The 112,318-nt window shown below is 70.3% G+C and carries 107 protein-coding genes and 6 tRNA genes (2 of these 113 running past the window's edge); 36 read left to right on the forward strand and 77 right to left on the reverse strand.

Going from position 1 to position 112,318, the window contains the following annotated elements:
• Positions 1–5, reverse strand: the 5' portion of a protein-coding gene (locus MJ607_RS07440) for a VOC family protein (protein ID WP_243074933.1). Its footprint begins 469 nt before the window's first position; 5 of the gene's 474 nt are visible here — the first part of the coding sequence; the start codon lies at positions 3–5; its stop codon lies beyond the left edge, outside the window.
• A 280-nt stretch (positions 6–285) separates the two neighbouring features.
• On the opposite strand from MJ607_RS07440, the gene MJ607_RS07445 reads away from it, so the two are divergent.
• Together MJ607_RS07445 and MJ607_RS07450 are read left to right on the forward strand one after the other, a co-directional pair.
• A complete protein-coding gene (locus MJ607_RS07445; RefSeq protein ID WP_243074934.1) occupies positions 286–1,353 on the forward strand; it encodes a hypothetical protein in 1,068 nt (355 codons plus the stop codon).
• Between the two features lie 40 nt (positions 1,354–1,393).
• Entirely contained in the window at positions 1,394–2,647 is a 1,254-nt protein-coding gene (locus tag MJ607_RS07450) for an FAD-dependent oxidoreductase (RefSeq protein ID WP_243074935.1), read from the forward strand.
• Positions 2,648–2,771: 124 nt separating this feature from the next.
• Here MJ607_RS07450 and MJ607_RS07455 read toward each other — a convergent pair whose 3' ends face one another.
• The 4 genes from MJ607_RS07455 to MJ607_RS07465 all read right to left on the reverse strand — a co-directional run bounded on the left by MJ607_RS07455 (position 2,772) and on the right by MJ607_RS07465 (position 5,368).
• The gene (locus MJ607_RS07455; RefSeq protein ID WP_243074936.1) at positions 2,772–3,521 is read right to left on the reverse strand and encodes a Type 1 glutamine amidotransferase-like domain-containing protein; all 750 of its coding nucleotides are present in this window, start codon (positions 3,519–3,521) and stop codon (positions 2,772–2,774) included.
• Positions 3,518–3,643: a hypothetical protein gene (locus tag MJ607_RS19920; RefSeq protein ID WP_279234428.1), complete on the reverse strand. Its 126-nt coding sequence runs from the start codon at positions 3,641–3,643 to the stop codon at positions 3,518–3,520. Before MJ607_RS19920 ends, MJ607_RS07455 begins: the two co-directional genes overlap by 4 nt.
• Positions 3,644–3,968: 325 nt before the next feature.
• Positions 3,969–4,041: transfer RNA gene (locus tag MJ607_RS07460), tRNA-Ala, on the reverse strand.
• A gap of 151 nt (positions 4,042–4,192) precedes the next feature.
• Positions 4,193–5,368 carry a CHAD domain-containing protein gene (locus tag MJ607_RS07465; RefSeq protein ID WP_243074937.1) on the reverse strand — a complete coding sequence of 392 codons (1,176 nt, stop codon included), beginning with the start codon at positions 5,366–5,368 and terminating at the stop codon, positions 4,193–4,195.
• A gap of 202 nt (positions 5,369–5,570) precedes the next feature.
• Here MJ607_RS07465 and MJ607_RS07470 point away from each other — a divergent pair, with 202 nt between their 5' ends.
• Complete coding sequence (locus MJ607_RS07470; protein WP_243074938.1) at positions 5,571–6,401, forward strand: universal stress protein; 831 nt, start codon at positions 5,571–5,573, stop codon at positions 6,399–6,401.
• Positions 6,402–6,646: 245 nt separating this feature from the next.
• Here the strand turns inward: MJ607_RS07470 and MJ607_RS07475 are convergent, their stop codons facing one another.
• The 11 genes from MJ607_RS07475 to rplU form a co-directional block, all read right to left on the reverse strand.
• Positions 6,647–7,123 carry a universal stress protein gene (locus tag MJ607_RS07475; protein WP_243074939.1) on the reverse strand — a complete coding sequence of 159 codons (477 nt, stop codon included), beginning with the start codon at positions 7,121–7,123 and terminating at the stop codon, positions 6,647–6,649.
• A 266-nt stretch (positions 7,124–7,389) separates the two neighbouring features.
• Positions 7,390–7,465, reverse strand: a tRNA-Ala gene (locus MJ607_RS07480).
• Between the two features lie 77 nt (positions 7,466–7,542).
• The gene (gene rsfS, locus MJ607_RS07485) at positions 7,543–7,923 is read right to left on the reverse strand and encodes a ribosome silencing factor (protein ID WP_243074940.1); all 381 of its coding nucleotides are present in this window, start codon (positions 7,921–7,923) and stop codon (positions 7,543–7,545) included.
• Entirely contained in the window at positions 7,923–9,122 is a 1,200-nt protein-coding gene (locus MJ607_RS07490) for a hypothetical protein (protein ID WP_243074941.1), read from the reverse strand. The genes rsfS and MJ607_RS07490 overlap by 1 nt, the downstream gene beginning before the upstream one ends.
• The gene (gene nadD, locus MJ607_RS07495; protein WP_243074942.1) at positions 9,119–9,715 is read right to left on the reverse strand and encodes a nicotinate-nucleotide adenylyltransferase; all 597 of its coding nucleotides are present in this window, start codon (positions 9,713–9,715) and stop codon (positions 9,119–9,121) included. The genes MJ607_RS07490 and nadD overlap by 4 nt, the downstream gene beginning before the upstream one ends.
• 10 nt (positions 9,716–9,725) lie before the next feature.
• Entirely contained in the window at positions 9,726–9,950 is a 225-nt protein-coding gene (locus MJ607_RS07500) for a hypothetical protein (RefSeq protein WP_243074943.1), read from the reverse strand.
• 56 nt (positions 9,951–10,006) lie between these two features.
• Complete coding sequence (locus MJ607_RS07505) at positions 10,007–11,266, reverse strand: glutamate-5-semialdehyde dehydrogenase (RefSeq protein ID WP_243074944.1); 1,260 nt, start codon at positions 11,264–11,266, stop codon at positions 10,007–10,009.
• Positions 11,267–11,270: 4 nt separating this feature from the next.
• Positions 11,271–12,119 carry a glutamate 5-kinase gene (proB, locus tag MJ607_RS07510; protein ID WP_243074945.1) on the reverse strand — a complete coding sequence of 283 codons (849 nt, stop codon included), beginning with the start codon at positions 12,117–12,119 and terminating at the stop codon, positions 11,271–11,273.
• Positions 12,116–13,624, reverse strand: coding sequence for a GTPase ObgE (obgE, locus tag MJ607_RS07515; protein ID WP_243074946.1), 1,509 nt, complete (start codon positions 13,622–13,624; stop codon positions 12,116–12,118). The genes proB and obgE overlap by 4 nt, the downstream gene beginning before the upstream one ends.
• Positions 13,625–13,748: 124 nt before the next feature.
• Positions 13,749–14,012, reverse strand: coding sequence for a 50S ribosomal protein L27 (gene rpmA / locus MJ607_RS07520; RefSeq protein ID WP_243074947.1), 264 nt, complete (start codon positions 14,010–14,012; stop codon positions 13,749–13,751).
• A 19-nt stretch (positions 14,013–14,031) separates the two neighbouring features.
• Positions 14,032–14,340, reverse strand: a complete 309-nt coding sequence (gene rplU, locus MJ607_RS07525; RefSeq protein ID WP_243074948.1) for a 50S ribosomal protein L21 — start codon at positions 14,338–14,340, stop codon at positions 14,032–14,034.
• 215 nt (positions 14,341–14,555) lie between these two features.
• Here rplU and MJ607_RS07530 point away from each other — a divergent pair, with 215 nt between their 5' ends.
• Positions 14,556–14,828, forward strand: a complete 273-nt coding sequence (locus tag MJ607_RS07530) for a DUF4031 domain-containing protein (protein ID WP_243074949.1) — start codon at positions 14,556–14,558, stop codon at positions 14,826–14,828.
• Positions 14,829–14,906: 78 nt separating this feature from the next.
• On the opposite strand, the gene MJ607_RS07535 is transcribed toward MJ607_RS07530, so the two are convergent.
• Positions 14,907–17,516 (reverse strand): Rne/Rng family ribonuclease, encoded by a 2,610-nt coding sequence (locus tag MJ607_RS07535; protein WP_243074950.1) that lies wholly within the window; start codon positions 17,514–17,516, stop codon positions 14,907–14,909.
• Between the two features lie 306 nt (positions 17,517–17,822).
• On the opposite strand from MJ607_RS07535, the gene MJ607_RS07540 reads away from it, so the two are divergent.
• The gene (locus MJ607_RS07540; protein ID WP_243074951.1) at positions 17,823–18,425 is read left to right on the forward strand and encodes a vitamin K epoxide reductase family protein; all 603 of its coding nucleotides are present in this window, start codon (positions 17,823–17,825) and stop codon (positions 18,423–18,425) included.
• 134 nt (positions 18,426–18,559) lie between these two features.
• On the opposite strand, the gene ndk is transcribed toward MJ607_RS07540, so the two are convergent.
• From ndk to ileS, 4 genes are read right to left on the reverse strand one after another with little or no spacing between them, the layout of a single operon-like run.
• On the reverse strand, positions 18,560–18,973 hold the full coding sequence (gene ndk / locus MJ607_RS07545) for a nucleoside-diphosphate kinase (RefSeq protein WP_243074952.1): 414 nt from the start codon (positions 18,971–18,973) through the stop codon (positions 18,560–18,562).
• A 1-nt stretch (position 18,974) separates the two neighbouring features.
• Positions 18,975–19,400 carry a DUF4233 domain-containing protein gene (locus MJ607_RS07550; RefSeq protein ID WP_243074953.1) on the reverse strand — a complete coding sequence of 142 codons (426 nt, stop codon included), beginning with the start codon at positions 19,398–19,400 and terminating at the stop codon, positions 18,975–18,977.
• A complete protein-coding gene (locus MJ607_RS07555; protein ID WP_243074954.1) occupies positions 19,388–20,740 on the reverse strand; it encodes a folylpolyglutamate synthase/dihydrofolate synthase family protein in 1,353 nt (450 codons plus the stop codon). Before MJ607_RS07555 ends, MJ607_RS07550 begins: the two co-directional genes overlap by 13 nt.
• On the reverse strand, positions 20,737–24,150 hold the full coding sequence (ileS, locus tag MJ607_RS07560; RefSeq protein ID WP_243074955.1) for an isoleucine--tRNA ligase: 3,414 nt from the start codon (positions 24,148–24,150) through the stop codon (positions 20,737–20,739). Before ileS ends, MJ607_RS07555 begins: the two co-directional genes overlap by 4 nt.
• Positions 24,151–24,453: 303 nt before the next feature.
• Here ileS and MJ607_RS07565 point away from each other — a divergent pair, with 303 nt between their 5' ends.
• The 6 genes from MJ607_RS07565 to MJ607_RS07590 all read left to right on the forward strand — a co-directional run bounded on the left by MJ607_RS07565 (position 24,454) and on the right by MJ607_RS07590 (position 33,073).
• Entirely contained in the window at positions 24,454–25,932 is a 1,479-nt protein-coding gene (locus MJ607_RS07565; RefSeq protein WP_243074956.1) for a GH1 family beta-glucosidase, read from the forward strand.
• An 84-nt stretch (positions 25,933–26,016) separates the two neighbouring features.
• Positions 26,017–27,330, forward strand: coding sequence for an MFS transporter (locus MJ607_RS07570; RefSeq protein ID WP_374238036.1), 1,314 nt, complete (start codon positions 26,017–26,019; stop codon positions 27,328–27,330).
• Positions 27,331–27,987 (forward strand): pentapeptide repeat-containing protein, encoded by a 657-nt coding sequence (locus tag MJ607_RS07575; protein ID WP_243074958.1) that lies wholly within the window; start codon positions 27,331–27,333, stop codon positions 27,985–27,987. It abuts the gene before it with no gap.
• Between the two features lie 143 nt (positions 27,988–28,130).
• On the forward strand, positions 28,131–30,710 hold the full coding sequence (valS, locus tag MJ607_RS07580) for a valine--tRNA ligase (RefSeq protein WP_243074959.1): 2,580 nt from the start codon (positions 28,131–28,133) through the stop codon (positions 30,708–30,710).
• Between the two features lies 1 nt (position 30,711).
• The gene (locus MJ607_RS07585) at positions 30,712–30,966 is read left to right on the forward strand and encodes a hypothetical protein (RefSeq protein WP_243074960.1); all 255 of its coding nucleotides are present in this window, start codon (positions 30,712–30,714) and stop codon (positions 30,964–30,966) included.
• A 40-nt stretch (positions 30,967–31,006) separates the two neighbouring features.
• On the forward strand, positions 31,007–33,073 hold the full coding sequence (locus MJ607_RS07590; protein WP_243074961.1) for a M3 family metallopeptidase: 2,067 nt from the start codon (positions 31,007–31,009) through the stop codon (positions 33,071–33,073).
• 18 nt (positions 33,074–33,091) lie between these two features.
• Here the strand turns inward: MJ607_RS07590 and clpX are convergent, their stop codons facing one another.
• The 6 genes from clpX to MJ607_RS07620 form a co-directional block, all read right to left on the reverse strand.
• Positions 33,092–34,360 (reverse strand): ATP-dependent Clp protease ATP-binding subunit ClpX, encoded by a 1,269-nt coding sequence (gene clpX, locus MJ607_RS07595; protein ID WP_243074962.1) that lies wholly within the window; start codon positions 34,358–34,360, stop codon positions 33,092–33,094.
• A 186-nt stretch (positions 34,361–34,546) separates the two neighbouring features.
• On the reverse strand, positions 34,547–35,230 hold the full coding sequence (locus tag MJ607_RS07600) for an ATP-dependent Clp protease proteolytic subunit (RefSeq protein WP_243074963.1): 684 nt from the start codon (positions 35,228–35,230) through the stop codon (positions 34,547–34,549).
• 35 nt (positions 35,231–35,265) lie between these two features.
• Positions 35,266–35,850, reverse strand: a complete 585-nt coding sequence (locus MJ607_RS07605) for an ATP-dependent Clp protease proteolytic subunit (RefSeq protein ID WP_243074964.1) — start codon at positions 35,848–35,850, stop codon at positions 35,266–35,268.
• An 82-nt stretch (positions 35,851–35,932) separates the two neighbouring features.
• Positions 35,933–36,424 carry a tetratricopeptide repeat protein gene (locus tag MJ607_RS07610; protein WP_243074965.1) on the reverse strand — a complete coding sequence of 164 codons (492 nt, stop codon included), beginning with the start codon at positions 36,422–36,424 and terminating at the stop codon, positions 35,933–35,935.
• A 72-nt stretch (positions 36,425–36,496) separates the two neighbouring features.
• A complete protein-coding gene (tig, locus tag MJ607_RS07615; RefSeq protein ID WP_243074966.1) occupies positions 36,497–37,939 on the reverse strand; it encodes a trigger factor in 1,443 nt (480 codons plus the stop codon).
• Positions 37,940–38,019: 80 nt separating this feature from the next.
• Positions 38,020–38,093: transfer RNA gene (locus MJ607_RS07620), tRNA-Pro, on the reverse strand.
• 154 nt (positions 38,094–38,247) lie between these two features.
• Between MJ607_RS07620 and MJ607_RS07625 the strand changes: the two genes are divergently transcribed.
• Together MJ607_RS07625 and MJ607_RS07630 are read left to right on the forward strand one after the other, a co-directional pair.
• A complete protein-coding gene (locus MJ607_RS07625) occupies positions 38,248–39,153 on the forward strand; it encodes an alpha/beta fold hydrolase (RefSeq protein WP_243074967.1) in 906 nt (301 codons plus the stop codon).
• A gap of 71 nt (positions 39,154–39,224) precedes the next feature.
• A tRNA-Gly gene (locus MJ607_RS07630) sits at positions 39,225–39,298 on the forward strand.
• 257 nt (positions 39,299–39,555) lie between these two features.
• Here the strand turns inward: MJ607_RS07630 and MJ607_RS07635 are convergent.
• Together MJ607_RS07635 and MJ607_RS07640 are read right to left on the reverse strand one after the other, a co-directional pair.
• On the reverse strand, positions 39,556–39,924 hold the full coding sequence (locus MJ607_RS07635) for a hypothetical protein (protein ID WP_243074968.1): 369 nt from the start codon (positions 39,922–39,924) through the stop codon (positions 39,556–39,558).
• Position 39,925: 1 nt separating this feature from the next.
• On the reverse strand, positions 39,926–40,465 hold the full coding sequence (locus MJ607_RS07640) for a gamma carbonic anhydrase family protein (protein WP_243074969.1): 540 nt from the start codon (positions 40,463–40,465) through the stop codon (positions 39,926–39,928).
• A gap of 132 nt (positions 40,466–40,597) precedes the next feature.
• Between MJ607_RS07640 and MJ607_RS07645 the strand changes: the two genes are divergently transcribed.
• Positions 40,598–41,083: a Dps family protein gene (locus tag MJ607_RS07645; RefSeq protein WP_243074970.1), complete on the forward strand. Its 486-nt coding sequence runs from the start codon at positions 40,598–40,600 to the stop codon at positions 41,081–41,083.
• A gap of 67 nt (positions 41,084–41,150) precedes the next feature.
• Here MJ607_RS07645 and MJ607_RS07650 read toward each other — a convergent pair whose 3' ends face one another.
• The 7 genes from MJ607_RS07650 to MJ607_RS07680 form a co-directional block, all read right to left on the reverse strand.
• Entirely contained in the window at positions 41,151–41,807 is a 657-nt protein-coding gene (locus MJ607_RS07650) for a response regulator transcription factor (protein WP_243074971.1), read from the reverse strand.
• Positions 41,808–41,827: 20 nt separating this feature from the next.
• On the reverse strand, positions 41,828–43,201 hold the full coding sequence (locus MJ607_RS07655; protein WP_243074972.1) for a sensor histidine kinase: 1,374 nt from the start codon (positions 43,199–43,201) through the stop codon (positions 41,828–41,830).
• A gap of 91 nt (positions 43,202–43,292) precedes the next feature.
• Complete coding sequence (locus MJ607_RS07660) at positions 43,293–44,795, reverse strand: amidohydrolase (RefSeq protein ID WP_243074973.1); 1,503 nt, start codon at positions 44,793–44,795, stop codon at positions 43,293–43,295.
• Entirely contained in the window at positions 44,792–45,430 is a 639-nt protein-coding gene (locus tag MJ607_RS07665) for an FMN-binding negative transcriptional regulator (RefSeq protein WP_243074974.1), read from the reverse strand. Before MJ607_RS07665 ends, MJ607_RS07660 begins: the two co-directional genes overlap by 4 nt.
• Positions 45,431–45,459: 29 nt before the next feature.
• Entirely contained in the window at positions 45,460–46,521 is a 1,062-nt protein-coding gene (locus MJ607_RS07670; RefSeq protein WP_243074975.1) for an Fpg/Nei family DNA glycosylase, read from the reverse strand.
• A gap of 7 nt (positions 46,522–46,528) precedes the next feature.
• Positions 46,529–47,083 carry a ribose-5-phosphate isomerase gene (locus tag MJ607_RS07675; RefSeq protein WP_243074976.1) on the reverse strand — a complete coding sequence of 185 codons (555 nt, stop codon included), beginning with the start codon at positions 47,081–47,083 and terminating at the stop codon, positions 46,529–46,531.
• 23 nt (positions 47,084–47,106) lie between these two features.
• On the reverse strand, positions 47,107–48,321 hold the full coding sequence (locus MJ607_RS07680; protein WP_374238037.1) for a ferrochelatase: 1,215 nt from the start codon (positions 48,319–48,321) through the stop codon (positions 47,107–47,109).
• A gap of 149 nt (positions 48,322–48,470) precedes the next feature.
• Between MJ607_RS07680 and pepN the strand changes: the two genes are divergently transcribed.
• From pepN to MJ607_RS07700, 4 genes are all read left to right on the forward strand, one after another.
• Positions 48,471–51,014: an aminopeptidase N gene (gene pepN, locus MJ607_RS07685; RefSeq protein ID WP_243074977.1), complete on the forward strand. Its 2,544-nt coding sequence runs from the start codon at positions 48,471–48,473 to the stop codon at positions 51,012–51,014.
• 62 nt (positions 51,015–51,076) lie between these two features.
• A complete protein-coding gene (locus MJ607_RS07690) occupies positions 51,077–52,168 on the forward strand; it encodes a mechanosensitive ion channel family protein (protein ID WP_243074978.1) in 1,092 nt (363 codons plus the stop codon).
• Positions 52,165–52,674 (forward strand): globin, encoded by a 510-nt coding sequence (locus MJ607_RS07695; protein ID WP_243074979.1) that lies wholly within the window; start codon positions 52,165–52,167, stop codon positions 52,672–52,674. Before MJ607_RS07690 ends, MJ607_RS07695 begins: the two co-directional genes overlap by 4 nt.
• Before the next feature lie 29 nt (positions 52,675–52,703).
• Positions 52,704–54,371 (forward strand): FAD-binding dehydrogenase, encoded by a 1,668-nt coding sequence (locus tag MJ607_RS07700; protein ID WP_243074980.1) that lies wholly within the window; start codon positions 52,704–52,706, stop codon positions 54,369–54,371.
• A gap of 97 nt (positions 54,372–54,468) precedes the next feature.
• On the opposite strand, the gene MJ607_RS07705 is transcribed toward MJ607_RS07700, so the two are convergent.
• Together MJ607_RS07705 and MJ607_RS07710 are read right to left on the reverse strand one after the other, a co-directional pair.
• On the reverse strand, positions 54,469–55,476 hold the full coding sequence (locus MJ607_RS07705) for a magnesium and cobalt transport protein CorA (RefSeq protein ID WP_243074981.1): 1,008 nt from the start codon (positions 55,474–55,476) through the stop codon (positions 54,469–54,471).
• Between the two features lie 32 nt (positions 55,477–55,508).
• Entirely contained in the window at positions 55,509–56,183 is a 675-nt protein-coding gene (locus MJ607_RS07710; protein ID WP_243074982.1) for a hypothetical protein, read from the reverse strand.
• A gap of 56 nt (positions 56,184–56,239) precedes the next feature.
• Here MJ607_RS07710 and MJ607_RS07715 point away from each other — a divergent pair, with 56 nt between their 5' ends.
• Positions 56,240–57,139 (forward strand): acyl-CoA thioesterase II, encoded by a 900-nt coding sequence (locus MJ607_RS07715; RefSeq protein ID WP_243074983.1) that lies wholly within the window; start codon positions 56,240–56,242, stop codon positions 57,137–57,139.
• Positions 57,140–57,175: 36 nt separating this feature from the next.
• On the opposite strand, the gene MJ607_RS07720 is transcribed toward MJ607_RS07715, so the two are convergent.
• Positions 57,176–57,703, reverse strand: a complete 528-nt coding sequence (locus MJ607_RS07720; RefSeq protein ID WP_243074984.1) for a thioesterase family protein — start codon at positions 57,701–57,703, stop codon at positions 57,176–57,178.
• Positions 57,704–57,774: 71 nt separating this feature from the next.
• Positions 57,775–59,454 carry an energy-dependent translational throttle protein EttA gene (gene ettA, locus MJ607_RS07725; protein ID WP_243074985.1) on the reverse strand — a complete coding sequence of 560 codons (1,680 nt, stop codon included), beginning with the start codon at positions 59,452–59,454 and terminating at the stop codon, positions 57,775–57,777.
• 291 nt (positions 59,455–59,745) lie between these two features.
• Between ettA and MJ607_RS07730 the strand changes: the two genes are divergently transcribed.
• Entirely contained in the window at positions 59,746–59,976 is a 231-nt protein-coding gene (locus MJ607_RS07730) for a hypothetical protein (protein ID WP_243074986.1), read from the forward strand.
• A gap of 104 nt (positions 59,977–60,080) precedes the next feature.
• Here the strand turns inward: MJ607_RS07730 and MJ607_RS07735 are convergent, their stop codons facing one another.
• The gene (locus MJ607_RS07735; protein ID WP_308193816.1) at positions 60,081–60,650 is read right to left on the reverse strand and encodes a hypothetical protein; all 570 of its coding nucleotides are present in this window, start codon (positions 60,648–60,650) and stop codon (positions 60,081–60,083) included.
• Between the two features lie 40 nt (positions 60,651–60,690).
• Positions 60,691–61,224, reverse strand: coding sequence for a single-stranded DNA-binding protein (locus tag MJ607_RS07740; protein ID WP_243074987.1), 534 nt, complete (start codon positions 61,222–61,224; stop codon positions 60,691–60,693).
• A 254-nt stretch (positions 61,225–61,478) separates the two neighbouring features.
• Here MJ607_RS07740 and MJ607_RS07745 point away from each other — a divergent pair, with 254 nt between their 5' ends.
• Positions 61,479–61,739: a hypothetical protein gene (locus MJ607_RS07745; RefSeq protein WP_243074988.1), complete on the forward strand. Its 261-nt coding sequence runs from the start codon at positions 61,479–61,481 to the stop codon at positions 61,737–61,739.
• Positions 61,740–61,743: 4 nt separating this feature from the next.
• Here MJ607_RS07745 and MJ607_RS07750 read toward each other — a convergent pair whose 3' ends face one another.
• Positions 61,744–63,171, reverse strand: a complete 1,428-nt coding sequence (locus MJ607_RS07750) for a PLP-dependent aminotransferase family protein (protein WP_243074989.1) — start codon at positions 63,169–63,171, stop codon at positions 61,744–61,746.
• A gap of 62 nt (positions 63,172–63,233) precedes the next feature.
• Here MJ607_RS07750 and MJ607_RS07755 point away from each other — a divergent pair, with 62 nt between their 5' ends.
• Positions 63,234–63,872, forward strand: a complete 639-nt coding sequence (locus tag MJ607_RS07755) for a YitT family protein (RefSeq protein ID WP_243074990.1) — start codon at positions 63,234–63,236, stop codon at positions 63,870–63,872.
• On the opposite strand, the gene MJ607_RS07760 is transcribed toward MJ607_RS07755, so the two are convergent.
• Complete coding sequence (locus MJ607_RS07760) at positions 63,832–64,044, reverse strand: methyltransferase (protein ID WP_243074991.1); 213 nt, start codon at positions 64,042–64,044, stop codon at positions 63,832–63,834. The two genes, MJ607_RS07755 and MJ607_RS07760, sit on opposite strands and share 41 nt — an antisense overlap.
• 117 nt (positions 64,045–64,161) lie before the next feature.
• Here MJ607_RS07760 and MJ607_RS07765 point away from each other — a divergent pair.
• The 6 genes from MJ607_RS07765 (at position 64,162) to MJ607_RS07790 (ending at position 66,175) form a co-directional block, all read left to right on the forward strand.
• Positions 64,162–64,234, forward strand: a tRNA-Arg gene (locus tag MJ607_RS07765).
• 41 nt (positions 64,235–64,275) lie between these two features.
• A complete protein-coding gene (orn, locus tag MJ607_RS07770) occupies positions 64,276–64,902 on the forward strand; it encodes an oligoribonuclease (RefSeq protein WP_243074992.1) in 627 nt (208 codons plus the stop codon).
• Between the two features lie 37 nt (positions 64,903–64,939).
• A tRNA-His gene (locus MJ607_RS07775) sits at positions 64,940–65,015 on the forward strand.
• A 31-nt stretch (positions 65,016–65,046) separates the two neighbouring features.
• A complete protein-coding gene (locus MJ607_RS07780; protein WP_243075280.1) occupies positions 65,047–65,388 on the forward strand; it encodes a metallopeptidase family protein in 342 nt (113 codons plus the stop codon).
• Complete coding sequence (gene clpS, locus MJ607_RS07785; RefSeq protein ID WP_243074993.1) at positions 65,379–65,684, forward strand: ATP-dependent Clp protease adapter ClpS; 306 nt, start codon at positions 65,379–65,381, stop codon at positions 65,682–65,684. The genes MJ607_RS07780 and clpS overlap by 10 nt, the downstream gene beginning before the upstream one ends.
• Complete coding sequence (locus MJ607_RS07790) at positions 65,681–66,175, forward strand: DUF2017 family protein (protein WP_243074994.1); 495 nt, start codon at positions 65,681–65,683, stop codon at positions 66,173–66,175. Before clpS ends, MJ607_RS07790 begins: the two co-directional genes overlap by 4 nt.
• Before the next feature lie 10 nt (positions 66,176–66,185).
• Here the strand turns inward: MJ607_RS07790 and MJ607_RS07795 are convergent, their stop codons facing one another.
• The 6 genes from MJ607_RS07795 to gatC form a co-directional block, all read right to left on the reverse strand.
• Complete coding sequence (locus MJ607_RS07795; protein ID WP_243074995.1) at positions 66,186–66,779, reverse strand: hypothetical protein; 594 nt, start codon at positions 66,777–66,779, stop codon at positions 66,186–66,188.
• Positions 66,754–67,074 carry a hypothetical protein gene (locus tag MJ607_RS07800; RefSeq protein WP_243074996.1) on the reverse strand — a complete coding sequence of 107 codons (321 nt, stop codon included), beginning with the start codon at positions 67,072–67,074 and terminating at the stop codon, positions 66,754–66,756. The genes MJ607_RS07795 and MJ607_RS07800 overlap by 26 nt, the downstream gene beginning before the upstream one ends.
• Before the next feature lie 66 nt (positions 67,075–67,140).
• Complete coding sequence (gene dinB, locus MJ607_RS07805) at positions 67,141–68,400, reverse strand: DNA polymerase IV (RefSeq protein WP_243074997.1); 1,260 nt, start codon at positions 68,398–68,400, stop codon at positions 67,141–67,143.
• Positions 68,401–68,439: 39 nt separating this feature from the next.
• Positions 68,440–69,969 (reverse strand): Asp-tRNA(Asn)/Glu-tRNA(Gln) amidotransferase subunit GatB, encoded by a 1,530-nt coding sequence (gatB, locus tag MJ607_RS07810; RefSeq protein ID WP_243074998.1) that lies wholly within the window; start codon positions 69,967–69,969, stop codon positions 68,440–68,442.
• Positions 69,969–71,492, reverse strand: coding sequence for an Asp-tRNA(Asn)/Glu-tRNA(Gln) amidotransferase subunit GatA (gene gatA, locus MJ607_RS07815; protein ID WP_243074999.1), 1,524 nt, complete (start codon positions 71,490–71,492; stop codon positions 69,969–69,971). Before gatA ends, gatB begins: the two co-directional genes overlap by 1 nt.
• A complete protein-coding gene (gene gatC, locus MJ607_RS07820) occupies positions 71,489–71,788 on the reverse strand; it encodes an Asp-tRNA(Asn)/Glu-tRNA(Gln) amidotransferase subunit GatC (RefSeq protein WP_243075000.1) in 300 nt (99 codons plus the stop codon). Before gatC ends, gatA begins: the two co-directional genes overlap by 4 nt.
• A gap of 56 nt (positions 71,789–71,844) precedes the next feature.
• On the opposite strand from gatC, the gene MJ607_RS07825 reads away from it, so the two are divergent.
• Positions 71,845–73,551: a long-chain-fatty-acid--CoA ligase gene (locus tag MJ607_RS07825; RefSeq protein ID WP_243075001.1), complete on the forward strand. Its 1,707-nt coding sequence runs from the start codon at positions 71,845–71,847 to the stop codon at positions 73,549–73,551.
• A 25-nt stretch (positions 73,552–73,576) separates the two neighbouring features.
• Here MJ607_RS07825 and MJ607_RS07830 read toward each other — a convergent pair whose 3' ends face one another.
• The 4 genes from MJ607_RS07830 to MJ607_RS07845 all read right to left on the reverse strand — a co-directional run bounded on the left by MJ607_RS07830 (position 73,577) and on the right by MJ607_RS07845 (position 78,805).
• Positions 73,577–74,071, reverse strand: coding sequence for a DUF4262 domain-containing protein (locus tag MJ607_RS07830; protein ID WP_243075002.1), 495 nt, complete (start codon positions 74,069–74,071; stop codon positions 73,577–73,579).
• 73 nt (positions 74,072–74,144) lie between these two features.
• A complete protein-coding gene (ligA, locus tag MJ607_RS07835) occupies positions 74,145–76,478 on the reverse strand; it encodes an NAD-dependent DNA ligase LigA (protein ID WP_243075003.1) in 2,334 nt (777 codons plus the stop codon).
• Positions 76,479–76,507: 29 nt separating this feature from the next.
• Positions 76,508–77,605, reverse strand: coding sequence for a tRNA 2-thiouridine(34) synthase MnmA (gene mnmA / locus MJ607_RS07840; protein WP_243075004.1), 1,098 nt, complete (start codon positions 77,603–77,605; stop codon positions 76,508–76,510).
• Positions 77,606–77,614: 9 nt separating this feature from the next.
• Complete coding sequence (locus MJ607_RS07845) at positions 77,615–78,805, reverse strand: cysteine desulfurase family protein (RefSeq protein ID WP_243075005.1); 1,191 nt, start codon at positions 78,803–78,805, stop codon at positions 77,615–77,617.
• A gap of 59 nt (positions 78,806–78,864) precedes the next feature.
• Between MJ607_RS07845 and glgX (MJ607_RS07850) the strand changes: the two genes are divergently transcribed.
• The 3 genes from glgX (MJ607_RS07850) to glgB all read left to right on the forward strand — a co-directional run bounded on the left by glgX (MJ607_RS07850) (position 78,865) and on the right by glgB (position 85,276).
• The gene (glgX, locus tag MJ607_RS07850; RefSeq protein WP_243075006.1) at positions 78,865–80,949 is read left to right on the forward strand and encodes a glycogen debranching protein GlgX; all 2,085 of its coding nucleotides are present in this window, start codon (positions 78,865–78,867) and stop codon (positions 80,947–80,949) included.
• Between the two features lie 65 nt (positions 80,950–81,014).
• The gene (locus tag MJ607_RS07855) at positions 81,015–83,099 is read left to right on the forward strand and encodes an alpha-1,4-glucan--maltose-1-phosphate maltosyltransferase (RefSeq protein WP_374238038.1); all 2,085 of its coding nucleotides are present in this window, start codon (positions 81,015–81,017) and stop codon (positions 83,097–83,099) included.
• Positions 83,096–85,276 carry a 1,4-alpha-glucan branching protein GlgB gene (gene glgB / locus MJ607_RS07860; protein WP_243075007.1) on the forward strand — a complete coding sequence of 727 codons (2,181 nt, stop codon included), beginning with the start codon at positions 83,096–83,098 and terminating at the stop codon, positions 85,274–85,276. Before MJ607_RS07855 ends, glgB begins: the two co-directional genes overlap by 4 nt.
• Before the next feature lie 57 nt (positions 85,277–85,333).
• Here glgB and MJ607_RS07865 read toward each other — a convergent pair whose 3' ends face one another.
• Positions 85,334–86,284 (reverse strand): tetratricopeptide repeat protein, encoded by a 951-nt coding sequence (locus tag MJ607_RS07865; protein ID WP_243075008.1) that lies wholly within the window; start codon positions 86,282–86,284, stop codon positions 85,334–85,336.
• On the reverse strand, positions 86,281–88,140 hold the full coding sequence (locus MJ607_RS07870; protein ID WP_243075009.1) for a glycosyl transferase: 1,860 nt from the start codon (positions 88,138–88,140) through the stop codon (positions 86,281–86,283). The genes MJ607_RS07865 and MJ607_RS07870 overlap by 4 nt, the downstream gene beginning before the upstream one ends.
• A 165-nt stretch (positions 88,141–88,305) precedes the next feature.
• On the opposite strand from MJ607_RS07870, the gene MJ607_RS07875 reads away from it, so the two are divergent.
• A complete protein-coding gene (locus MJ607_RS07875; protein ID WP_243075010.1) occupies positions 88,306–89,355 on the forward strand; it encodes an AI-2E family transporter in 1,050 nt (349 codons plus the stop codon).
• Here MJ607_RS07875 and MJ607_RS07880 read toward each other — a convergent pair whose 3' ends face one another.
• The 9 genes from MJ607_RS07880 to rpsB all read right to left on the reverse strand — a co-directional run bounded on the left by MJ607_RS07880 (position 89,356) and on the right by rpsB (position 96,188).
• Positions 89,356–90,078 (reverse strand): alpha/beta hydrolase, encoded by a 723-nt coding sequence (locus MJ607_RS07880; RefSeq protein ID WP_243075011.1) that lies wholly within the window; start codon positions 90,076–90,078, stop codon positions 89,356–89,358.
• A gap of 21 nt (positions 90,079–90,099) precedes the next feature.
• Complete coding sequence (locus MJ607_RS07885; RefSeq protein WP_243075012.1) at positions 90,100–90,384, reverse strand: hypothetical protein; 285 nt, start codon at positions 90,382–90,384, stop codon at positions 90,100–90,102.
• Between the two features lie 4 nt (positions 90,385–90,388).
• Complete coding sequence (locus MJ607_RS07890; protein ID WP_279234511.1) at positions 90,389–91,090, reverse strand: lytic transglycosylase domain-containing protein; 702 nt, start codon at positions 91,088–91,090, stop codon at positions 90,389–90,391.
• 130 nt (positions 91,091–91,220) lie between these two features.
• Complete coding sequence (locus tag MJ607_RS07895; RefSeq protein ID WP_243075014.1) at positions 91,221–91,793, reverse strand: DivIVA domain-containing protein; 573 nt, start codon at positions 91,791–91,793, stop codon at positions 91,221–91,223.
• A 6-nt stretch (positions 91,794–91,799) separates the two neighbouring features.
• Positions 91,800–92,849: a phosphatidate cytidylyltransferase gene (locus MJ607_RS07900; RefSeq protein WP_243075015.1), complete on the reverse strand. Its 1,050-nt coding sequence runs from the start codon at positions 92,847–92,849 to the stop codon at positions 91,800–91,802.
• A gap of 8 nt (positions 92,850–92,857) precedes the next feature.
• Positions 92,858–93,412, reverse strand: coding sequence for a ribosome recycling factor (gene frr, locus MJ607_RS07905; RefSeq protein WP_243075016.1), 555 nt, complete (start codon positions 93,410–93,412; stop codon positions 92,858–92,860).
• Between the two features lie 53 nt (positions 93,413–93,465).
• A complete protein-coding gene (pyrH, locus tag MJ607_RS07910; protein ID WP_243075017.1) occupies positions 93,466–94,185 on the reverse strand; it encodes a UMP kinase in 720 nt (239 codons plus the stop codon).
• A 121-nt stretch (positions 94,186–94,306) separates the two neighbouring features.
• Positions 94,307–95,134 (reverse strand): translation elongation factor Ts, encoded by an 828-nt coding sequence (gene tsf, locus MJ607_RS07915; protein ID WP_243075018.1) that lies wholly within the window; start codon positions 95,132–95,134, stop codon positions 94,307–94,309.
• A 127-nt stretch (positions 95,135–95,261) separates the two neighbouring features.
• Positions 95,262–96,188: a 30S ribosomal protein S2 gene (rpsB, locus tag MJ607_RS07920; protein ID WP_243075019.1), complete on the reverse strand. Its 927-nt coding sequence runs from the start codon at positions 96,186–96,188 to the stop codon at positions 95,262–95,264.
• A 327-nt stretch (positions 96,189–96,515) separates the two neighbouring features.
• On the opposite strand from rpsB, the gene MJ607_RS07925 reads away from it, so the two are divergent.
• Positions 96,516–97,046: a peptidoglycan DD-metalloendopeptidase family protein gene (locus MJ607_RS07925; RefSeq protein ID WP_243075020.1), complete on the forward strand. Its 531-nt coding sequence runs from the start codon at positions 96,516–96,518 to the stop codon at positions 97,044–97,046.
• 47 nt (positions 97,047–97,093) lie between these two features.
• Here the strand turns inward: MJ607_RS07925 and MJ607_RS07930 are convergent, their stop codons facing one another.
• From MJ607_RS07930 to MJ607_RS07945, 4 genes are all read right to left on the reverse strand, one after another.
• On the reverse strand, positions 97,094–97,999 hold the full coding sequence (locus MJ607_RS07930) for a tyrosine recombinase XerC (RefSeq protein ID WP_243075021.1): 906 nt from the start codon (positions 97,997–97,999) through the stop codon (positions 97,094–97,096).
• Positions 98,000–98,077: 78 nt separating this feature from the next.
• Positions 98,078–99,283, reverse strand: a complete 1,206-nt coding sequence (gene dprA / locus MJ607_RS07935) for a DNA-processing protein DprA (RefSeq protein WP_243075022.1) — start codon at positions 99,281–99,283, stop codon at positions 98,078–98,080.
• A complete protein-coding gene (locus MJ607_RS07940) occupies positions 99,280–100,809 on the reverse strand; it encodes a YifB family Mg chelatase-like AAA ATPase (RefSeq protein ID WP_243075023.1) in 1,530 nt (509 codons plus the stop codon). Before MJ607_RS07940 ends, dprA begins: the two co-directional genes overlap by 4 nt.
• Positions 100,806–101,168, reverse strand: a complete 363-nt coding sequence (locus tag MJ607_RS07945; RefSeq protein ID WP_243075024.1) for a YraN family protein — start codon at positions 101,166–101,168, stop codon at positions 100,806–100,808. Before MJ607_RS07945 ends, MJ607_RS07940 begins: the two co-directional genes overlap by 4 nt.
• 142 nt (positions 101,169–101,310) lie before the next feature.
• On the opposite strand from MJ607_RS07945, the gene MJ607_RS07950 reads away from it, so the two are divergent.
• A complete protein-coding gene (locus MJ607_RS07950) occupies positions 101,311–101,634 on the forward strand; it encodes a DUF2469 family protein (RefSeq protein ID WP_179432955.1) in 324 nt (107 codons plus the stop codon).
• Positions 101,635–101,672: 38 nt separating this feature from the next.
• On the opposite strand, the gene MJ607_RS07955 is transcribed toward MJ607_RS07950, so the two are convergent.
• From MJ607_RS07955 to MJ607_RS07970, 4 genes are all read right to left on the reverse strand, one after another.
• Positions 101,673–102,332, reverse strand: coding sequence for a ribonuclease HII (locus MJ607_RS07955; protein WP_243075025.1), 660 nt, complete (start codon positions 102,330–102,332; stop codon positions 101,673–101,675).
• On the reverse strand, positions 102,329–103,144 hold the full coding sequence (lepB, locus tag MJ607_RS07960) for a signal peptidase I (protein ID WP_243075026.1): 816 nt from the start codon (positions 103,142–103,144) through the stop codon (positions 102,329–102,331). The genes MJ607_RS07955 and lepB overlap by 4 nt, the downstream gene beginning before the upstream one ends.
• 199 nt (positions 103,145–103,343) lie before the next feature.
• Positions 103,344–103,688, reverse strand: coding sequence for a 50S ribosomal protein L19 (rplS, locus tag MJ607_RS07965; protein ID WP_243075027.1), 345 nt, complete (start codon positions 103,686–103,688; stop codon positions 103,344–103,346).
• 169 nt (positions 103,689–103,857) lie between these two features.
• Positions 103,858–104,373 (reverse strand): MFS transporter permease, encoded by a 516-nt coding sequence (locus tag MJ607_RS07970; protein WP_243075028.1) that lies wholly within the window; start codon positions 104,371–104,373, stop codon positions 103,858–103,860.
• A gap of 113 nt (positions 104,374–104,486) precedes the next feature.
• Here MJ607_RS07970 and map point away from each other — a divergent pair, with 113 nt between their 5' ends.
• Positions 104,487–105,269, forward strand: a complete 783-nt coding sequence (map, locus tag MJ607_RS07975) for a type I methionyl aminopeptidase (protein ID WP_243075282.1) — start codon at positions 104,487–104,489, stop codon at positions 105,267–105,269.
• Here map and treZ read toward each other — a convergent pair.
• The 4 genes from treZ to pyk all read right to left on the reverse strand — a co-directional run.
• Positions 105,266–107,005, reverse strand: a complete 1,740-nt coding sequence (gene treZ / locus MJ607_RS07980; RefSeq protein ID WP_243075029.1) for a malto-oligosyltrehalose trehalohydrolase — start codon at positions 107,003–107,005, stop codon at positions 105,266–105,268. The genes map and treZ overlap by 4 nt on opposite strands.
• The gene (gene treY / locus MJ607_RS07985) at positions 107,002–109,380 is read right to left on the reverse strand and encodes a malto-oligosyltrehalose synthase (protein WP_243075030.1); all 2,379 of its coding nucleotides are present in this window, start codon (positions 109,378–109,380) and stop codon (positions 107,002–107,004) included. Before treY ends, treZ begins: the two co-directional genes overlap by 4 nt.
• A gap of 5 nt (positions 109,381–109,385) precedes the next feature.
• Positions 109,386–111,596 (reverse strand): glycogen debranching protein GlgX, encoded by a 2,211-nt coding sequence (gene glgX / locus MJ607_RS07990; protein ID WP_243075031.1) that lies wholly within the window; start codon positions 111,594–111,596, stop codon positions 109,386–109,388.
• Positions 111,597–111,726: 130 nt separating this feature from the next.
• A protein-coding gene (gene pyk / locus MJ607_RS07995) for a pyruvate kinase (RefSeq protein WP_243075032.1) crosses the window boundary here: on the reverse strand, positions 111,727–112,318 show its 3' end. The gene runs 839 nt beyond the window's last position; only the last 592 of its 1,431 coding nucleotides appear in the window; its start codon lies beyond the right edge, outside the window; its stop codon occupies positions 111,727–111,729.

A 112,318-nucleotide genomic window follows, 5' to 3' on the forward strand; every position in this document is an offset into this window, starting at 1 on the left:
GGCATGGCGACAGACTCCCCCAGGGTGCCCGACACCCGCAAGGGGTTGCGGGGCTTCTTCGCCTCGTGTTCCCTCCCCTGCGACGGCCGCGAGAGCCGTCTCGAGCGCAGCGGGCCGCAGCGCTGCGTTCGAACGTCGGCGCCGGTCGGGGCAGTTCCTCGCCGACGGCGCCGAGAGTACGATGACGCGCAGGCGCTCCGATGTGGTGAGCGCAAGTCGCGACGCCGGTGGTCGGCGCCGATCAGCGTCACGGCGAGTGCGGCACTGAGCTGCATGGGGGCAGTGATGACCGAGACCACGACGGGCGGGGCGACCACACCGGGTTCCGAACACAGCGGCGGACCTCCCGAGTATGTCGCGTCGGCGCTGAAGACCCACCGCTACCTGCGACTGTCACTCGTGTTCGCGGTGGTGGCGCTGCTGATCGGCGTCACGATCGCCTCGCTGGCCGGCGGGTACGTGAAGGGGTCGATCAGCTACTACTACTGGACGCCCGCGAGGAACGTGTTCGTCGGAGTGCTCATCGCGGCATCCCTCGCCATGCTCGTCCTCAACGGGCGGGGAGGCGCAGCAGCCTTCCGTCTGCTGGGGTGGAAGATCACGCTCCCCAGCCCGTCGACGCTGCTCGACCTCGCAGCAGTCTTCGGGCCTCTCATCGCGATCGTTCCCACGGATATGAAGAAGATCGAGCAGGGCCTGACGACCTTCACCTGCGACGTGGGCGAGGTGGAGTGCCTGCCGAAGGCTGCCCTTCCCGATGTGCAGAACGGGGTCCTCACGTACATGATCATCGTGACGGTGGCCGTGGTCGTGATGTGGCTGATCCGGGACAAGAAGAGCGCGCGGGAACCCTTCGCGCGTCTCGTGCCCGTGACGGCCCTCGTCACGGCCGCCGCCATGGGGGTGCTCACGTTCTGGCTGAACGGCACCTTCCCGTACATCCGGATCGGCGACTGGAGCATCAGCATTCACTACATCGCCACGTTCCTGTTCTTCGCATCGTTCGCTGCGGTGGTGTTCATCCGAGGGTTCCGCGACGCGGACCCGGAAGACCAGCACAAGGCCACGCCGCTGCAGAAGCGCTGGTACATGTGGCTGGCAGGGCTCATGGCGCTCGACATGGCGTTCCTCGTCTCCCTGAGCTTCTTCGCATGGTTCGGCGTGCAGGACCTGCTGCCCGGCGTACCCGAGGTATTGCTCGGCGAAGCGTTCGGCCTGATCCTGTTCGCGGTGTTCTGGGGGATACAGACCAATCAGCGGTGGGATGAGGTCATCACGACCGTCGCGCCCGGTCGGCCTGCTGCTGCCCAGCCCGAAGCGCAGCTGACGCCGGCCGGGGGCGTGACCATCTGACGGCCGTCACCACTGCCCGTCGTCCTTCTACACTCGGCGTATGCAGACGCACGACGTGGTCGTGATCGGCGCCGGACTGGCGGGCCTGCGATGCGCCGCCGAACTGGCGGCCCGCGGCCGTGAGGTGGTCGTGCTCGAGGCCGCCGATCGCGTCGGCGGACGCCAGCGCACCGATCGCGTGGACGGCTTTACCCTTGACCGCGGGTTCCACGTCCTGAACACCGCCTATCCCGCCGTCCGGGCCGCGGTAGACGTCGATCGCCTCGCGGTGCGGACTTTGCCGACGGCGGTCCGGGTGCGCCGCGCAGACGGCTCCATGGCAACGATCGGGCACCCCCTGCGGCATGCGCATCTGCTTCCGGCGATGCTCGCGAGTGGTCTCGTGACGCCGCGCGACACCGTCGGGCTTCTGCGATGGCTCGGCCCGATCGCCCTCCGCCCGCGCATTGCGGTGACGCGTCCGGACCGCACCATCGGCGAGGGCTGGGACGCCGCCGGTCTGACCGGGTCGCTGCGCACCGAGGTCCTGTCGCCGTTCTTTTCGGGCGTTCTGGCGGACGCGTCGGAATCGACGTCCGACACCTACGTGCGCCTCCTCGCCCGATCGTTCCTGCCGGGAGGTGCGGGACTGCCCGGAGACGGCATCGGGGCGCTGCCGAGGGCGCTCGCCTCGCGCGCTCGTGCGGCGGGAGCGGATATCCGGGTCAGCCGTGCCGTGAGCCGACTGCGTCGGCGGGAGAATCGGTGGGAAGTGCGCGCGCTGGGCGAGGGACGTCTGCTCGCGCGCGACGTCGTCGTCGCGGTGGGCGCGGAGGCTCTTGACGTGCTCATGGACGTACCGGTCCCCACCACCCGAGGACTGCAGACATGGTGGTTCGCGGCCGAGGAGCCGCCGTCATCCGCCATTCTCACGCTCGACGGCACTCGCGACGGCCCGATCGTCAACTCGCTGGCGATCTCCGCCACGGTCCCGCAGGCGGCTCCGCGAGGCCGCCACCTCATTCAAGCGACCTGTCTGTGGTCTCCCGAGCGTGTCGCGACCGAGCACGAGGTGCGCGTGCAGCTCTCGCGCATGTGGGGCCGCGCCTCCACGACGTGGGAACTGCTGCGGCGCGACGACATCCCGCACGCACTCCCCGCGCTGCCTCCTCCCATGCGGCGCCCGTCGCCCGCCCGCATGGGCGACGGACTGTACATTGCGGGCGATCACCGCGAGACACCGTCGATACAGGGGGCGCTCCTCTCCGGGATGCGGGCGGCGAAATCCGTGCTGACGACACCGATGCGGGGTTGACGCGACCTTGCGCTCCGCCCGCTCACGGCTTGACCACATCATTGGAGCGATCCGTCGCGTCACGCCGCCCGGACCGCCGGCGGATCCAAGCAACGCGCCCGCCTTCGCACCGTAAGCCTCGTTCTCAGCGACTCCCGTAAGAGCGGCTGTCACGTGCCGATCGTCGAGACCAGCACACCGCCCTCGGCCGGCAGCACCCGCCAGACACTGCCCGCGCCCTCGACGCGGAGCGCACCGACGCCAAGATCAGCGCGGTGCGCTCGTCGATGCCGAGTGCACCCGCGATCAGCCCCGATTCGACGGCGGCGACCAGTCGAGACAGCATGCCCCGTTGGGCCACGTGCACCTCGATGGCCACGTCGACGAGACCGATGCCAACCTCGATCTCCAACTCATCGCCTGGCTCGCCGGGATCCTCGGGTGAGACCACCACGCCGCCGATGCGCGACCCGCTTCCGAGCGAGCGCTCCGCGGCGATCATCGCGCCGGCCGAGACGCCGAGGTATGGCACGCCGTCGGCGACCAACCGGCGCAGCTCGTCGAACACCGGCTCGAGCCCGGCGCGCACGTTCTCGACGTTGCCGCCGCCCACAGCGATGCCGTCGACGTCGGCGATCGCATCGAGCAGGATCGGCCCGCCGGGCCGCGCCGCGGTGAGGTGCAACTCGAGGGCGGGTTCCGTGCCGGCCGCTGTCAGGAGTTCGCCGAGTGCCGCCGCCTTCTCCTCGGCCTCGGGGTGGAGCGAGATCACTGCGACGCGCGCCCGCGCGCGGCCAGCGTGGGCCGCTCGCCGCAGCGCTTCAGCGACGAACGGCGCGTAGAGCGGGGCATCCGCCGTCGTCGTCGCGCCGCCGCCGATGAGGTGCACGCTCACGCGGCATCCTCCCCGGCTGTGACGGCGAACGATGGTGCCACATCACGGAACCGGTCGGCGGGGAGAAGCTCGCGGCAGATCCCGTCACTGTCGGCGGCCGCGTCGTTCGCATCGAAGGTCATCCGATGAGGCTAACCGGGCGAGGGTCTCAGCGGTGCCCGCGAGCGGACCGGGCCGCCCCGCAGCGCCCTGCACACGGTCACTGCCATGCCCGCCGGGGACCGCATCCGATCAGCTTCAGCGCGGACTCGAGCGGCACAAACCCGCCGATCGTCGAGCTCGACCTCGTCGAACTGCCCGTCATGGTCACATCCGCGTGCGAATCAAGCCCTCACGCCCGGTCGGGCAACGGCTCGACGAGCCAATCAAGTCCGTGATCAGGAGACCTCGCAGGAGCCGACGCGCGAGGGAAATGCGAAAGGCGCCCTCGCGGGCGCCTTCCTTCGGTGGACCTGAGGGGACTCGAACCCCTGACCCCCTGCATGCCATGCAGGTGCGCTACCAGCTGCGCCACAGGCCCGGACGGATGACTTCGTCGACCAGAATCCCGCGATTGTCGGCCTTCGCATCGCTCCCGGGTGGTCATTCCGAGTCTAGCCGACCCGTCCTTGGGATCTTCCGGCGCGGCTGCGCCGAGGTGCTGCGAGCGGCGGATGCCGAGTCCTCCCGTGTCACGCCATCCACTCGAGAAGCGACTTCTTCTCGGCCGTCCTCCACGAGTGCTCGAAACGTGAGACGGCGAGCTCGCCCGCGCGTTCTTCGTGTGCGTGGAGCCGGCCATACAGGAAGGCGGCTGCGGGCGAGGTCGTATCGCGCGCGATTTCTTCGAGGCGTCTGCGAGTCACGACACTGTCCTGAAGCTCGCCGAGCTCGGTCTGCAGCTCCTCCATGGCCATCACGAAGCGCGCAGCGGGTCTGCCGAAGAACTCGGCGAGGGTCTCCCCTGCGTAGCGGGCCTTCTTCGCCGCCTTGCGGGCCTCATGCAGCGCGCTGTCACGCTCGGCCGGCATGCGGGCTTCGGACGCGGTCGTGACCAGGGCATCGAGCCGCGCGAAGGCACGCAATGCCTGCGGTGACAGCACACGGCTCGCAGGGCGCGCTGCGTTGTCGCTGAGTGGCGGTTCGGTGACGAGCCGCTGCAGATCCCGAAGGAGCGTGCGATACCGAGGGGAATCGAGCGCCTCGAGGAGCTCTCGGTGCGCGGAGCGGTAGGCCGCGGCCAGTTCCGGATCCACGCTGCTGTCCCCTGCACCGATGCCGAACTGAGGTGCCTCACTGCTCACGATGCCGGCTATCCGGTCACGCATCACCTCGGCGTCGCGTGCGGCACCCAGTACGCCCGCCAGCCACTTGAGCTCCTCGCATATCGGCCTGATCTCATCACGACGCAGCACCTTCTTGAACGTCTGCAGACAGCTGCGCAGCCGTCGAGCGACGACGCGCATGGCGTGCACGCTCTGCGGCGCGTCGAGGCGGACGAGGGGATCGCTCGCAACGATCTGCGCCGCCTGCCGCTCGATGTAGCGGACGAGGACCTCCTCGGCAGGAGTATCGGGTGAGGGGCGACGTCGTTCATCGCGAGGAGTGGGAGCCGGATCCTCCGGCCGCTCGGGAGCTTCCCGGCGCCTCGAGGCTGGGCCCGGTTCGGGGACGCCCGTCGAGGCACCGGCGATGTCGGCATCGCAACCGCCTGACGCCGGCTCGCGCCCGTGCAGCGCCGTGACGTCCACCGTTGGAGCGCTCCCTGGGAGACCAACGGCGCTCGCCTCGGCGATATCAGGTGTGCTGCCGAACATGGAGTCGTGGACGAGCATCACGTCAGGCGACTGATGGATCGGGGCGTTCATGGTCGCTCGCGATCCTCAAGTCCGTCGACGGCGTGGAACATGCGGCGGCGCTTCCTCTCGTTCCCATGCGACACCCGCATGGCACAGCAGACCGGGTCCAAAGTCCCGCGACCATGCTGCGGGACCTTCGGCCCGGCTTCCCGGGTGGGTGCGGCGTAGCGTCCGGGTGAATGCGCGGCGGGAGCGCGGGTCGGAGGTCGTCATGGAGCGCATCGTTCTCGGTTACGACGGGAGCCCTGCGGCAGTTGCCGCCCTCAAATGGACGGCAGACCGGCGCAGCCGCTCGCGCGCGAAAGTCGATGTCGTCAACGTGATCTCACCCATGACCCGGAACAGGTCGCTCGGCATCGAGCAGCTCGCGGACGCCGAGGCATACCTCCGCGAGCGCGCTCCTGGCATGCCCGTGGAGCTGCACCGTCTGGAAGGCGCCATGCCCGACACGCTCGGCGACTTCGCACATGGGGTCGACCTCATCGTGGTGGGCATCGATCCGGCACACCTGATGCGGGCGGCATTCCCCGGGCTGGTCCCCCTCGAACTGGCGATGGAATCCAGTGTGCCGGTGTGCCTCGTGCCCGCAGGGTGGGTGGAGGCGGACGATCCGGTGACGGTCGGCATCGCGAACGATGCATCGTCGGACTCGGCCGTCGCGTTCGCCGCCCAAGAGGCCCGCCTGATGTCGACAGGTCTGCGCCTCGTGCACGCATGGCTGATGCCGACACCGACGCCGTACGGTTCGACAGCCCTCGCCCTCTCCCCGGACCATGAGCTGGAACATCATCGTGCTGTCCTCGATGAGGCGATGGTGAACCTCATGGAGGCGCACCCGTCACTCCAGATCCACGGTGACCTCGTCAGGGACAGCCGCGCGGCCGCACTCCTGAAGCTCTCGAGGACGTCGTCGATGCTCGTGATCGGGACGCATCATCACGGGCCTCTCACCGGGGCGCTGCTGGGATCCGTTGCGCAAGAGGTGCTCTGGCGGGCGAACTGCCCGGTGTGCGTCGTGCCGTACGACCTCCGTGAGCGATAGGCCCGCCCGCCCAGCCGGCACGCGCCTGGCGGTGGCGACCGCGTGGGGGCTCCACTCAGCGAGCTGCTTCTCGGCTTCCCGAGTGCTGAGGGCGGCGGGAGCCGCCGACCGCACCGCGCCACGCGCGGTCTCGTCGTCACGGGGCAGGGCGTCGGCGAGCCGCACTCTCCTCGAGCGCCCGTGCGAGCTCTCGGAACTCGATACCCCGGCCCGACATCAACTCGAGCCTCCTCGCACCACCCGGCTCAGCGCACGACGAGGACGGAGCACGCCGAGTGCGATGCGAGCGCCCCGCTCACCGAGCCCAGGAGAAGTCCGCTGAACCCGCCGTGACCTCGGCTCCCGACCACGACCATCTCCGCTTGCTGCGACAGCTCGACGAGCGTACGAGACGGCCGACCTTGTTGCGCGGCGGAGGTGAACCATCCGGGCGCTCCGTCGGGGAAGCTGTCGGACACGGCACGGGCTCGAAGCTCTTCAGCGGCCTCGGAGGGTCCCGGATCGATCGCCGGCGAGAAGTGGTCGCCGTACATCATCGTGGGGTAGTCCCAGATCACGGCCACGTGGACGGGCATCTCGAGTGCAGGTGCCATGCGCAGCGCGGTCTGCAGCGCCCGGAACGAACTCTCGGACCCGTCGAAGCCCACGAGCATCCCGGGCTTCGCCCACGGAAGCGGGGCCGTCTTCCTCTGCGGACCGGGATCGCGGATCACTTCGGGCATGACCTCATCCTGAGCCGGCGCGCGAGCCCATCACAGGACCAACGTCCCCCAGAGGTGCGCCGCCTCGTCGCAGACTCCCCTCGCGTAGGAGCTGATCAGACGCTGACATCCGGCTGGGGACATGTCGGACACGGCGAAGCTGCCTCTGAGCCGACGCCAAGTAAAGAGACGCCGCCTCGGCGGAGCCGTGAGGTGACTGGTGAAGATCGACAGGACGTCTCCACTCCCGAGAACGGAGCGGCGATACCTGGATTTACCAGTGATTTTGGTGGACCTGAGGGGACTCGAACCCCTGACCCCCTGCATGCCATGCAGGTGCGCTACCAGCTGCGCCACAGGCCCGTACTGCCGCCCCCGACTGCTCGGGGCAACTCGACAAGCTTACAACAGGTCGAGAGGTTCCTCGAACCACGGGGGGCTCACGGGGCGGGTGTCACGCGCTCCGGAAGCTCGATCGGAACGACGGGGCAGTCCTTCCACAGACGCTCGAGCCCGTAGTAGACGCGCTCGTCCTCGTGGAACACGTGCACGACGAGGTCGCCGAAGTCGAGGAGCACCCAGCGGGCCTCGCTGCGCCCCTCGCGACGCAGTCGCTTGAAGCCCGATTCGAGGAGCTTGTCCTCGATCTCGTCGGCGATCGCCGCGACGTTGCGCTCGCTGCGCCCCGTCACGAGCAGGAAGATGTCGACGAGCGGGAGGGGCTCGGAGACGTCGAGGCCGACGAGGTCCTCGCCGCCCTTCGATTCCGCTGCCGCCGCTGCGATCTGCAGCATCCGTCGTCCGCTGTCCGTGGCCACCATCAGAAGACTCCTGTCGCGAAGGCAAGGATGAGGACGCCCACAAGGGCGAGCGCGAGTGCGCCGGCCGTGATCGCAAGCGTCAGCATGAGCCGGCCGCCCTTCTCGGGCGCCGGGGGTTTGATGATCTCGCCGGGCGTCTTGGCGGTGCTGACGGCAGCGCTCGCCGCGATCGGCGTCGGCGAGGAGTGGGCGGGCAGCTCGCCGTCCACGAGGACCGCGTCCACCTCTTTGCCGTCGGCGGTGCCGGGGGCGTGACCGGTCGAGCCGAGACCCTCCGGAAGGTTGAACGTGCCCGTGATGAGCACCTCACCGGTCGCCGAAAGCGGTGCGACGATGGGGCCAGAGTTGGGCGCCTGCGACAGGATCAGCGCGTTGGGCGTTGCGACCGATCCGCTCGACGAGTGCGTGATGAGGTCGTCGAACGACGAGGCGATCGGAGCCTTGGTGAGGGTGTCTCCGGCGAGGAGCGCGGCGCCGAAGTCAGGTGCGACGGTCCGGGATGCTTCGGGCTCGGCCTCTTCGGACCACCGGAGCGACTCGATCCCGGCCTGGTCGTCCTGCTCCTCGACCACAGCCGGCTCTGGATCAGCCGCAGCGGGCTCCGCCTCAGCGTCAGCCTCACGCTCGGGCTCCGCCTCGGGCTCAGCCTCGGTCACGGCAGCCTCGGGCTCAGCCTCGGCCTCGTCGGGCACCTGCTCGATCGGCCCCGAACCGACGCCCAGCGCCGCGAACGGGTCCTCCGGCTCGGCGTCGACGTCGGGCTCGGCCTGCGACGAGGCGGCCGCGGCGGCCTGCGCCGTGTAGGCGGCGGCGAACTCGGGGGTGATGACGGGAACGGATGCCGTGCGGATGCGCTCCTGCTGGCGCGCCTGGCGCCGCGTGAGCGGCGACATCCCGAGGTCCACACTTGCATCGGGAACCGGGGGCTCGGGCAGCAGCACGGGGGGGACGGCGCGCGCGAGAGGCGCGGCCGACGGGACGCTCGTGACGACGGGGAGGGACTCATCGACCGGCGGCGGAGCGTCGGCCGGCTCCTCGACGGTGGGCGTGGGGTCAGCCGGCAGAGGCTCGTCGGGGGCAGAAGCGGCCGCGGCGGCGAGCGCGTCCGCATCGATCACGGGCGTCGCGCCCGTGTTTCGGATCTCCCGCATCTGCTTTCGGGTCAGCGGCGGGGAGTCAGGCTGCTCGGGTGTGCTCATTCCTTGCTCCGGTAGAGATCGTGCTTCGCGATGTATTGGACGACCCCGTCGGGAACGAGGTACCACACGGGGTTGCCGCGATGGACTCGCTCGCGACAGTCGGTCGACGAGATGGCGAGAGCGGGAACCTCGAGCTGACTGACGTTGTCAGAGGGGAGCCCGTCGATGTTCAGCACGTGCCCCGGACGCGAGACGGCGACGAAGTGGGCGAGCTCCCAGAGTTCATCATGGTCTCTCCAGCTGAGAATCTGCGCTATGGCGTCGGCGCCCGTGATGAAGAACAGCTCGGCATCCGGTCGCTGCGCCTGGAGGTCCCGCAGAGTGTCGATCGTGTAGGTCAATCCGCTGCGGTCGATGTCGACGCGGCTCACGGTGAAGCGGGGATTGGATGCCGTCGCGATGACCGTCATCAGATAGCGGTGCTCGCTCGGGCTGACGCCGCTCTTCATCCACGGCTCGCCCGTCGGGACGAACACGACCTCGTCGAGGTCGAAGGACTGCGCGACCTCGCTCGCCGCCACGAGGTGACCATGGTGGATCGGGTCGAACGTCCCGCCCATGACCCCGATCCTCGGAGCGCGCGTCACCGGCATGCAGTGCGCCTCAGTGGCCGTGCCCCGCCTGCTGCACGTCGTTGGCGTGGGCTCGCGCGTATGCCTCGGCCTTGTGCGAGTGGCGGTTGGCGACGTTGCGGTACGAGAGGGTCACGAGGGCCAGCGCGACGAAGGCGATGATCGCCACCATGCCGTATCCGACGGTCTCGAGAGCGACGTTTCCGTGGTGCTCGGACTCTTCGGCGGCGAGAGCGATCAGCGTGGCGGCGGTCATTCGGGCTCCGTTTCGTGATCACGCCCGGTCACGGGCGCTCGGACCAGTCTAGGACCTCAGCCGCGCACCTGTCCGGACCCGCGCGCGAGCCACTTCGTGCTGGTCAGCTCGGACAGCCCCATGGGGCCGCGAGCATGCAGCTTCTGCGTCGAGATGCCGACCTCGGCGCCGAAGCCGAACTCTCCCCCGTCGGTGAAGCGCGTCGAGGTGTTGACCATGACGACGGCGGAGTCGACCTCGGCGAGGAAGCGCTCCGCGTTCGCGTCGTCCTCCGTGATGATCGACTCGGTGTGGTGCGTCGAGTACCGCCGGATGTGCGCCAGCGCGTCGTCGAGGTCATCCACGACGCGCATCGAGAGATCGAGCGAGAGATGCTCGATCGCCCAGTCCTCGTCGGTCGCCGCCACGATGCCGTCTGCGAGGCCTGCCACAGCGGTGTCGCCATGGACGGTCACGCCCCGCTCCTGCAAGGCGGCCACGACCGGCGCGACGAGGCGGTCCGCAGCTTCCCGGTGCACGAGCACCGTCTCGACGGAGTTGCAGACGCTCGGACGCTGGACCTTGGCGTTGACGACGATGTCGCGCGCCCACTCGAGGGGGGCGGATGCGTCGAGCACGATGTGCACGACGCCCGCACCGGTCTCGATGACGGGCACCGACGACTCGGTCACGACGGTCTCGATGAGCTGCGCACTCCCCCGCGGCACGAGGACGTCGACGATCCCGCGCGCCTGCATGAGCGCGCGCGCGCCGTCGCGACCGAAGTCGTCGACGGTCTGGATCGCCTCAGGGTCGACCCCGCGGTCGGCGAGGGCGCCGCGCATGGCGCGCACGAGCGCCGCGTTGGTGTGCTCGGCCGCCGATCCGCCGCGCAGCACGACGGCGTTCCCGGACCGCAGGGCGAGCGCCGCGATGTCGACCGTGACGTTGGGGCGCGCTTCGTAGATCGAACCCACGACGCCGAACGGCACCGCGACCTTGGTGAGCGAGACGCCGTTGGGCAGCGTCCGCTCGTCGAGCACGCGGCCGACGGGGTCCGGAAGGGCGGCGATCTCGCGGACCGCCGCCGCGAGGGCCGCGACACGCGGTCCGTCGAGGCGCAGGCGGTCCTGGAGGGACGCCGAGAGGCCCGTCGCCGCGCCACGCGCGAGGTCGTCGGCGTTGGCGGCGACGACCTCGGGGGCAGCGACCTCGAGCGCGTCGGCGATCGCGAGCAGCGCGTCGCGCTTCTGCGCATCGCCGAGCAGGCCGATCGAGTGCGCCGCGTCCTTTGCGAGCAGCATGCGTTCGCGGGGCGTCGTCGCGGTGGTGGTCATCCGCTCAGCCTACCGGCGGTGCGACCACCCCGGCCGTGCGCACGGGACCCGTCAGGGGTGCCGCGGACGGCTCCGGGTTGGGGTCGAACCACGTGCCGATCTCGGCTCCCGAGAGGGCTGCGCCCACGAGGTCGGCGCTCGTCACGAGGACGCCGACACCGGATGCCGCGGCCAGCCGTGCGGCCGAGATCTTGGTCGCGGCACCGCCGGTGCCCACGCTGTTGACCACGACCGAGCCGAACTCGAAGCCGTGCAGGTCGTCGCCGTAGTGGACGCGGTCGATGGGACGCGCGCCGGGCAGGTCGGGCGGACGCGTGTAGAGGCACTCGATGTCGCTCAGGAGCACGAGACCGTCGGCGCCGATGAGCTCGGCGACGAGCGCCGCGAGGCGGTCGTTGTCGCCGAAACGGATCTCGTGCGTCGCGACCGTGTCGTTCTCGTTCACGATGGGGAGGATTCTCAGGCCGAGGAGCCGCTCCATGGCGCGTCGCGCGTTGGAGCGGTGCGTCGGATTCTCGAGATCGCCCGCCGTGAGCAGCACCTGGCCCGCGACGATATGGAAGGGCCGCAGCGAATCCTGGTAGCGGTAGATGAGGATGTTCTGCCCGACGGCCGCCGCCGCCTGCTGCGTCGCGAGGTCGCTCGGGCGCTCGGCGAGCGACAGATACGGCATGCCGGTCGCGATGGCGCCGGAGGACACCAGGACGACCTCGGTGCCGCGGGCGTGCGCGGCGGCCAGCGCCTCGACGATCGGCTGGATCTTGTCGGCGTTCTCACCGCTGATCGACGACGAGCCGACCTTCACGACGATGCGGCGCGCGCCGATCAGGCCAGCGCGATCGCGTGCCGTCACGCGTCGAGCTCCTCGTCCCAGCCCTGCTCCGAGACGCGCTCCGCCTCGAGCTCGGCGCGCGCTTCGGCCTTGGCGTCCATGCGCTCGTGGTACTTCTCACGACGCTCCGACGACGTGCGCCGGCCGGAGGCGTCCAGTCGCGCATCCGTGCCTCGCGGCGCCGTGATGAGCTCGGCCGTCGACGTGAGCGAGGGATCCCAATCGAAGATGACGCCGTCGCCCTCGCCGATGACGACCGTCGCGCCCGGGACGGCGCCCGCGCGGAAGAGCCCGTCCTCGACCCCGAGCCGGTTGAGGCGGTCGGCGAGGTAGCCCACGGCCTCGTCGTTCGTGAAGTCCGTCTGCTGCACCCAGCGGACGGGCTTCTCGCCGAGGATCCGGTACAGCGGGCCGTACGAGCCACCCTCGACGCGGACGTGGAAGTCCGCCTCGGCGCCCTTGGGGCGGATGACGATGCGCTCGGGAGCGGGTGCTGCCGCCGTCTCGACGCGGTGACGCGCGACGACGTCGGCCAGGGCGAAGGTGAGGGGACGCAGGCCCTCGTGGCTCACGGTCGAGATCTCGAACACGCGGTAGCCGCGCGCTTCGAGGTCGGGGCGCACGAGGTCGGCGAGGTCGCGGCCCTCAGGCACGTCGACCTTGTTGAGTGCGACGAGCTGGGGGCGCTCGAGCAGCGGCGTCTGCCCGTCCGGAACGGGGTAGGCAGCGAGCTCGGCGAGGATCACATCGAGGTCGGTGAGCGGGTCGCGGCCGGGCTCGAGCGTCGCGCAGTCGAGGACGTGCACGAGCGCCGTGCACCGCTCGACGTGGCGGAGGAACTCGAGGCCGAGGCCCTTGCCCTCGCTCGCGCCCTCGATGAGCCCGGGGACGTCGGCGACGGTGAAGCGGATGTCGCCCGCCTGCACGACGCCGAGGTTGGGGTGCAGCGTCGTGAACGGGTAGTCGGCGATCTTGGGACGCGCGGCCGAGATCGCGGCGATGAGGCTCGACTTGCCCGCGGAGGGGAAGCCCACGAGCGCGACGTCGGCGACCGTCTTGAGCTCGAGGACGACGTCGCCCTCCCAGCCCGGCGTGCCGAGCAGCGCGAACCCGGGCGCCTTGCGCTTCTGCGACGACAGCGCGGCGTTGCCGAGGCCGCCGATCCCGCCGGGCGCGGCGGCGAACCGCATGCCGGGCTCGATGAGGTCGACGAGCACCTCGCCGTCGGGGTCCTTCACGACGGTGCCGACCGGCACGGGGAGCTCGAGGCTCTCGCCGAGCGCGCCGGAGCGGTGGTCGCCCATGCCGAACCCGCCGTTGCCCCCGTGGCGGTGCGGCGAGTGGTGGTACGACAGCAGTGTCGTGATCTGCGGGTCCGCGACGAGGATGACGTCGCCGCCGTGCCCGCCGTTGCCGCCGTCCGGTCCCGCGAGCGGCTTGAACTTCTCCCGGCGGACGGAGACGCATCCGTTGCCGCCCTTGCCTGCGCGCAGGTGGAGCGTCACTCGGTCGACGAAGGTGACCATGGTGTTCTCCTGGGTCTTTGGGCGGTGAGGTGCTGCGAAAAGGGGGGAAACAGACGACGCGGGGGGCGAGCCGAAGCCCGCCCCCCGCGATACGTCTGCGAGGCCCGGTCTGAGCCGGCGGAGATTACTCCGCGGCCGCGACCGCGACGATGTTGACGACCTTGCGGCCGCCCTTCGTGCCGAACTCGACAGCGCCGGCCTCGAGGGCGAACAGCGTGTCATCGCCACCGCGGCCGACACCGGCGCCCGGGTGGAAGTGCGTGCCGCGCTGGCGGACGAGGATCTCGCCGGCGAGGACCTTCTGGCCGCCGAAGCGCTTCACGCCGAGGCGCTGAGCGTTGGAGTCACGACCGTTGCGGGTGGAGCTTGCGCCCTTTTTGTGTGCCATCTCTGCGTCTCCTGTGGCTTTACTTGATGCCGGTGACCTTGACGCGCGTGAGGTCCTGACGGTGCCCCTGGCGCTTCTTGTAACCGGTCTTGTTCTTGAACTTCTGGATCACGATCTTGGGGCCGCGCTCCTCGCCGAGGACCTCGGCGGTGACGGTGACCTTGGCGAGCTTGTCGGCGTCGGTCGTGACGGCGTCACCGTCGACGAGCAGCACCGCGGGGAGCTCGATCTTGTCGCCGACCTTGGCCGCCTGGCGGTCGAGGACGACGATCGTGCCGACCGAGACCTTCTCCTGCCGGCCACCGGCGCGCACAACTGCGTAAACCACTTCACACCTGTTTCTTCTGGGAGCGCACGGCTCCGGATTGTCTTCGTGAGACTGGGAAGTCTGCGGTGCTCGGCGTCGCGGGAGGCGACGCGCTCGGAGGTTTCCACCGACAATCGGCAGAACGCGGCGCACCAAAGGACTACTTTACCGGATGCCTGGACAACCCGCAAAAGCGAGGCGGGGCGTGTCGCGGCCCACGTCAATATGATCGGCTCGTGACGATCCTCATCGACGATCCTCTGTGGCCCGCCCACGGGCGCCTGTGGGCGCATCTCGTCTCGGATCACGACCTCGATGAGCTGCACGCCTTCGCGGAGGCGAACGGGATCCCCCGCCGCGGGTTCGACCGCGACCACTACGACGTGCCCGAGGACGCCCACGAGCGCCTCGTGGCGGCCGGTGCGCGGCATGTCGACGGCCACACGCTCGTACGGTCGCTCATCGCGTCGGGACTGCGCGTGACGGCGCGCGAGCGGCGCGGGCTCTGACCCGCTCGCCCTGAGAACGAAACGGCCTGAACAGGCCGGAGGGCGCCTCTCCGCGAGTGCGGAGGGCGCCCGCCGGTGTCAGTCCTGCGTGGGAAGGTGCGGCACGGGCGTGCCCGTGAGGGCCGCCGTCGTGACGCGTCGCCGCGAACGACCCTGACCCGGAGCCTTCGGCTCGGGCAGCGCGTTGAGGACGGAGTCCAGCAGGACGTCCTTCTCGGTGCGAGGCCGGGAGGCCTCGCCGCGCTTCTTGCGGGGCTTCTTGGGGCGCTCGGCCGCGGCCTCCGCCGGGGCCGCTGCGGGAGCGACGGCCTCTGCGGGGACCTCGACGGGCGCGTCCTCGTGATGGTGGATAGTGGATGCCGCGATCTGCGCGAGCGCCGACTTCACGCCTTCCGTGATGGTGTGCGTCCCGGTCGCAGGGCTCGTCGAGGCACCCGCGCGCTGCGGCCGGCGGCCAGACTGGACGCTCGTGCTCGGCGCGCGGTGCTTCACGACGGGGTCGTGGTGCACGATGACGCCGCGCCCGGCGCACACGTCGCACGCCTCGCTGAAGGTCTCGAGCAGGCCGAGGCCGAGCTTCTTGCGCGTCATCTGCACGAGTCCGAGCGACGTGACCTCGGCGACCTGGTGCTTCGTGCGGTCGCGGCTCAGGCACTCGACGAGTCGGCGCAGCACGAGGTCGCGATTGGACTCGAGGACCATATCGATGAAGTCGACCACGATGATGCCGCCGATGTCGCGCAGGCGCAGCTGGCGGACGATCTCTTCGGCGGCCTCGAGGTTGTTCTTCGTGACGGTCTCTTCGAGGTTTCCGCCCGAGCCGACGAACTTGCCGGTGTTGACGTCGACGACGGTCATGGCCTCGGTGCGGTCGATGACGAGCGATCCGCCCGACGGCAGCCAGACCTTGCGGTCGAGGGCCTTCTCGATCTGCTCCGAGACGCGGAACTCGTCGAACGGGTCGCCGTCGCCCTCGTGGCGCACGACGCGCTCGAGCAGGTCGGGAGCGACGCTCGCAAGGTAATTCGAGATCGTGTGGTGCGCCTCATCGCCCTGGATGAGCATCCGCGTGAAGTCCTCGTTGAAGACGTCGCGCACGATCTTGACGAGCAGATCGGGCTCGGAGTGCAGCAGCGCGGGAGCCTGGATCGACTGCACCTGCGTGCTGATGTGCTCCCACTGGTTCGTGAGGCGCTGCACGTCGAGGGTCAGCTGGTCTTCAGTCGCACCTTCGGCCGCCGTGCGGACGATGACGCCCGAGGACTCGGGCAGCACCTCCTTGAGGATGCGCTTGAGGCGCGCCCGCTCGGTGTCGGGGAGCTTGCGCGAGATGCCGTTCATCGCGCCGCCGGGCACGTACACGAGGTACCGGCCCGGAAGCGAGATCTGGCTCGTGAGACGCGCGCCCTTGTGGCCGACGGGGTCCTTCGTGACCTGCACGAGGACGCGGTCGCCCGACTTGAGTGCGAGCTCGATGCGGCGGGGCTGGTTGCCGGTCTCGACGGCGTCCCAGTCGACCTCGCCCGAGTACAGCACGGCGTTGCGGCCGCGGCCGATGTCGACGAAGGCCGCCTCCATGCTCGGCAGGACGTTCTGCACGCGGCCGAGGTACACGTTGCCGATGAGCGACGCGTCCTGGTTGCGGGCGACGTAGTGCTCGACGAGCACGTTGTCCTCGAGGACGGCGATCTGGATGCGCCCGTACTTCGAGCGCACGATCATCTCGCGGTCGACGGCCTCGCGACGGGCGAGGAACTCCGCCTCGGTCACGACGGCGCGGCGACGCCCCGCCTCGCGACCGTCGCGACGGCGCTGCTTCTTGGCCTCGAGACGCGTGGAGCCCTTGATGCGCTGCGGCTCCGTGATGAGCTCGACGGCGCGCTGACGCGGGTGCGCAGGCCGAGTCTGCTCGGCAGGAGCGCTGGTCGAGGGCTCGGATGCCTCTTCGCGCGGCTCGCCGCCGCGGCGGCGGCCGCGTCGACGGACTGCCGCGGACGACGTGTCTTCGACGGGTGCGGGCCGCTGGGTCGAGCCCGGACGCGCCGGAAGCGGCAGGATCTCGGGCGCGTAGAACTGCAGCTGCGTCGACACGGCCGACACGAAGACCTCGGGCAGCAGTCCGAGGCTCACCGCGGTGAGCGGCTGCGCCTCGGTCGGCTCGGGGTCGGCCGGGGCTTCGGGCTCCGACTCCCCCGCCGTCTCGGCCGGGGCCTCCGGCTCGGAGGCGGCCTCGGGCTCGGCAGGCGCCTCGGGCTCCGACTCCTCCGCCGTCTCGGCCGGGGCCTCCGGCTCGGCAGGCGCATCGGGCGCCGACTCGGCCTCGGGTGCCGACTCGGACTCGGGTGCCGACTCCGCCTCGGGGGCCGACTCGACCTCGGGCTCGGGCGTCGATTCCGCCTCCGCAGCCTCGGCCTGCGCGGCCTCGGGCTCGTCTGCCACTTCGGCAGTCCCGGCCTCGGCACGGTCGCCCGAAGCCGGCTCGTCCTGCGAGCCGATCCCGTCGGCCTCAGCCGACGGAGCGGGCTCTGCGGAGGCTGCGGGCGGCTCGGCGCCGCCCTCGCCCTCTACAGCCTCGACGGATTCGATCGTCGCCTCGAGCTCTTCACGCGCCTGCTCCGACGCGTCGTGCGTCAGCGCGTGTTCGTTCTCGGGCTGGGGATCGAAAGGGGCGTTGTTCTCATCTGCCATCACCGGCGTACTCCCTGCGGGGCGACACCGCGCGTCACCCGGCGAAATCTCGTGCGGCGCCGCACCTGCGGTGCCGCGAACTCACTCGGTCTGCAGCGGAACCCGGCGTACCCGGCGGGGTCTCGCGCTGCGCAGGGCGTTCGTCGCCCTGAAGTCTTCTGTGTGATGCGGGAGCGGCGCGGCCGCTGAGCATCGGCATCCATTATCGCACTTTCCGCCTGCGATTGCGCGGACGAGTGAACCGGCGGCGATTCGAGGCGGCGCGGAGACGGCATCCTGTATGCCCGCGGTGTCATAATCCGTGGCATGGCTCAGCCCACCTCGCGCACCGCCCCCACGGTCATGGCCGTCTGGCTCGTGATCGCCGGAGTCATCGGATGGTGGGCCGCCTTCTCGCTGACGATGGAGAAGTTCCATGCGCTCGCGAACCCCGGCGAGGCCGCGTCGTGCGACTTCAGTCCGCTCGTGCAGTGCTCGAAGAACCTCGACTCCTGGCAGGGCAGCGTGTTCGGGTTCCCCAATCCGATCCTCGGACTCACGGGGTGGGTGGCGCCGATCGTCGTGGGTGTCGCGATCCTCGCGGGTGCCCGCTTCGCACGGTGGTTCTGGGTGTGCTTCTGGGCCGGCATCGCGTTCGCGTTCGCGTTCGTCTGCTGGCTCATCACGCAGAGCATCTTCGTGCTCGGCACGCTGTGCCCGTGGTGCATGGTGACGTGGGCCGTGACCATCCCGACCTTCTACGTCGTGACGATCCATCTCTTCCGCGCAGGCATCGTGCCGGCATCCTCCGGCGTACGGCGCGGCGCCGAGAAGCTCATGGGATGGGTGCCGCTGCTCACGGTCGCGAGCTACGCGCTCATCGCGATCATGGCGCAGGTGCGCCTCGACGTCCTGGGCGCCCTGTTCTGACGCGCCGTGACGCTGTCGGCCCGCGTGCGGCGGCGGCTCGAGAGGTTTCGATGCGGGCGCGCTTCGCGCGGCCTACTCAGCCTCAACGGGCAGCCGGATCAACGCGGGCTTCGCCCGCGATGATCCGGCTCCTGTCAAAACCAGATGCTCAGCTCGCGCTGAGCCGACTCGACCGAGTCCGAGCCGTGCACGAGGTTCTGCTGCACCTTGAGGCCCCAGTCCCGGCCGAGATCGCCGCGGATGGTGCCGGGGGCGGCCGTGGTGGGATCGGTCGTGCCGGCGAGCGAGCGGAAGCCCTCGATGACGCGGTTGCCCGCGAGGCGGATCGCGACGGAGGGGCCCGAGAGCATGAACTCGAGGAGCGGCTCGTAGAACGGCTTGCCCTCGTGCTCGGCGTAGTGCTTCTCGAGAGTCTCGCGGTCGGGCTCGACGAGCTTGATGTCGACGAGCGAATAGCCCTTCGCCTCGATGCGGGCGAGGATCGCGCCCGTGAGGCCGCGGGCCACGCCGTCCGGCTTGACGAGTACGAGCGTCTCTTCGGTGGCCATATCAGTCTCCGTTCGGGTTCTCGGCCTCGGCGGCCAATCGGGCGTTGCGTCGGTCGAGCGACGCCCCCTTGATCGTGGCATACGCCCACATCGCACCGAAAATCAGGCCGACGATCGCGAGCGCCGGCAGCACGATCGCGCCGAGCACGAGGAGCAGCTGAAGGAACCAGCCGAAGGCGATCGCCCACCGGTGGCGCAGCAGCCCCGCGGTCACGACCATGAGCGCCGCGAGCACGGTGCCTGCGACGATCCCCCACCACGGCTCGATGTCGGCCGGAAGCGCCTTGAGGCCGTACACCGTGAGTCCGCCGAGGAAGACGACGACCGACTCGAAGACGAGGACGATCGAGCCGAGCGACTCGGCGGCTCCGCGCGCGCGGCGCGGGCGGCTCGGACGCTGCGCGGCGGGAGCCGTCACGACTGCCACCCCGCCTTCCAGTCCTCCGCCGCCGCGAGGGCGAGTGCTTCGCCGGCCAGGACGACCGAGCCCGCGATGACGACGGCCCGACGGTCTGAGGCGGCGGCCCATTCGCGCGCGGCCTCCGCGGCGTCGGCGACGTCGCGGTGCACCGTCACGGGGAGCTCGGCGAGCTCCGCGAGATCCGCGATGCGCTCGGCGTCGTTCGCGCGGTCCGACTCCGGGGCCGTCGCGAACACGTGTGCGGCGATCGGCGCGAGGGCGGCGACGATGCCCGCGGCATCCTTGTCTGCCAGGATGCCGAGCACGACGCCCCACTCGTCGAAGTCGAACGATCCCTGAAGCGCCGTCGCGAGGGCGCGCGCGCCGTGCGGATTGTGCGCCGCGTCGACGAGCACCGTGGGCGCTGCGCCCACGAGCTGCAGGCGACCGGGGGACGACGTCTCGGCGAGCCCCTCGGCGAGGATGTCGCCCGCGATCGGCTGCGAGGCGCCCCCCACGAGGGATTCGACGGCGGCGATCGCGAGCGCCGCGTTGAAGCCCTGGTGCTCGCCGTAGAGCGGGAGGTACTCGTCCTCGTAGACGCCCGCGAGGCCGCGCACCGTGATCACCTGCCCGCCCACGGCGAGCCGGCCCTGTGCGAGCGCGAAGTCGGCGCCCTCGAAGGCGATCGACGCACCCCGCGCGGCGGCGGCATCCCGCAGGACGACCTCGGCGGCGGGGTCCTGACGCGCCGACACGACGGCCGCGCCGTCCTTGATGATGCCGGCCTTGACCGAGGCGATCTCGCCGATCGTCTCACCCAGGCGGTCAGCGTGGTCGAGGTCGATCGGCGCGATGACCGCGACGTCGCCGTCGGCGGTGTTCGTCGAGTCCCACGAGCCGCCCATCCCGACCTCGATGACGGCGACGTCGACGGGCGCATCGGCGAACGCGACGAAGGCGAGCACCGTCAGCAGCTCGAAGAACGTCAGCGGCGCGTCGCCCGCGGCCTCGAGCTCGGCGTCGACGAGGTCGACGAAGGGCGAGACCTCGTCCCACGCGTCGGCGATCGCGGCGTCGGCGATCGGCTCGCCGTCGACCATGACACGCTCCGTGAAGCGCTCCAGGTGCGGGCTCGTGAACAGGCCCGTGCGAAGACCGTGCGCCCGCACGATGCTCTCGATCATGCGGCTCGTCGAGGTCTTGCCGTTCGTGCCCGTCACGTGGACGACACGGTACGTGCGCTGCGGGTCGTCCAGCAGCTCGAGCACGCGGCGCGTGCGCTCGACGCGGGGCTGCACCCAGCGCTCGCCCTGCCGCTCGAGCAGGGCCGCATAGACGGCGTCGGCGCGACTGCGATCGCTCATGCGGATGCCTCGACCTTCGTGACGGCGACGGTGAAGTCGCCCCTGTTGGCGAACGTGCCCTTCGCGAACTCGCCGACGTGGTCGGGCACCGGCTGGGCGGGACGGCTGCCGCGCGGGCCGTAGAACGAGTGCTCGAGCGCGAGCGTCTCGCCCGCGACATCCGCCGTCTCGAACGCCGACTCCACCGCGACACGGTCGTCGATCTCGTCGAAGGCGAGCTGCAGGCGGATGCGGTCGCTGACCTCGAACCCGGCGGCCTTGCGGGTGTCCTGCACGGCGCGGATGACGTCGCGGGCCAGACCCTCGGCCTCGAGCTCGGGGGTCGTCGTGGTATCCAGCAGCACGAATCCCTCTCCGGCGAGCAGGGCGATCGCGGTGCCCTCGGCGACGCCGCCCGCCTCGAGCGTGAGCTCGTACTCTGCGGGCTCGAGGGCGATGCCGTCGACGACCACCGCGCCGTCGACCTCCTCCCAGACGCCCGCCTTCGCGCCTGCGATGACGTGCTGCACCTGCTTGCCGAGGCGAGGGCCCGCGGCGCGCGCGTTGACGGTCAGGCGCTTGCTGATGCCGTAGCGCTCCGACACGTCGTCGCCGAGCTCGACGAGCTCGACAGCCTTGACGTTGAGCTCGTCGCGCAGGATCCCCTCGAACTGGGCGAGGGATGCGGCATCCGGAACCGCGACGGTGAGCGTCGAGAGCGGCAGGCGCACGCGGCGGCCTTCCCGCTTGCGGAGGGCGTTCGCGACGCTCGAAGCTTCGCGCACGGCGTCCATCGCGTCACGGATGTCGTCCGCGCCGGGGAAGGCTGCGGCATCCGGCCAATCCTGCAGGTGCACGCTGCGCCCGCCCGTGAGCCCCTGCCACACCCGCTCGGAGACGAGCGGGATGAGCGGCGCCGCGACGCGGGTGAGCGTCTCGAGGACCGTGTAGAGCGTGTCGAACGCCTCACGGCTCCGGGGCTCGTCGTTCACGCCGAGCCAGAAGCGGTCGCGCGAGCGCCGGATGTACCAGTTCGTGAGCGCCTCGGCGAAGTCGCGGAGCTTCGCCGCCGCCATCGTCGAGTCGAGCGCCTCGAGGTCGGCCGCGACGTCGCGCACGAGGTCACCCGTGAGCGCGAGGATGTACCGGTCGAGCACGTTCGTCGAGTCCGTGCGCCACTGCGCCTCGTACCCGTCGCCGCCCGCACCGCCCGCCGCGTTGGCGTACGTCGAGAAGAAGTACCACGTGTTCCACAGCGGCAGGAGGAACTCTCGCACCCCCGCGCGGATGCCCTCCTCGGTCACGACGAGGTTGCCGCCGCGCAGCACGGAGCTCGACATGAGGAACCAGCGCATCGCGTCGGAGCCGTCGCGGTCGAAGACCTCGCTCACGTCGGGGTAGTTGCGCAGCGACTTCGACATCTTCTGGCCGTCGCTGCCGAGCACGATGCCGTGGCACGAGACGCCCGTGAACGCGGGGCGGTCGAAGAGCGCCGTCGACAGGACGTGCATGACGTAGAACCAGCCGCGCGTCTGGCCGATGTACTCGACGATGAAGTCCGCCGGCGCGTGGTCGTCGAACCACTCGTGGTTCTCGAACGGGTAGTGCACCTGCGCGTAGGGCATCGAGGCCGAGTCGAACCAGACGTCCAGGACGTCCTCGATGCGGCGCATCGTGCTCTGCCCCGACGGGTCGTCGGGGTTGGGGCGCGTCAGGTCGTCGATGAAGGGCCTGTGCAGGTCGACCTCGCCCTCCGCGTTGAGCGGGAGGCGCCCGAAGTCCCGCTCGATGGCCTCGAGCGAGCCGTACACGTCGACGCGGGGGAAGGCGGGATCGTCGCTCTTCCACACCGGGATCGGCGAGCCCCAGTAGCGGTTGCGGCTGATCGACCAGTCGCGCGCGCCCTCAAGCCACTTGCCGAACTGCCCGTGCTTGACGTTCTCAGGCACCCACGTGATCTGCTCGTTGTTCGCGATGAGCCGATCCTTGATGTCGGTCACGCGGACGAACCAGCTCGAGACGGCCTTGTAGATGAGGGGGTTCCGGCACCGCCAGCAGTGCGGGTACGAGTGCTCGTAGCTCGCGAGACGCACGAGACGGCCGGCATGGCGGATCAGCCGGACGAGCGGCGTGTTGGCGTCCATCCACAGCTCGCCGGCGACATCCGTCACCTGCGGCAGGAAGCGTCCGCCGTCGTCGAGGCTCATGATGAGCGGGATGCCGGCGGCCTCCGTCACCCGCTGGTCGTCCTCGCCGTATGCGGGAGCCTGATGCACGATGCCCGTGCCGTCGCTCGTCGTGACGTAGTCGTCCACGAGGATGCGCCAGGCGCCCTCGGTGCCCCACGCCGCGGCATCCGCGTAGTAGTCGAACAGGCGGTCGTAGTGCACGTCCTGGAGGTCGGCGCCCACGACGACCTGCTCGACAGCCGCCTTCGCGTCGTCGATCGACTCGTAGCCCAGGTCTTTCGCGTAGCCCGCGAGCAGATCCTCGGCCAGCAGGTAGCGGTGCGCCGTGGCCTCGACGGGGTCGTCTCCGCGTCCGTCGGGCGAGTGGTGCACATCGGCGGCGCCGGCAGGACCACCGGGCAGGACGGCATAGCGGATGCCGGGACCCACGGCGAGCGCGAAGTTCGTCGGGAGCGTCCAGGGCGTCGTCGTCCACGCGAGGGCGCGCACGCCCGTGAGGCCGAGGCTCTCGGCCTTGGCGCCGACGAGCGGGAAGGTCACGGTGACCGACGGGTCCTGCCGCATCTTGTAGACGTCGTCGTCCATGCGCAGCTCGTGCGTCGAGAGGGGCGTCTCGTCGCGCCAGCAGTAAGGCAGCACGCGGTGTCCCTCGTACGCGAGACCCTTGTCGTGGAGGGTCTTGAACGCCCACAGGACCGACTCCATGTAGCCCGTGTCGAGCGTCTTGTACCCGCGCTCGAAGTCGACCCAGCGCGCCTGGCGGGTGACGTAGTCCTGCCACTGCTGCGTGTACTCGAGCACGGACTCGCGCGCCTTCGCGTTGAAGGTCGCGACGCCCATCGCCTCGATCTCGTCCTTCTCGGTGATGCCGAGCTGCTTCATCGCCTCGAGCTCCGCCGGGAGGCCGTGCGTGTCCCAGCCGAAGACGCGGTCGACCTTCTTGCCGCGCATCGTCTGGAAGCGCGGGAAGAGGTCCTTGGCGTAGCCCGTCAGGAGGTGCCCGTAGTGGGGCAGGCCGTTGGCGAACGGCGGGCCGTCATAGAAGACCCACTCCTCGGCGCCGTCGCGGTTCGCGATCGAGGCGCGGAAGGTGTCATCCTGCTCCCAGAACGCGAGAGTCTCGCGCTCGAGGTCGGGGAAGCGGGGGCTCGGGGTCACGGCCGCGGGCGGCGCGGCGACGTGGGCCGAGCCCGTGGGAAGGTCGGCGGCGGGTCCGAACGCGGACTGCAGAGGATAGGTCATCGGTCTCTCGTTTGGCTCGTCTCATCGGCGTGCGCCGGGACGACCCTCGCGGACCGCGGTACCACCCTGCATTGGCCCTGCGGGCCCTCTTTCACTGCGGCTGTCACGGGCCTGCCCCGTTCGGTTCTAATGAACCCCGGTCCCCGCGCGTGTGCCTGAGGGAACGAGATCGTTCTTCCGAAGACTCCCCGGTGATGGCCGGATCGGCGTCTGTCCGTCGATTGTACCGGCCCCGCATCCGATATCCTCTCGACTGTCCAACGTGGGAGCGCTCCCACGCGAGAGGGAGACATGCTCGAAGACATGCCCACCGGCCTGCCCGCGACCTTCAGCCGCCGCGCCCTGTTCGCACTCGCGGGCGGCGGCGCCCTCGCCGCGGCTCTCGCCGCCTGCGCGCCCGGCGGCGGTTCCGCGGCGCCTGTGCCGACGGCATCCGGATCCTGGGCACCGCCCGCCGAGCCGATCGTCTTCCCGAAGGGCTTCGTGTGGGGAGCCGCGACGAGCGCGTACCAGGTCGAGGGCTCGGTCTCAGCGGACGGCCGCGCGCCCTCCGTGTGGGACACCTTCGCGGCGAAGCCCCGAGCGATCCGGGACGGTTCGACGGGCGATCCCGCGGCCGACCAGTACGTGCGCTACGCGGACGACATCGATCTCATGGCGGGCCTCGGCCTCGGCGCGTACCGGTTCTCGCTCTCGTGGTCGCGCATCCAGCCGTCGGGCTCGGGCGCCGTCAACCTCGCGGCGCTCGACCACTACCGCCGCGTCGTCGACACCCTGCTCGACAAGGGCATCCGGCCCGCGATCACGCTCTTCCACTGGGACCTCCCCCAGGCCCTCCAGGACGTCGGCGGCTGGGCGAAGCGCGACACGGCCCTCCGCTTCGCGGACTACGCCGAGATCTGCTTCGACGCGCTCGGTGATGTCGAGGCCGACTGGATGACGCTCAACGAGCCGAAGACGCATGCGTACGTCGGCCACTGGTACGGCAGTCACGCGCCGGGCCTGCGCAACCCCGACCTCGCCGTCGCCGCCGTCCACCATCAGCTGCTCGGGCACGGCCTCGCGGTGCAGCGCTTCCGCGAGAGCCGCGCGAAGGGGCGCATCGGCATCGCGCTCAACCTCGTCTCGGCCTATCCGCTCGCGCAGGAGACCGAGGGGCTCGAGCGCGTGGACGCGCGCGAGAACAGGTTCTTCCTCGACCCCGTCCTGCGGGGCACGTACCCCGACGAGGCGATCGGAGGGCTGCCCGGCCAGATCCCCGCGCGGCCCGCCGCGTTCATGCTTCTGCAGGAGGACGGCGACCTCGAGACGATCTCCGAGCCGACGGACTTCCTCGCCGTGCAGTACTACGGCGTGACCGGCGTCGACGCGACGGGCGCCGAGGGCTCGGTCGCACCGACCTCGGCGGCGAGGTGGCAGCAGATCCGCGCCGAAGGCCTCTACGACCTGCTCCTGCGCCTCGTGCGGGACTACCCCGCGATCCCGCTCCTCATCACCGAGAACGGCATCCCGGACCCGACTCCCGAGCTGACCGTCGACGATCCGCACCGCATCGACTTCTTCCGCACGCATTTCCAGCAGGCCGCGCGCGCGATCTGGGACGGAGCACCGCTCGAGGCGTACTACGTGTGGTCGCTCCTGGACAACTTCGAATGGGCCGAGGGGTACCGGCAGCGCTGGGGCATCATCGCGGTCGACTTCGAGACGCAAGAGCGCACCCCGAAGCGGAGCGCCGAGTGGTACGCGGGCGTCATCGAGGCGAACGCGGTCGCCGCGACGTGAGCGGCGCGGCCCTGAGCGCCGTCACCGGGGTGTGAGCGAGGTTGCTGGACCCGATCCAGCAACCCTGGAACGGTGGCAGGATGGATGCCCGTGACCACCGCTCCACCCGCTCCGGCACCCCAGCCCACCGCCTCCCCCGCCCGCCGCGTCGCCTGGGCGTCGATGGTCGGCACGTCGCTCGAGTCGTTCGACTTCTACGTCTTCGCCTACTTCGCGGCGTTCTTCGTCGGGCCGCTGTTCTTCGACCCGCTCGGCGACGTCGGCAAGACGTTCGCGGCGTTCTCGACCATCGCGCTCGCGTTCGTCGTGCGGCCGATCGGCGCCGCGATCTTCGGGCACATGGGCGACCGGCTCGGCCGACGCGCGACGCTCCTGTGGACCGTCGGCATCATGGGCGTGGCGACAGGGCTCATCGGCGTGCTGCCGACGTACGACCAGGCCGGCTGGATCGGCGCCGTCCTGCTGATCGTCCTGCGCATCGCGCAGGGTCTCTCACTCGGCGGCGAGTGGGGCGGCTCCATCCTCCTCGCGACCGAGCACTCCGGTCCCGTCAAACGCGCGTTCTACGCCGCGATCCCCCAGCTCGGCTCCCCCGTCGGCTCGATCCTCTCGGCCACCGTCTTCATCGTCATGACGGTCGTCCTGCCCGCCGAGGAACTCGCCGCGTGGGGCTGGCGCATCCCGTTCCTGCTCGCCTTCCCGCTCCTGCTCGTGTCGCTGTACCTGCGCTGGTCGATCGACGAGACGCCCGTCTTCGAGCACGTCGTGGCGGAAGGCCGTCGCGACCGCATCCCGTTCGTCACGATGTTCGCGCAGCGTCCCGCCGCCGTCGCGATCGCGATCGGCGCGGCGCTGCTCGGCATCGGCTCGTACTCGCTCATGAACACGTACACGATCAACTACGGGGCGGAGCAGCTGGGCTTCAGCTTCCAGTCGCTGCTGATCGCGACCACGATCGGAGCGCTGCTGCAGCTCGTGACGATCCCGCTCTTCGGCCGATGGGCGACGCGCATCGGCTCCGCCAAGGTCGTCGCGTGGGGCGCGCTCGGCACCCTCCTCATCGCGTTCCCGATGTACTGGCTGCTCCAGTTCGCGACGTTCCCGATCCTCATCGCGACCATGATCATCGGCGGCATCCTTCCGACGATGTCGTGGGCCGCGCTCGGCGGTCTCATGAACGACCTCTTCCCCGACCACTTCCGCTACTCCGCGCTCTCGATCGCGTACGCGATCGCGGCGACCGTGAGCGGCTTCGTGCCGCTCGTGACGTTCGAGCTCGGCACCTCCACGGACTTCGCGTGGTGGCATCCCGGGGTCGTGCTCGTCGTGCTCTCGGCCATCACGCTCGTCTCCGCGTGGGCCGCCGCCCGGCGCCGCCCGGAGCCCGAGGAGGGCTGAGTGCCCCGCCCCCGCGGACCGCTGCCGCCGCGCATCTCACCGCCCGACCTGCCGCGCACGCTCGAGAGCGTCTCGGGCGTCGGGAGGCGCGCGGACCTCGAGGGCGCCCGCATCCGCGATCTGACGGACGAAGTGGATGCCGCGCACGCCCGCCTCACGGAGTGCACCGTGGACGGGGCATCCGTCTCACGCCTCGATCTGACGGGTGCGACGCTCACCGACGTCGACGTCATCGACCTGCGCGCGACGGAGTTCATCGCGCGGAACGGGCGCTGGCGCACCGTGCGCGTGACGGGCGGGCGGATCGGCACCCTCGACCTGAGCAGCGCGGAGCTGACCGGGGTCGCGCTGCGCGGCGTCCGCATCGACTACCTGTCGCTGCGCGGGGCGAACGCGTCGGACGTCATCGTCGCGGACTGCTCGATCGGCACGGTCGACCTGCCTCTCGCGACGCTCTCGCGCGTCGCGTTCGTGGATTCGCGGGCCGACGAGGTCGCGACCGATGGGCTGCGGGCCGAGCACGTCGACCTGCGAGGCCTCGACGCCCTCGCCCTCACGAGCCCCGAGTCGCTGCGCGGCGCGACGCTCTCGGAGCGGCAGGTCGAGTCCCTCGCGGTCCCTCTCGCTCGCGCGCTCGGCATCGACGTCCAGGACTGAGCGCCTCGCTCCGCGGGCCCCGGCGAGCGGAGGAACGGATGCCGCGGCTGAGAGCGACCCCCAGGCCCGGCCGGTAGAATCGCCTGGCACCCCACACTCAGGCACGCTCACACAGTGCCGCACATATCGCACGAGGAGACCCCGTGGCCGACGCCCAGATTCCCGACAAGCCCGCTCTCGAAGGCCTCGAAGACAAGTGGGATGCCGCGTGGGAGCAGCAGGGAACGTATCTGTTCGACCGTGCGAAGGCCGCCGAGGTGGGCCGTGCGGGCGTCTACTCCGTCGACACGCCGCCGCCGACGGCATCCGGAAGCCTGCACATCGGCCACGTCTTCAGCTACACGCACACCGACGTCAAGGTGCGCTTCGAGCGCATGCGCGGCAAGACGGTGTTCTACCCCATGGGGTGGGATGACAACGGTCTGCCGACCGAGCGCCGCGTGCAGAACTACTACGGCGTGCGCTGCGACCCGAGCCTCGCCTACGTCGCCGACTTCACGCCCCCGTACAAGGGCGGCGACAACAAAAGCAGCAAGGCCGCCGACCAGGTGCCGATCAGCCGCCGCAATTTCATCGAGCTGTGCGAGCGGCTCACGGTCGAGGACGAAAAGCACTTCGAGGCCCTGTGGCGCAAGCTCGGGCTGAGCGTCGACTGGACCCAGACCTATCGCACGATCTCGGACGACACGATCCGCACGAGCCAGCTCGCGTTCCTGCGCAACCTCGAGCGCGGCGAGGCGTACCAGTCGATGGCGCCGACGCTGTGGGACATCGACTTCCGGTCCGCGATCGCGCAGGCCGAACTCGAGGACCGCGACCAGCCGGCCGCCTACCACCGCGTCGCGTTCCACAAGGTCGACGGCTCGGGCGACATCCACATCGAGACGACCCGTCCCGAGCTGCTCGCGGCGTGCGTAGCCCTCGTCGCGCACCCCGACGACGACCGGTACAAGCCGCTCTTCGGCTCGACGGTGCGCACGCCGATCTTCGGCGTCGAGGTGCCCGTGCTCGCCCACCCGCTCGCGCAGGCCGACAAGGGCTCGGGCATCGCCATGGTCTGCACCTTCGGCGACGTGACCGACATCATCTGGTGGCGCGAGCTCGACCTGCCCAACCGCACGATCCTCGGCCAGGACGGCCGCATCATCGCCGAGGCGCCCGACGCGCTCGAGACGGATGCCGCCAAGGCCGCATACGCCGAGATCGCGGGCCTGACCGTCTTCAGCGCCAAGAAGCGCATCGTGGAGCTGCTCCGCGAATCGGGCGAGCTCGAAGGCGACCCCAAGCCCTTCACGCACGCCGTGAAGTTCTTCGAGAAGGGCGACCGACCCCTCGAGATCGTCTCGACGCGCCAGTGGTACCTGCGCAACGGCGCGCGCGACGCGTCGCTGCGCGACCGCCTCATCGAGTACGGACGCCAGATCTCGTGGCATCCCGACTTCATGCGCGTGCGCTTCGAGAACTGGACCAACGGCCTCACGGGCGACTGGCTCGTGTCGCGCCAGCGCTTCTTCGGTGTGCCGATCCCCGTCTGGTACGCACTCGACGAGAACGGCGAGCGGGACTACAGCGAGGTGCTCGTCCCGGCCCTCGAGCAGCTTCCCGTCGATCCCTCGACCGACGTGCCGCCGGGCTACCTCCCCGAGCAGCGCGGCGTGCCCGGCGGCTTCGAGGGCGAGAACGACATCTTCGACACGTGGGCGACCTCGTCTCTCACGCCGCAGCTCGCCGGCGGCTGGGAGCGCGATCCCGAGCTGTGGAACCTCGTGGCCCCGTTCGACCTGCGCCCGCAGGGCCAGGACATCATCCGCACGTGGCTCTTCTCGACGCTGCTGCGCAGCGCGCTCGAGGACGGTCGCCCACCGTGGTCGGATGCCGCGATCTCGGGTTTCATCGTCGACCCGGACCGCAAGAAGATGTCGAAGTCGAAGGGCAACGTCGTCACGCCCGCCGACATCCTCGACCAGCACGGCTCGGACGCAGTCCGCTACTGGGCGGCATCGAGCCGCCTGGGCACGGATGCCGCGTTCGACCCGCAGAACCCGACGCAGATCAAGATCGGCCGTCGCCTGGCGATCAAGGTGCTCAACGCCGCGAAGTTCGTGCTCTCGTTCCCCGTGCCGGAGGGCGCCGAGGTGACGCACGCGCTCGACGCGTCGATGCTCGCGACCCTCGACGGCGTCGTCCGCGACGCGACGAAGGCGCTCGAAGCGTACGACCACGCGCGCGCACTCGAGATCGCGGAGTCGTTCTTCTGGACGTTCTGCGACGACTACCTCGAGCTCGTCAAGGAGCGCGCGTACAACCAGACCGACGTGGGGCAGGCGTCCGCGGCGCTCGCGCTGCGCATCGCCCTCGAGACGCTTCTGCGCCTCTTCGCACCCGTGCTCTCGTTCGCGGCCGAGGAGTCGTGGTCGTGGTTCCATGACGGCTCTGTGCACGTGGCGGGTTGGCCCGAGCCGCTCGGCATCGACGGCGACCCCGCCGTGCTCGTCGCCCTGAGCGAGGCCCTCGTCGGCGTCCGCCGTGCCAAGACCGAGGCCAAGGCCTCGCAGAAGACGCCGGTCGCGCGCCTCACGATCGCGGCCCCCGCTGCGTCGGTCGCGGCGCTCCAGCTCGCGGAGGGCGACCTCAAGGCCGTCGGGCGCATCGCCGAGATCGAATACACGGATGCCGAGACCACGACGGTCTCGGACATCGAACTCGCTCCTGTGGAGGTGTGACATGCAACTCGGAACCCGTTGGACCTCCGGCGACACTCCCCCGGCCGCCGTGCCCGCGGCCCTCGTCCGCGGCATCAGCGGCGTCGACGCCTCGATCCCGTCGGACGAGCTCGGCCAGCCGCGCCCGCGGTGGACGCTCACGTGGCTCGAGGGCCGCCCGATCGCCGAGCTCGACACGGGCGTCATCGTCTCGCTCGGCCCCGACGGCGAGGCCGTCGTGGGCCACGACGACGACACGGGGTTCGGCGGGCACTGACCGGCGCGCGGCCCCGCCGCGCCTCGATAGGCTCGGCGGCATGGTGTCCGAGAACCCCGTGTCCGACAACCCGCTGCTCACCCCGAGCCCGCTCCCGTATCAGCTCCCCGACTACGGCGCGATCCGGCCGGAGCACTACCTGCCGGCCTTCGAGCACGCCTTCGCGGAGCACAAGAGCGAGATCCGGGCGATCACCTTCGTGCGCTCGATGCCGACGTTCGAGAACACGCTGGTCGCCCTCGAACGGAGCGGGCGCCTCCTGAGCGAGGTCTCCCGCGCCTTCTACACGGTCTCGTCCGCCGATGCGACGCCCGAGATCCAGAAGGTCGAAGAGACCCTCGCGCCGCTCATGTCGGCGCACTACGACTCGATCCAGCTCGACGCGCAGCTGTACTGGCGCATCAAGACGCTGCACGACCAGCTCGCCGACCTCGACCTCGATCCCGAGCAGCGCTACCTCGTGCAGCGCCACTTCACCGAGAAGACGCAGGCCGGAGCAGGGCTCGACGACGACGCCAAGGCGCGGCTCACCGAGATCAACCAGCGCCTGTCGACTCTCACGACGACGTTCGAGAAGAACCTGCTGGGCGACACGAACGATCTCGCCGTCGTCTTCGACAGCGCCGACGACCTCGACGGCCTCAGTGAGGGTGAGCTGTCCGCCGCCGCGCAGGCCGCCGCCGATCGCGGCCTCGACGGTTCGTACCTCGTGACGCTGACCCTCTTCACGGGGCATCCGTATCTCGCAAGCCTCACGAAGCGCACGAGCCGCAAGCGGATCCTGGATGCCTCGCGCTCACGCGGCTCTCGCGGCAACGCGTTCGACAACCGCGACGTGCTGCGCGAGATCGTGCGGCTGCGCGCACAGCGCGCCGAGCTGCTGGGCTATGCGACGCACGCCGAGTTCGTGACCGCCGACGAGACCGCGGGCTCCCCCGCCGCCGTCCACGACCTGCTCCGCCGGCTCGCCGTCCCCGCCGCGCGGAACGCCCGGCAGGAGCAGGAGGCGCTGCAGGCGATCATCGACGCGGGTCCCGAGCCCTTCGCCCTCGAGGCGCACGACTGGGCGTTCTACACCGAGAAGGTGCGGCAGGCCGAGTTCGACCTGGATCGCGCCGCGCTGCGCCCCTGGTTCGAGGCGGAGCGCGTCCTGCAGGACGGCGTCTTCCGCAGCGCGACCGACCTGTACGGCATCACCTTCACCGAGCGCGGCGACCTCAAGGCGTACCACCCCGACGCGCGGGTCTTCGAGGTGCACAACGCCGACGGCTCGGCGCTCGGCCTGTTCATCCTCGACCTCTACACGCGCGACACGAAGCGCGGTGGAGCCTGGATGAATTCGATCGTGTCGCAGTCGGAGCTGCGCGGCACGAAGCCCGTCGTGGTCAACAACCTCAACGTGCCCAAGCCCGCGCCCGGGCGCCCCACCCTCCTGACGCTCGACGAGGTGACGACGCTCTTCCACGAGTTCGGCCACGCGCTGCACGGACTGTTCGCGACGGTGACCTACCCGCACTTCGCGGGGACCGCAGTGTTCCGCGACTTCGTCGAGTTCCCCAGCCAGGTCAACGAGATGTGGATCTACTGGCCCGAGGTGCTCGGGGGCTACGCCCGCCACATCGAGACGGATGCCCCGCTCCCGGCGGAGGTCATCGAGAAGCTCGCGGCGTCCGAGACCTTCAATCAAGGGTTCGCGACGAGCGAGTACCTCGCCGCCTCGTGGCTCGACCAAGCCTGGCACTCGCTCACGGCGGAGGCCGCTGCGGGCGACGTCGAGGTCGCCGAGTTCGAGGCATCCGCTCTCGCCGACATCGGACTCGACAATCCCGTCGTCCCGACGCGCTACTCCTCGACGTACTTCGCGCACGTCTTCTCGGGCGGCTACAGCGCCGGCTACTACTCCTACATCTGGAGCGAGGTGCTCGACGCCGACACGGTCGAGTGGTTCCGTGAGAACGGCGGTCTCACCCGCAGCAACGGCGACCGCTTCCGTGAGCGCCTGCTCGGCGTGGGCGGCTCGAAGGATCCGCTCGAGGCGTACCGCGATTTCCGGGGACGGGATGCCGAGATCGGCCCGCTCCTCGCGCGCCGAGGTCTCACCGACTGAGGTCGGCCGGCCTGCGGCTCAGGCGCTCTTGCGCTTGTGCCGCAGGACGAGGGTGGGCGGAGCCCCTTCGTCGACCGCCGCGCGGGTCACGATGACCTTGTCGACGTCTTCGGCGGAGGGGATCTCGAACATGATCGGGCCGAGCACGTCCTCGAGGATCGCACGGAGGCCGCGGGCGCCGGTCTTGCGCAGCACCGCGAGGTCGGCGATCGCCTCGAGGGCATCGTGCTCGAACTCGAGCTCGACCCCGTCCAGCTCGAACATGCGCTGATACTGCTTGATGAGGGCGTTCTTGGGCTCGGTGAGGATCTCCATGAGCGCCACCTGATCGAGCGGCGTCACGGATGCCACGACCGGCAGTCGCCCGATGAACTCGGGGATCAGGCCGAACTTGTGCAGGTCCTCCGGGCGCACCTCGCTGAAGAGATCGAGCTCTTTGCCCTTCTCGTGCAGAGGTGCCCCGAACCCGATGCCGTGCTTGCCGACGCGCGACGAGATGATGTCCTCGAGACCCGCGAACGCGCCGGCGACGATGAACAGCACGTTCGTCGTGTCGATCTGGATGAACTCCTGGTGCGGGTGCTTGCGACCGCCCTGCGGCGGTACGGACGCGACCGTGCCTTCCAGGATCTTCAGGAGCGCCTGCTGCACGCCCTCACCCGAGACGTCGCGCGTGATCGAGGGGTTCTCGGCCTTGCGCGCGATCTTGTCGACCTCGTCGATGTAGATGATTCCCGTCTCGGCGCGCTTCGTGTCGAAGTCGGCGGCCTGGATGAGCTTGAGGAGGATGTTCTCGACGTCCTCGCCGACGTAGCCGGCCTCGGTGAGAGCTGTCGCGTCCGCGACGGCGAAGGGCACGTTGAGGCGCTTGGCGAGCGTCTGGGCGAGATACGTCTTGCCGCAGCCGGTCGGGCCGATGAGCAGGATGTTGCTCTTGGCGATCTCGACCTCGTCGGCGCGCTGCTCGGCGGACTGGATCGTGCCGTGCGCGCGGATGCGCTTGTAGTGGTTGTAGACCGCGACGGACAGCGCGCGCTTGGCGGCCTCCTGGCCTACGACGTACTCCTCGAGGAAGGAGAAGATCTCACGAGGCTTGGGGAGGTCGAACTCCGAGACGACGCCGGCGCCCTGTTCGGCTGCGCGCTCTTCGATGATCTCGTTGCACAGCTCGACGCACTCGTCGCAGATGTACACGCCCGGGCCCGCGATGAGCTGCTGGACCTGCTTCTGGCTCTTTCCGCAGAAGGAGCATTTGAACAGGTCGGCGCTCTCACCGATGCGGGCCATGAGGCTCTCCTCTTCGCTGACCGGCGGACGCGCCGGGATGACTTCGAGCCTAACCTCTGGCGCGGACAACCGGCGGGATTGCGACGCCGGGTGTGGAAGGTGCGCGGAATGTCCGCTCCCAGCGGAAACCGGGACGCGAGAAGGCCCCGGCGTCCTCCAGGGATGCCGGGGCCTTCTCGTACGCGACTAGCGCGCGATCGCCGCCTGCCCGCGCTTGCGGGTCGTGAGCACCTGGTCGACGAGACCGTAGGTGACGGCCTCCTCGGACGAGATGATCTTGTCGCGGTCGATGTCCTTGTTGACCTCTTCGACGGACTTGTGCGAGTGCTTCGACAGCGTCTCCTCGAGCCACGTGCGCATGCGCAGGATCTCGGCCGCCTGGATCTCGATGTCGGACGCCTGGCCGTGGCCCGCCTCGCCCATCGCGGGCTGGTGGATCAGGATCCGCGCGTTCGGCAGCGCGAGGCGCTTGCCGGGCGCGCCCGCCGCGAGGAGCACGGCCGCCGCCGAGGCCGCCTGTCCGAGGACGACGGTCTGGATCTGCGGCGAGACGTACTGCATCGTGTCGTAGATCGCCGTCATGGCCGTGAACGAGCCGCCGGGCGAGTTGATGTACATGATGATGTCGCGGTCGGGGTCCTGGCTCTCGAGCACGAGCAGCTGCGCCATGACGTCGTCCGCCGACGCGTCGTCGACCTGGACGCCCAGGAAGATGACGCGGTCTTCGAACAGCTTGTTGTACGGGTCCTGGCGCTTGTAGCCGTAGGCCGTCCGCTCTTCGAACTGAGGCAGGATGTAGCGGCTCCCGGGGGCCTGGACTCCGGGGAATGCGAGACCCTGGGGCGAGGCGCCGAAGGTGGGGGTTTCCATGTGTGTCGTTCCTGTCTTTCGCCTTCGGACGCCGGTCAGTCGGCGGTTCCGCCGCCGCCGATGACGTCGGAGAGGTGTGCGCGGATGTGGTCGACGAAGCCGTATGCGAGGGCCTCTTCAGCGGTGAACCAGCGGTCGCGGTCGCCGTCCTCGTTGATCTGCTCGACGGACTTCCCCGTCTGAGCTGCGGTGATCTCGGCGAGACGGTTCTTCATCGAGATGATGAGCTGCGCCTGCGTCTGGATGTCGCTCGAGGTGCCGCCGAAGCCGCCGTGCGGCTGGTGCAGCAGCACGCGGGCGTTCGGCGTGATGTACCGCTTGCCCTTCGTACCGCTCGTAAGCAGCAACTGGCCCATCGAGGCGGCCATGCCGATGCCGACGGTGACGATGTCGTTCGGCACGAACTGCATCGTGTCGTAGATCGCCATGCCGGCCGTGATCGAGCCGCCGGGCGAGTTCACGTAGAGGTAGATGTCCTTCTCGGAGTCCTCGGCGGCGAGCAGGAGGATCTTGGCGCAGATCTCGTTGGCGTTCTCATCACGCACCTCCGAGCCCAGCCAGATGATGCGGTCCTTCAGCAGCCTGTCGAAGACGCTCGTCGCGACAAGTGGTTCGGCCATGTGACACTCCTGATTCCGTGGTCGTGTCAACGAATCTACCGGCGCGCCGTGGGCGACCCGGCCGATGTTCGCCCTGGGCAGATCAGCGCGCCGGATCCGCCAGTTCCCGCGCATACCCCGTGACCGAGCGCGTGTAGAGCGGCAGGTGCGGAGCGAGCGCCGTGAGGGCGACGGATGCCGCGCGCGCGGCATCCCCGGAGGACGCGAGCGCGAGCGAATAGAAGGCCGCGACGGCGTCGTTCAGACGGGTGCCGGCGCTCTTCTCGTATTCGGCGCGGAGCATCTCGAGCGACTCCTCGACCTCGCCCAGGTTGCGGATCGTGCTCGCGAGCTGGATGACCGCCCGCGTGCGCAGCTCACCGTCGAGGCCGCCCGCGAGCGCCGCGCGGTACAGCGGCTCCGCCTCGGCCTCGAGGCCCGCCGAGTCGCGCGCGCCCGCGCGCTCGAAGAGCGCCCTCGGGTCGTCCGCCGCGCGCTCCGACGCGATCGCGTCGATCACCCGGATGCGCTCGAGGTCGTCGAGCGCCTCGTCGGCCCAGGCGGCCTCGATGCGGGAATCCCAGTCGTCGGTCATGCCGATCCTTCCGTCGAAAGAAAGGGGGACGGATGCCGCAGCATCCGTCCCCCCATCACCGCGGTGCAGTGACTACTCCTTGTCGGCAGCGGCCTTCTTCTTGGCCGGTGCACGCTTGGCGGGCGCCTTCTTCGCGGGCGCAGCCTCGACCTCGGCCTCTTCGGCCTCGATGATCTCGTCGGCCTCGGCCGCGGCATCCACGATCTCCTCGGCCTCTTCGACGACCTCGTCCTCGTCGTCGACCGCGACGAAGCCCGCCAGGTCGACCACGGCGCCGTTGGTGTCGACGACCGAGACCTTGCCGAGCGCGACGGCGAGCGCCTTGTTGCGGGCGACCTCGCCGACCATCGCGGGCAGCTGGTTGTTCTCCTGCAGCGCGTTGACGAAGTCCTGAGGCGCCATGCCGTACTGAGCGGACGACTGGATCAGGTACTGCGTGAGCTCGTCCTGCGAGACCTGGACCTCGAGCTTCTCGGCGATCGCGTCGAGCAGCATCTGCGTGCGGAACTGCTTCTCGCTGGCCTCGGTGACCTCGGCGCGGTGCACGTCGTCCTCGAGGCGCCCCTCACCCTCGAGGTGGTTGTGCACCTCGTCCTCGACGAGCTGGGCGGGAACGGGGATCTCGACCTGCTCGAGCAGCTGCTCGATGAGCTTGTCGCGCGCGGCGGCGCCCTGCGTGAAGACCGACTGCTGGCCGGCGCGCTCCTTGAGACTGTCGCGCAGCTCGGCGATCGTGTCGAACTCGCTCGCGATCTGAGCGAAGTCGTCGTCGGCGTCGGGAAGCTCGCGCTCCTTGACAGCCGTGACCGACACCGAGACCTCGGCCTCGTCACCGGCGTGGTCGCCGCCGACGAGCTTCGAGCGGAACGTGGTGTCCTCGCCCGCGGTGAGCGACTCGATCGCCTCGTCGATGCCCTCGAGCAGCTCGCCCGAGCCGACCTCGTACGACACGCCCTCGGCGCGGTCGATCTCGTTGCCCTCGATTGTCGCGACGAGGTCGAGCTCGACGAAGTCGCCCTTGGCGGCGGGACGGTCGACGGTCACGAGCGTGCCGAAGCGGCCGCGCAGGCGGTCCAGCTCGGCCTCGATGGCGGCCTCGTCGACCTCGGCGGCGTCGACCGTGACGGTCGTGCCCTCGAAGGCGGGCAGCTCGAACTCGGGGCGCACGTCGACCTCGACCTCGATCTGCAGGTCGCCCGAGAAGTCCTTCTCGTTCGGCCATTCGATGACCTCGGCCTTGGGACGGCCCAGCACGCGCAGCTCGTTGTCGCTGACGGCCTCGCGGTAGAAGACGTCGAGACCCTCGCTCACGGCGTGCTCGATGACGGCCGTGCGGCCGATGCGCTGATCGATGATCGGCGCGGGGACCTTGCCCTTGCGGAAGCCGGGGATCGACACGTCCTGCGCGATGTGCTCGTACGCGTGCGTGATGCTCGGCTTGAGCTCATCCGGGGTGACCGTGATGTGCAGCTTCACCCGCGTCGGGCTGAGCTTCTCGACGGTGCTGTTGACCATGCCTGTTCGTTCTCCTCGTCTTGACCGCGCGCGTGCGCGGCGCTGAAGGTGTGGGTCTCTGAGTTTCGGGGGCCGTGATGTCGGGGCGACAGGATTTGAACCTGCGGCCTCCCGCTCCCAAAGCGGGCGCTCTACCAAGCTGAGCTACGCCCCGGGCGGATGCATACGCGCGCGTACGCCGAACGGCCCCGAGAAGTCTAGCCGACACACGTGGGCATCGCCTGAGCGGCGGCGCGATCGGCAGGGTGTTGACTTCCCATGAGGATGGTGGGACCTTCCAGACGGGAAATTCCATGAAGGGGGAAGCGATGGCTGGAACGGGCTCCCGTCCGAACTACGAGCATCGTCGACGGATGCATCCGCGGCGGCCGCAGACGACGCTCGCCGAGCGTTGGGCGCTCGTCGACGGCATCGACGTCTTCTACCGCGAATCGGTCAATCCCCCCGCCGCCCGGGTCATGATGCACGTCCACGGCTTCGGGCTGTCGGGCCGCTATCTGCTGCCGACGGCGGAGCGGCTCGCGGACGAGTTCCACACCCTCGTGCCCGATCTGCCCGGCTTCGGACGCAGCGGCAAGGCTCCCAACGCTCTCGACGTGCCCGACCTCGCGCACGCCGCGGCGCGATTCCTCGACGAGCGGGGCATCGAGAAGGCGACGCTCGTGGGCAACTCGATGGGATGCCCAGTCATCTGCGAGTTCGCCCACCACTACCCTGATCGGATCGAGCGCGCCGTGCTCGTCTCCCCCGCGGGCGGGATCCACAATCAGCCACTTGCGCGGGCCATCGGACAGCTCAGCAAGGACGGCGGCCGCGAACCCGTCAAGATGGTCGGCGTCGCGACCCCCGACTACCTGCGGTTCGGCATCCCGAGCACCTTCAAGATGTTCAAGGCGCTCACGCAGTATCCGACGCTGCAGCGACTCCTCGAGCTGCACCTTCCGACTCTCGTCGTCCTCGGCGAGCGCGACCCCCTGCTGCCGGGCTCCGCGCGGGTTCAGGAGGTCGCGTCGCAGACCGACAGCCACGTCCTCATCGTGCGGATGGAGGGTGCGGCGCACGCGATCAACTTCAGCCATCCGGACGAGCTCGCCCACGTCATCCGTCTCTTCATGGACGACAAGCCGATGGTCGACCACAGCGACGGGATGCAGCACACCCAGATCTACGAAGTGCACCGAGGAGTGAACCACCCGCCCGTCCAGGAGGACTGATGCGGTGTATTAGACTCGTCCGGTGCGCTCAGCGCATGCGGAGCGGCTGTTCTCGAGACAGCTGATTTTCCGGGGCTGTAGCTTAGTGGTAAAGCCTTAGTCTTCCAAACTAATGATGCGGGTTCGATTCCCGTCAGCCCCTCCAATGCCCAGACGTGCCGACGAAGTCGGTGCGGCTGGGCATTCGTGTGGGTGCCGTCGGAAACGCTCCCGCATGCGGGCGGTCCCGCTCCGCAGAGGCTCCGCGCAGCGCGAAGCGATGCGTGGAGTGGCGGAGTGGCCGATTCCCGTCAGCCCCTCCAATGCCCAGACGTGCCGACGAAGTCGGTGCGGCTGGGCAGTCGTGTGGGTGCCGTCGGAAACGCTCCCGCATGCGGGCGGTCCCGCTCCGCAGGATTCACGTCAGCTGCCCGGCTCGGCCAGCACCGCGATGAAGCGCTCCGGCAGGACGACGTTCTCGGATGCCCCGCGGAAGAACCCGGCCACCTCGTCGGGCGTGTACCCCGCGATCCCGCAGCCCACCTCGGTCACGAGGAAGCGCAGCTCGGGGTGGTCGGCCGCGAAGGCGACGAAACGCCGGGCCTGCTCCTCGAAGACGGCGAGCCCCGACATCGTGTCGATCCCGTACGACTGGCCCTGCAGGCCCTCGGACTGACCCCAGATCGCTCCGAAGCGGTCATAGGCCGTGCGCGCCGCTCCCCCGCCGTGCGCACCGTGGCCGTTCGACCCGAAGACGAACACCTCGCCGGGTTGGAGCGTGTCGATGCGCATGTCAGTCCACCGGCGACGCCGTCGCGTGCGTCGCGACGTGCCCGCGGTAGGTCTCGGCGTTGCGGACGATCCCGGCACGCTCCTCCGCCGTCAACTCGCGGCGCACCTTCGCCGGCACACCTGCGACGAGCGACCCGGGCGGGATGACCGACCCCTCCAGCACGACGGCGCCGCCCGCCACGAGGCATCCCTCGCCGATGACGGCGCCCGACAACACGACGCTGCCCATGCCGATGAGGGTGCCGTCGCCGATCGAGCAGCCGTGGACGACGGCGTTGTGCCCCACCGAGACGTTCTGGCCGATGACGGTGGGATGACCCGCGTCGACGTGCACCGAGACATTGTCCTGCAGATTGCTCCCCGCGCCGATGGTGATGCTGTCGCCATCGGCGCGCAGCACCGCGTTGTACCAGACGCTGGACCCCTCCGAGAGGGTCACGGCGCCGATCACGCGTGCGCCCGGAGCGACGAACGCGGTCGCATCGATCGCGGGCGTGCGGCCGGGCAGGGACAGGACGGAGGCGGCTTCGGCGATCGTCATGTCCCGACCCTAGACCGCGTCCCGACGTCGTATGACGCCCCGAGTGAGCCCAGCCTTGGCTTGCTTGCGGAATGCATCGAGCTGAGTAGCGTTGAGCCAGACGACAGCACACGTCCATCGGAGGGTATTGACATGACGAAGACCCAGACCACCCCGGCGACCGCGGCCGGGCCCGAAGTCGCCGCAGGCTCGGCCCAGTTCCTGACGCCTGTGACGCTCGGACTCCAGGCCCTCGCCGTCAACGGCAAGCAGGCGCACTGGAACGTCCGCGGCGCGAACTTCATCGCGATCCACGAGCTCCTGGACTCCGTCGTGGCGCACGCACAGGCGGGTGCCGACGAGGCCGCCGAGCGGATCGTCGCCCTCGGACTCCCGATCGACGCACGCCTCGGCACGATCGCCGAGAAGACCACGGCGACGGGCGTCGCAGCCGGCTTCTCGCAGTGGGACGACATCGTCCGCGCCGTGATCGCCGACATGGACGTCGTGATCGCCGACGTGCAGGCCGCGATCGACGGGCTCGACGAGATCGACCTCACGAGCCAGGACATCGCTATCGGCATCAAGGCGTCGCTCGAGAAGGACCGCTGGTTCCTGTTCGCGCACCTTGCGGGCTGAGTAGGCGCACGATTCCACGAAAGCCCCCGGAGCGATCCGGGGGCTTTCGTCGTCTCGGGATGCCGCGTCAGGCGTGCTGCAGGAAGGCGAGCACTGCGAGCACACGACGGTGCTCCGTCGCGGACTCCTCGAGGCCGAGCTTCGCGAAGATCGCGCTGATGTGCTTCTCGACGGCGCCCACTCCGATGAAGAGCCGCTGCGCGACGGCCGAGTTGCTCCGGCCCTCGGCCATGAGCTCCAGCACGTCGCGCTCGCGGGGTGTGAGGCGCGACAGCGGGTCGGGCCGCGCCGCGAGCAGTCCACGCACGACGAGCGGATCGAGCACCGTGCCGCCGTCGCGCACGCGTTCGACGGCGTCGGTGAACTCCTCGAGCGAGGTGACGCGGTCCTTGAGGAGGTAGCCGATGCCGCCTTCGCCGCCCGCAAGCAGCTCGCGCGCATAGACGCCCTCGACGTACTGGCTGAGCACCAGGATGCCGAGCCCCGGCAGCGCCGCGCGCAACGCGATGGCGGCGCGGATGCCCTCGTCGCGGAAGTCCGGCGGCAGCCGCACGTCGAGCACCGCGACATCCGCCCCCGCCTTCCGCACGCGCTCGACGACCTCGTCGGCGTCGCCCCACGCTCCGGCCGTGACATAGCCCGCCTCGTCGAAGAGCCGAACGAGCCCTTCGCGCAGCAGGACGGAGTCCTCGACGAGGACGATGCGCAGCGGATCGGTGCTCATCGGCTCAGGATAGGACGCGCTCATGCGTCCGCCGGCGCACCGGCGAGCGGCACATGCACGCCGACCGTCGTCGGTCCGCCGAGGGGTGACTGCAGGACGAGGTCGCCGCGGAGTCCGTGTGCCCGCTCGCGCAGCCCCTCGAGACCATGTCCCGGTGCGAAGCGCGCACCGCCGCGGCCGTTGTCGACGAGCCAGAGGTCGAGCGTCGGCTGCTCACCGGGACCCACTGGTCGCACCCACACCCGCAGCGTCGCGGCCGTCGCGGCGGAGTGCTTGGCGGCGTTCGTGAGCAGCTCGGCGGCGATGAAGTACACCGTGCGGGCGACTTCGGCGGGAACGGCCGCGTCGATCGCAGGGTCGAGCTCGACGCGGGTCGGCACAGCGCTCTCGAGTGCGAGCGCATCGAGCGCGGCGCTGAGCCCCCGATCCTGCAGCAGCGGCGGCGCGACGCCCGACGACAGCGCGCGCAGCTCGTCGAGCGCAGCCTTGGCGTGACCGCGCGCCTCGCGGGCGAGTTCGGCCGCGGCATCCGTATCTCCCGCCTGAGCCCGCCGTTCGAGCGACGCGAGGTCCATCTGCAGGCGCACGAGCCGCTGCTGGGGACCGTCGTGGATGTCGCGCTCGAGGCGACGCAGAGACTTGTCCTCCGCGACGACGGCCGAGCTGCGCGCGGCGGCCTCGGCGCGGACCTCCGCCGCAAGGTCGTCGGACGGCCAGCGTCCGAGCATTCCGCGCGCGACGCCGTGGTGCGCGAGGGAGAGGCCGCGCAGGACCCACGGGAGGGTGAAGGAGAAGAGGATGCCGGCGACGAAGTAGAGCACGACCTCGACCGTCCACGACGACCAGCCGTCGAAGAGCCACGGCACGGCATCCGCGACGTAGTGGCCCCATTCGCCGCCGTCTCCTCGCGGGAGGAACAGTCCCCAGAACCCGTAGGTGAGGCCGCCGAGACTCACGCTGAGCCACGTGACCGTCAGCACGAACGAGATCGTGCTGAGGATGGGGCTCACGATCATGCCGTGCAGCAGATAGATCCAGTAGTGCCCGTTGCGGAGGGGCCGGATGAGCGTCGCCCAGAAGCCCGGGCGTGCGACGGGGTCGCGATGCCACTCCGGCTCGGCGACGGCGGGAAGGCCCGTGAGACCCAGCAGGAAGCGGTCGGCGACGCCGAACCCGCGGGCGACGAACAGCGTCGCCACGATGATCGGAAGCCCGATCACGATGATGAGCAGCCCGACGCCCGTCCAGAACAGTCCCGAGAGCACCGACACCGACGTCATCGCGAGCACGAAGACGGCGAGCAGATACACGGCACTTCCCGGCACGCGCTTCCACAGCGCACCGTAGCTGCGCCAGAAGCTCGGCGCGGTCTCGGGATAGGGGGTGATCGTCATGGCTCCTCCAGGTTCTCCCCCAGCATCCCGAACGGCGCGGAGTCGCGGCATCCGACCCGCTCCCCGATCGGGCGGGGGGACAGCCCCCCTCTCAGCCGACGTGCGTGAGGCGCCCGCCCAGCATCGTGGCCGCGACGCGCATCGACCGCAAGCGGGTCTCGCCCGCCGTGAGTGGATCGGCCTCGCACACGACGAGGTCCGCGCGGGCGCCGGGAGCGATGATCGACGGGTTCGTCGATCCGCCGTGCGTCGAGGCCGCGAGCGCCGTCACGGCATCGAGGGACTGCTCGGGATGCCACGGCTCGCGTCCGTCCCGCGTGCGGTGCACAGCGGCGGCGAGCGCCGCCCAGGGGTCGAGCGGCGAGACGGGGGCGTCCGAGCCGAGGAGCAGGTTGGCGCCCGTCGCGGCGAACGCCGCGAGCGGATACGGCATCGCTGTCTGCTCGGCCCAGATCGTGTCGGTGAGGTCGCGGTCGTCGATCGCGTGCTCGGGCTGGACGCTCGCCGACACGCCGAGCCGCCCGAAGCGCGGGATGTCGACGTGCGCGACGAGCTGCGCGTGCTCGATCGTGCCGGTCGCGCCGGTCACCGCGAACGCGTCGAGCGCGTGCGAATTCGCGACGTCGCCGATCGCGTGGATCGCGCACGCGAGACCGCCGCCCGTCGCGCGCGTCATGAGGTCGACGAGCGTCGCGGGGTCGACCGTCAGGACCCCGTGATTGTGCGGATCGCCCGGATAGGAGCGAGAGCAGGCGGCGGTGCGCGTGCCGAGCGATCCATCCGTGATGACCTTGAGCGAGCCGACACGGACGAGATCGGATGCCGCTCCCCGGGCGACCTCGCCGGTGCGGAGCCCCTCCGTGAGCGCGCGATCGAGATGCTCGGGGTAGACCCCGAACTCGACGCGGAGCGTGTCGAAGCCGGAGCGCGTCCGGCGCGCCCACGCCTCCTCGTTCCACGCCATGTCGAGATCGACGAGCCCGACGATGCCGCGGGATGCGGCATCCCGCGCCATCTGCTCGACGAGGAGGTCGCCGGTCTGCGGATCGACGAGATTGAGGCGGCGCGAGATCTCGAACGCGGGCTCTTCGCGCAGGAACCCCGAGCCGTCGGGTGAGAAGAGGCCCTCGCGGCGCAGGGCGGCGGAGTTGAGCCAGACGCTGTGCACGTCGGCGTTGATGAGGTACGTCGGGGTTTCGCCGGTCGCCGCGTCGAGCAGCGGGAGCGTCGGCGCATCGGCCCAGAAGGCGTCGCGGTAGCCCGTGCCGACGCGCCGGCCATCGATGACGGGCGCCTCGGCCATGAGCGCCGCCGCGTGCGCCGCGGACGTCGCATGCCCGAGGGGAGCCCGCTGCGAGACGAGCGACCACTGCATGACGTGGACGTGGTGGTCCCACAGGCCCGGGATCAGCGTGCCGCCCGTCGCGTCGAGCACGAGGCCGCGGGGGGCGAGCGCTCCGGCCGGCGCGATGTCGACGGTGGCGCCGTCCGCGATGTGGACGTCGAAGGGGCCGTCGTCGGGAAGGAGCTCGCTGCCCGGGCCCGCGATGCGGACACCGGCGATCGTCCCGACCGACTCGCCGACGGCCGTCACGCGGGCCGCCGCATCGCTTCGTGCGCACGGCGCATCTCGGCGGCGAGGGCAGGGTTCGCGTACGCGCCGTCGCCGCTCAGCTCCGCGATGATCGTCTCCACGATCTCGGGCGTCTTGTTCTGGCTCAGCTTGCGCTTCGCGACGACCTTCGTCGGCGTCAGCCGGAAGCCCACCGTCCCCTTCTCGAGCCGCTCGATGTAGGCCGGGTCGTTCGGCGGCTCCCAGAGCAGGCGGGGCTGCGGCATCCGGTTCTCGAATCTCGCGACGAGCCGATCGAGCACGCGCAGGTTCTCTTCCGTCGAGAGCACCTCGGGGACTCCGGTGAGGTGCGCCGAGACGAAGTTCCAGGTCGGCACGTTCGAGGCGTCGCCGTACCAGCCGGGCGAGATGTAGCCGTGCGGGCCCTGCACGACGACGAGCAGCTCGCGCTCGCCGAGTCCGTGGATGAGATCGTCGGGCTTGCCGACGTGCCCCACGATCGTGAGGTCGTCGCGGTCCTCGTCGAGGAGGACGGCGTAGTGCGACGCGACGAGTCCGTCGTCGGTATGGCTGACGAGCGTCATCCACGAGTTGCGGTCGATGAGTCGGCGGAGCTCGGCGATGTCGGTCATCGCGAAGCTCGGGTTCTGGCGCATGTGTCCAGCCTAGGAGCCCGGGACGGGTGTCACCTCTGGCAGGAAGGGCACCAGTACAGCTTGCGGGCGCCCATCTCCTCGAGGACGATCGCCGTGCCGCACGTGCGGCACGGCAGGCCCGTGCGGTGGTACACCCAGTGCCGGTCGTCGCGGCTCGCCATCGCGGCGCGCCACGCATCCGGGTCGAGGTCGTCCATCGTCATCATCTGGCCGGTCTCGACGCCGATCGCGAGCAGACGCACCCAGTCGCGCCACAGCTCGCGCACGACCTCCTCCGGCACGTCGCGCCCGGGCGTGTGCGGATCGAGGCGGGCCCGGTACAGCAGCTCGGCACGATAGACGTTGCCGATGCCGCTCACGACAGCCTGGTCCATCAGAAGCAGTCCGATGGGCGTCGGCTTGCGGCGGACGACCGCCGTGAATCGGTCCTCGGCCTCGGCCGCGTCGTCGACGAGCGGGTCGGGGCCGAGCTTCGCGATCGTCGCGGCGACCTGGTCGGGAGTCTGCAGTTCGCAGGCCGTCGGTCCCCGCAGGTCCGCGCACGTCTGGTCGGCCAGCAGCCGGAGGCGCACCTGGCCCACGACGGGCGGAGGCCACTCGTCACCCTCCTCGGGCAGGCCCTTCGTCTGCTCCGACATGCGCACGTGCACGCGCGTGCGGCGCGGCGCGCCGATCGACGTCAGCGAGTTCTCGCCCGCGGCATCCAGGATCGGCTCTTCGCCCAGCACCGTGCCGCGCTGGTTCGTCTGCCCCTCCCCACGCCCACTCCACTCGCCGCTGGCGCGTCGAGCGGAGCCTCCGGGCGCGTGGGCCTGCCGGCCGTTCGCCGCAGCGATCGTCGGATCGACGAGGATCTCGCCCGCGAAGTCCCACGCGCCGTACATGCCGAGGTGCACCCGCAGCCACAGGTCGCCCTCGAACGCGAGGAACATCTGCTTGCCGACGGCACGCACCGATTCCGCCTCGCGGCCGTCGAGGACAGCGGCGCCTTCGGCGAAGCGGCCCTGCGGGCTCGACGCGCGCACCGCGCGACCGACGAAGTTGCGATCGAACTGGCGCGCGATGCGATGGACGGAGTGTCCCTCCGGCATCCGGGGATCAGCCCGCTTCGGGGTCGAACGCGTCGGAGGACTCGCCGCCCGTCGGCGCGGCAAGCCGGCCACCCGGCGTCGCGCGCGGGTCAGGCTCGAGGGTGCCGTCGGTCTCGTATGCGCCGACCTGACGGATGCGGCGGACGTGGCGCTCCTCGTGCGAGAACGGCGTCGCGACGAAGCGGTCGATGAACGACGTCACCTCGTCGAACGTGTGCTGACGCGCGCCGATCGCGATGACGTTGGCGTCGTTGTGCTCGCGTGCGAGTTCGGCGGTCGCGATGCTCCACACGAGCGCCGCACGGATGCCGCGCACCTTGTTCGCCGCGATCTGCTCGCCGTTGCCCGAGCCGCCGAAGACGACGCCGAGCGCCTCGATGCCGGCCTCCTGGTCGCGCACAACCGCCTGCGCCGCCCGGATGCAGAACGCCGGGTAGTCGTCGAGCGGCTCGTACTCGACGGGCCCGTGGTCGACGACGTCGTGACCCTGCTCAGCGAGGTGGTGGATGAGCTGCGTCGAGAACTCGAGGCCGGCGTGGTCGGTCGCGATGTGGATGCGCATATCGTCAATCCTAGGGAGGCGCGTCAGGGGGCGATGCCCGCGGCGGCGGGCTTGAATCCGGCGCGCACGTTCTCGCAGCACGCGGGGCGGCACACGTCGAACCACGGGCCCAGCGCGGTCTCGTGCGGGCGCTCGCTCGCGGGCGTGCCCGCGACGCGCTCGAGCACGAGGTCGATGAGCCCCGACACGTAGGCAGGGTCGACGCCGGGGGTGGGCGTGCGGACGGCGCGGATGCCGGCCCCGGCCGCGGCTTCGGTCGCCTCGGTGTCGAGGTCCCACAGCACCTCCATGTGGTCGCTCACGAAGCCGAGCGGCACGATCGCGATCGCCTCGACCCCGGCGTCCGGAAGCCCCTCGATGACGTCGTTGATGTCGGGCTCGAGCCACGGCTGCGACGGCGGGCCCGACCGCGACTGGTAGACGAGCTCCCAGCCGACGTCCGCGATCGCGGCATCCTCCTCGGCGAGCGCCGTCATGATGCGCTCGGCGACGGCGAGGTGCTGGGCAGCGTACGCGCCACCCTCGCCCCAGTCGACGTCGCGCGGGCCCGAGCGCTGCGCGTCGGCCGTCGGGACGCTGTGCGTCGAGAACAGCACGCGGATCGCCGCCGGCGCGACCCCGTCTGCACGGAAGCCCGCGATCGCCTCGCGCACCCCCGCCTCGAACGGCGTGACGAAGCCCGGGTGGTCGAAGAACTGGCGCACCTTGTCGATCGTGACGGTGCCCGCGAGCCCCGTGTCGGTCAGGACGCGCGCGAAGTCCTCGCGGTACTGCCGGCAGCTCGAGAACGAGCTGTAAGCGCTCGTCGCGATGGCGATGAGCTTGGTGTGACCGGATGCCGCGGCATCCGTCACCGCCTCGTCGAGGTACGGCGCCCAGTTGCGGTTGCCCCAGTACACGGGAAGCCCGATCCCGCGACGCGCGAGCTCGTCCTCGAGGGCGGCCTTGAGCGCACGGTTCTGCTCGTTGATGGGGCTCACGCCGCCGAAGTGGCGGTAATGGTGCGCGACCTCTTCGAGGCGCTCGTCAGGGATGCCGCGTCCGCGTGTGACGTTGCGCAGGAAGGGGATGACGTCGTCCTGACCCTCGGGGCCTCCGAAGCTCGCGAGCAGGATCCCGTCGTAGGCGACGGGGACCTCGATGTGCGGAGCGCCTCCCGATGCCTCGGGCGACGCGAAGCGCACGACCCCCTCATCGCTCGCGACGGCAGGGGGCTGATTCTCGTGCGCTTCGACCACGCGTCCATCTTTCCACCGGGTCACGACAGCGCAGTCCACATGACTCGGCCGCGAGACAACCGCTGGCATAGGCTGGGACGGTTGTCGTCGGAGCCAGCAGCATCCGTCCGCGGCATCCCCAGAACCCTCACAAACGGGAGCAGAGCGAAGTGCCTGGAGAGAACCTCACCCGCGTCGAGGCGCAGGAGCGCCGCGGCGTCGTCGACACCCATTCGTACGAGATCGCCCTCGACCTGACGCAGGGCCCCGAGACCTTCGGATCCCGCACTGTCGTCCGCTTCTCCGCGACGCCCGGAGCGTCGACGTTCATCGACCTCATCGCGCGCTCCGTCCGCGAGATCACCCTCAACGGACGCTCGATCGACACCGCCGTGTTCGCCGACTCCCGCATCGTTCTCGACGGCCTCGACGCCCAGAACGAGCTCGTGGTGGACGCCGACGCGCTCTACACGAACACGGGCGAGGGCCTGCACCGCTTCGTCGACCCCGTCGACGGCGAGGTGTACCTCTACTCGCAGTTCGAGGTGCCCGATTCGCGCCGCGTCTTCGCGGTGTTCGAGCAGCCCGACCTCAAGGCGACGTTCCAGTTCACCGTGACGGCGCCGGAGCCGTGGAAGGTCGTCTCGAACTCGCCGACGCCCGAGCCCGAGAAGCACGGCGACGGCACCGCCACGTGGACCTTCGCGCCCACCGCGCGCATCTCGTCGTACATCACGGCGCTCGTCGCGGGACCGTACGAAGAGACACGCTCCGAGCTCACGAGCGCGTCGGGCCGCGTCATCCCCCTCGGCGTCTTCGCACGCAAGAGCCTGTGGCAGCACCTCGACGCCGACTACGTCTTCGACATCACTCGCAAGGGCTTCGCCTACTTCGAGGAGAAGTTCGGATACCCCTACCCGTTCGAGAAGTACGACCAGCTCTTCGTGCCCGAGTTCAACGCGGGCGCGATGGAGAACGCGGGCGCGGTCACGTTCACCGAGACGTACGTCTTCCGCAGCAAGGTGACGGATGCCGTCAAGGAGCGCCGCGTCGTCACGATCCTGCACGAGCTCGCCCACATGTGGTTCGGCGACCTCGTCACGATGAAGTGGTGGAACGACCTCTGGCTCAACGAGTCGTTCGCCGAGTGGGCCTCCACCATCGCGACAGCCGAGGCCACCGAGTGGACCGAGGCGTGGACGACGTTCAACGCGATGGAGAAGACCTGGGCGTATCGCCAGGATCAGCTCCCCTCGACGCACCCCGTCGTCGCGCAGATCAACGACCTCGAAGACGTCCAGGTCAACTTCGACGGCATCACGTACGCCAAGGGCGGCTCGGTCCTCAAGCAGCTCGCCGCGTGGGTGGGCATCGAGGCGTTCTTCGCGGGCGTCTCGTCCTACTTCAAGAAGCACGAGTGGTCCAACACCGAGGTCGGCGACCTGCTCGCCGAGCTCGAGGCCACGAGCGGCCGCGAGCTGTCGACCTGGTCGAAGAAGTGGCTCGAGACCGCGGGCGTCAACACGCTGTCGCCCGAGATCGCGACCGGCGTCGACGGGACGATCACTCGGTTCGCGATCGTCCAGACGGCTCCCGCCGACTACCCGACGATCCGGCCGCACCGCCTCGGCGTCGGCTTCTACAACCTCCAGGACGGCGTCCTCGCGCGCGTCCACCGCGTCGAGCTCGACGTCGACGGCGACCTCACCGAGGTGCCCGAGCTCAAGGGGCACAAGCGCCCCGACCTCGTGCTGCTCAACGACGAAGACCTCGCCTACGCGAAGATCCGCCTCGACGACCGCTCGCTCGCGACCGCGATCGCCCACCTCGGCAAGATCAGCGACCCGCTCGCGCGCTCGCTCGTGTGGGGTGCCGCGTGGGACCAGACGCGCGATGCCGAGGCGTCGCCGAGCGACTACATCGACCTCGTGCTGCGCAACATCGGCGCCGAGACCGAGTCGACGACGGTGCGCACGACGCTCGCCCAGCTGCAGCTCGCCGCCAATTCGTACGTCGCACCCGAGAAGCGCTCGGCGACGCGCGAGAAGGTCGCCGACGCCCTGTGGGAGCTCGCACAGGGCGCCGAGGCCGGCAGCGACAGCCAGCTGCAGCTCGTGACGGCGTTCGCAAGCTCCGCCTCCACGGCGGCGCAGTGGGAGCGCGTCCGCCAGGTGCGCGAGGGCGAGGTCTCGTTCGAGGGACTCGCGATCGACACCGATCTGTCGTGGCAGCTGCTCGTCTCGCTCGCCTCGGGCGGAGTCGTCGACGAGGCGGCGATCGATGCGGCGCTCACTGCCGACAACACGGCGAAGGGCGGCGAGTTCGCCGCGCAGGCGAAGGCGGCGCTCCCGACGCTCGAGGCCAAGCGCACGGCGTGGTCGTCGCTCATCGACGACGACGGCCTCCCCAACACGATCGTGCGCTCGGCCGCGCTCGGCTTCGGCCACCCGGCAGGCGTCGAGGTGCTCGGCGACTTCGTCGCGCCGTACTTCGACATGCTGCTCCCGGTCTGGGACTCGCGCAGCTACCAGATCGCGCAGTACCTCATCGTGGGGCTCTTCCCCGCCGCGCTCGCGAACAAGGCGCTTCGCGACGCGACGCGCGCCTGGCTCGCCGCGAACACCGACGTCGCGCCGGCTCTCCGCCGTCTCGTGAACGAGAACCTCGCGGGCGTCGAGCGCGCCCTCGCCGTGCAGGAGCGCGACGCGCAGTAGCACTCGACGGATGCCTCGGCCTCACCGTGAGGCCGAGGCATCCGTTTTAGGATCGAACAACGATGCGACTCGAAAACACCGACCCCGCCACGACCTCCGGCGTGGACTGGCCGCAGATCTGGGCCGACGTCCTGAGCTTCCTCGGCGGCGTGGGACTGACCATCCTGTCGATCCTCGGCATCATCCTGGGAGCGCTGATCCTGGCGTGGCTCATGGGGCGCCTCATCGCGCGCATCGTGAACCGGATCGTCTCGGGCGCCAAGTCGAAGGCGAGGGTCGACGACACGCAGGCCCTCGACCGCTCGCCGCTCGCGCAGGTGCGCCTCGTGCAGCGCACGCGCACCCTCGGCTCGATCCTGTCGAACATCGTCAACACGACGATCGTCATCGTCGCGATCATCCTCGTCGTCTACACGCTCAACAAAGAGATCATCGGCTCGTTCACGCTGCTGACGGCGGCGATCGGCGCGGGTCTCGGCTTCGGCGCCCAGAACATCGTCAAGGACGTCCTCAACGGCATCTTCATCGTCGCGGAAGACCAGATCGGCATCGGCGACGTCGTCGACCTCGGCCTCGCGACGGGCATCGTCGAATACGTGAGCGTCCGCGTGACGCACGTGCGAGACGTCAACGGCACCCTCTGGTACGTGCGCAACGGCGAGATCCTGCGCATCGGCAACATGTCGATGGGCTGGTCGCGCGTCATCATCGACCTCGCCGTCCCCGTCGACGCCGACATCGAAGAGGTCGAGTCTGCCCTGCTCGACGCGGCGCAGGCCCTCGCCGTCGATCCGAAGTGGCGCAGTCGCATCCTCGAGAAGCCCGAGGTGTGGGGCCTCGAGTCCGTCTCCGGCGACGGCCTCGTCATCCGCCTCGTCATGAAGACGCGGGCCAACGCGAAGGACGACGTCGCGCGCGAGTTGCGCATGCGCCTCAAGCACGCGATCGACGAGCTCGGACTGACCCTCCCCCAGCTCAGCTCGATCGTTCCGACGGGCCTCGAGGGCGCGAGACGCGTGCGCGGCGCGAACCCTCCCAAGACCAAGCCGAGCCCCGTCACGAAGGCGATGCCCGAGAACCCGGTCTGGAAGCCTCGCAAGCCCCGCAAGTCCGCCCCCGCGACCGACCGCCCCGATGGGGAGCCGACGCCATGACGGACTCCCCCGTGAGCTTCTACGACGAGGTCGGCGGTCACGAGACCTTCGTCAAGCTCGTCGACGCGTTCTACCGCGGCGTTGCGACGGACGAGGTCCTCAAGCCCATGTACCCCGAAGAGGATCTCGGCCCGGCGGCCCACCGCCTGCTGATGTTCCTCGAGCAGTACTGGGGCGGGCCGGCGACCTACGGCGAGGAGCGCGGACACCCCCGTCTGCGGATGCGGCACGCGCCGTACCACGTCAATCCCGACGCCCGCGACCGCTGGCTCTCGCACATGCGGGCAGCCGTCGACGGACTGCAGCTGTCCCCGCTGCACGAAGCGACGCTGTGGGACTACCTCCAGCGCGCCGCGCACGCGATGGTCAACACCTTCGAGCCGACCGGCATCGGCCCGTCCTCGGACGGCCGGGACGCCACGGTCGCGCCGAACGGCCCCGCACCGGGCACCCCCAGAACCTCCATCCCCCTCATCGCGCCGCCACCCGACGTCGCATCCCCCTGAAGATCCCCCCTCACGACGAAGGAGTCGTCATGCCCCCCGCCACCACCCACTCCGCCGACATCCTCGTGATCGGCTGGGGCCTCGCAGGCCTCGTCGCCGCGAGCGAAGCCGCCGCCGAAGGGAAATCGGTCGTCATCGTCGACCAGGAGCCGCGGTCCAACCTCGGCGGACAGGCGTGGTGGTCGTTCGGCGGCCTGTTCTTCGTCGACTCGCCCGAGCAGCGGCGGATGGGCATCAAGGACTCCCTCGATCTCGCCCGCCAGGACTGGTTCGGCAACGCCGCCTTCGATCGTGAAGAGGATGCCTGGCCCCGGCGCTGGGCGGAGGCCTACCTCCAGTTCGCCGCCGGCGAGAAGCGCTCCTGGCTGCGCGAGAAGGGCGTGGGGCTCTTCCCCGTCGTCGGCTGGGCCGAGCGCGGCGGCTACGGGGCGACCGGCCCCGGCAACTCCGTGCCGCGCTTCCACATCACGTGGGGAACGGGACCCGGCATCGTCGCACCGTTCCAGGCCGCCGTCGAGGCCGCCGAGACCGCGGGCAGGATCACGATCCTCCCTCGCCACCGCGTGACGGCCCTCGACACGACCGAGGGTGCTGTCACGGGCGCCTCCGGCGACATCCTGGCCCCCTCGGGCACCGCCCGCGGCGTCGCGAGCTCCCGCGAGGTCGTCGGTGCGTTCCAGGTCACGGCGTCCGCGACGATCGTCTCGTCGGGCGGCATCGGCGGCAACCACGACATCGTCCGCGCGCAGTGGCCCGCCCGTCTCGGCACCGCCCCCGCGACGATGGTGACGGGCGTCCCCGCCTACGTCGACGGCTCGATGTATCCCGTCGCCGAGGCCTCGGGGGCACGCCTCATCAACGGCGACCGCATGTGGCACTACGTCGAGGGCATCCAGAACTGGAATCCGATCTGGCCAGATCACGGCATCCGGATCCTCCCCGGCCCCTCCTCCCTCTGGCTCGACGCGACCGGCAACCGCCTCCCCGTGCCCCTCTACCCGGGCTTCGACACGCTCGGCACCCTCGCGCACCTGCGTGCGACGGGCTATGACCACTCGTGGTTCGTGCTGTCGAAGAAGATCATCGAGAAGGAGTTCACGCTCTCGGGCAGCGAGCAGAACCCCGACCTGACCGGCAAGGACATCAAGCTCCTCGTCAAGTCCCGGCTCGGCAAGGGCGCCGCAGGCCCCGTCCAGGCATTCATGGACCAGGGCGCCGACTTCGTCGTCCGCGACACGCTCGACGAGCTCATCGCGGGCATGAAGGCCCTGCCGGGCGGCGACGTGCTCGACGGCGCGCGCGTGCGCACCGAGCTCGAGGCGCGCGACCGCGAGATCGACAACTCCTTCACGAAGGACGCCCAGATCGCGATGCTGCGCTCCGCCCGCTCCTACCGTGGCGACAAGCTCATCCGGACGGCCAAGCCGCACCGCATCCTCGACCCCAAGTCGGGGCCGCTCATCGCCGTCAAGCTGCACGTGCTGACGCGCAAGTCGCTCGGAGGCATCGAGACCGACCTGTCGGGCCGCGCACTCGGCGCGTCGGGCGAGCCGGTTCCCGGCCTGTACGCGGCCGGTGAGGCGAGCGGCTTCGGCGGCGGCGGCGTGCACGGCTACCGCGCGCTCGAGGGCACGTTCGTGGGCGGATGCCTCTTCTCGGGCCGCGTCGCGGGCCGGGCCGCGGCAGCCGCGGTCTGACCGCGGCATCCGGAATCCGACACGCTCTCACGCAGGACCGGCGCCGGCGCACTCCGCGGCGCCCCGGTCTCGCGTGCCCGGGCGCCGGAGTTGGTGGCTAGAGCCAGTTCTTCGCCTTGAACACCCGGTACAGCCCGAACGCGAACGCCGCCATCGTGATGAGCGCGAGCGGATAGCCCCACGTCCAGGCGAGTTCGGGCATGTTCACGAAGTTCATGCCGTAGATCCCCGTGATGAGCGACGGCGCGAAGAGGATCGCGGCCCAGCTCGAGATGCGCTTCGTCTGGTCCGACTGCGCGAGGCTCGTCTCGTTCTGGCGCTGCGCCACGAGGGTCGCGTGCACGGTCAGGGCGTTCTGCAGGGTCTGGCGGAACTCCTCGATCTTCTCGACCATCTGGATGACGTGATCCTGGATGTCGCGGAACAACCGGCGCAGCTCGAGCGCGTCGGGATCCTGGCCGCGGGTGTCCTCGAGGTCATCGCGGAGGCCCGTGATCATGGCATGCAGCGGTCTCACGGCACGCAGGAACTCCATGACCTCGCCCGAGAGGTCGTAGATCCGCTTCGTGACGGCCGGGTCGCCCGTGAACAGCTGCATCTCGATCTCGTCGATATCGTTCTCGAGCCCTGCGACGACGGGGGCGTAGTCGTCGACGATCCTGTCGAGGATCGCGTAGAGCACGGCGAGCGGACCGCGCGTGAGAAGCTCCGGGGTGCTCTCGAGTCGATGGCGGACGAGTGCGAGATCAGGGGCCTCCGCGTGCCGGATCGCGACGACGAAGTCGCTTCCGACGAACACCTCGACCTCGCCGAACTCGACGGTCTCGAGCGCGTCGACGTAGCGCGCGGGACGCAGCACGAGGAACCGCATGTCGCCGTAGCGCTCGAGCTTGGCCCGCTGATGGCCGAGCAGCGCGTCCTCCACGGCGAGCGGATGCAGCGCGAACTCCGACGCGATGATGCCCAGCTGCACGGGCTCGGGGCGATACAGCCCGATCCAGGCGAATCCGCCGTGCTGCGCGAGCGTCTCTGAAGTGCGGGCGAGCTTCTGCGGGGAAGCGACGCGACGCCCGTCCACGTAGATCGCGTTGTCGATCACTGTCACCGGCACAGTCTGTCAGCCCCGGCGACTCGGGCTCAGCCCGCCGAGCCGGTCGCGCGCACCGCGGTGAGGCCGCTGCGCACGGGGCCGCGGACGAGGACGTGACCCCGGCGCAGCGTGATGCGGGTCCACTGTCCCGACGCCAGGACCTGAGCCTGCTCCTCCCCCACGATGAACCCCATCGCGAACGCCGCGAAGGCCGCCCCGAGTGGAAGGCCCTGCAGAGCGTCATCCGGCGCGCCCCACACCGAGGCACGGATGACGCGTACGACGTCCTCGCCGGCATCGGCGGGCATCGACTCGGCCACCGAGGCGATGCCGAACTGCGCGCGAGAGGCGAGTTCGGCCGACGACACGGTTCCGGAGGCCTCCCATCCGCTCCTCGGCGGCGCGATACCGGCCCAGGCCGGCGAGACCGCGACATCCGGCAGCACGATCGCGTGCTCGTCGTCCGCAGCGCGGGAGAGGAGGCTCGCCTCGACCACGAGGTCGCACACGAGCTCGGGATCGATCGGCAGCGCCCGCATCGCCAGCACGGTCGGCGTCGAATCGAGGAGCCCCCGCGGAGCCAGGGGCGCGGAGGTCATGGCGAGCGTGCCGTTCGCGGCGTGCAGGCGCACTCCCCCGTCGCCCAGCCGCGTCGTGCGGCTCGCGAAGGTGAGGGCGTCGGCGGCGGCTTCGGCATCGGGGAAGATCAGGCGCTGCGACATCCGCCCTAAACTACCAAGCGCCGCGGGAGAGCCTGCGCAGAGACCGGGAGGATGCCGTGACCCACGCCGCTCACGCCGACGAGGATCGACCCACGGCCGACCCCGTCGCGAGTCTGCTCGCCGTCCTCGATCTCTCGGACTCGCGGGCGCGGACGAGCGAGGACATCTTCACGGGCGTGTCGCAGCCGATGCCCCTGGGACGCATCTACGGCGGTCAGGTGCTCGCGCAGTCGATCGTCGCGGCCGAGCGGACCATCCCCGAGGGCCGCAACGTGCATTCGATGCACGGCTACTTCCTCCGTCCCGGCGACTCGTCGAAGGGACTCACCTTCTCGGTCGACCGCATCCATGACGGGCGCTCGTTCTCGACGCGCCGAACGCAGGCCTTCCAGGAGGGTGTGCCGATCTTCTCGATGATCGCGTCCTTCCAGGACGAGGATCCGGGGCTCGAGCATCAGGAGCCGATGCCCGACGGCATCCCGCACCCCGACGACCTGCCCGACCTCGAGGACCGGCTCACGGGGCTGCATCCCGTGAGCAAGCGGCTCTTCCTCGACCGGCCCGTCGACCTCCGGCACGTCCCGTCGCCCATCTACCTCGAAGTCGAGGGCGCGCACGAGCCCCGTCAGGCCGTCTGGATGCGGGCGCGCGGACCGCTCCCCGATGATCCGGCGGTGCACCGGGCCGCGCTCGCCTACATCAGCGACCTGACGATCCAGGAGTCGATCCTGCGCGCGCACGGCATCGCCTGGACGCGACCGGGCCTGCGGGTCGCGAGCCTCGACCACGCCATGTGGTGGCATCGCCCCGGCCGCATCGACGACTGGCTGCTCTACGTCCAGACCTCGCCGAGCGCCCGGGGAGGGCGTGGGCTCGCGACCGGCCGCATCTACACGGCCGACGGCTCGCTCGTCGCGAGCGTCGCGCAGGAGATCATGGTCCGCGTTCCGGACTGATCCCGGTCCGGGCCGGACACAGCCGCGGCGGGCTGCTCAGGCGCGGTGGGCGTAGATGATCGGGTCGCCCTGATAGGGAGCCCACGCCGCGCGCTCTTCGGGCGAGAGGCGCAGCGGGCGCCCGGTCGCGGCATCCACTTTCACGACGACCGTCGTCGCCCGCGCGTGGAGGGTCTGCCGGCCGTTCTCGTCCGGCGTCTCGCGCGGACTGCACACTTCGTAGCAGACCTCGATGCTCGAGCCGCCGAGCTTGCCGAACCACATCTGCACGTCGAGTGGATGCCGCTGGTACGGCACCGGCGCGAGGTACTCGATCTCCTGGCGGGCGATGAGCGTCAGCACGCCGCTCTGCAGGCCCGACTCGAGCACCGCGGTGGGCGGCGCGACCTCACCGGGCGCGGGGAGCCAGAAGGCGCGCACGCGCGCCTCTTCGAGGAGTTTGAGCATCGACGTGTTGTTGACGTGGTTGAACGCGTCGAGATCGCCCCAGCGGAGCGGGATCGGGATGTGGAGCCGCACGCCCTGGGGCGTCGCCTCCACATCGGCGATGGCGTCGTCAGTCACGCGTGATCCTCACTTCGTTCGTCAACACGCTTCCATCGCCTCAGCACCCGAGCAGGCGCGGCTGCGTCGGCTCAGTCGCGCGTGAGCTTGCGGTAGGCCGAGCGATGCGGCTTGGCGGCCTCGGGGCCGAGACGCTGGATCTTGTTCTCCTCGTACGCCTCGAAGTTGCCCTCGAACCAGTACCACTTGTCGGGGGTCTCGTCGGTGCCCTCGTACGCCAGGATGTGCGTCGCGATGCGGTCGAGGAACCACCGGTCGTGCGTGATGACGACGGCGCAGCCGGGGAATTCGAGAAGCGCGTTCTCGAGCGACTGCAGCGTCTCGACGTCGAGGTCGTTCGTCGGCTCGTCGAGGAGCAGCAGGTTGCCGCCCTCCTTGAGCGTCAGAGCGAGGTTGAGGCGGTTGCGCTCACCACCCGAGAGGACGCCCGCCTTCTTCTGCTGGTCCGGTCCCTTGAAGCCGAACTTCGAGACGTAGGCGCGCGAGGGGATCTCGGTCTTTCCGACCGTGATGATGTCGAGTCCTTCGGAGACGACCTCCCACAGCGACTTGTTCGGGTCGATGTTCGCGCGGCTCTGGTCGACGTAGCTGATCTTGACGGTCTCGCCGACCTTGAGGTCGCCGCCGTCGAGCGGCTCGAGGCCGACGATCGTCTTGAAGAGCGTCGTCTTGCCGACGCCGTTCGGGCCGATGACGCCGACGATGCCGTTCGGCGGCAGGCTGAAGGTCAGTCCGTCGATGAGGGAGCGGCCGTCGAAGCCCTTCTGGAGCTTCTTCGCCTCGATGACGATCGATCCGAGGCGCGGGCCCGCGGGGATCTGGATCTCGTCGAAGTCGAGCCTGCGCGTGCGCTCGGCCTCGGCCGCCATCTCCTCGTACCGCGCGAGGCGGGCCTTCGACTTGACCTGGCGCCCCTTGGCGTTGGAGCGCACCCACTCGAGCTCCTCCGTGAGCCGCTTCGCGAGCTTGGCGTCCTTCTTGCCCTGGACCTCGAGGCGAGCCGCCTTCTTCTCCAGGTAGGTGGAGTAGTTGCCCTCGTAGGGGTACAGGTGACCGCGGTCGACCTCGGCGATCCACTCCGCGACGTTGTCGAGGAAGTACCGGTCGTGCGTGATCGCGATGACGGCGCCCGTGTACTTCTGCAGGTGCTGCTCGAGCCACAGGACGCTCTCCGCGTCGAGGTGGTTCGTGGGCTCGTCGAGCAGGAGGAGGTCGGGCTTCTGCAGCAGGAGCTTGGTGAGCGCGACGCGGCGCTTCTCACCGCCCGAGAGCGGCGCGATCTCGGCATCGCCGGGAGGCGTGCGCAGGGCGTCCATCGCCTGCTCGAGCTGCGAGTCGAGGTCCCACGCGTCGGCGGCGTCGATCTCCTCCTGGAGCACGCCCATCTCGGCCAGGAGGGCGTCGAAGTCGGCGTCCGGGTCGGCCATGAGGCCCGAGATCTCGTTGAACCGATCGAGCTTCGCCTTGATCGCGATGCCGTCCTCGATGTTCTCGAGGACCGTCTTGGTCTCGTCGAGCTCAGGCTCCTGCATGAGGATGCCGACGGTGAAGCCCGGCGTGAGCTTGGCCTCTCCGTTGGAAGGCACGTCCATGCCCGCCATGATCTTCAGGATCGTCGACTTGCCGGCGCCGTTGGGACCGACCATGCCGATCTTCGCGCCAGGGAGGAACGACATCGTGACGTCATCGAGGATCAGCTTCTCGCCGACCGCTTTGCGGGCACGGACCATGGAGTAGATGTACTCTGCCACGTTTAAACAATCTCCTTGAGCCGAACCACGAGGCCACGAATCTGCGCATTCTCGGGGATTACTTGGTCATGCCAGACGTACTCAGCCATAACCGGTCCATTCTATTGGCCGGGTATCCACACCCGAGCACGTTCCCAGGTGTTCGCCCGCGACAGCCTGTAAAATCGGAGGCGGTTACCCGACCACCGATCTCCCGCTCGCCTGGGGCGCGCCGGCAGGAGTGCGATCACCGTCGCTCGCATCCGTGCCGGAACGGCTGGATGATCCTCGCACTCGCCGAAAGTCCGTCGCATGACTCTTCTCGATCGCATCCGCGCATCCTTCCGGCGTCAGGAGCTCTTCCCCGACGCCTCGGCCGACGAGCTGCGGGCGATGTACTGGGAGCAGATCGGGCTCGCCGAGTCGGCAGCCTTCGACGGCTTCCAGGACGTCTCGCGGTCGCACCACGACAGGGCCGCGCAGTACGGCAAGGCGCTCGCGCAGCGGGGCGAGCCGACTCTCCCGCCCGCCGATCAGGACTGACCGCGGCCGATCGCGGTCGTGATGTGGGGCTCTGACATCCGGCCGACGGCGGGCCGACGCGGCGGCGGCGTCGGCGTCTCGCCGAGCGCCTCACGCCGCGGCGGTCACCAGTCGATGGGTCGGGTCTGCCCGATGAGGCACTCGCCCGCGCCCACCGCGGGAAGGACGACCGCCACAGGCGCGCCCGTAGCGGGTCCCACCTGACCGACGAGGCACTCCCCCGCCCACAGGACCGAGAACTGGATGCTTTCGGCCGCGTTTCCGACGGTGGACTGGTCGTTCGTGACCTGCATCGCAGACTTGTCGAATCCGCCGGCGACGAGCGCGTCGATGTACGCGCGGCCCGCGACGCTGTCGGGACCCGCCGCCACAGCGGCGACGATCGAGGCGAAGTAAGGCAGGTTGTCGTCGGCCGTTCCGTCGGGGACGAGGGCCGGCGTCGCCACGCTCGGAGTCGGCGTGGAGGTCGGCGTCGGCGATTCGGGGGCGACGGCGCTCGGGGTCCGACTCGACGTCGGGTCGGCGTCGCCGGGCGAGGGGGCCGTGCACGCGGCCAGCATCGTCGCGCCGATCAGCACGGCGCCCGCCACCGCGATAGACCTGGTCGCCCTGGGCAGGGCGGGGCGAGGCTGCCGCGAGCGCACGGAAGGCGAGGAGTGCTCGGGTCGTGACACAGGGAGAGTCTAGGTGGCGTGCCCGAGCACTCGCCGTGCGTCAGAACGGCGTATCGGACGCCTCGGGTTCGCCCGAGTCGGCCGACGAGGATCCCGCCCCGACGAGCACGGGCTCGAGTCCGCCCGTGCCGGGCACCGCCCATCCGTCGGACGTGGCAACGGCCGGCCAGTCCGAGGCGGGCTCGGGATCGGCGTCGGGCGCAGGTGCCGCGCCGCCTGTCGCATCCTTCTCGAAGCGCGTCGTCCCTCGCAGGAGATCGTGCCCGATCGCGTCCGCCTCGATCTCGGCCGTGATGCCCTTCTTCGCACCCGTGTCCCACTCGCGAAGTCGCAGCCTGCCGGTCACGATGATGCGATCGCCCTTGCTGAACGACGCCATCGCGTGCTCAGCGAGGCTTCGGAACGTCGAGACGGTGTACCAGTTCGTGCCGGCGTCGACCCATGTGCTCGTTGCGCGATCGTAGCGACGGAGTCCGCTCGCGACGCGGAAGGTCGTGATGGCGACGCCCCCCGCGATGCGCTTGTGCTCCGGCGGCGTCGCGATGTTGCCGATGACGGTGATGGTGTCGCTCATTTCGCTTCCCTTCATGCCCGGGGCCCATCCCCGGCGCAGCGCTGCCGCTCGCGTGCCCGTCGAGCGGCAGCGCCGGGATCAGGATGCCGTCGGGCCACCTCGCAGGGCGGGTGGTCGTCTCGCCTGGGGACAGCGCGCGCGAAACCCGTCGATGGGGAGGAGAGCAGGGCGGACGTGTCCGCGCCCGTTGCGGGACGAGGAGCATCCCGCCATGTCGGAGGTCGCACATATCTTCGAATCTGCAAGGAGGAATCATGACGACTCTCTTCGAATCCATCGAACGCGAGCCCCGGCTCCGCCTCGGCACGCCGGTGCGCCTGGCCGCCGCGGCCACTGGCCTGTGGCGGGTGCTCGACGCGCAGGGGCTGATCATCGGGCATCTCGAGGCGCACCTGGAGGGGCAGGGCGTCCGCTACGGCGCGCGACGCTTCCATGCGGCATCCCGCACGTTCCGCGAGCTGGGCGAGTTCTGGTCCGCCGACGACGCGGTCGAGTGCCTGCGGCTGGGCCGATGAGCGCTCAGACGACTGCCTCGAGCTGCTCCGACGCGACGATGGGTGCGCCGGACCGCACGTGCGGCCATGCGTCGGCGAGGATCCCGACGGCGCGCCGCAGCTCATCGACGGGCGCTGTGAACGGCAGACGGAGGTGGCGGTCGTGGCCGCCGTCCACCGAGAAGCGCGGACCCGCTGACAGGAGCAGACCGCGCGAACGCGCCTCCATGACGATCGCGGAGCTGAGCGGCGCGTCCAGCTCGATCCACAGCGAGACGCCGCCGTGCGTATCCGGCGCCGACCACTCGGGGATCTCGGATCGGATCGCCGCGACCGCCGCGTCCCGACCTTCCCTCAGCAGGTGCGAGCGCTGCGCGACGATCTCGTCGAACCGGGGCAGCAGCTCGGCGGCCACCGCCTGCTCGAACTCGGGGGTCCCGAGATCGTGTGCCGACCGCGCGGCGACGAGTCGACGGACGAACTCGGCACTCGCTCGGATCCACCCGACCCGCAGCCCGCCCCAGACGGTCTTGCCGAGAGATCCGACGCGGACGACGGAGTCGCGCTCCGCGTCGGCGAAGCCGGCGCCGCCGATCGGGCCGCGATCGATGTCGAGGTCCGCCGTCGTCTCATCGAGCACGAGGACCGTGCCCGAGCGCTCCGCGGCCTCGAGGATCCCGGCTCGTTCCACGCTCGTCATCGACCGCCCCGTGGGGTTCTGGAAGTCGGGCATGAGGTAAGCCGCGACAGGCAGCGTCCGCGCGAGCGCCTGCTGTGCGCGATCGAGGTCCCATCCGTCCGACGTCGTCACCGGCATCCCCACCAATCGGGCGCCCGCGCGCCGGAACGCATCGGCGGCGTGCGGATATGTCGGCGTCTCGAACAGCACCCGATCGCCGCGCCCGAGCAGCACTGACGCGAGGAGGTGGATCGCAGACTGCGCCCCCGTGGTCACGAGCACCTCGCGCGGATGCGTCGGGATGCCGCGGGCCGTGTAGCGCTCGGCGATGGCCGCGCGCAGCTCGCTGCGTCCGAGCACGTCGTAGCCCGTGCGCGCGACGAGCGCAGCGGAGCGGCTTGCGACGTCGGCCATGACTCCCGCCAGCCCGGGCCACGCCGGCGGACTCGCCTGCTGCAGATCGATGGCGCCCTCCAAGGCGGCAACGCTCCCGGGATCGCGGCGCCCCAGCGGGAGAGTCACGCTCCCCGAGCCGCGAGTGCTGGAGATATGGCCGGTATCGCGCAGGCTCCGGTACGCGGCGGCCACCGTGCTGCGGCTGAGACGGAGCGCCACGGCGAGTTCACGCTCGGCGGGCAGGGCCGTGCGCGGCGCGAGCCGGTTGTCCAGGCACAGCAGCCGGATGCCGTCGGCGAGCGCTTCGTACGCAGGCTCGCTCGTGCGCCAGCCGCCGAGGGCCGCCGTGAGCGCACGAGCGGAGATGCGGGAGTCCATGAGGCCACAATAGCCGAATTGGACTGTATGGATCAGTCCAATCATGCGATTGGATCATTCCCATGACACGCCGCGTCGCCCAGCTCCTCATCGGCCTCGTCCTCTACGGGACGGGGTGCGCCCTGACGATCGAGGCGGGCCTGGGCGTCGACCCCTGGACGGTGCTCGCTCAGGGCGTCTCGCTCCACACAGGGATCGGCATCGGCTGGATCGCCAACATCATCGGCTTCTTCGTGCTGCTGCTGTGGATCCCGCTGCGGCAGAAGCCCGGCATCGGCACGATCGCCAACATCCTGCTCGTCGGGACGAGCATCCAATTCGCCCTGTGGGTCATCCCGCCGGTCAGCGGCATCGTGCTCCAGTTCGCCCTGCTGCTGGCGGGCATCGCGACGGTCGCCGTCGCGTCAGGGCTCTACATCGGCGCGCACTTCGGCCCTGGGCCGCGCGACGGGCTCATGACCGGCATGCACGCGCGACTCGGGTGGCCCGTGTGGCTGTGTCGCGCCGTCGTCGAGGTGAGCGTCCTGCTCATCGGCTGGGCGCTCGGCGGAACAGTCGGCATCGGCACCGTGCTCTTCGCGGCCCTCATCGGACCGCTCGTGCACCTCGCTCTTCCCGTCCTCGACACCCGGCGCCCTTCGAGGGCCGGGCGTCAGACGGTCAGTGCTCGCGGAACTCGGGTCGATCCGAACCCGGCTTGAGATGCGCGACCAGCGCGCTCTTGGCGACATCGAGCGCGGGATACGTGCCCAATGGGCCGTCCGCGCCGACCATCTTCACCGAGAACGCGTCATCGGCCGACTTCTCGATCGATCCGACGGCACCGGCGGGACCATACGCCACCCACAGGCGGCGGGTCTGCGTGTCACTCATGTGGAGCTCCTTTCAGCGCACCCCGTTGCCGACGCTACGCCCCGTGGCAGAGGTGCCGCCAGGTCTGTCAGCCACTTCACGGAATCCCCCGCTCGACCGGTAGCCTGAGAGGACCTTCCCTCCGTAGCTCAGGGGACAGAGCGAGCGGTTTCTACCCGCAAGGTCGGGGGTTCGAATCCTCCCGGAGGGGCTCAGGTCGCGCCGTCGGCGGCCATTACTAGGATGGTCGGCATGGTGGGCGCTTCCGAGAACGATCGGCTCGTATGGATCGACTGCGAGATGACGGGCCTCGATCTCGACCAGGACGAACTCGTCGAAATCGCCGTCATCGTGACCGACTTCGAGCTGCGGCCGATGCATCCGGGATTCCAGATCGTCATCAAGCCCGACGATTCGGCTCTCGAGCACATGAGCGAGTTCGTGCGGCGGATGCATTCCAGCTCGGGGCTGCTCGAGGAGATCCCGCACGGAGTGACGACGGCAGACGCCGAGTTCCAGGCACTCGAGTACATCCAGCAGTTCGTGCCGCTCGAGGGCAAGGCCCCTCTCGCAGGCAACACGATCGGCACCGACCGTATGTTCCTCGCGAAGTACATGCCGCGCATCGACCGTTGGCTGCACTACCGCAACGTCGACGTGTCGAGCGTCAAGGAGCTCTCGCGCCGCTGGTACCCGCGCGCGTACATCCACGCGCCGGCCAAGGACGGCGGTCACCGCGCCCTCGCCGACATCCGCGAATCGATCCGCGAACTCGCGTACTACCGCCAGGCGGTCTTCGTGCCGCAGCCCGGTCCGACCAGCGACGGCGCGCGTGCCGCGGCGGCATCGGTCGTGTCGGCATTTGCCCCCGGGGTGTGAGAGAATCGTCTGGTTGCCCGCTCACGCGGGAGACATGGTGGGTATAGCTCAGTTGGTAGAGCGCGGCCTTGTGGTGGCCGATGTCGCGGGTTCGAGCCCCGTTACTCACCCCAATGAACGAAGTCTGATCGTGCTGTGATCGAGATGGATGCCGCCGCCTTCGAGACGCTCGTGGTCGACGAGCTCGACCTGCTGCCGGACGACATGGTCCAGGGGCTCGAGAACATCGTCTTCGTCGTCGAGGACCGCCCCGAGGACGGAAGTCTCGACCTCCTGGGTCTCTACGATGGCTGGTCCCTCACCGAGCGCGACCGCTACGGCGTGGGCGAACTGCCCGACCGCATCATCGTGTACCGCGAACCGCATCTGGCCGTCTGCGACACCGTGGACGACCTGCGCGACGAAGTCCACACGACTCTTGTGCACGAGATCGCGCACTTCTACGGCATCGACGACGACCGCCTCCACGAACTCGGATGGGCGTGATGGTCGCGTCAACGCCCGAGACGAGTGAGCGCGTCGAGCTCGGCACGACGGTCACCGCGGCCCGCGTCTGGCAGACCGTGGTCTGGAACGATCCGGTCAACCTCATGAGCTACGTCGTGCACGTGTTCCGCGAATACTTCGGATTCCCGCGCGCTCGTGCCGAGCTGCTCATGCTCGCGGTGCACCACGACGGCCACGCGGTCGTCGCGGAGGGCGCCCGGGAGCAGATGGAGCTCCACGCGAGCGCGATGCACGACTACGGCCTGTGGGCCACCGTGAGAGAGGCCCCGCAATGACCCGCAGACTCGTCGTGCTCGAGATCACCCGCATGGAGGCGACGCACCTCGCGGGACTCGTGATGCAGTTCAGCGATCTGCTCACCGAGACCGGCGATCGCTCCCCCTCCGATCCGGCGGTGGCAAGGCTCGTGCCCGATGCCTACCCCGACGACGCCGAGGCCGCGCAGGAATTCCGCTCGCTGACCCAGCGCGACCTCCTGGATCGACGATCGACGGATGCCGCGGCCGTGCTGGCGAGCCTGCACGACGTGGTCGAGCCGGCGCTGGACCCGCACGACGAGGGAGCGACCCAGATCGCCGTCGTCGAGCTGGACGCCGACGGGCTGCAGTCGTGGCTGCGCACCCTCGCGGCGGTGCGCCTCGTCCTCGCGTCGAGGCTCGGCATCGTCGACGAGGACGATCACGACGAGGACGATCCCCGGTTCGGCATCTACGACTGGCTCGGCTACCGCCTCGAAGGTCTCGTCAAGGCGGCCGAGGGCGCCTGACACCACGCGATCAGGGCACCTCGACGACGTGCGTCGCGAGGCTGCGCGGATCGTTGCGGGCGATGTGCCGCTCCTCCTGCTCGGCCCACCGATCCCAGAATGGCCGGTACGAGTCGCCGTCCCGGCTCAGCGCGCGGCGCTTGCGCGACGCGGGCGGGGACTCGAGCCACACCCGGATGTCGCCGAGCTTCGCGGTCGCCTCCGTCAGCAGGCCCGCGCCCTCGACGATGAGCGGCAGAGACGGGTCGACCGCGTGCGCCTCGGCATGGGTCGAGGCATCCCAATCCCATCGCTGCCAGACGCCGATCTGACCACGCGCGTGCGGGAAGAGGATCAGTCCGCGGGCCGCCTCCGCGCCCTCCGCGAGCCCATCCCAGCCGGGATAGAGGCTGTCGAGCGCGACGAGCTGCACACGGCCGCGGAGCGGCCAGCGCGCCACGAGCTCGCGGGCGAGCGTCGTCTTGCCCGCTCCACTGCGCCCGTCGACGAGGACGACCGGATTCGCGACGCCGAGCGCCGAGACCGATTCGAGGATCCGGCCCGCCGCGCTGCGCAGCGCCGCCGAGACGGGATCGACGCTACTTCTTGAGGGTGCGGATGACACGACTCAGCGCACGGCCCGCCACCCACACGAAGGGGATCGCGACCGCGAGGAGCGCCACGACGTTCGGCTCGAACCGCACATCGCCGCCGCGACGGATGTAGGAGCCGAGCGGCACCGACCATCCCCCGCCACCTCCGCCGCCGTTGCCGGACTCGTCCGATCCGCCGCCGAAGCCGGTCCACGAGAACGCGACGGGGATCAGCTGGACACCGCCGATGTCGCGCTGTTCGCCATAGGCGCTGTTGACCCCGAGGGCCGCCGACTGCTTGCCGAGCTCGAGTGCGATGTTGGGCATGACCCCACGCTACCGGTCCGGCCGTGCGCTGCCCAGGTCGACACCGTGCATTTCCGGCGCGCGCGCTTACTCGAGCGGAGGGGCCTTGGGGTTCGACGGAAGCGTGCCTCCACCTCGCGCGCGGCCGAGCAGCGTCGCGCGCGTCACGGTGCCGCGACCGAAGCGCGCGGCGGCATCGTCGAGCGCGCCCTCGACGCGCCGCCATTCCTCGTCGTCATCCCAGAGCGTGGCCATGTCCATCGCGACGGGACGCAGCTTCTCGCCGCGCACGCCGACGAGACGCACAGGCAACGGACGGTCCACAGCGCCGAAGAGCTCGAGCGCGGCGTCGCCTATGCGCTGACCGACCGACGTCGGCTCCGCCAGTGTCTGCGAGCGGCTGATCGTCGTGAAGTCGGCGAATCGCACCTTGATGGCGATCGTCGACGCCTCCCACGCGTTCTCGCGCAGCCGCGCACCGACCCGATCGGCGAGCCGCCGGAACTCGGAGCGCAGGACCGCGGGATCGTCGATGTCGTGATGGAAGGTCTCTTCGTGCCCGACGCTCTTCTCGACGCGAGCCGTGTCGACGTGCCGCGCGTCGAGGCCGCGGGCGAGGTGCCAGATGCGATCTCCCATCGCGGCTCCGAGCACACGATCGAGGACGGGACGCGGCGTGTCGAGGATGTCGGCCACCGAGCGGATGCCGCGTGATTCGAGAGCCTCGCCGGCCTTGGGGCCGATGCCCCAGAGCGCCCGCACGGGTTGCTCGGCGAGGAAGGCCGCCGTGTCGGCCCCGCGGACGATCAGCAGCCCATCGGGCTTGCTGAGGGTCGAGGCCATCTTCGCGACGTGCTTGGTCGCCGCGACGCCGATGCTGCAGGTGAGCCCCGTCTCGTCCAGGACGCGGCGCCGCAGGTCGACGGCGATGCGCCCCGGCGATCCCCACAGCCGCCGGGCGCCCCGCACATCGAGGAACGCCTCGTCGATCGAGAGCGGCTCGACGATCGGAGTGAACTCGTGGAAGATGCGCATGACGTGCTTCGACAGCTCGACGTAGCGGTCGAAGGTCGGCGGCACGACGATCGCCGTGGGGCACAGCCGAAGCGCCTGCCCGACGGGCATGGCGGACCGCACGCCGTAGCGGCGGGCCTCGTACGTCGCGCTCGAGACCACGCCCCGACCCTCGAGCCCGCCGATGATGACGGGCTTGCCCTTCAGCGACGGGTCGTCGAGGACCGCGACTGCCGCGAAGAAGGCGTCCATGTCGACATGCAGGATGCCGGTGCCCGTGTCGTCCGCCCCCTCGGGCGAGACGACACGGCCCGATCCATCCCCGCGCCCCATGGCGTCATTCTCCCTTGGAGCGCCGACACGTGCGCAGTGCTACTGCGCGGCACGCTCCAGGATCAGCTCACGGACGCGCGCGGCATCCGCCTGGCCCTTCATCGCCTTCATGACGGCGCCGATGACGGCACCCGCCGCCTGCACCTTGCCGTCGCGGATCTTCTCGAGGACGTCGGGCTGGGAGGCCAGCGCCTCGTCGATCGCCGCGATGAGCGCGCCGTCGTCGGAGACGACCGCGAGTCCGCGGGCGTCGACGACCTGCTGCGGCGAGCCCTCCCCCGCGATGACGCCTTCGAGCACCTGGCGCGCGAGCTTGTCGGTCAGGGTGCCTGCGTCGACGAGGGCCTGCAGCGCCGCGATGTCGGCGGGAGTCACGAGGCTCGATGCCTCGCGGCCCTCGGCGTTCGCGATGCGCAGGACCTCACCGGTCCACCACTTGCGGGCCGCGGTCGGCGAAGCGCCTGCCGCGATCGTCGCCTCGACCTCGGCGAGCAGACCCGCGTTGACGACGCCCTGGAAGTCGATGTCGGCGAAGCCCCAGTCGGCCTTGAGCCGGCGACGGTGCACCGCAGGCGCCTCGGGCAGCGCCGCGCGCAGCTCTTCGATCAGCTCGAGCGAAGGCGCGACGGGCAGGAGGTCGGGCTCGGGGAAGTACCGGTAGTCGTCGGCGTCCGACTTGGGACGGCCGGGAGAAGTCGTGCCGGTGTCCTCGTGCCAGTGGCGCGTCTCCTGCGTGATCGAGCCGCCGTCGGCGAGGATCGCCGCCTGGCGCTGGATCTCGTACCGCACGGCGCGCTCCACGGAGCGCATCGAGTTGACGTTCTTCGTCTCGGTGCGCGTGCCCAGCGGCGCGACGGGCTCGCCGGCCGCGGCGCGCGGACGCAGCGACACGTTCGCGTCACAGCGGAGGTTGCCGCGCTCCATGCGCGCCTCCGAGATGCCGAGCCCGATGACGATGTCGCGGATCGTCCGCACGTAGGCGGCCGCGAGGTCGGGGGCGGAATGCTCGGCGCCGAAGATCGGCTTCGTGACGATCTCGACGAGTGGCACGCCCGCGCGGTTGTAGTCGACGAGCGAGTACTCGGCACCCTGGATGCGACCCGTCGCTCCGCCGACGTGCGTGAGCTTGCCGGCATCCTCTTCCATGTGGGCGCGCTCGATCGGGATCTCGACGATCGTGCCGTCCGCGAGCTCGACCTCGACCTGGCCCTCGAAGGCGATCGGCTCGTCGTACTGCGAGATCTGGTAGTTCTTGCCGAGGTCGGGGTAGAAGTAGTTCTTCCGCGCGAAGCGGCTCGACGGTGCGATCGAGCAGCCGAGCGCGAGGCCTAGGCTGATCGAGGAGCGGATCGCCTCGGCGTTGACGACGGGGAGCGACCCGGGCAGGCCCATGTCGACGGGGGCGACGAGCGTGTTCGGCTCGGCGCCGTGGTTGTCGGCGTGCGCGGGGTTGCCGGCGGCCGAGAACATCTTGGTCTTGGTGTTCAGCTCGACGTGCACCTCGAAGCCGAGCACGGGCTCGAACAGCTCGAGGGCCTTGTCGAAGTCCATCAGCGCGACCTTCGCCATCAGCGGACGCCTCCCTTCGCGCCCAGCACCGGCGCTCGATCCAGCAGCGGTCCGCCCCACGAGTCCACGAGAGCGGCTTCGAGCGCCGCACCGACGCGGTACAGGCGCGCGTCCTCGCGAGCGGGCGCGAGGAACTGGATGCCGACGGGCAGTCCATCCTCTTCGGCGAGCCCCGAGGGGATCGAGATGCCCGGGACGCCCGCGAGGTTCGCGGGGATCGTCGTGACGTCGTTGAGGTACATCTGCAGCGGGTCGTCGATCTTCTCCCCGAGCCGGAACGCCGTCGTGGGCGCCGAGGGCGTCGCGATGACGTCCACCTGCGTGAAAGCCGCGTCGAAGTCGCGCTGGATGAGCGTCCGCACCTTCTGCGCCGAGCCGTAATACGCGTCGTAGTAGCCCGCCGACAGCGCGTACGTTCCCAGGATGATGCGGCGCTTGACCTCGTCGCCGAACCCGGCGTCGCGCGTCGCGGCCATGACGTCCTCGACCGTCGCATTGGCGTGCGGCATGACGCGCAGGCCGAACCGGACGGAGTCGAACTTGGCGAGGTTGCTGGAGGCCTCGGCCGGGAGCACGAGGTAGTACGCCGCGACGCCGTACTCGAAGTGCGGGGCGCTGATCTCGACGATCTCGGCGCCGTGCGCCTCCATGACCGCGAGCGCGGAGCGGAAGGATGCCGAGACGCCGGGCTGGAAGCCGCTGTCCGGAAGCTCGGAGATGACGCCGAGCCGCAGGCCCTTGAGGACGTCGCCCCTCGCGCCCTCGCGGGCCGCCTCGGCGAACGAAGGCCACGCCTCGGCGAGCGAGGTCGAGTCGTGCGGGTCGTGCCCGCCGATGACGTCGTGCAGCAGACCCGCGTCGAGCACGGTGCGCGTGACGGGGCCGACCTGGTCGAGGCTCGAGGCGAGCGCGATCGCTCCGTAGCGGCTGACGCCGCCGTACGTGGGCTTGAGGCCCACCGTGCCCGTGACGTGCGCGGGCTGGCGGATCGAGCCGCCCGTGTCCGAGCCGAGGGCGAGGGGCGCCTCGAAGGCGGCGACGGCCGCGGCCGAGCCGCCGCCCGAGCCGCCGGGGATGCGGTCGAAGTCCCACGGGTTGTGCGTCGGGCCGTACGCCGAGTGCTCGGTCGACGAGCCCATCGCGAACTCGTCCATGTTGGTCTTGCCGAGCGGCACGAGACCCGCGGCGCGCGAACGCGCGACGACGGTCGCGTCGAACGGCGACATGTAGCCCTCGAGGATCTTCGACCCGCTCGTGGAGGGCATGTCGGTTGTGACGAGCACGTCCTTGATCGCGAGCGGCACGCCCGCGAGAACGCCCAGCGCCTCGCCGGCGGCGCGCCGGCGGTCGATGTCGGCTGCGACGTCGAGCGCGTTCGCGCTGACGTGGAGGAAGGCGTGCACATCGCCGTCGACGTCGGCGATGCGGTCGAGGTGCGCGCGTGTCGCCTCGACGCTCGAGACCTCGCCCGCGGCGAGCTTGTCGGCGAGCGCGGCGGCGCTCAGCCGGATGAGGTCGGTCACTGCTCTTCTCCCAGGATCGCGGTCACGCGGAAACGGCCGTCTGCGGCATCCGGAGCGTTCGACAGAGCCTGCTCGCGGGTCAGCGTGTCGCCGACCTCGTCGGCCCGGAAGATGTTCTGCATCGGGATCGGGTGGCTCGTCGCAACGACGTCGGGGGTCGCGACCTGCGAAACCTTGGCGATGTTGTCGACGATCACGTCGAGCTGTCCGGTGAGGCGGTCGACCTCCTCGTCGCTCAGCTGGATCCTGGCGAGCACACCGAGATGGCGCACGAGATCGGGGGTGATTTCAGACACTCCGACAGTCTAATCGGCCGTATTGCGCCGCCCCGGCCGGGCGTAGTCTGAGGGCCGTGACGACGACCTATGATCCCCCTCGCCCATGGATCGCCAGCTACGCCGAGGGCGTCCCCGCCGAGCTGCCGCCCGTCGAGGGCTCTCTTCTGGACATCGTCGAGGCATCCGTGCGCGACTACCCGGATGCCGTCGCCCTGCAGTTCTTCAACAGGGAGACGACGTACCTGCGTCTCCAGGAGGAGATCGAGCGCGCCGCCGCGGGACTGAAGGCCCTCGGCGTGAAGGCGGGCGACCCCGTCGCGATCGTGCTGCCCAACTGCCCGCAGCACATCGTCGCGTTCTACGCGATCCTCCGGCTCGGCGCCGTCGTCGTCGAGCACAACCCCCTCTACACGCCGCGCGAGCTGCGCAAGCAGTTCGAGGACCACGGCGCGAAGCACGCGATCGTGTGGAGCAAGGTCGTCGCGACGGTGCAGGACTTCCCCGAGGACCTGCGCGTTCCCGGGCTCGTCTCGGTCGACATCACGAAGGCGATGCCTTTCGTCACGCGGCTCGCCCTGCGCCTTCCCATCGCGAAGGCGCGCGAGTCCCGTGACGCGCTGCACGCCCGCGTGTCGGGCACGACGACGTGGACCGAACTGCTGCGCTCGGAGCGCCTCCCCGCGACGCACCCGAAGCCGGCGACGGACGACCTCGCCATCATCCAGTACACGAGCGGTACGACCGGCACGCCCAAGGGCGCCTCGCTCACCCACCGCAATCTGCTCGCGAACGCGGCGCAGGCTCGGGCGTGGGTGCCGTCGATCGTGCGCGGCGACGGCTGCGTCGTGTACGCCGTCCTCCCGATGTTCCATGCCTACGGGCTCACCCTGTGCCTCACCTTCGCGATGTCGATGGGCGCCCGCCTCGTGCTGTTCCCGCGGTTCGATCCCGACATGGTGCTCGCCGTCACCAAGAAGCATCCCGCGACCTTCCTGCCCCTCGTGCCGCCGATCGCCGACCGCCTGCTCAAGGCCGCGCGCGAGAAGGGCATCCCCCTCACGGGCACCGAGGTCGCGATCTCGGGCGCGATGGCGCTCCCCCACGAGCTCGTCGTCCCGTTCGAGGCCGCGAGCGGCGGGTATCTCGTCGAGGGGTACGGCCTCTCGGAGTGCTCTCCCGTCCTCATGGCCAACCCCGTCGCCGAGCACCGCGTCCCGGGCACCGTCGGCCTGCCTCTCCCGAGCACCGAGTGCCGTGTGGTCGATCCCGACGATCCGACGACGGATGTCGCACCCGGCGGTCGCGGCGAGCTCATCGTGCGCGGCCCGCAGGTCTTCCAGGGCTACTACGGCAAGCCGGAGGAGACCGAAGCCGTGTTCGTCGACGGCTGGTTCCGCACGGGCGACATCGTCACGATCGACGAGACGGGCTTCGTGCGCATCGTCGATCGCATCAAGGAGCTCATCATCACGGGCGGCTTCAACGTCGCCCCGACCGAGGTGGAGAACGCGCTGCGTCAGCACCCCGACGTCGACGACGCCGCCGTCGTGGGACTGCCCAACGATCGGTCCGGCGAGGAGGTCGTGGCGGCCGTCGTCTGTGCACCCGGCAGCGAGGTCGACGTCGAGGCCCTCCGCGAGTTCGCACGGGGCATCCTGACCCCCTACAAGGTGCCCAAGCGCATCTTCGTCGTCGACGAGCTGCCGAAGTCGCTCATCGGCAAGGTGCTGCGGCGCCAGGTGCGCGACTCGCTGCTGAAGCTCAACAGCGGCGGCGCCTAGCACCACGCCAGTCGCCGCTCGCGCGTCAATCCGCGCGGAAGGCGCCGGGGCGCGGTTGGATCCACGCCGCCGTCTCGTAGCCGTCCTGCCACGGGAACCGCCCCTGCCGGTCGTCATAGGTGACCTGGAGCACCTCCACGGAGACCTCGTCCGGGCGCTGATAGAACCGATTCGCGGCGAACACGATCTCGCCCGGATTCGGCACCGCCTCGAACGTGACCCGGTGACCCCAGCCCGCGAAGCCGGCGACGTCACCCGGAGCGAAGTCCTGTCCCTCGCGGATGCGGTCGCGCAGGTCGTTCAGCAGCAAGGTCGTCGTGCGGGGATCGAGTCCGAACACGAGCAGCTCGGGATGCGCCATCCCGAACAGACCGATCGTGTAGGCGAACGGCGTCAGTCGGCTCCCCGGGTCGCCGAACACGTACTCGATGGTCGTCCCGTGCTCGCGGATCGTCTGGGCCGTGCGCTTGTCTTCCTGGTCGAGCCAGGCGACCAGGGTGGGGTCGGGCGTCAAGGTCATGCGGAGTCCTTTCCTCGAAGGACTCTGACATTAGAACATACCTACGACATCACCGCCGGCGGGAACGAGACCCTCAGTCGGCCTCGGGAGCCACCCCGTCGAGAGCCGCCGGGCCCTGCTCGACGAGGATGCGGAACTGCGCCGCGTCGAGGATGCGGACGCCGAGTTCTTCGGCCTTGGCAAGCTTGGACCCCGCGCCGGGGCCCGCGGCGACGAAGTCTGTCTTCTTCGAGACGCTCGAGGCCGCCTTGCCGCCGGCCTGGATGATCGCCTCCTGCGCGCCCTCGCGGGTGTATCCCTCGAGCGAGCCCGTGGCGACGATCGTGAGCCCCTCGAGCACCCCGCCCGCGGCGACGGCGGCACCCGGACCGGGGTGGCCCGGTGTCGCGAGCTGCGCCCCCGCGGACTGCCAGCGCTCGACGATCTCGTCGTGCCAGTCGACGTCGAACCAGTCGATGAGCGAATCCGCGATGATGCCACCGACGCCTTCCACCGCGGCGAGTTCGTCGCGCGACGCCGCGCGGATGGCCGCGACGGAGCCGAACCACTGTGCGAGCGCTCGTGCCGCGACGGGTCCGACGTGGCGGATGTTGAGCGCGACGAGGAAGCGCCACAGTTCTTTGGTCTTGGCCCGCTCGAGCTGGTCGAGCAGCGTCACGGCCTGGACCGACGGCTGCGGACCGGTCTGCCCCGCCTTCTTCTCGGCGGCGCTCGCGCTGCGCCGGAAGGGTGCGCGGCGGACGATCTCGCCGGTCTTCTCGTCGACGCGCGGCTCGCCCGTCTCGGGGTCGCGGACGACGACCTCGATCGGCACGAGCTGCTCGATCGTGAGCTCGAACAGCCCCGCCTCGGTCTCGAGCGGAGGCCGATCGGGGACCGACGGCTGCGTGAGCGCCGCGGCGGTGACCTCGCCGAGCGCCTCGATGTCGAGGGCGCCGCGCGATCCGATGTGCTCGACCCTGCCGCGCACCTGCGCGGGGCAGGCGCGCGTGTTGGGGCAGCGCAGGTCGATGTCGCCCTCCTTCGCGGGTGCGAGGGGCGAGCCGCACTCGGGACAGTCCGCGGGCATGACGAACTCGCGCTCGGTGCCGTCGCGCAGCTCGACGACGGGGCCGAGGATCTCGGGGATGACGTCGCCCGCCTTGCGGAGCACGACGGTGTCGCCGATCAGGACGCCCTTCGAGCGGACGACATCCTGGTTGTGCAGTGTCGCCTGCCGCACGACCGAGCCCGCGACGCGCGCGGGAGCCATGACGGCGAACGGTGTCGCGCGGCCCGTGCGGCCGACCGACACGACGATGTCGAGCAGCCTCGTGTTGACCTGCTCGGGCGGGTACTTGTAGGCGATCGCCCAGCGCGGAGCGCGGCTCGTCGCGCCCAGCTCGTCGTGCAGGGCGAGCTCGTCGACCTTGACCACGACGCCGTCGATCTCGTGCTCGACGGCGTGCCGATGAGCGCCGTAGTGCTCGACGAAGTCGAGGACTCCCTCGATGTCGTCCGATGTGCGGAAGTAAGGGCTCGTGGGAAGGCCCCACTCGGCGAGCTGCGCGTAGACCTCGCTCTGGGAGGCGACGGGCGGGTCGGGCCATGCGCCGATGCCGTGCACGAACAGGCGCAGGGAATCGAGCCGCGCCTGCCCCGCCTCACGCTCGAGCCCGTCCTTCTTGTCGATCTGCTGGCGCAGGCCGCCCGATGCGGCGTTGCGGGGGTTGGCGAACGAGGGGAAGCGCCGCTCGGCGCTGATGCGCGCACGCTCCTCGTCGAACGCGCGCCCGCGGGTGCGGGAGTCCTCGACGGCGCGGTCGCGCATCGCGGCCTGCAGGGCGTTGAGGCTCTCGAAAGCGGCGACCGGGATGAAGACCTCGCCGCGCACTTCGACGATGGCGGGATGCCCCGAGCCCGCGAGTCGCTGCGGTATGCCCTCGACGCGGACGGCGTTGAGCGTGACATCCTCGCCGACGCGTCCGTCTCCGCGCGTCGCGGCCGACGTGAGGACGCCGCGCTCGTAGCGCAGGCTGATCGCGAGTCCGTCGATCTTGAGCTCGGTGAGCCAGCGGACGGCGCGACCCGCGGACGCCTGCGCCTTTGCGCACCACTCGGCGAGCTCGTCGGCGCTGAAGACGTTGTCGAGGCTCAGCATGCGCTCGGCGTGCTCGATGGGCGCGAACATCGAGTTCTCGGCTGCCCCGATGGTCTGCGTCGGCGAATCCTGGCCCTGCAGCTCGGGGTACAGGCGCTCGAGCGCTTCGAGCCTGTGCATCCACGCGTCGTAGGTCGCGTCGTCGACGATCTCGGCGTCGCGACCGTAGTAGGCGTCGCGGGCCCCGAGGATCCGCTCGGTCAGCTGCTGCGCTTCGTCGCGCGAGGCCTCGAGGCCTGCGTCGACGGGGAGTGGGGCATCCGTCACTCCGCCAGTCTAGAGACGGCCTCCGACGCTCACACGGGGGCGGGGACGGCCGAGACGGTGCGGTCGATCGTGAACTGGCCGACGACGCGCGTGCCGTCGTAGAGGACGGCAGTCTGCCCCGGCGCGACGCCGTCGAACGGCGCCTCGGGACGCACCGTGAGGAGGCCGTCCGCGAGCCGCGCGCGGGCGGGCACGGGGTCGGCGTGCGCACGGATCTGCACGTGGCACGCGAACTCCGGGGCCTGCGGCGCGCGCCCCGACCACGTGTACCGCTCGCCCGCGATCTCGGCCGTGGCGAGCGCTTCCTTGGGTCCCACGACGACGGTGTTCGACACGGGGCGGATCTCGAGCACGAAGCGCGGCTTGCCGTCCGGTGCAGGTACGCCGAGCGAGAGCCCGCGGCGCTGGCCGACCGTGAAGGCGTGCGCGCCCTCGTGCGATCCGACCACGGCGCCCGAGCGGTCGACGACGTCGCCTGTCGCGGTGCCGACCTTGTCGGCGAGCCAGCCGCGCGTGTCGCCGTCCGGGATGAAGCAGATGTCGTGGCTGTCGGGCTTGTGCGCGACAGTGAGGCCGCGCGCCTCCGCCTCGGCGCGCACGAGAGCCTTCGAGGGCGTCGCGCCCAGCGGGAAATACGTGTGTGCGAGCTGCTCGGCCGTCAGCACGCCGAGGACGTACGACTGGTCCTTCGCATTGTCGGACGCGCGGTGCAGCTCTCGCCCCTCGGGGCCGTCGACGAGCGTCGCGTAGTGCCCCGTGCACACGGCGTCGAAGCCGAGCTCGATCGCACGCTCGAGCAGCGCCGCGAACTTGATCTTCTCGTTGCAGCGCATGCAGGGGTTGGGCGTGCGTCCCGCCTGGTACTCGGCGATGAAGTCGTCGATGACGTCGTCGCGGAAGCGCTCCGAGAAATCCCAGACGTAGAACGGGATGCCGAGACGGTCCGCCGCGCGACGCGCGTCCATCGCATCCTCGATCGTGCAGCAGCCACGGCTGCCCGTCCGCAGCGTCCCTCCTGCGCGCGAGAGCGCGAGGTGCACGCCGACGACGTCGTGCCCCGCCTCGACCGCGCGTGCCGCGGCGACGGCGGAGTCGACTCCGCCGCTCATGGCCGCCAGTATCCGCATCGCTCCAGTCTACGAGCGGGTCGCTGTACGGGTCCCGGATGCCGCAGCCCTGGCCCGCGCGACGGCGGCGGGCAGCGCGGCGAGCGCCGCGTCGACGTCGGCGTCGCTCGACGTGCGGCCGAGCGTGAACCGCAGCACCTGGCGGGCCTCGGCATCCGTCCTGCCCATCGCGAGCACGACGTGCGAGGGCTCGGGGACGCCCGCCTGACACGCCGACCCCGTCGACGCCGAGACGCCCGCCTGATCGAGCAGGAACAGGAGCGTCTCGCCGCTCGCTCCGGGGAAGAGCACGTGCGCGTTTCCCGGCAGGCGGCCTGTCGCGCTGCCGAGGAGCTCGGAGCCCGGGACGGTCTGAAGGATGCCGCGCACAAGCCTGTCGCGCAGCCGCGCGAGCCGGGCGGCCTCGGCGTCCTGCTCGGCGATCGCGAGCTCGGCGGCCGTCGCGAATGCCGCGGCCCCCGCGACGTCCTGCGTGCCGGCGCGGAGGCCGCGCTGCTGGCCGCCGCCGTGCAGGAGCGGGGCGATCGCGGCGTGTCGCGAGACGACGAGAGCGCCGACGCCGACGGGGCCGCCGACCTTGTGCGCCGAGACGCTCAGGGCCACGAGTCCCGCGGGCCCGGGGGCATCCGCTCTCCACCTCGCGAAAGTCACCGGCACGTGGCCGAACGCCGACACGGCGTCGAGGTGCAGGGGCACGCCGGCGTCTGCGGCCGCGCGTGCGAGTCCCGTCGCGTCGTTGAGCGTGCCGACCTCGTTGTTGGCGACGAGACCCGTCGCGAGCGCCGCACCGTCGAGCGCCGCCGCGAACGCGTCGAGCGGGATCGCGCCGTCCGCATCGAGCGGCACGGCGCGCACCGGCGCGCCTTCGTGCGCAACGAGCCAGGCGGCCGCATCGAGCGTCGCGTGGTGCTCGCCGTCGGGCAGGACGACTCCGTCTGCGCCCTCGCGCCGCGACCACCACAGTCCCTTGAGGGCGAGGTTGACCGACTCGGTGCCGCCCGACGTGAGCACGACCTCGATGGGGTCGCAGTCCAGCGCTCGGGCGAGCCTTTCGCGGGAATCCTCGAGGAGTCGACGCGCCGTCTGACCGTCGCTGTGGATCGATGACGCGTTGCCGAGGAACTCGGTCGCACGGATCCAGGAATCCCGTGCCTCGGGCCGCAAGGAGGTCGTCGCCGCGTGATCGAGATACGCGCTCATGCAGACTCCCTCGTTCCTCGGTGACCCCGGCGACTGCCGCGCTCATTACTGTAGATCGCATGTCCCCCACGGGCTCTCTCGCAACGGCCGCTTCGCCCGGCCTCCTCAGTCCGCATCTCGACGGTCTCGGCGTCACGCTCACCGCCGACGGCGGGAGGCTGCGCCTGTGGTCGGCGAACGCCGACTCCGTCGAGCTGGTGGTGTTCGACCGGACCGACCTCGACTGGATCACCGAGGAGCTCCCGCTCGCGCCGATCGGCGGCGGGGTGTGGGAGATCACGACGCCGAGCCTGCGCGTCGGCGCCCGCTACGCGGTCCGCGTCGGAGGCCCGCACACGACCGGCGTCATGTTCAACCCGCGGACGCTCCTGCTCGACCCATATGCGAAGGGGATCGTGGCCGGCGGCGTGCGCGACTGGCGTTCGGCCGTCGTCGACGAGTCGTTCGACTGGGGCGGCGTCGCCAAGCCCGCCGTCTCGCTCGACCGCACGGTCATCTACGAGGGTCATGTGAAGGGGCTTTCGAAGCGGCACCCGCTCGTCCCGCCCGCCCTCCACGGCACGTACGCAGGCCTCGCGCACCCCGCGATGATCGACCATTTCCACACGCTCGGCATCACGACGATCGAGCTGCTGCCGGTGCACATGTTCGAGAGCGAGCCGCGCCTCCTGCAGCACGGCCTCTCGAACTACTGGGGCTACAACACACTGGGCTTCTTCGCCCCGCACGCGCCGTACGCGACCCAGGCGAGCCGCCTCGAGGGCCCGTCCGCGATCCTGCGCGAGTTCAAGGGCATGGTGCGCCTGCTCCACGAGGCGGGCCTCGAGGTCGTCCTCGACGTCGTCTACAACCACACCGCCGAGGGCGAGATCGGCGGTCCGCGATCGAGCCTGCGCGGCATCGACAACCGCTCGTACTACCGCCAGCACGCCGACGGCGCGTACATCGACGTGACGGGCTGCGGCAATTCGCTCGACACGTCGACGGATGCCGCCGCCCGACTCGTGCTCGACTCGCTGAGGTACTGGGCGAACGACGTGCAGATCGACGGGTTCCGTTTCGACCTCGCGCCGACGCTCGGACGGGATGCCGCGCACTCGTTCACCCCCGACCACCCGCTCCTGCGCGCGATCGCCGAGGACCCGCTCCTCGCGGACGTCAAGAAGATCGCCGAGCCGTGGGATGTCGGGATGGGCGGCTGGCAGACGGGCAACTTCGGCGACGGCTGGCACGAGTGGAACGACCGGTACCGCGACCGGGTGCGCAACTTCTGGCTCAGCGACGTCGACTACGCCCGACGTGCGTCGACGGCGCCCGTCGGGATCGGCGGGTTCGCGACGCGCCTGGCGGGCTCGTCGAACACCTTCAGCGCCGAGCGCGGGCCGCTCGGCGGCATCAACTTCGTGACCGCCCACGACGGATTCACCCTGCGCGACCTCGTGTCCTACGACGTCAAGCACAATCTCGGCAACGGCGAGCACAACCGCGACGGCGCCGACACGAACCGCTCCTTCAACCACGGCGCCGAGGGTCCGACCGAGGACGCCTTCATCCTCGCGACCCGCCGCAAGGCCGTGCGCAACCTTCTCGGGACGCTCCTGCTGTCGGCGGGCGTGCCCATGATCACGGCGGGCGACGAGTACGGGCGCACGCAGCGCGGCAACAACAACTCCTACTGCCACGACTCGCCGCTCACGTGGCTGTCGTGGGAGCACGCGCCGTGGCAGCAGGATCTCTTCGCCCACGTCCGCCGGCTCATCGCGCTGCGCGCCGAGAACCCCGCGCTCCGGCCGAGTCGCTTCGCGCGGCTCGACGAGCACACGCCGTCGGCGTCGGTCATGGACTGGTACGACGAGCACGGCGAGACGATGTCGAGCGAGCGATGGAGCAACCCGAGCCACCGCACGATGCAGTACGTCGCGACTTCGACGCCCGAGCTCGAGGCCTCCAACCGCGTACTGCTCATGGTGCACGGAAACGAGCGACCCGTCGAGGTGACCCTTCCCGAGATCGACGGCGTACGGCGCTTCGTCTCGCTGTGGTCGAGCGCCGACGAGACGCCCGCCCACGACGAGCGCGTCTTCGCCCCCGGTGACGTCGTGCCGCTCGTCGGCACATCCATGCATCTGTTCCGGGCGGAATGATACGCCGGACGTCCTCTCGGCGCCGTCGCCTGTCGCCGTGCTCAGCCGCACGGTAGGTTCAAAACGTGGTCACGTCCAAGCGCGCTCCGCAGTCCCGTCCCTGGCGGAGCTCTTCCGCTCTTCCACTGAGGCCCGCCGCGCCCTGGCAGCCCGATTGCGACACCGAGACGGGCCGCATCCCGCTCGCTCTGCCGTCCCCCACGACACCGGGCGGGCACTTCCGCCCCAAGGCGTTCTCGGGCGAGGCGGTGCCGTTCCGCGCAACGGCGTTCCGCGAAGGGCACGATCGCATCGGCGTGCACGTGCGGCTGTTCTCGCCGTCTGGCGACGAATCGCTGCACCGGCTCTCCCCCCTCAACGACGGCTTCGACCGCTGGGCGACGCTCATCGCGCCGATCGAGCAGGGCGTGTGGCGGTTCCGCTTCGAGGGCTTCGCCGACGACTTCGCGACGTGGGAGCACGCGGCCGACCTCAAGATCGCGGCGGGTGTCGACGCAGCGCTCATGCGCGAGATCGGCGCGCGGCTCTTCGACGCCGCCGTCCGTGAGAAGTCGCGGCCCGTCGCGCAGCGCCGGGTGCTCGAGAACGCCGCGGCGCGCCTGCGCGACGGCGATGTCCCGGATGCCGCGGCTCTCGACATCGTCCGGGACCCCGCGATCGCGGAGTTCTTCGCCGATCGCCCGCTCGCGTCGCTCGTGACGATCGGCGAGACGCACGAGCTGCTCGTGGAGCGCGAGCGCGCAGGTGTCGGAGCCTGGTACGAGTTCTTCCCCCGGTCCGAGGGGGCCCGCCGGCTCAAGGACGGCACGATCAAGAGCGGAACCTTCCGCACCGCGGCCAAGCGCCTCCCGGCCGTCGCGGCGATGGGCTTCGAGGTGCTCTACCTCCCGCCCATCCACCCGATCGGACGCCTCAACCGCAAGGGACGCAACAACACGCTCGACGCGCAGCCCGGCGACCCCGGTTCGCCGTGGGCGATCGGCGCCGCCGAGGGCGGCCACGACACAGTGCACCCCGACCTCGGCACGCTCGCCGACTTCCGCGCGTTCGTGCGCGCCGCGAAGGCGGAGGGGATCGAGGTCGCGCTCGACCTCGCGCTGCAGGCCGCGCCCGATCACCCGTGGGTCGCGGAGCATCCCGAGTGGTTCACGACCCTGCCCGACGGCTCGATCGCGTACGCCGAGAACCCGCCGAAGAAGTACCAGGACATCTACCCGGTCAACTTCGACCTGGATCCCGAGGGCATCAAGGCCGAGGTGCTGCGGGTCGTCCGCCACTGGATCGCGCAGGGCGTGAAGATCTTCCGCGTCGACAATCCGCACACCAAGCCCCTGCAGTTCTGGGAGTGGCTCATCGCGAGCGTGAACGCGGAAGACCCCGACGTCCTGTTCCTCGCCGAGGCATTCACCCGGCCCGCTCCGATGCAGGGTCTCGCGATGGCGGGCTTCCAGCAGAGCTACTCGTACTTCACGTGGCGCAACACGAAGGAGCAGCTCGAGGAGTTCCTGGGCGCCGTATCGTCCGAGACTGCCGACTTCATGCGGCCGAACCTCTTCGTCAACACGCCCGACATCCTGACGGAGTTCCTCCAGTTCGGCGGACGCCCGGGCTACAAGATCCGGGCGGCGATCGCCGCGACGGCGGGGCCGCTCTACGGCGTGTACGCCGGCTACGAGCTGTACGAGAACGTCGCACGGCCGGGGTCGGAAGAGAACATCGACAACGAGAAGTTCGAGTACAAGGTGCGGGACTGGGCGGGTGCGGAAGAGCGCGGCGACTCGCTCGCGCCCTACCTGCGACGGCTCAACGAGATCCGCCGCGCGCATCCCGCCCTCCGGCAGCTGCGCAACTTCCGCGTGCACTGGAGCGACGACGACGCGATCCTCGTGTACTCCAAGCATCTCGATGCCTCCATGTCGCCGACCGGCGTGAGCGACACGCTCATCGTCGTCGCGAACGTCGACCCGCACTCCGTGCGCCAGACGATGGTGCACCTCGACACCCGCGTGTGGGGCGTCGAGCCCGGCGACCCGTTCGAGGTCGAGGACCTCGTGACGGGCGCGCAGTGGACCTGGTCCGATCACAACTTCGTCCGACTCGACGCGTTCCAGGAGCCCGTCCACATCCTCCACGTGAAGGGGTCCCGATGACACAGCTCGACGACCAGCTGCTCGACACCGTCGCAGGCGGCGCGTACCACGACCCGCACGCCGTGCTCGGCATCCATGCGGGCACCGACTCGCACGGCGACCCGGAGTGGACCGTGCGCGCGCGGCGCCCCCTCGCGCAGAGCGTGACCGCCGTCTTCGCCGACGGCACGGAGGTGCCGCTCGAGCACGTGCGCAGCGGCATCTGGGAGGGCGTGCGCGCCGGCGACGCCGGCCGCTATCACCTCGTCACGAGCTATCAGGACGGTCCCGACTATGTCGCGGACGACCCCTACCGGCACCCGCCGGTCCTCGGCGAGCTCGACCTGCACCTCATCCGCGAGGGCCGCCACGAGCAGCTGTGGAACGTGCTGGGAGCCCACGTGCGCGACAGCGACGGCTCGTGGGGCACGTCGTTCTCGGTGTGGGCGCCCAACGCCCGCGCCGTGCGCGTCGTCGGCGACTTCAACGGCTGGGACGGCCGAGGCCACTCCATGCGGTCGATGGGCTCGAGCGGCGTGTGGGAGCTCTTCGTGCCCGCCATGGGTCCTGGAAGCAACTACAAGTTCGAGCTGCTCACGCGCCACGGTGACTGGGTCACGAAGGCGGACCCGCTCGCACGGTTCGCCGAGGTGCCGCCCGCCACCGCGTCGGTCGTCGTCCAGTCGCAGTACACGTGGCACGACGGCGACTGGATGGCGCGCCGCGCGCGCACGCAGCCCGTCTCGAGCCCCATGTCGGTCTACGAGCTGCACTTCGGCTCGTGGCGGCCCGGACTCTCGTACCGCGACGCCGCCGACGAGCTCATCGACTACGTCTCGGCGCAGGCCTTCACGCACGTCGAGTTCATGCCGCTCGCCGAGCACCCGTTCGGGGGCTCGTGGGGCTACCAGGTCACGGGCTATTTCGCGCCGACGAGCAGGTTCGGGCATCCCGACGACCTGCGGTACCTCATCGACCGCCTCCACCAGGCGGACATCGGCGTCATCATGGACTGGGTCCCCGGCCACTTCCCCAAGGACGCGTTCGCCCTCGCGCGGTTCGACGGCGAGGCCCTGTACGAGCATCCCGATCCGCGGCGCGGCGAGCACCGCGACTGGGGCACGTACATCTTCGACTACGGCCGCCGAGAGGTGCGCAACTTCCTCGTCGCCAACGCCCTCTACTGGTTCGAGGAATTTCACGTCGACGGACTCCGGGTCGACGCGGTCGCCTCGATGATCTACCTCGACTACTCCCGAGAAGAGGGCGACTGGACCCCGAACATCCACGGCGGCCGCGAGAACCTCGAGGCGATCTCATTCCTCCAGGAGGTCAACGCGACGGCCTACAAGCGGTACCCCGGCATCGCGATGATCGCCGAGGAGTCCACGAGCTTCCCGGGAGTCACGGCGCCGACGAGCGGCGCGGGCCTCGGCTTCGGCTTCAAGTGGAACATGGGCTGGATGAACGACTCGCTCCAGTACATCAAGCGCGATCCGATGTACCGCTCGCATCACGAGGGCGAGCTCTCGTTCTCGTTCGTGTACGCCTTCAGCGAGAACTACACCCTGCCGATCAGCCACGACGAGGTCGTGCACGGCAAGGGCAGCCTGTTCGGACGGATGCCGGGAGACCACTGGCAGAAGCTCGCCAACATGCGCGCGTTCCTCGCGTACATGTGGGGCCACCCCGGCAAGCAGCTGCTGTTCATGGGCCAGGAGTTCGGGCAGATGTCCGAGTGGTCCGAGAGCCGCGGTCTGGATTGGTGGATGCTGGACCAGCCGTCGCACGCGCAGCTCCAGTCGTTCGTGGGTGTGCTGAACCGCACGTACCGAGACCACTCCGCGCTGTGGGCCCGCGACTCGGACGGCGCCGCGTTCGCGCGCCTGGGAGCGCCCATGTGGAATCCGAACGTCGTCGCCTTCTCGCGGCGCGACTGGCACGGCAACACGATCGTCGTCGTCGCGAACTTCTCGGGAACGCCCGTCTACGACTACGAGCTCGATCTGCCCGAGTCGGGCGTCTGGTACGAAGCGCTCAACTCGGACGCGCAGGACTACGGCGGGTCCGGCGTCGGCAACCTCGGCGTCGTCCACGCGAACGATGCCAAGCGGGCGCGCATGGTGCTGCCGCCGCTCGGCGTGCTGTGGCTGCGGCACGACCCCGAGGCGCACATCCCGTCGCCCAGCCGAGGCTGAACGCAGAAGATCGATGATCCGTCTCGACGCCGCTGGGCGGCGTCGAGACGGCTCGCGTCAGAAGAGCAGCGAGGCGAGGGATCTGCGGGCGCGGAGCACCCGCGGATCCGCGTCGCCGACGACCTCGAACAGCTCGAGCAGCCGCTCGCGCACCGGGGCGCGCTCATCCGCGGGCAGGACGGCGAACAGCTCGAGGAGGCGTCCGAACGCGTCCTCGACGTGTCCGCCGGCGAGGTCGAGGTCCGCGACGAGGGACTGCTCCTGAATGCCCGTCGGGGCTGCCGCAGCGGCTGCGCGCGCGGCCTGGAGGTCGGCATCCTGGATCCGATCGAGGAGTCGCACCTGGCCGAGCCCGGCGCGCGCGTCGGCGTCGCGGGGATTCTCGATGAGCGCCTGCTCGTAAGCGGCGATCGCGCGCGGGTAGTCGCCCGCCTCGATCGCGTCGTACGCCTCGGCGTGCAGCGGGGGCAGCGGCGGCTCGGCGGGCGCCTCGGTGTCGCCCGCACCCTCGGCGGGATTGACCGCGAGACGGCCGGTCACGCCGTTCTGAGCGGCGACCTGCAGCAGCTGCGCGAACACCTCACGCACCTGCTGCTCGGGCACGGCGCCCGTGAACAGCGGCACCGGCTGGCCGCCGACGAGCGCGACGACCATGGGGATGGACTGCGCGCGGAAGGCCTGCGACAGCTGCGGGTTGGCGTCGACGTCGACCTTCACGAGCACGAGCCGGCCGTCGAGCTCGGCGACGACCTTCTCGAGGATCGGGCTGAGCTGCTTGCACGGCCCGCACCACTCGGCCCACAGGTCGACGACGACCGGGACGGTGCGCGAGAGCTCGAGCGCCTCGCCGAAGGTCTCGTCGGTGATGTCCATGACGAGCGAGGTGATCTCGCCCACGGGCGGTGCCGACGTCTCGGGAGCGGCGCCGGCCGGCGTGCTGGGTCGATTGCGAAGGCTGGAGAGGTCCACCGCGCCGCGGAGGACGGCGCCGGGTGCTGGATCGGTCACTTGATGACTTTCGCGTCGAGGATGTCGGAGGCGTAGCCGAGCAGTCGGATCTTCTCGGTCGAGCCCTGGCTCGGAACGTAGAAGAACAGCTGATCGCTGAACGTCGTCGTGAATCCCGTCGCCGACTGGTCGGCACCCGTCAGCGCCTTCACGGTCGGATTGTTCGGCAGCTTGATGACGGCTGCAGCGTCCGTGGGGGTGGCGGTGTCGGTCTCGGTGAGGCTCACGGCGATGATCGCGCCGCTCTCCAGCGTAGCGAGCGCAACGGGCGCCGAGGCGCCCGGCGCGGAATCGAAGACGAGGCTGGCTGTCTGGGCGCCGGTCGAATTGAAGTCGGCGAGCCGCTGATCGCGGTTGGCCGCCACGAGGGTGCGGAAGTCGTCGCCGTTGGCCTCGAACGAGTCGTAGAACTCGCTCTCCTCGCCCTTGTTCAGGATGTCGGCGTACGCGGCAGCGAGCGCGTCGGGGCGCATCACGAGGAAGGGAGAATCCGGCTGCACGGCCGGCGCCCCGATGTACGACGGAGCGAGGTCGGGCATCGTCGTCTCCGGCTCGAGGTTCGCGAGATACGAGAGCTTGTAGTCCGACCACTGATCCTGCTGCGTCAGCGTCATGATGTTCGCCGTCTTGTTCTCCTCGTCGGCGACGACAGCGAGGACCGTGCGGGGCCAGCCGTCGAAGGCCTGCGGCAGGAGCGGGAAGACAGGGCTCGTGGGGATCGCGGCCGGGGCCTTGTGCTCGGGCAGAGCTGCACGCAGCGTGTAGTTCGTCTGGCGCTCGGCGAGTGCCGTGCCGTCGAGGCGGGTCGCCGCGAGAGCGGCATCGAGGTTGGTGTCCGCCTCGGCGACCGTCGACGCGATGCGTGCGATGATCCGCGTCGCCTGCGCCTCGGTGACGGCGGGCTGCTGCTGGCCGTCCTGCGCGATGATCGTCTCGGTCGGGGTCGGGGTCGGAGTTCCGTTCAGGTCGGGCCACGCGTCGGCCGAGCAGCCCGTGAACAGGAGCGCCGAGACGGCCACGGCGGGGATCGCGATGAACGACTTGCGCCCGCCGGACAGGCCGCGGCGGGTAGGGGTCACCGAGCTGATGACGCCCTTGTCGGCGCCGTCGACGGCGAGGTCGATCGGTTCGGTCACGGGCAGCGGCAGTCCCTTGCGGCGCGGTCCGCGCGAGCGGCGGACGTGACGGATGCCGAGGATGTAGAGCACGATGCCCGCGGCCATGAGGAGGCCTCCGATGACGAACAGCGGGCCCGCCCACGGGGTCGAGGACGTCAGCCGCCACGAGATCGTCACGTCGGCCGGTGCCGCGGCGGTTCCGTCGGTCGCGACGAGGAGGCTCATCGTCGCGGGAAGCTCTTCGCGGACGATCAGCAGATCGTCCTGCTGGTACTCGTCGAGCCACAGGTCGGAGCCTGCGGGATTGCGACCCGTCGCCTGCGCAGGCTCGGTCGTCTCCGCCGTCGCGGCGGGGTCGGGAGTGGCGGGCGTCGCAGCGGGGTCGGCCGCAGCATCCGTCGGCTCCGACTCCTCCGCGGGCTCGACGAGCGTCGCCTCGATGTCGCCCGCGTCGTCGATCGAGACCTCGTTGTAGGTCGCGTCCGAGAGCCATGCCTCGAGGTCCGCCGTGCGCCCGTAGGCCGCGAAGACGGTGCCGTCGGCGGCGGCGCGGATCGTCTGCGTGCCCGGCATCGAATTGAGCACGGCACCGTCGATGAGGGTGTACGGCGCCTCCTCTTCGACGGAGATGTCTGCTGTCTGCGCAGTCGGTCCCTGGAAGACCGTACGCTGGGCGATTCCCGCCCCGATCATCACGGCCGCGAGCACGAATGCCGCGACGGCCCACACGAAACGCACGAGATGAACACCTTCCTCGGGTCCGCGATGAGGCGCGCAGACCGATGACTCGACGTTTCAGACTAGCGAAAGTGACCTGAAAGGGGCCCGGGAGGGGTGTTTGCGAGGGCTGAACGCCACTCTGCTCGTATCCTGACGGAGCACGACATCCGCCGAGGAGGACCAGTGAAGCTGCACAATCCGTTCCGCGTCGCCTTCGTCGCGACCCTCGGCGTCGGTCTGGGACTCCTGCTCATCACGAGCATCCAGACCCTCTCGACGATCCTGCTCTACGTCGGCACGGCGCTGTTCCTGTCGCTCGGCCTCGATCCGATCGTCGCGTGGCTCGAGCGCCGCCGGCTCCCCCGCTGGCTCGCCGTCCTCATCACGATCCTCACGGTGCTGCTCGCGTTCGCGGGCATCGTCGTCATGGTGCTGCCGATCATCATCGACCAGGTCGGTCAGCTCGTCGCCGAGGTGACGAAGCTGCTGAACAGACCGACGATCTGGGACGACGTCCGGGAGTGGATCAACTCGATCTTCCCCAACCTCGACCTGGAGGCGGTCTTCGAGCAGGCTCAGCAGTGGGCCATCGAGAATGTCGGAACCATCACCGGCGGCGTCATCGGCGCAGGAATCGCGTTCTTCTCGGGTCTCACGGGGGCGTTCATCGTCCTCATCCTGACGATCTACTTCACCGCGACGACCCCCGCTCTCAAGCGTTCCGTCTACCAGCTCGTGCCCGCTTCGAAGCGTCCGCGCTTCATCGACCTGAGCGAGCAGATCACCGACTCGGTCGGGTACTACGTCATCGGGCAGGTCAGCCTCGGCGTGACCAACGGAGTCCTGAGCGCGATCTTCCTGTCGATCATCGGCGCTCCGTTCCCCGCCGTGCTCGCCGTCATCGCCTTCTTCTTCTCGCTCATCCCCCTCGTCGGCACGCTCATCGGGTCGGCGATCATTGTCCTGACCTGCCTCATCCCCGGCCTCGGCTCGCCGCAGACCGCGATCGTCGCGGCGATCTACTACGCGATCTACATGCAGCTCGAGGCGTACGTCATCTCGCCGCGCATCATGAACCGCGCCGTCTCGGTTCCCGGCGCCGTCGTCGTCATCGCGGCGCTCGCCGGCGGCTCCCTGCTCGGACTGCTCGGTGCTCTCATCGCGATCCCGGTCGCGGCCAGCATCCTGATCATCTACCGCCAGGTCGTGATCCCGCGCCAGAACGAGAGGTGACTAGGCGCGCGTCAGTCCGTGCCACTCGTCGGGGAGCGGCAGCGCGTCGGGGTTGACCGCCGCGACGATCTCGGTCAGGACCCGGCGCGTCTGCGACTCGCCGACCCACAGGTGCTTGCCGCCCTCGACGGAGATCAGCACGGCGTGCGGTATGTGTGAGAAGCGCTCCGCCGCCTCTTCGGGCCGCAGGTAGTCGTCGAATTCCGGAACGAGCGCGATGACCCGACGGGGATCCCCCGCCCAGGCCGCGACCTCTTCGGGCGTCGCACGGTGCAGCGGCGGGGAGAGCAGGATGATGCCCTCGACCGAGTGATCGCGGCCGAACTTGATGGCGATCTCGGTGCCGAACGACCATCCGAGCAGCCACGGACGCGGCAGCCCGCGCTCGCGTACGAAGTCCATCGCGGCGGCGAGGTCGAACGCCTCGGCACGGCCCCCGTCGAAGGCGCCCTCGCTCGTCCCGCGCGGCGACGTGGTCCCCCGCGTGTTGAAGCGCAGCACGGCGAGGTCGGCGAGCGCGGGGAGGCGCGCGGCGGCCTTGCGCAGGATGTGCGAGTCCATGAATCCGCCCGCTGTGGGCAGTGGATGCAGCGTCACGAGCGTCGCCGCGGGCTCGGCTTCGAGCGGCAGGGCGAGCTCGCCGACGAGCGTCAGTCCGTCGAGCGTCTCGAGCTCGATGTCCTCCCGGCGACCGGGGAGGACGAGCGGTCCACGGATCTCCACGTCAGCTCCTTCTCGCCCGCATCAGGCGATCTTCCAGCAGTGCGTATGCCAATGCCGACGAGCGGCGAGGTCGGCCTGCTCACCGAGCACGCCGTCGGCGCGCCAGGCCACGAGGTGGGCCGTGCCGGGCGTGATCGATCGACCGCACCCGGGGCAGATGTAGGACTTCTGGGCTTGCGCCGCGCCGACCGGCTGCACCGTCCATTCGGTGCCGCGCCGCGTCTCGATGCGCTTCCAGCCCGCCAGCATGCGGTCGAACGAGTCGCTGTCGCCGGACTCGGGCCGCCGTCGGTTCGACCGCGGCATCGGCTCAGTACCAGCCGGTGCTCTGCGAGTGCCCCCACGCGCCGCAGGGGGTGCCGTAGCGGCCGCCGATGTAGCCGAGGCCCCACGAGATCTGGGTCGAGGCGCTCGTCTCCCAGTCGGCGCCGGCCGAGCCCATCTTGCTTCCGGGCAGGGCCTGCGGGATGCCGTACGCGCCGCTGGAGCGGTTGTACGCGTTGACCCGCCATCCCGATTCCTTGTTCCACAGCGCGACGAGGCAGGAGAACTGGTCGTCGCCCCATCCCCGTGCGCGGACCATGTCGTACGCGATGGCCTGCGCCGAGCCCGGATCGGGCGTCACGAAGGGCGGCGTCCAGCCGGAGCCGCCGGAGGTCGACTTGACGGGCGTGGGAGTCGGGGTGGGCTTGGGCGTCACGTAGACCGAGTAGCCGCCGCGGTCGAGCGCGGCGGGCTCGGCGGCCTCGTCTGCCGCCGCGAGCTCGAGGGACTGGATGTCGCCGAGGCCCGTCGCATACAGCGTGACGGGAACTGCCTCATCGGCCTTGGCCTGCGTGAGGGCGGAGCCCATCGGGCCGACATATGCCGCCGCGAAGCCGACGACGGCGAGCGCGGCGAAGACCCCGACCACACTGCGCCGACGCGACCAGCGCACCTCCCCGGCACTCGCGCGGGCACCCGTGGGAGCGACGCGAGGGGCGGGAGGTGGAGCTGGCTGGTGACGACGCATCCGTCGGGACGCCACGGGAATCATGTCGTTGCCGGAAGTCACAGTCCCCCGAGTCTAGCCACCCTCCCGAGGGCGTGCCATCCGGGGTCGGGTGCCGGAGCCGTCGAGGCGGCGACCGGGCGGGCGACGATCAGGAGACCGCGAGCATGACGTCGATGACGGCGTCCAGGACGGCATCCACCTGCGTCTCGCGATATCCGCCGCGCTGCATGCGGAACGCGACCGAACGCACCTGCTCGACCGTGACGGGCTCGCCGGATTCGAGGTAGCCGGCGATCTTCTCCGAGACGAGATCGACCTCGTCGACGCGATAGCCGTACCGAAGGATGCCGACCCGATCGAAGCGCTGGGTTCGCGGTCGCGAGAGCCTGTCGAGGACGACCTGCGCCGTCTCCTTGGACCGACCCACCCATTCGCGCGCACCGGCGCGGGAGACGACCGACTGCCGCTCGCGGGCCGCGAAGGCGTCCTCGATGCGCCCGAGCGCCGAGTCGACGGAGGCGATCGCGTAGCCGCGCCGCACGAGGGGGAACGCGACGCGGCGGACATCCTCGGCGGTCAGGCGGTCGGCCTCGTCGGCGGGCTGATCGAACGCGGCCTTCGCCCGGGCGAGGAAGACGTCGACAGCGCGCTTCTCATAGCCCTTCGTCCGCCGGGGGGCGGTGGGGAACGGGGACACAGGGGCGGGGGTGTCGGAGGTCATCGTGGATCAGGCAATCAGTGGTGCGAAGAGGTACGAGAAGGCGAGCGTCGCGATGACGGAGAGCAGGATGGAATCGAGGCGGTCGAGCACACCGCCGTGTCCGGGAAGCCACGAGCTCATGTCCTTGATGCCGAGATCGCGCTTGATCATCGACTCGCCGAGGTCGCCGAGAGTCGCCGTGATGAGGATGACGGCACCGAACACGAGACCCGCCCACCAGGGCAGGCCGATCATGAAGAGGCCGAGCAGCAGGCCCGCGAGCAGCGCGGCGGTGCCGGCGCCGGCGAAGCCCTCCCACGTCTTCTTGGGGCTGATGCGGGGCGCCATGGGGTGCTTGCCGAAGGCGAGGCCCGCGGCGTAGGCCCCTGTGTCGGCCGCGACCGCCGTCACGATGAACGCCAGCACCCACCATTCGCCGCCCTCCTGACGGAGGATGACGAGGCACAGGCTCGTGAGGAACGGCACGTACAGCTGCGCGAAGCCCGCGACGAGCACATCGTCGAGCACCGCCCCATAGGTGCGGCCGTCGCGAGCGGCCATCTGCGCGATGAGCCGCCAGACGACGACGATGGCGACAGCGGCGAGCGTCGCGACCCAGTGCAGCCACGGGTCGAGGAAGAACCCGGCGAGCACCAGGAGTGCGCCCGCGCCGATCTGCGGCACGAGGTCGACCTTGCGCCCCGAGACGGTGAGGGCGCGGCTGAACTCGAACAGGCCCAGGACGCACGCCGCGAGGGCGAAGACGACGAAGATCCACTTGATGAAGACGAGCGACCCGATGAGCGCCGCGCCGAGGGTCAGACCGATGAGGATCGCGACGAGGAGGTCGCGGCCCGTGCGCTGCTTGATCCGCTCGTTCGCCTGATCGAACTCCGCGCGCGCATGCGCGATCTGGTTCTCGATCTCGCTCCGCGCGGATCGCACGTGCGAAGGCGAGACCGCGCCCGGCTCGGGCGTGTCGGCGTCGCGCCGGGAGCGCGACGCGTCGCGCCTGCTCTGCGGGGCGTCGGACTCCGTCGTCGACGGTTCCGACACGTCATCTGATGCGTCGGACATGTAAGGGGTCAGACCTCGAGAAGCTCGGCCTCTTTGCGCTTGAGCGCCTCGTCGATCGTGTCGACGTGCGAGCGCGTGACCGCGTCGAGCTCCTTCTCGGCCCGCGCCAGCTCGTCCTCGCCGAACTCGCTCTTGAGCGCGTCGAGGTCGTCCTTGGACTTGCGACGGATGCCGCGGACGTGCACCTTGGCGTCCTCACCCTTGGAGCGCACGAGCTTGACGTACTCGCGACGACGCTCCTCGGTCAGCTCGGGCAGCGTCACGCGGACGAGGTTGCCGTCGTTCGTCGGGTTGGCGCCGAGGTTGGGCGTGTCGCGGATCGCCTGCTCGATCGCCTTGAGCGCCGACTTGTCGTAGGGCGTGACGACGATCGTGCGAGCCTCGGGGTTGTTGAGCGACGCCAGCTGAGCGAGAGGCGTGGGCGTGCCGTAGTAGTCGACCAGGATCTTCTGGAAGAGCTGCGGGTTCGCCCGGCCAGTCCGCACGGTGGCGAAATCCTCCTTGGCAGCCTCCACGGCGCGGTCCATGCGCACTGCGGCATCGGACAGAACGTCGGCGATCACTGTGACTCCCCTCGTGGGCTTTCGAACCTCATCAGTCTAGTCGGGGGGCCGGTTCAGACCGTGACGAGAGTGCCGATCGGCTCGCCGAGGAGCGCTTTGGTGACATTGCCCGCGGGCTCCATGCCGAAGACGCGCATGTTGATTCCGTTGTCCATGCAGAGGCTGAACGCCGTCGAGTCCACGACCTTGAGTCCGCGGATGAGCGCGTCCGAGTACGTGAGCTCGTCGAGACGCGTTGCCGAGGCATCCAGTCGCGGATCCGCCGTGTACACGCCGTCGACGCCGTTCTTCGCGACGAGGATCTCGTCGCACTTCGTCTCGAGGGCGCGCTGCGCGGCGACGGTGTCGGTCGAGAAGTAGGGAAGCCCCGCTCCCGCGCCGAAGATGACCACGCGACCCTTCTCCATGTGCCGCTCGGCGCGACGCGGGATGTAGGGCTCGGCGACCTGCGTCATCGAGATGGCCGACTGCACGCGCGTCGCGGCGCCCGCCTGCTCGAGGAAGTCCTGGAGCGCGAGCGCGTTCATGACGGTGCCGAGCATGCCCATGTAGTCGGCACGCCCGCGGTCCATGCCGCGCTGGCTCAGTTCGGCGCCGCGGAAGAAGTTGCCTCCGCCGACGACGATCGCGATCTCGACGCGATCGACCGCCTCGGCGATCTCGCGGGCCATCTGACTCACGACGTCGGGATTGACGCCGAGCTGGCCTCCTCCGAACGCCTCACCGGAGAGCTTCAGGAGAACGCGTCGGCGTCCGTTTGCTTCGTTTGTCACGGGGGTCCTCTCGTCGCGATTGCAGACTATCCAATGCACGGGACCCGAACTGTCGCGCAGGCGACGGATCGAGCCCATGAGAAAGGCCCGCATCGAAGACGATGCGGGCCTTTCCGACGACTTACGCGCCGACCTTGTAGCGGGCGAAGTCGGTGAGCGTGAGCCCTGCGTCCTGGGCGACCTTCGCGACGGACAGCTTGTTGTCCTTCGCGTAGTCCTGGTCGAGGAGCGAGACCTGCTTGAAGAACGCGTTGACGCGGCCCTCGACGATCTTCGGGAGGGCGGCCTCGGGCTTGCCCTCGTTGCGCGAGATCTCGGTGACGATCTCGCGCTCCTTGTCGACCTCGGCCTCGGGCACATCGGTGCGCGCGAGGTAGGTCGGGTTCGCGAACGAGATGTGCTGCGCGAGGCTGCGGGCCGTCTCGGCGTCCTCGCCCGTGTAGGCCAGGACGACGCCGACCTGCGGGGGCAGGTCCTTGCTGGTCTTGTGCAGGTAGATCTCGAACTTGTCACCCGAGAGCGTGCGCACGCGACGCAGTTCGACCTTCTCGCCGATGATGGCGGCCTCGTCGGAGATGAGGTCGGCCACCGTCTTGGCGCCGGCGGGGGCTGCGAGCGCCGCCTCGACCGAGTCGGCGGCGACGGCTGCGGCAGCCTCGAGCACCTGGTCGGCGAGCGCGATGAAGCGCTCGTTCTTCGCGACGAAGTCCGTCTCGGTGTTCAGCTCGAGGATCGTGACCTTGCCATTGAGCTCCTTCGCCGCGACGAGGCCCTCGCTCGTCGAACGGTCGGCGCGCTTGGCGTTGCCCTTCGCACCCTTGAGGCGCAGGATCTCGACGGCCTTCTCGAGGTCGCCGTCGGCCTCCTCGAGAGCCTTCTTGGTGTCGACCATTCCGGTGCCGAGCTGCTCGCGCAGCGCCTTGATGTCGGCGATCGTGAAGTTTGCCATGGGTGGCGGCTCCTTGCTTGTGAGTTCTCGTGGGATGCCTCGGCGGGACCGCCGCGCACAAAGGTGCGCGGCGACCCCGCCGAGACGGAATCCTGCAGGTCAGACCTGCGTGCGGGTGAAGTGCGGGTTACTTCTCGACGGTGGCGGCGGCCTCGACGGCCTCGACCTCGGCCTCGGCGACCTCAGCCTCGGCCTCGGCGACCTCAGCGGCCTCGACGACCTCAGCCTCGGCCTCAGCGGCCTCGACGACCTCAGCCTCAGCCTCGACGACCTCAGCCTCGGCGACCTCGGCGGCGGGCTGCTCGAGCAGCTCGCGCTCCCAGTCGGCGAGGGGCTCGGCGTCGGCCGACTCGTCGGTCGGCTGGTGACGCTGGATGAGGCCCTCGGCGGCGGCGTCGGCGATGATGCGCGTGAGCAGGCTCACGGAGCGGATCGCGTCGTCGTTGCCGGGGATCGGGTACTGGAACTCGTCCGGGTCGGCGTTCGTGTCGAGGATGCCGATGACGGGGATGCCGAGCTTCTGGGCCTCGCTGATGGCGAGGTGCTCGCGCTTGGCGTCGACGATCCAGATCGCCGACGGCGTCTTCTGGAGGTTGCGGATGCCGCCGAGCGACTTGTGGAGCTTGTCGAGCTCGCGCTTCTTGAGCAGGAGCTCCTTCTTGGTGAAGCCCGAGTCCGCGGGGTGCTCGTAGTCGAGCTCCTCGAGCTCCTTCATGCGCGCGAGGCGCTTGGAGACCGTGGAGAAGTTGGTGAGGAGGCCACCGAGCCAGCGCTGGTTGACGTAGGGCTGGCCGACGCGCGTCGCCTGCTCGGCGAGCACTTCCTGGGCCTGCTTCTTGGTGCCGACGAAGAGGATCGTGCCGCCGTGCGCGACGGTCTCCTTGACGAACTCGTACGCCTTGTCGATGTACGTCAGCGACTGCTGGAGGTCGATGATGTGGATGCCCGAGCGCTCCGTGAGGATGAAGCGCTTGACTTTCGGGTTCCACCGGCGGGTCTGGTGTCCGAAGTGGACGCCGCTGTCGAGCAGCTGGCGAATGGTGACGACGGCCATGGCCGTTCTCCTGTTCTGGCGCTCACGCGCCTTGCGGTTGTTCGCGCCGGGCCGAAGCGGCCGGCGAGCCTGGTGCCCGGCTCACACCCGCTCGCAGCGTCGTGCTGCGAGACCGATGGGAGTGGATGCCGCGCCGCGCCCTTCGACCGGCTCAGGAGCAGATCAGGTGGCGCCGCGCTCTGGGCACGCGGAGTCACCCCGACAAGCGAGGTGCACAGTCAGTGTATCAGCCGCCGCCTGTCCTCCCCAGCCGGGCCGGGGCCCGTGATCGCCCACCGGTCGAGGCCGCCGTGCGCGCGTCGCGGAGCCCGGCGTCAGGGTGGAGGGATGCTTCCTCCCGCACGCGCGCGCCGGGCGGCGGCGGTCCTGTGCGCGGTGCTCGTCCTCGTGCCCGCCTCCGCCGTGTCGGCGAGCGAGAGCTCGTCTGCGCCGGCCTCCGCGGCGATCGACGAAGAGTGGGACTGGCCCGTGGCGGGGTTCCGCATCGTCGCGCACTACGCGCAGCCGCCGCACCGATACGGGGCGGGGCACCGGGGCATCGACCTGGAGCCGCGTGAGAGCGACGCCGTGCGCGCTCCGGCCGCGGGTGTCGTCGCCTTCGCCGGCGCCGTCGCGGGACGCCCCATCGTGACGATCGAGCACGCGGGCGGCTTCGTGACGACTCTCGAGCCCGTCGCCGCCCTGGTCGCGACCGGCACGGTCGTCGCGCGGGGCGACGTCGTCGGCACCCTCGCGGTCGGCGGCCACGCGATGCCGGGAGCGCTGCACTTCGGCGTGCGCCACGACCGCGAGTACATCAATCCGCTTCTCCTGATCGGCGGCATCCCGAGGGCCGTTCTCCTGCCCTGCTGCGACTGACCCCCGTCCGGCGCTGTCCGGCGCGGGCGGCGAAAGGCGGGCGAGCCTTACGCCCGCGGGTGCGCGAGGCGATAGGTCGCGGCGAGCCGCTCGCTCGAGACGTGCGTGTAGATCTGCGTCGTCCCGAGACTCGCGTGGCCGAGCAGCTCCTGGACGGTGCGCAGGTCGGCGCCGCCGTCGAGCAGATGCGTCGCGGCCGAGTGGCGGAGGGCGTGCGGGCCGACCGTCGCCCGCGCGGCGGGACCCAGCGTCCGCGCCACGATGTCATAGGCCGCGCGCGCGCCGAGTCTGCTCCCCCGCGTCCCGAGCAGCACGGCCTGCTCGCCGGGGGAATCATCGCGGCGCGCGAGAAGCACGGGGCGACCCCGCACGAGGTAGGCGTCGAGGGCTCGCGCCGCGGCACCGCCGAAGGGCACGACGCGCTCCTTCGCGCCCTTGCCCATGACGCGCACGGTCCGGCGCTCGCCATCGAGATCGTCGAGGTCGAGCCCGCACAGCTCCGATACGCGCACGCCCGTGCCGTAGAGCAGTTCGAGCACGGCGTGGTCCCGAAGCGCCGCGGGGTCGCCCTCCCCGGCGCGGGTCGCCAGCCGGTCGAGCAGCTCCGTGAGCGCGTCCGCCGTTGCGACGAACGGGAGGCTCCTCCCCCGCTTGGGCGCCACGAGGCGAAGGCTCGGGTCCGCGGCGATCAGGCCGGCCTCGCTCGCCCACGCGAAGAATCCGCGCGCCGCCGCTGTCCTGCGCGCGATCGTCGACTTCGCATCGCCGCGCTTGGTCGCGCGCCACAGCCACTCGCGCAGCTGCTCGAGGTCGACGTCGCCGAGCTCGGCGGCGCCCGCCGTAGCGGAGAGGTCCGCGAGATCTGACCGATAGGCGCGCACCGTCGCGGGCGAGAGCCTGCGGACGTCTCGCAGATGCGTCGCGTAGGCGTCAGCCGCGTCATCGATGCGCATACCGTCCAGCATGCCCCCGTGCGCTCCTGCGCAGCGGCGCCGCTCCGCACTGCTGAAGCACCGCCGCCTGCCCCGCTGCTAGCGCGGATCGGCGGACCGCCGCCGCCAGCCCAGCGGGCTCTGCTCGACTTCGCCGCCGAGCATGAGGAGCCCGAGGACGGCCTCGACCTCCCCGGGCGACATGCCGCTGCGCCGTGCGACCTCGTCTGGAAGACGCCAGGCCCGTGTGCTCAAGGCATCGCGGACGCGCGTGGAGTCGTCGGTCCGAGGTCGCAGGGCCGAGTCGTCGAGGTCGAAGAGTGCGAGGGGCGGCGCGTCTCCGAGGAGCTCGCGCACATCCGCCGCGCACGTGATGCACGTCGCGGCGGACTCCCGCAGCAGCCGCAGCGCGCCCGCCGACGCTGCGCTCGTGATGGGTCCCGGCACGGCGCCGACCGGTCGCCCGAGGGTGAGGGCGTGCCCCGCCGTGTTGAGGGATCCGCTCCGCCAGCCCGCCTCCACGACGACCGTTGCGTCCGCGAGGGCAGCGATGAGTCTGTTCCGCTGGAGGAAGCGCCATTTCGTGGGCGCCGAGCCGGGCGGCGCTTCGCCGATGACGGCTCCAGCGTCGCCGATCCTGCCGATCAGGTCCGTGTGGCCCGCCGGGTAGGGACGGTCCACTCCGCCCGCGAGCAGTGCGAGGGTCTTCCCGCCCGCCGCGAGGGCCGTCCGATGCGCCGCACCGTCGATCCCGTACGCGGCTCCTGAGACGATCGCGATGCCCGAGGCGCACAGCTCCGCGGAGAGGTCGATCGCGACGTGCTCGCCATACGACGTGGCCGCCCGAGCGCCGATGAGCGCGACGGACGGCTGCGCCCGCGCGGCGAGCGACGCATCACCGCGCACCCATAGGACGTGCGGCGCGTGTACGTCGAGATCTCCCAGTCGTGCGGGCCAGACCTCGTCCTCGGGCGAGAGCAGCCGCAGCCCGATCCGCGCCGCGATCTCGAGCGAGTCGCGCACGGACTCGCGCGAGAGTCGCGGCATCCATCTCTTGCGCGCGTCGATCATCTGCTGCCGGTCGACTCCGGGGAGGTCCTGCGGACCGCCGGCGACGGCGGCCCGCAGGGCCTCGCTCGCACCGAGTTCGGCGATGAGTCGCCCGGCCACGGCATCGCCGGGTTCGGTCAGGTGGCTCCATACGACGCGGGCGAAGCGGTCGTCGAGGCGGTCAGTGACGTCCGCGGTGGCGGAGACCCTCGCGAGCAGACGCGTTTCGTCGGCGGTGGGGAGGAATGCGGTCACAGGGCGATGCCTTTCTTGAGGTAGAGGGCCCGGCCGACATCGTCGAGCGCGAGCCGGTCGTGGCCGGACAGGTCGGCGACGCTCCACGCGACACGCAGCACCCGGTCGTAGCCGCGGAGTGTGAGGGCGCCGCGATGCAGGGCCGCGTCGAGGGGGCGGCGCACCTCGGGCGCAGGAGCGAAGGGTCCATCGCGCAGCCACGAGCCGTCGACGTGGGCGTTGAGCGCCCACGGCGTCGCGGCGAGGCGGTGGGCGGCGCGCCCGCGCGCCTCCCGCACGCGCTCGCGGGCTGCCGCCGAGGTCGTGCGTCCCGGCTCCGCCGCACGACCGTGGGCGACCGAGACCCGCGCGAGGTTCAGCTCGATGTCGACGCGGTCGAGCAGGGGTCCCGACAGCCGCCTGAAGTACCGCCGGATCGCCATGGCCGGGCAATCGCAGGACCCGCCCACGACGCCGTAGTTGCCGCAGGGGCAGGGGTTCGTCGCGAGGACGAGCTGGAAGCGGGCGGGGAACGCGGCGGAGGAACCGGCGCGGTGGATCGTGATCGCGCCGCTCTCGAGCGGCTGACGCAGCGCGTCGAGCACCGACGCGGGGAACTCCCCCGCCTCGTCGAGGAAGAGCACTCCGTCGCTCGCCCGTGCGATCGCACCGGGGCGGATCTGGCGGCTGCCTCCTCCCACGAGCGCCGCGACGCTCGCTGAGTGGTGCGGCGCCTCGAAGGGAGGTGTGCGCGACAGCGCGACGACCTTCTCGCCCGCGAGCGAGCGGATCGACGCCGTCGCGAGCGCCGCCCGGTCGTCGAGGTCGGGAAGGATGCCGGGCAGCCGGCGGGCGAGCATCGTCTTGCCGGCGCCCGGCGGACCGCACATGAGGAGGTGGTGGCCTCCCGCGGCCGCGACGATGAGCGCCTCGACGGCCTCGCGCTGCCCGATGACCTCGCTGAGATCCGGCGCGGAGTCCTCTCGATGCTCGGCGACCGCGCCTTCCGCGGGTGCCAGCTCGGGCACCTCCACTTCGACTCCGTGCCACCGTGCCACCTCTGCGAGGCTCACGGCGCCGAGCACGTCGACGCCCGCGACCAGCTGTGCCTCTTCGCGGTTGGCCCACGGCACGACGACGCGCCGGATGCCGGCACGCGCCGCGGCGAGGACGGCGGGCAGCACGCCAGGCACGGGCCGGAGCCGGCCGTCCAGGCCGAGCTCGCCCAGATGCACGGTCGCGGCGACGGATGCGGCATCCATCGGCGTCTCGGTCGCCAGTGACGCGATCGCGATCGCGACATCGAAGCCCGCGCCCTGCTTGGGAAGGCTCGCGGGCGACAGGTTGACCGTGAGCCGGCGCCGAGGGAGCTGCAGCCCGCTGTTCGCGCACGCGTTGTGCACGCGGCGGCTCGCTTCGCCGAGGGCCTTGTCGGGCAGGCCGATGATCTTGAAGTCGGGCGTCTGGTTCGACAGGTCGGCCTCGACCTCGACGAGCGCGCCGTCAAGACCCGAGAGCGCGACCGACCACGTGCGCGCGGGGCTCACACGATCCCCGCGAGATGCTCGAGCGCGCCCGTGGCGGGGTCGGGTCCGACGATGCCGACCGCGTCAATGCGGAGCGTCCGGCCCTGCGCCTGCGCGGGATGCGCCGCGATCCACGCCATCGACAGCCGCCACAGTCGTGTCTTCTTGAGGTCGCCGACGGCTTCGAACGGGTGCCCGAACCGCTCCGACCGCCGGGTCTTGACCTCGACGACGACGAGCTCGCGCGGAGTCGCGACGACGAGATCGAGCTCGCCTCCGCGGCACCGCCAATTGCGATCGAGCACGGCGTAGCCGAGTGATTCGAGATAGCGGGCCGCTCGTTCCTCGCCCGCGCGCCCCAGGACGTCCTTCTCTGCCATGCCGGAATCGTCGCGCGCCGGTGGCGCCGGCGGCGGGCCGCTCGGTCATCCGGGGACGACCCGTTCCGCGGCGCGGGCTGGGGAGGACCGGGCGCCGCCCGTGGACCGCGGCCCGACGCGTCCTGTCTAGGATGGAACCACCATGGATGACGAAGTCTTCGAAGACTACGACCGCGAACTCGAGCTGGCGCTCTACCGCGAATATCGCGATGTCGTCTCGCAGTTCCAGTATGTGATCGAGACCGAGCGCCGCTTCTACCTCGCGAACGAAGTGAACGTGGTCCGTCGCGACACGGAGCACGACTTCTACTTCGAGATCTCCATGACCGACGTCTGGGTCTGGGACATCTACCGCGCCGACCGCTTCGTGAAATCCGTACGGGTGCTGACGTTCAAGGACGTCAACGTCGAAGAGCTCTCGCGCCGCGACTTCCACCTGCCGGAGGAGCTCTCGCTCGACTCCTGAGCACCGGCTCCGCGGGCGCAGCCGGCGGACCTGCGAGGTCAGAAGAGTGTCGGCGCCTCCGCGATCGACCACGACGCGCGGTGATGGCGGCTGATGCCCAGCTCGCGGATCGCCTCGCGATGCTCGGGGCTCGCGTAGCCCTTGTTGCTCGCCCAGCGGTAGGCGGGCAGTTCGTCGTGGAGATCGGTCATGAGGGTGTCGCGGGCGACCTTCGCGATGACGGAAGCCGCGGCCGCGCTCGCGCAGTCGCGGTCGGCCTTGATGACGGGCCGGACGACGAGCCCCTTCGCCCCGGCGGGGGTGATGTAGTCGTAGTTGCCATCAAGTAGCACGACGGCCTCTTCGGGCACGACGCCCTGCGCACGGAGGTCCGCGAGCGCGCGGATGGTCGCGAGGCCGAGCGCCCGCATGATGCCTATCTCGTCGATCTCGACGCTGCTCGCCCACCCGACCGCGCTCGCCTCGACCCATGCCGCGGCGCGACGCGCGACGTCGGCGCGCCGGGGCTCGGGCACGAGCTTCGAGTCGCGCAGGCCCTGCGGGATCCGCTTCCGGGCGCCCGCGGGCGTCATGACGGCGGCCCCCACCGCGACGGGACCCGCCAGCGCACCGCGCCCCACCTCATCGCACGCGATGATGAGCGGCCGTTCCTTGAGGAGGCGGCGTTCGAGCGTGAGCCGCGGCTCGACGACGGTCACGGACCGGCATCCCCCGCGGGGGTTGCGCTCCCGGAGCCGTCGTCCGAGGCGCTGTCGCCGGGATCCGGGATGCCCGCGAAGACCTCGGGGTGGAAGTCGAGCATGCCGAAGCGGTCGAGCGGCCACGTGATGAGGAAGGCGCGACCCACGACGTTCTCGACGGGCACGAAGCCGCGCCCGGGCTGGTCCTGGTTGTAGCGGGAGTCCTTCGACCGGTAGCGGTTGTCGCCGAGGACCCACAGATCGCCCTCGGGGACGACGACGTCGAACGGGTCTCCGGATGCCGCCGTCTCGCCGCCGGGCAGCTTGAGGTAGTCCAGCTCGTCGATCGGCACGTCGTTGACGGTGATCTGCCCGATCGCGTTGCAGCACACGACATGGTCGCCGGCGAGCCCGATGATGCGCTTGACGAGGTGGTCGTCGCTGTCGGGCGCGGAGAGTCCGACCAGCGCGAGAAGCCAGTCGACGGCTTCGACGACGGCAGGTCGCGACTCCTGGACCGAGGGGGGAAGCCACCCGCCGGGGTCGCGGAAGACGACGATCTGGCCGCGGTCGTAGCCGGAGAAGCGCGGCGTGATCTCGTCGACGAGGATGCGGTCCTGAACGTGCAGGGTGTCTTCCATCGACCCCGAGGGGATGTAGAAGGACCGCACGAGGAAGGTCTTGACGAGGAACGACACGAGCACCGCGATGAGCACGATGACGAGCACATCGCGGAGGAAGAGCAGCCAGCCGCGTCGCCGCGGGGGCTCTGCCGACGACGATCGAGGCGTCGGCACCGGCTCGGCGGCTGCCGTCTGCTCGGTCGTCATGGTGGTCCTCACCGGGCTCGCCGGAAGTTCGACGGGCCGCACGTCAAGGGTCGCATACTCGGGGCCGCTCGGCTGTGCGTTCGCTGGGCCGGACGGCGGTGTCGCCGCGTCTCGCCCGGCATCCGCGGAAGGCGGCGACGGACGCGGGGACGACGATGCCCCAGGGCCAAAGCCCCGGGGCATCGTGCGGACGACTGAGTCAGTCGCGCTTCTCCTTGATCTTGGCCTTCTTGCCACGGAGGTTGCGCAGGTAGTAGAGCTTCGCGCGACGGACGTCACCGCGGGTGACGACCTCGATGTGGTCGATCACGGGGCTGTGCACGGGGAACGTGCGCTCGACGCCGACCTGGAAGCTGATCTTGCGGACGCAGAACGTCTCGCGCACGCCGTCGCCCGAGCGGCCGATGACGACGCCCTGGAAGACCTGGATACGGGAGCGGTTGCCCTCCGTGATGTTGACGTGCACCTTCACGGTGTCGCCGGGAGAGAAGACGGGGATGTCGGAGCGGAGCGAAGCCGCGTCGACTGCGTCGAGGATCTGCATGATCGTCACTTCCTGCGGCCGCCACAGGTCGACCGCGAAAAGAGGGAAAAGGATGTCGTGCGCCCCAGGCCGAGGGAATCGCTTCCGCTCGACGGACTCCCCTGAGGCAGAGCCGGGTCAGGGCACAAAGAACCATTCTGCCATGGATGGCACAGCCGGCCAAAACGGCTCAGCGGGCGTCGGGCTCGCGCTTCTCCGTGATGACGAAGACATCGGGGTCCGAAACGGCTTCTGCGCGTGCGCTCTGCGCCTCCTCGGCGGGCTGCGGCGGAAGGTAGGCGACGCCCTCGGCCGTGTACATGACCATGCGTCCGGGCTTCGCCTCTCGCCACAGCTGCCACAGCGTGAGCCACAGCAGGCCGACGCCGACGAAGATCGTGACGATCATGGCGGACGCCCACCAGGCCTGGTCGAAGAACCCGAGCGAGATGATCAGCAGGTGCCACACCGAGAAGCCGAGCACATCCCACCAGGAGACGGCGCGCTCGGCCCGGACGGTGCCGCGGGCCCTCACGAGCATCGTGAGCACGAGCTGGCCGATGAAGACCACCGGGATCGCGAGGAACAGCACCCACAGGAACGCCCAGCCGCCCGCGCGGAAGACCGCCCAGCCGACCAGCAGCCACGCGGGCAGGAGGAAGGCTGCAGGGATCAGCCAGCCGTAGAAGACGCGACGCACCGACATGGCTCCGATGGTACGCCTCGGCGCACCGCCTCGGCCGGCTGCGCGCGTCCCGGCGGCATCCTCCCAGGCTCACGATGGTTGATCCGACAGAATGGATCGACGAGAGGAGCACGATGATCGAGCTGCGCACGCCCGCCGAGATCGAGGCCATGCGACCCGCGGGGCGATTCGTGGCGGAGGTGCTCGCGACGCTTCGCGACGAGACGAAGGTCGGGACGAACCTCCTGAGCCTCGACCGTCGCGCGCACGAGCTGATCCGTCGCGCCGGCGCCGTGTCGTGCTACATCGACTACCACCCGTCGTTCGGGGCGAGCCCGTTCGGCAAGGTGCTGTGCACCTCGATCAACGACGCCGTCCTGCACGGCCTCCCGTTCGACTACGCCCTCCGCGACGGCGACCTCGTGTCGCTCGACTTCGCCGCGTCGGTCGACGGCTGGGTCGCCGACTCGGCTCTCTCGTTCGTCGTGGGGACGCCCCGCGACGAGGACCTCGCGCTCATCGACACGACCGAGCGCGCACTGGACGCCGCGATCGCCGCGGCCGTCGTCGGCAACCGCATCGGCGACATCTCGCACTCGATCGCCCAGGTCGCGCACGGCGCCGGCTACGAGATCAACACGGACTTCGGCGGGCACGGCGTCGGCCGGGTCATGCACGGCGACCCGCACGTGCCCAACGACGGCAAGGCGGGTCGCGGCTACCCCCTGCGCGCGGGACTCGTCGTCGCCCTCGAGCCGTGGTTCCTCGCGACGACCGACGAGCTCGTGACCGACCCCGACGGCTGGACGCTGCGCAGCGTCGACGGCTCGCGCGGCTCGCACTCCGAGCACACCGTCGCGATCACGGATGCCGGTCCCATCGTGCTGACCGACCGCTCCTTCCTCGGCGTCGACTAGCCCGCCACGCTCGCCCGCGCCGCCACGACGACTGCGGCGTCGGGCGGCAGCACGAGCTCACCCTCGATCACGGCCGTCGCGGCATCCGTCGCCAGCAGCAGATCGCCCTCATCAGGGAACCGCGCGGGTGCTGTGCCGAGATTGACGAGCACCGCGAGCGCGCCGCGGGTCAGACGGTAGACGCGTCCGCCGGGCACCTCCTGGGCGTGCGCACCGAGCTTTGCGAGGGACGGGTCGGTGAGCTCGGGGCGCTCGCGGCGCAGGCGCGCGAGCGAACGGTAGAGCGCGAGCAGCCGCGCGTGGTCGCCCTCGGACGCCTCGTCCCACCGCAGCTTCGAGCGCTCGAAGGTCGCGGGATCCTGCGGGTCGGGAACGACCGAGCGGTCCCACCCCATGCGCGCGAACTCCAGGGCGCGCCCGTCGGCGGTCGCCTCGCCGAGCTCGGGCTCGGGGTGCGACGTGAAGAACTGCCACGGCGTCGAGGCGCCCCATTCTTCGCCCATGAAGAGCATGGGGGTGCCGGGAGCCGTCATCGTGAGCACGGCGGCCACTGCGAGCCGCCCGAACGGCAGGGTCGCCGAGAGCCGGTCGCCGGCGGCTCGGTTGCCGATCTGGTCGTGATCCTGCGCGAAGGTCACGAGCCGCCAGGCGGGCATGTCCGCGGGGATCGGGAACCCGTGATCGCGCCCGCGGAACGACGAGTGCGTGCCGTCGTGGAAGAAGCCCCTCGTCCACACCTTCGGCAGCGCGTCGAGGGCCGCGAAGTCGGTGTAGTAGCCGACGATCTCGCCCGTGAGGGCGACATGCACGGCATGGTGCCAGTCGTCGCTCCACTGCGCCGTCAACCCGTACCCGCCGGCCTCGCGCGGCAGGATGAGCGTCGGATCGTTGAGGTCGGACTCCGCGATGAGCGTGATCGGCCGGCCCACGTGCGCCGAGAGGGCATCGGACGCCTCGGCGAGCTCCCGCAGGATGTGCACGGGCCTGTCGTCGTGGAGAGCGTGGACGGCGTCGAGCCGCAGCCCGTCGACGTGATAGTCGCGGAGCCACATGAGCGCGTTCTCGACGATGAACTCCCGCACCGCGGGCTGATCGAGATCGAGGCTCCAGCCCCACGTGCTGCGGCTCGTGTCGCGCAGGTACGGGCCGAACTCGGGCAGATAGTTGCCGCTCGGTCCGAGATGGTTGTAGACGACGTCCTGGACGACGGCGAGGCCCGCGGCGTGCGCGGCGTCGACGAAGCGCTGATACGCGGCCGGGCCGCCGTACGCCTCGTGGACGGCGTACCACGCGACTCCGTCGTAGCCCCAGTTCCACAGCCCGTTGAAGCCGTTGACGGGGAGCAGCTCGACATGCGTCACACCGAGGTCGACGAGATGCCCGAGCCGGCCGATCGCGGCGTCGAGGGTCCCCTCGGGCGTGAACGTGCCGATGTGCAGCTCGTAGACGAGGCCGCCCGCGAGCTGGCGCCCCTTCCAGCCGTGATCCGTCCAGGCGAAGGCGCGGAGGTCGACGTGCGCCGATGCCTCGTGCACGCCGCGGGGCTGCCGGCGCGAGCGCGGGTCCGGACGCAGAGCGTCGCCGTCGCCCAGGACGAATCCGTACTCCTCACCGTCCCGCAATTCGACGGGGGCGCGCCACCAGCCGCCTTCTGCGGCGGAGAGCTCGACATCCACGGCTTCCGACGGTCGTCGAAGTCGCACGCGGTCGGCCCGCGGGGCCCACACGTCGATCACGCGTCGTCCTCCGTCGCGAGCAGCGCCACGGGGTACGTCGACAGGAGGTCGCCGACGCGCACGCGCGGCCCCTCGTAGCGGCGACCGGTCAGGATGTCGACCGCTGCGCCGCCGTGCCGCAGCAGCGTCGTGTCACCCCAGCCGCCGCGCTCGGCGAGCCCGACGGGAAGGCGCGTCGCGACCGCGAGCGCTCCCCCGCGGTCGAACGCGATGCAATGATCGGATGCTTCACCCACGACGGTCATCGGCGTGTACCGCGTGAACAGCTCGGGGCGGTCGCGACGCAGGCGCAGCGTGCGCGAGGTCACGAGGAGCTTCGCGACTCCCGACGCGTCGATCGGCGGCAGCTCGCCGCGCCTGAATCCGGCGTCCAGCTCGGCGAGCAGCGCCTGCCGCGCGGCGAAGTCGACGCGGCGCCGATTGTCGGGGTCGACGAGCGAGGTCTCCCACAGCTCGGACCCCTGGTAGACGTCCGGGACGCCGGGACCCGCCAGCTGGAGGAGCTTCGCGGCGAGCGCGTTCGACCAGCCGTGCGGCCGGAGCTCGCGGACGAGATCGTTCACGCGCGCGACGGCCCGGCCGAACGCGGCATCCACGACGTCGTGCATACGGGCTTCGAAGGCGGGGTCGGGGTCCCACCAGCCCGTCGACTCCCCCGCCTCGCGGGCGGCCTTCTCGGCGTAGGCGTGCAGGCGCTCGGGCGTCGCGGGCCATGCGCCGACGATCGCCTGCCACAGCAGGCTGTCGAAGGGTCCGTGCCCCGTCGAGGCGATCTCACGGAAGCCGTCGAGGGCGATCGCCCAGCGCTCGGGCACCTCGGCGAGCACCGCGAGCCGCGCCCGCACGTCTTCGCCGCGCTTCGTGTCGTGGGTCGACAGCGCCGTGAGGGAGTCCGGCCACTCCGCCTGCCGGCGGGCGAAGGCGCCGTGGAACCCGTCCACCGACAGCGAGAAGACGCTCGGATCCCCGCCGACCTCGGTGAGCGCACCGAGGCGCGAGTACCGGTAGAACGCCGTGTCCTCGACGCCCTTCGCCGTGACCGGCCCCGTCGTCTGCTGGAACCGCCGGGACAGCTCGAGGTCCGGGTCGGCGAGCAGCGGCACGAGGCGCCCGATCGACGCGGCGAGCTCGGGGCGCCGCGCGGACGCCTCCTCGGCGGCGCTGTCGAGATGCTCTCGGCCCGCGGGCAGGTACGAGCGGTACACGGGGAAGCACGCGAGCAGCTCGGCGATCGCATCCTCGGCCTGCTCCACGGGCTCGGGCAGCAGGCGGATAAGCCGGCGCACCTCGGAGCGCTGGATCGTGTCGGCGATGTCGCGCTTCGTGTCGTGGACGAGGTCTGCGTACGGGATGGCCGGGGTCAGCCCCGTCTCGGCCCGCAGGCGCTCGTCGAGGGCATCGAGCGCGCGCTCCCCCGCGGGATCGACGAGGACGCGGCCGATCTCGGCCATCGCGTCGTAACCCGTCGTCCCCTCGGTCTCCCACCACGCCGGGAGCGTCTCGGGATGCACCGTCGCGGCGTGCTCGAGGATCTTCTCCACGACGACATACGCGCCGTCGGTCGCATCGGCGAGACGCGCGAGGTACGCACCGGGGTCGAGCAGACCGTCGGGGTGGTCGATGCGGAGGCCGTCGGCGAGCCCCTCGCGCACCCAGCGCAGGATCTCGGCGTGCGTCTCGTCGAACACCCACGGCACCTCGACGCGCACACCCGCGAGGGTCGTCATCGAGAAGAAGCGCCGATAGTTGAGCTCCGACGCCTGGTGCCGCCAGAACAGCAGCTCCCAATGCTGACCGGCGAGGACGCGGCGCAGGGTCGCGGCATCCGTCGTCTCGGAATCCGGCGCGGTCCCCTCGGCCAGCGGCAGCACGTGGTCGTAGTACCGCAGCACGCCGTGCGGCGCGTGCGGAGCGGGGCGCGGGTCGGCCGAGAGCTCGCCGGCATCGAGGACGACGTCGAGCTCGGCGCCGAGCATGGGCAGGCGCACGCGACCGTCGCCGAACTCCCAGTCGATGTCGAAGGCCTCGGCGAAGCGCGATGCGCGCCCGTCCAGCAGCACGTCCCACCACCACGGGTTCTGCGCCGGGTCTGCGACGCCCATGTGGTTGGGGACGATGTCGATCAGGATGCCGAGACCCGCGCCGCGCGCCGCCGCGGCGAAGCGCGCGAGCGCCTCCGGCCCGCCCCTGGCGGGGTCGACCTGCGAGGGATCGACGACGTCGTAGCCGTGGTCGGAGCCTTCTGTCGCTCGCAGGATCGGCGACAGGTAGGCCCACCCTGCGCCGAGATCGCCGAGATATGCCGTGGCGGCGGCCGCAGCATCCAGGTCGAATGTCCTGCGGATCTGCAGACGGTACGTCGAGGACGGACGCATGCGCGCTACCTCGGGACCTCGCTCTTGGGTGCCGCGCCGGGCAGTTCGTCGCTCGCCGGCGTGATCGCGGCGATCGAGGCGGCGACGGAATGATCGGCCTCGACCTCGGGTGCGACGTACTCGCGCAGCACCACGAGGGCCTTGGCATCCACCGTGACCGTCATGCCCGGCTCGATCGGGTCGCCGTCGGCCTGCTTGCCCGCCGTGTCGACGATCGGCTCCCACGTCGGGCTGAAGTCGACCTCCGGGATGAGGATGTCGATCGGCTCGTCGCCCGCGTTGAACAGGATGATGAAGTGCAGATCGTCGATGGGATGCCCCCGCCGATCACGCTCGCGGATGCCGTCGCCGTTGAGGAAGACGCTGATCGCGCGGCCGAAGCCGGAGTCCCAGTCGTCCGGCTGCATCTGGCTGCCGTCCGGCCGGCCCCACACGATGTCGGGCACGGGCGAGCCCGCCTCCCGGCGGACGGGACGGCCGTTGAAGAACCTCTGACGGCGGAAGGTCGGGTGCTCACGGCGGAGCCGGGCGAGCGCCGCCGTGAACTCGATGAGCGGCACGTCGGCCGCCTCCCAGTCGACCCACGTGATCTCGCTGTCCTGGGCGTAGCCGTTGTTGTTGCCGACCTGCGTGCGGCCGAGCTCGTCGCCGTGCGAGAGCATCGGCACGCCCTGCGACAGCATCATCGTCGCGATGAAGTTGCGCTGCTGACGCGCGCGGAGGGTCAGGACGTCGACGTCGTCCGTCGGCCCCTCGACCCCGCCATTCCACGAGCGATTGTGCGATTCGCCGTCGTTGTTGTCTTCACCGTTGGCCTCGTTGTGCTTCTCGTTGTACGACACGAGGTCGCGCAGCGTGAAGCCGTCGTGCGCCGTGACGAAGTTGACGGATGCGACGGGCCGGCGTCCCGAGTGCTCGTACAGATCCGCCGAGCCCGTGAGCCGGGAGGCGAACTCGCCGAGCGCCTGCGGCTCGCCGCGCCAGAAGTCGCGGACCGTGTCGCGGTACTTGCCGTTCCATTCGGTCCACTGCGGCGGGAAGTTGCCCACCTGGTAGCCGCCGGGACCGACGTCCCACGGCTCGGCGATGAGCTTGACCTGCGAGACCACCGGATCCTGCTGCACGAGCTCGAAGAAGGCGGCGAGGCGGTCGACGTCGTAGAACTCGCGGGCGAGCGCCGAGGCGAGGTCGAAGCGGAAGCCGTCGACGTGCATCTCGAGCACCCAGTAGCGCAGCGAGTCCATGATGAGCTGCAGTGCGTGCGGGTTGCCGACGTTGAGGCTGTTGCCCGTGCCGGTGTAGTCCGTGTAGTAGCGCTTGTCCTTGCGCTCGAGGCGGTAGTACGCGGCATTGTCGATGCCGCGCATCGAGAGCGTCGGCCCGAGGTGGTTGCCCTCGGCGGTGTGGTTGTAGACGACGTCGAGGATGACCTCGATGCCCGCCGTGTGCAGGGCGCGGACCATGCCCTTGAACTCCTGCACCTGCTGGCCGCGGTCACCCGTCGCCGAGTACGTGTTCTGCGGCGCCAGGAACGAGACGGTGTTGTAGCCCCAGTAGTTGGAGAGGCCTTTCTCCTGAAGCGTCGCATCGTTGACGAACTGGTGCACGGGCATGAGCTCGATCGCCGTGACGCCGAGCTTCTTGAGGTGCTCGATGATCGCAGGGTGCGCGATCGCGCTGTACGTGCCGCGGATCTCCTCGGGGATCGCGGGGTGCAGCTTCGTGAGGCCCTTGACGTGGGCTTCGTAGATGAGCGTCTCGGAGTACGGCGTCTTGGGCTGGCGGTCGCCCGCCCAGTCGAAGAAGGGGTTGACGACGACGCCCTTCATCATCGAGGACGCGGAGTCGTCGTCGTTGCGGGATCCGGGCTGGCCGAAGTTGTAGCCGTAGACGGACTGGTTCCACTTGACCTGGCCCTCGACGGCCTTCGCGTACGGGTCGAGCAGAAGCTTGTTGGGGTTGAACCGCAGTCCGTGGGAGGGATCGTGCGGCCCGTGGACGCGATAGCCGTAGCGCTGACCCGGCCCGACGTTGGGCAGATAGGTGTGCCACACGAAGGCGTCGACGTCGACCAGCGGCACGCGCGTCTCTTTGCCGCGATCGCCGAACAGGCAGAGCTCGACGCGCTCCGCGCCCTCGCTGAACAGCGCGAAGTTCGTGCCGTTCCCGTCGTACGTCGCACCCAACGGGTACGCCGACCCTGGCCATGCCTGCATGGGTGTTCCTCCCTCGGGGTGGGGTACTCACCCTAGTCGAGCCGGATTGCCGGCCTCGGGGACTTGCGTGGGCGCCCGCGAGGCGTCATGCGCGCGAGCCGCGACGGATGCCGCGGTGCGGTCCTCGTCGTCAGTCGAGGACTTCGGTGCCTCCGGAGCCCACGACGTGGACCCGGACGTTGTTGGTCGAGCCCGCGATTCCCGGAGGGGCTCCCGCGGTCACGAGGACGGTGTCGCCCTTCCGCGCCAGCTCCGCCTCCAGCAGCGTGTCGTCGAGGATCGTCATGAGCTCGTCGGTCGTCGCCCCGCGCTCGACGAGGAACGTCTCGACGCCCCAGAGCAGCGCGCTGCGCGAGCGCGTCTCCGCCAGGTCTGTGAAGGCGATGATGGGCACGCGATGGCGCAGTCGCGACATCCGTCGTGCCGAATCCCCCGACTGGCTGAACACGCACACGTACTTCGCGTCGACGAAGTCCGCGACGCTCGCGGCCGCGAGGGTCAGCGCACCGCCCTGCGTGCGGGGCTTCGTGCCGAGCGGCGGGATGCGCTCGAGGCCGTGGTCCTCGGTCGACTCGACGATGCGGGCCATCGTCTCGACCACCACGACGGGATACTTCCCGACGCTCGTCTCGCCCGACAGCATGACGGCGTCCGCCCCGTCGAGCACGGCGTTGGCGACGTCGGATGTCTCGGCGCGCGTCGGGACGGGGCTCTCGATCATC

Source organism: Microbacterium sp. SS28 (assembly GCF_022761035.1).
In the GTDB taxonomy this organism is placed as follows: Bacteria; Actinomycetota; Actinomycetes; order Actinomycetales; family Microbacteriaceae; genus Microbacterium.

Excerpts from the sequence above, each read along its gene's own strand:
- MJ607_RS07445 (WP_243074934.1), top strand. The coding sequence starts at position 286 with ATGACCGAGACCACGACGGGCGGGGCGACCACACCGGGTTCCGAACAC.
- MJ607_RS07450 (WP_243074935.1), top strand. The coding sequence starts at position 1,394 with ATGCAGACGCACGACGTGGTCGTGATCGGCGCCGGACTGGCGGGCCTG.
- MJ607_RS19920 (WP_279234428.1), bottom strand. The coding sequence starts at position 3,643 with ATGACCTTCGATGCGAACGACGCGGCCGCCGACAGTGACGGGATCTGC.
- MJ607_RS07465 (WP_243074937.1), bottom strand. The coding sequence starts at position 5,368 with ATGAACGCCCCGATCCATCAGTCGCCTGACGTGATGCTCGTCCACGAC.
- MJ607_RS07470 (WP_243074938.1), top strand. The coding sequence starts at position 5,571 with ATGGAGCGCATCGTTCTCGGTTACGACGGGAGCCCTGCGGCAGTTGCC.
- MJ607_RS07475 (WP_243074939.1), bottom strand. The coding sequence starts at position 7,123 with ATGCCCGAAGTGATCCGCGATCCCGGTCCGCAGAGGAAGACGGCCCCG.
- rsfS (WP_243074940.1), bottom strand. The coding sequence starts at position 7,923 with ATGGTGGCCACGGACAGCGGACGACGGATGCTGCAGATCGCAGCGGCG.
- MJ607_RS07490 (WP_243074941.1), bottom strand. The coding sequence starts at position 9,122 with ATGAGCACACCCGAGCAGCCTGACTCCCCGCCGCTGACCCGAAAGCAG.
- nadD (WP_243074942.1), bottom strand. The coding sequence starts at position 9,715 with ATGCCGGTGACGCGCGCTCCGAGGATCGGGGTCATGGGCGGGACGTTC.
- MJ607_RS07500 (WP_243074943.1), bottom strand. The coding sequence starts at position 9,950 with ATGACCGCCGCCACGCTGATCGCTCTCGCCGCCGAAGAGTCCGAGCAC.
- MJ607_RS07505 (WP_243074944.1), bottom strand. The coding sequence starts at position 11,266 with ATGACCACCACCGCGACGACGCCCCGCGAACGCATGCTGCTCGCAAAG.
- obgE (WP_243074946.1), bottom strand. The coding sequence starts at position 13,624 with ATGGTCACCTTCGTCGACCGAGTGACGCTCCACCTGCGCGCAGGCAAG.
- rpmA (WP_243074947.1), bottom strand. The coding sequence starts at position 14,012 with ATGGCACACAAAAAGGGCGCAAGCTCCACCCGCAACGGTCGTGACTCC.
- MJ607_RS07535 (WP_243074950.1), bottom strand. The coding sequence starts at position 17,516 with ATGGCAGATGAGAACAACGCCCCTTTCGATCCCCAGCCCGAGAACGAA.
- MJ607_RS07540 (WP_243074951.1), top strand. The coding sequence starts at position 17,823 with ATGGCTCAGCCCACCTCGCGCACCGCCCCCACGGTCATGGCCGTCTGG.
- ndk (WP_243074952.1), bottom strand. The coding sequence starts at position 18,973 with ATGGCCACCGAAGAGACGCTCGTACTCGTCAAGCCGGACGGCGTGGCC.
- MJ607_RS07555 (WP_243074954.1), bottom strand. The coding sequence starts at position 20,740 with ATGAGCGATCGCAGTCGCGCCGACGCCGTCTATGCGGCCCTGCTCGAG.
- ileS (WP_243074955.1), bottom strand. The coding sequence starts at position 24,150 with ATGACCTATCCTCTGCAGTCCGCGTTCGGACCCGCCGCCGACCTTCCC.
- MJ607_RS07565 (WP_243074956.1), top strand. The coding sequence starts at position 24,454 with ATGCCCACCGGCCTGCCCGCGACCTTCAGCCGCCGCGCCCTGTTCGCA.
- MJ607_RS07570 (WP_374238036.1), top strand. The coding sequence starts at position 26,017 with ATGCCCGTGACCACCGCTCCACCCGCTCCGGCACCCCAGCCCACCGCC.
- MJ607_RS07585 (WP_243074960.1), top strand. The coding sequence starts at position 30,712 with ATGCAACTCGGAACCCGTTGGACCTCCGGCGACACTCCCCCGGCCGCC.
- MJ607_RS07590 (WP_243074961.1), top strand. The coding sequence starts at position 31,007 with ATGGTGTCCGAGAACCCCGTGTCCGACAACCCGCTGCTCACCCCGAGC.
- clpX (WP_243074962.1), bottom strand. The coding sequence starts at position 34,360 with ATGGCCCGCATCGGTGAGAGCGCCGACCTGTTCAAATGCTCCTTCTGC.
- MJ607_RS07600 (WP_243074963.1), bottom strand. The coding sequence starts at position 35,230 with ATGGAAACCCCCACCTTCGGCGCCTCGCCCCAGGGTCTCGCATTCCCC.
- MJ607_RS07605 (WP_243074964.1), bottom strand. The coding sequence starts at position 35,850 with ATGGCCGAACCACTTGTCGCGACGAGCGTCTTCGACAGGCTGCTGAAG.
- MJ607_RS07610 (WP_243074965.1), bottom strand. The coding sequence starts at position 36,424 with ATGACCGACGACTGGGATTCCCGCATCGAGGCCGCCTGGGCCGACGAG.
- tig (WP_243074966.1), bottom strand. The coding sequence starts at position 37,939 with ATGGTCAACAGCACCGTCGAGAAGCTCAGCCCGACGCGGGTGAAGCTG.
- MJ607_RS07625 (WP_243074967.1), top strand. The coding sequence starts at position 38,248 with ATGGCTGGAACGGGCTCCCGTCCGAACTACGAGCATCGTCGACGGATG.
- MJ607_RS07635 (WP_243074968.1), bottom strand. The coding sequence starts at position 39,924 with ATGCGCATCGACACGCTCCAACCCGGCGAGGTGTTCGTCTTCGGGTCG.
- MJ607_RS07640 (WP_243074969.1), bottom strand. The coding sequence starts at position 40,465 with ATGACGATCGCCGAAGCCGCCTCCGTCCTGTCCCTGCCCGGCCGCACG.
- MJ607_RS07645 (WP_243074970.1), top strand. The coding sequence starts at position 40,598 with ATGACGAAGACCCAGACCACCCCGGCGACCGCGGCCGGGCCCGAAGTC.
- MJ607_RS07650 (WP_243074971.1), bottom strand. The coding sequence starts at position 41,807 with ATGAGCACCGATCCGCTGCGCATCGTCCTCGTCGAGGACTCCGTCCTG.
- MJ607_RS07655 (WP_243074972.1), bottom strand. The coding sequence starts at position 43,201 with ATGACGATCACCCCCTATCCCGAGACCGCGCCGAGCTTCTGGCGCAGC.
- MJ607_RS07665 (WP_243074974.1), bottom strand. The coding sequence starts at position 45,430 with ATGCGCCAGAACCCGAGCTTCGCGATGACCGACATCGCCGAGCTCCGC.
- MJ607_RS07670 (WP_243074975.1), bottom strand. The coding sequence starts at position 46,521 with ATGCCGGAGGGACACTCCGTCCATCGCATCGCGCGCCAGTTCGATCGC.
- MJ607_RS07675 (WP_243074976.1), bottom strand. The coding sequence starts at position 47,083 with ATGCGCATCCACATCGCGACCGACCACGCCGGCCTCGAGTTCTCGACG.
- MJ607_RS07690 (WP_243074978.1), top strand. The coding sequence starts at position 51,077 with ATGCGACTCGAAAACACCGACCCCGCCACGACCTCCGGCGTGGACTGG.
- MJ607_RS07695 (WP_243074979.1), top strand. The coding sequence starts at position 52,165 with ATGACGGACTCCCCCGTGAGCTTCTACGACGAGGTCGGCGGTCACGAG.
- MJ607_RS07700 (WP_243074980.1), top strand. The coding sequence starts at position 52,704 with ATGCCCCCCGCCACCACCCACTCCGCCGACATCCTCGTGATCGGCTGG.
- MJ607_RS07710 (WP_243074982.1), bottom strand. The coding sequence starts at position 56,183 with ATGTCGCAGCGCCTGATCTTCCCCGATGCCGAAGCCGCCGCCGACGCC.
- MJ607_RS07730 (WP_243074986.1), top strand. The coding sequence starts at position 59,746 with ATGACTCTTCTCGATCGCATCCGCGCATCCTTCCGGCGTCAGGAGCTC.
- MJ607_RS07740 (WP_243074987.1), bottom strand. The coding sequence starts at position 61,224 with ATGAGCGACACCATCACCGTCATCGGCAACATCGCGACGCCGCCGGAG.
- MJ607_RS07745 (WP_243074988.1), top strand. The coding sequence starts at position 61,479 with ATGACGACTCTCTTCGAATCCATCGAACGCGAGCCCCGGCTCCGCCTC.
- MJ607_RS07750 (WP_243074989.1), bottom strand. The coding sequence starts at position 63,171 with ATGGACTCCCGCATCTCCGCTCGTGCGCTCACGGCGGCCCTCGGCGGC.
- MJ607_RS07755 (WP_243074990.1), top strand. The coding sequence starts at position 63,234 with ATGACACGCCGCGTCGCCCAGCTCCTCATCGGCCTCGTCCTCTACGGG.
- MJ607_RS07760 (WP_243074991.1), bottom strand. The coding sequence starts at position 64,044 with ATGAGTGACACGCAGACCCGCCGCCTGTGGGTGGCGTATGGTCCCGCC.
- orn (WP_243074992.1), top strand. The coding sequence starts at position 64,276 with ATGGTGGGCGCTTCCGAGAACGATCGGCTCGTATGGATCGACTGCGAG.
- MJ607_RS07780 (WP_243075280.1), top strand. The coding sequence starts at position 65,047 with ATGGATGCCGCCGCCTTCGAGACGCTCGTGGTCGACGAGCTCGACCTG.
- clpS (WP_243074993.1), top strand. The coding sequence starts at position 65,379 with ATGGGCGTGATGGTCGCGTCAACGCCCGAGACGAGTGAGCGCGTCGAG.
- MJ607_RS07790 (WP_243074994.1), top strand. The coding sequence starts at position 65,681 with ATGACCCGCAGACTCGTCGTGCTCGAGATCACCCGCATGGAGGCGACG.
- MJ607_RS07800 (WP_243074996.1), bottom strand. The coding sequence starts at position 67,074 with ATGCCCAACATCGCACTCGAGCTCGGCAAGCAGTCGGCGGCCCTCGGG.
- dinB (WP_243074997.1), bottom strand. The coding sequence starts at position 68,400 with ATGGGGCGCGGGGATGGATCGGGCCGTGTCGTCTCGCCCGAGGGGGCG.
- gatB (WP_243074998.1), bottom strand. The coding sequence starts at position 69,969 with ATGGCGAAGGTCGCGCTGATGGACTTCGACAAGGCCCTCGAGCTGTTC.
- MJ607_RS07830 (WP_243075002.1), bottom strand. The coding sequence starts at position 74,071 with ATGACCTTGACGCCCGACCCCACCCTGGTCGCCTGGCTCGACCAGGAA.
- mnmA (WP_243075004.1), bottom strand. The coding sequence starts at position 77,605 with ATGCGGATACTGGCGGCCATGAGCGGCGGAGTCGACTCCGCCGTCGCC.
- MJ607_RS07845 (WP_243075005.1), bottom strand. The coding sequence starts at position 78,805 with ATGAGCGCGTATCTCGATCACGCGGCGACGACCTCCTTGCGGCCCGAG.
- glgX (WP_243075006.1), top strand. The coding sequence starts at position 78,865 with ATGTCCCCCACGGGCTCTCTCGCAACGGCCGCTTCGCCCGGCCTCCTC.
- glgB (WP_243075007.1), top strand. The coding sequence starts at position 83,096 with ATGACACAGCTCGACGACCAGCTGCTCGACACCGTCGCAGGCGGCGCG.
- MJ607_RS07885 (WP_243075012.1), bottom strand. The coding sequence starts at position 90,384 with ATGCCGCGGTCGAACCGACGGCGGCCCGAGTCCGGCGACAGCGACTCG.
- MJ607_RS07890 (WP_279234511.1), bottom strand. The coding sequence starts at position 91,090 with ATGCGTCGTCACCAGCCAGCTCCACCTCCCGCCCCTCGCGTCGCTCCC.
- MJ607_RS07895 (WP_243075014.1), bottom strand. The coding sequence starts at position 91,793 with ATGACCTCCGACACCCCCGCCCCTGTGTCCCCGTTCCCCACCGCCCCC.
- MJ607_RS07900 (WP_243075015.1), bottom strand. The coding sequence starts at position 92,849 with ATGTCCGACGCATCAGATGACGTGTCGGAACCGTCGACGACGGAGTCC.
- tsf (WP_243075018.1), bottom strand. The coding sequence starts at position 95,134 with ATGGCAAACTTCACGATCGCCGACATCAAGGCGCTGCGCGAGCAGCTC.
- rpsB (WP_243075019.1), bottom strand. The coding sequence starts at position 96,188 with ATGGCCGTCGTCACCATTCGCCAGCTGCTCGACAGCGGCGTCCACTTC.
- MJ607_RS07925 (WP_243075020.1), top strand. The coding sequence starts at position 96,516 with ATGCTTCCTCCCGCACGCGCGCGCCGGGCGGCGGCGGTCCTGTGCGCG.
- MJ607_RS07930 (WP_243075021.1), bottom strand. The coding sequence starts at position 97,999 with ATGCGCATCGATGACGCGGCTGACGCCTACGCGACGCATCTGCGAGAC.
- MJ607_RS07945 (WP_243075024.1), bottom strand. The coding sequence starts at position 101,168 with ATGGCAGAGAAGGACGTCCTGGGGCGCGCGGGCGAGGAACGAGCGGCC.
- MJ607_RS07950 (WP_179432955.1), top strand. The coding sequence starts at position 101,311 with ATGGATGACGAAGTCTTCGAAGACTACGACCGCGAACTCGAGCTGGCG.
- lepB (WP_243075026.1), bottom strand. The coding sequence starts at position 103,144 with ATGACGACCGAGCAGACGGCAGCCGCCGAGCCGGTGCCGACGCCTCGA.
- rplS (WP_243075027.1), bottom strand. The coding sequence starts at position 103,688 with ATGCAGATCCTCGACGCAGTCGACGCGGCTTCGCTCCGCTCCGACATC.
- MJ607_RS07970 (WP_243075028.1), bottom strand. The coding sequence starts at position 104,373 with ATGTCGGTGCGTCGCGTCTTCTACGGCTGGCTGATCCCTGCAGCCTTC.
- map (WP_243075282.1), top strand. The coding sequence starts at position 104,487 with ATGATCGAGCTGCGCACGCCCGCCGAGATCGAGGCCATGCGACCCGCG.
- treY (WP_243075030.1), bottom strand. The coding sequence starts at position 109,380 with ATGCGTCCGTCCTCGACGTACCGTCTGCAGATCCGCAGGACATTCGAC.
- glgX (WP_243075031.1), bottom strand. The coding sequence starts at position 111,596 with ATGCAGGCATGGCCAGGGTCGGCGTACCCGTTGGGTGCGACGTACGAC.